Source organism: Gordonia polyisoprenivorans NBRC 16320 = JCM 10675 (assembly GCF_000241325.1).
GTDB lineage: Bacteria > Actinomycetota > Actinomycetes > Mycobacteriales > Mycobacteriaceae > Gordonia > Gordonia polyisoprenivorans.
The window spans coordinates 1-115,343 of sequence record NZ_BAEI01000054.1 but is presented as its reverse complement, the minus strand read 5'-3'; the positions used below and the strand labels follow the sequence as shown (position 1 = coordinate 115,343).

79 protein-coding genes, 1 tRNA gene and 2 pseudogenes (1 of these 82 running past the window's edge) are annotated in these 115,343 nt (G+C 68.5%); 42 read left to right on the top strand and 40 right to left on the bottom strand.

The annotated features are described in order from the left end of the window. Positions 1–436, top strand: the 3' end of a protein-coding gene (locus tag GOPIP_RS13075) for a RecB family exonuclease (protein WP_035727954.1). 479 nt of this gene lie to the left of the window's left edge; the window shows 436 of its 915 coding nt (coding positions 480–915); its start codon lies off the left edge, out of view; its stop codon occupies positions 434–436. A gap of 29 nt (positions 437–465) precedes the next feature. Here the strand turns inward: GOPIP_RS13075 and GOPIP_RS13070 are convergent, their stop codons facing one another. Beyond that, complete coding sequence (locus tag GOPIP_RS13070) at positions 466–2,088, bottom strand: PE-PPE domain-containing protein (protein ID WP_035727970.1); 1,623 nt, start codon at positions 2,086–2,088, stop codon at positions 466–468. Positions 2,089–2,351: 263 nt separating this feature from the next. Here GOPIP_RS13070 and GOPIP_RS13065 point away from each other — a divergent pair, with 263 nt between their 5' ends. Next, complete coding sequence (locus tag GOPIP_RS13065) at positions 2,352–3,185, top strand: thioesterase family protein (protein ID WP_035727951.1); 834 nt, start codon at positions 2,352–2,354, stop codon at positions 3,183–3,185. A 30-nt stretch (positions 3,186–3,215) separates the two neighbouring features. Here the strand turns inward: GOPIP_RS13065 and hisG are convergent, their stop codons facing one another. From hisG to GOPIP_RS29700, 4 genes and pseudogenes are all read right to left on the bottom strand, one after another. Further along, positions 3,216–4,061 (bottom strand): ATP phosphoribosyltransferase, encoded by an 846-nt coding sequence (gene hisG / locus GOPIP_RS13060; protein WP_006370150.1) that lies wholly within the window; start codon positions 4,059–4,061, stop codon positions 3,216–3,218. Positions 4,062–4,130: 69 nt separating this feature from the next. Beyond that, the gene (locus GOPIP_RS13055) at positions 4,131–4,394 is read right to left on the bottom strand and encodes a phosphoribosyl-ATP diphosphatase (RefSeq protein WP_006370149.1); all 264 of its coding nucleotides are present in this window, start codon (positions 4,392–4,394) and stop codon (positions 4,131–4,133) included. A gap of 6 nt (positions 4,395–4,400) precedes the next feature. Then, complete coding sequence (locus GOPIP_RS13050; RefSeq protein ID WP_006370148.1) at positions 4,401–5,084, bottom strand: HAD family hydrolase; 684 nt, start codon at positions 5,082–5,084, stop codon at positions 4,401–4,403. A gap of 51 nt (positions 5,085–5,135) precedes the next feature. Further along, a pseudogene (locus GOPIP_RS29700) lies at positions 5,136–6,673 on the bottom strand (hypothetical protein). Between the two features lie 131 nt (positions 6,674–6,804). Between GOPIP_RS29700 and GOPIP_RS13040 the strand changes: the two are divergent. Further along, the gene (locus GOPIP_RS13040; RefSeq protein ID WP_035727967.1) at positions 6,805–7,728 is read left to right on the top strand and encodes a manganese-dependent inorganic pyrophosphatase; all 924 of its coding nucleotides are present in this window, start codon (positions 6,805–6,807) and stop codon (positions 7,726–7,728) included. A 44-nt stretch (positions 7,729–7,772) separates the two neighbouring features. Here GOPIP_RS13040 and metH read toward each other — a convergent pair whose 3' ends face one another. Beyond that, positions 7,773–11,384, bottom strand: a complete 3,612-nt coding sequence (gene metH, locus GOPIP_RS13035; protein ID WP_006370144.1) for a methionine synthase — start codon at positions 11,382–11,384, stop codon at positions 7,773–7,775. 50 nt (positions 11,385–11,434) lie between these two features. Between metH and GOPIP_RS13030 the strand changes: the two genes are divergently transcribed. After that, positions 11,435–12,316, top strand: a complete 882-nt coding sequence (locus tag GOPIP_RS13030) for a PAC2 family protein (RefSeq protein WP_006370143.1) — start codon at positions 11,435–11,437, stop codon at positions 12,314–12,316. Between the two features lie 3 nt (positions 12,317–12,319). Here GOPIP_RS13030 and GOPIP_RS13025 read toward each other — a convergent pair whose 3' ends face one another. The 6 genes from GOPIP_RS13025 to GOPIP_RS13000 form a co-directional block, all read right to left on the bottom strand. Next, the gene (locus GOPIP_RS13025) at positions 12,320–12,628 is read right to left on the bottom strand and encodes a hypothetical protein (RefSeq protein ID WP_006370142.1); all 309 of its coding nucleotides are present in this window, start codon (positions 12,626–12,628) and stop codon (positions 12,320–12,322) included. Between the two features lie 70 nt (positions 12,629–12,698). Further along, the gene (gene mshC, locus GOPIP_RS13020) at positions 12,699–13,940 is read right to left on the bottom strand and encodes a cysteine--1-D-myo-inosityl 2-amino-2-deoxy-alpha-D-glucopyranoside ligase (protein WP_006370141.1); all 1,242 of its coding nucleotides are present in this window, start codon (positions 13,938–13,940) and stop codon (positions 12,699–12,701) included. A 79-nt stretch (positions 13,941–14,019) separates the two neighbouring features. After that, positions 14,020–14,913, bottom strand: a complete 894-nt coding sequence (locus GOPIP_RS13015) for an SCO1664 family protein (protein WP_006370140.1) — start codon at positions 14,911–14,913, stop codon at positions 14,020–14,022. A gap of 57 nt (positions 14,914–14,970) precedes the next feature. Then, the gene (locus GOPIP_RS13010) at positions 14,971–15,684 is read right to left on the bottom strand and encodes a DUF3090 domain-containing protein (RefSeq protein WP_006370139.1); all 714 of its coding nucleotides are present in this window, start codon (positions 15,682–15,684) and stop codon (positions 14,971–14,973) included. 27 nt (positions 15,685–15,711) lie between these two features. Then, positions 15,712–16,491, bottom strand: coding sequence for an MSMEG_4193 family putative phosphomutase (locus GOPIP_RS13005; protein WP_006370138.1), 780 nt, complete (start codon positions 16,489–16,491; stop codon positions 15,712–15,714). A gap of 117 nt (positions 16,492–16,608) precedes the next feature. Next, positions 16,609–17,451 carry an undecaprenyl-diphosphate phosphatase gene (locus GOPIP_RS13000; RefSeq protein WP_006370137.1) on the bottom strand — a complete coding sequence of 281 codons (843 nt, stop codon included), beginning with the start codon at positions 17,449–17,451 and terminating at the stop codon, positions 16,609–16,611. Between the two features lie 111 nt (positions 17,452–17,562). Here GOPIP_RS13000 and GOPIP_RS12995 point away from each other — a divergent pair, with 111 nt between their 5' ends. Genes GOPIP_RS12995 through GOPIP_RS12985 form a run of 3 tightly spaced genes read left to right on the top strand, consistent with a single transcriptional unit; the run spans position 17,563 to position 20,233 of the window. After that, complete coding sequence (locus GOPIP_RS12995; protein ID WP_210739236.1) at positions 17,563–18,756, top strand: YncE family protein; 1,194 nt, start codon at positions 17,563–17,565, stop codon at positions 18,754–18,756. Further along, entirely contained in the window at positions 18,753–19,136 is a 384-nt protein-coding gene (locus tag GOPIP_RS12990) for a DUF5703 family protein (RefSeq protein ID WP_006370135.1), read from the top strand. Before GOPIP_RS12995 ends, GOPIP_RS12990 begins: the two co-directional genes overlap by 4 nt. After that, complete coding sequence (locus GOPIP_RS12985; RefSeq protein WP_006370134.1) at positions 19,130–20,233, top strand: quinone-dependent dihydroorotate dehydrogenase; 1,104 nt, start codon at positions 19,130–19,132, stop codon at positions 20,231–20,233. The genes GOPIP_RS12990 and GOPIP_RS12985 overlap by 7 nt, the downstream gene beginning before the upstream one ends. Positions 20,234–20,286: 53 nt before the next feature. On the opposite strand, the gene GOPIP_RS12980 is transcribed toward GOPIP_RS12985, so the two are convergent. Beyond that, complete coding sequence (locus GOPIP_RS12980) at positions 20,287–20,832, bottom strand: YbhB/YbcL family Raf kinase inhibitor-like protein (RefSeq protein WP_006370133.1); 546 nt, start codon at positions 20,830–20,832, stop codon at positions 20,287–20,289. A gap of 56 nt (positions 20,833–20,888) precedes the next feature. Further along, entirely contained in the window at positions 20,889–22,235 is a 1,347-nt protein-coding gene (locus tag GOPIP_RS12975; RefSeq protein WP_006370132.1) for a M20/M25/M40 family metallo-hydrolase, read from the bottom strand. Positions 22,236–22,333: 98 nt separating this feature from the next. On the opposite strand from GOPIP_RS12975, the gene GOPIP_RS12970 reads away from it, so the two are divergent. Further along, positions 22,334–22,419: transfer RNA gene (locus GOPIP_RS12970), tRNA-Leu, on the top strand. A 63-nt stretch (positions 22,420–22,482) separates the two neighbouring features. Here GOPIP_RS12970 and GOPIP_RS12965 read toward each other — a convergent pair. Further along, positions 22,483–23,463 carry a mechanosensitive ion channel family protein gene (locus tag GOPIP_RS12965; RefSeq protein WP_006370131.1) on the bottom strand — a complete coding sequence of 327 codons (981 nt, stop codon included), beginning with the start codon at positions 23,461–23,463 and terminating at the stop codon, positions 22,483–22,485. 104 nt (positions 23,464–23,567) lie between these two features. Here GOPIP_RS12965 and GOPIP_RS12960 point away from each other — a divergent pair, with 104 nt between their 5' ends. Together GOPIP_RS12960 and GOPIP_RS12955 are read left to right on the top strand one after the other, a co-directional pair. Continuing rightward, entirely contained in the window at positions 23,568–24,611 is a 1,044-nt protein-coding gene (locus tag GOPIP_RS12960) for a nucleoside hydrolase (RefSeq protein WP_014360008.1), read from the top strand. A 10-nt stretch (positions 24,612–24,621) separates the two neighbouring features. After that, positions 24,622–25,575 carry an LLM class F420-dependent oxidoreductase gene (locus GOPIP_RS12955; protein WP_006370129.1) on the top strand — a complete coding sequence of 318 codons (954 nt, stop codon included), beginning with the start codon at positions 24,622–24,624 and terminating at the stop codon, positions 25,573–25,575. 27 nt (positions 25,576–25,602) lie between these two features. On the opposite strand, the gene GOPIP_RS12950 is transcribed toward GOPIP_RS12955, so the two are convergent. Next, positions 25,603–26,889 carry a lysine N(6)-hydroxylase/L-ornithine N(5)-oxygenase family protein gene (locus tag GOPIP_RS12950; protein WP_006370128.1) on the bottom strand — a complete coding sequence of 429 codons (1,287 nt, stop codon included), beginning with the start codon at positions 26,887–26,889 and terminating at the stop codon, positions 25,603–25,605. 240 nt (positions 26,890–27,129) lie between these two features. On the opposite strand from GOPIP_RS12950, the gene GOPIP_RS12945 reads away from it, so the two are divergent. Further along, the gene (locus tag GOPIP_RS12945; protein ID WP_006370127.1) at positions 27,130–28,347 is read left to right on the top strand and encodes an isochorismate synthase; all 1,218 of its coding nucleotides are present in this window, start codon (positions 27,130–27,132) and stop codon (positions 28,345–28,347) included. Between the two features lie 28 nt (positions 28,348–28,375). Here the strand turns inward: GOPIP_RS12945 and GOPIP_RS12940 are convergent, their stop codons facing one another. Beyond that, on the bottom strand, positions 28,376–29,887 hold the full coding sequence (locus tag GOPIP_RS12940) for a tryptophan 7-halogenase (RefSeq protein WP_006370126.1): 1,512 nt from the start codon (positions 29,885–29,887) through the stop codon (positions 28,376–28,378). Continuing rightward, complete coding sequence (locus GOPIP_RS12935) at positions 29,884–30,135, bottom strand: phosphopantetheine-binding protein (RefSeq protein ID WP_006370125.1); 252 nt, start codon at positions 30,133–30,135, stop codon at positions 29,884–29,886. Before GOPIP_RS12935 ends, GOPIP_RS12940 begins: the two co-directional genes overlap by 4 nt. 175 nt (positions 30,136–30,310) lie before the next feature. On the opposite strand from GOPIP_RS12935, the gene GOPIP_RS12930 reads away from it, so the two are divergent. The 5 genes from GOPIP_RS12930 to GOPIP_RS12910 are packed head-to-tail and all read left to right on the top strand — an operon-like array spanning position 30,311 to position 56,066. Further along, entirely contained in the window at positions 30,311–33,538 is a 3,228-nt protein-coding gene (locus GOPIP_RS12930) for a non-ribosomal peptide synthetase (RefSeq protein ID WP_006370124.1), read from the top strand. Next, on the top strand, positions 33,535–41,295 hold the full coding sequence (locus GOPIP_RS12925; protein ID WP_006370122.1) for a non-ribosomal peptide synthetase: 7,761 nt from the start codon (positions 33,535–33,537) through the stop codon (positions 41,293–41,295). Before GOPIP_RS12930 ends, GOPIP_RS12925 begins: the two co-directional genes overlap by 4 nt. Further along, positions 41,292–42,998, top strand: a complete 1,707-nt coding sequence (locus GOPIP_RS29465) for a condensation domain-containing protein (protein ID WP_006370121.1) — start codon at positions 41,292–41,294, stop codon at positions 42,996–42,998. Before GOPIP_RS12925 ends, GOPIP_RS29465 begins: the two co-directional genes overlap by 4 nt. After that, positions 42,880–54,735, top strand: coding sequence for a non-ribosomal peptide synthetase (locus GOPIP_RS12915; RefSeq protein ID WP_244421147.1), 11,856 nt, complete (start codon positions 42,880–42,882; stop codon positions 54,733–54,735). The genes GOPIP_RS29465 and GOPIP_RS12915 overlap by 119 nt, the downstream gene beginning before the upstream one ends. After that, complete coding sequence (locus GOPIP_RS12910; RefSeq protein WP_006370119.1) at positions 54,735–56,066, top strand: MFS transporter; 1,332 nt, start codon at positions 54,735–54,737, stop codon at positions 56,064–56,066. The genes GOPIP_RS12915 and GOPIP_RS12910 overlap by 1 nt, the downstream gene beginning before the upstream one ends. Positions 56,067–56,075: 9 nt before the next feature. Here GOPIP_RS12910 and GOPIP_RS12905 read toward each other — a convergent pair whose 3' ends face one another. After that, positions 56,076–57,653, bottom strand: a complete 1,578-nt coding sequence (locus tag GOPIP_RS12905; protein WP_006370118.1) for a (2,3-dihydroxybenzoyl)adenylate synthase — start codon at positions 57,651–57,653, stop codon at positions 56,076–56,078. Between the two features lie 22 nt (positions 57,654–57,675). Here GOPIP_RS12905 and GOPIP_RS12900 point away from each other — a divergent pair, with 22 nt between their 5' ends. The 3 genes from GOPIP_RS12900 to GOPIP_RS12890 all read left to right on the top strand — a co-directional run bounded on the left by GOPIP_RS12900 (position 57,676) and on the right by GOPIP_RS12890 (position 60,146). Continuing rightward, positions 57,676–58,362, top strand: coding sequence for an isochorismatase family protein (locus tag GOPIP_RS12900; protein ID WP_006370117.1), 687 nt, complete (start codon positions 57,676–57,678; stop codon positions 58,360–58,362). Beyond that, entirely contained in the window at positions 58,359–59,090 is a 732-nt protein-coding gene (locus GOPIP_RS12895) for a 2,3-dihydro-2,3-dihydroxybenzoate dehydrogenase (protein ID WP_006370116.1), read from the top strand. The genes GOPIP_RS12900 and GOPIP_RS12895 overlap by 4 nt, the downstream gene beginning before the upstream one ends. Before the next feature lie 84 nt (positions 59,091–59,174). Then, positions 59,175–60,146, top strand: coding sequence for an ABC transporter substrate-binding protein (locus GOPIP_RS12890; RefSeq protein WP_006370115.1), 972 nt, complete (start codon positions 59,175–59,177; stop codon positions 60,144–60,146). Between the two features lie 80 nt (positions 60,147–60,226). Here GOPIP_RS12890 and meaB read toward each other — a convergent pair whose 3' ends face one another. Genes meaB through GOPIP_RS12875 form a run of 3 tightly spaced genes read right to left on the bottom strand, consistent with a single transcriptional unit; the run spans position 60,227 to position 65,438 of the window. Then, positions 60,227–61,243 carry a methylmalonyl Co-A mutase-associated GTPase MeaB gene (meaB, locus tag GOPIP_RS12885; RefSeq protein WP_006370114.1) on the bottom strand — a complete coding sequence of 339 codons (1,017 nt, stop codon included), beginning with the start codon at positions 61,241–61,243 and terminating at the stop codon, positions 60,227–60,229. Then, complete coding sequence (scpA, locus tag GOPIP_RS12880; RefSeq protein ID WP_006370113.1) at positions 61,240–63,504, bottom strand: methylmalonyl-CoA mutase; 2,265 nt, start codon at positions 63,502–63,504, stop codon at positions 61,240–61,242. Before scpA ends, meaB begins: the two co-directional genes overlap by 4 nt. Then, entirely contained in the window at positions 63,501–65,438 is a 1,938-nt protein-coding gene (locus GOPIP_RS12875; protein WP_006370112.1) for a methylmalonyl-CoA mutase family protein, read from the bottom strand. Before GOPIP_RS12875 ends, scpA begins: the two co-directional genes overlap by 4 nt. A 278-nt stretch (positions 65,439–65,716) precedes the next feature. On the opposite strand from GOPIP_RS12875, the gene GOPIP_RS12870 reads away from it, so the two are divergent. The 4 genes from GOPIP_RS12870 to GOPIP_RS12855 all read left to right on the top strand — a co-directional run bounded on the left by GOPIP_RS12870 (position 65,717) and on the right by GOPIP_RS12855 (position 69,404). After that, positions 65,717–66,382: a TVP38/TMEM64 family protein gene (locus GOPIP_RS12870; RefSeq protein ID WP_006370111.1), complete on the top strand. Its 666-nt coding sequence runs from the start codon at positions 65,717–65,719 to the stop codon at positions 66,380–66,382. Between the two features lie 134 nt (positions 66,383–66,516). Beyond that, positions 66,517–67,113, top strand: a complete 597-nt coding sequence (locus tag GOPIP_RS12865; protein WP_006370110.1) for a hypothetical protein — start codon at positions 66,517–66,519, stop codon at positions 67,111–67,113. Beyond that, positions 67,110–67,670, top strand: coding sequence for a hypothetical protein (locus GOPIP_RS12860; RefSeq protein ID WP_006370109.1), 561 nt, complete (start codon positions 67,110–67,112; stop codon positions 67,668–67,670). Before GOPIP_RS12865 ends, GOPIP_RS12860 begins: the two co-directional genes overlap by 4 nt. A 123-nt stretch (positions 67,671–67,793) precedes the next feature. Continuing rightward, a complete protein-coding gene (locus GOPIP_RS12855; protein WP_035727944.1) occupies positions 67,794–69,404 on the top strand; it encodes an alpha/beta hydrolase in 1,611 nt (536 codons plus the stop codon). 34 nt (positions 69,405–69,438) lie between these two features. On the opposite strand, the gene GOPIP_RS12850 is transcribed toward GOPIP_RS12855, so the two are convergent. From GOPIP_RS12850 to GOPIP_RS12840, 3 genes are all read right to left on the bottom strand, one after another. Further along, positions 69,439–70,692, bottom strand: coding sequence for an SPFH domain-containing protein (locus tag GOPIP_RS12850; protein ID WP_020171376.1), 1,254 nt, complete (start codon positions 70,690–70,692; stop codon positions 69,439–69,441). After that, positions 70,680–71,108, bottom strand: coding sequence for an NfeD family protein (locus GOPIP_RS12845; protein ID WP_006370106.1), 429 nt, complete (start codon positions 71,106–71,108; stop codon positions 70,680–70,682). The genes GOPIP_RS12850 and GOPIP_RS12845 overlap by 13 nt, the downstream gene beginning before the upstream one ends. 76 nt (positions 71,109–71,184) lie before the next feature. Further along, the gene (locus GOPIP_RS12840) at positions 71,185–72,024 is read right to left on the bottom strand and encodes a DUF3097 family protein (protein ID WP_014359991.1); all 840 of its coding nucleotides are present in this window, start codon (positions 72,022–72,024) and stop codon (positions 71,185–71,187) included. Between the two features lie 79 nt (positions 72,025–72,103). On the opposite strand from GOPIP_RS12840, the gene GOPIP_RS12835 reads away from it, so the two are divergent. Continuing rightward, complete coding sequence (locus tag GOPIP_RS12835; protein ID WP_006370104.1) at positions 72,104–72,895, top strand: Rv1486c family protein; 792 nt, start codon at positions 72,104–72,106, stop codon at positions 72,893–72,895. Between the two features lie 52 nt (positions 72,896–72,947). Here GOPIP_RS12835 and GOPIP_RS12830 read toward each other — a convergent pair whose 3' ends face one another. From GOPIP_RS12830 to GOPIP_RS12795, 8 genes are all read right to left on the bottom strand, one after another. Beyond that, on the bottom strand, positions 72,948–74,090 hold the full coding sequence (locus GOPIP_RS12830; RefSeq protein WP_006370103.1) for a ferrochelatase: 1,143 nt from the start codon (positions 74,088–74,090) through the stop codon (positions 72,948–72,950). Positions 74,091–74,094: 4 nt separating this feature from the next. Beyond that, the gene (inhA, locus tag GOPIP_RS12825; protein WP_006370102.1) at positions 74,095–74,928 is read right to left on the bottom strand and encodes an NADH-dependent enoyl-ACP reductase InhA; all 834 of its coding nucleotides are present in this window, start codon (positions 74,926–74,928) and stop codon (positions 74,095–74,097) included. A 73-nt stretch (positions 74,929–75,001) separates the two neighbouring features. Continuing rightward, positions 75,002–75,745: a 3-oxoacyl-ACP reductase FabG1 gene (gene fabG1 / locus GOPIP_RS12820; protein ID WP_006370101.1), complete on the bottom strand. Its 744-nt coding sequence runs from the start codon at positions 75,743–75,745 to the stop codon at positions 75,002–75,004. A 90-nt stretch (positions 75,746–75,835) separates the two neighbouring features. Next, positions 75,836–76,813 carry a VWA domain-containing protein gene (locus GOPIP_RS12815; protein ID WP_006370100.1) on the bottom strand — a complete coding sequence of 326 codons (978 nt, stop codon included), beginning with the start codon at positions 76,811–76,813 and terminating at the stop codon, positions 75,836–75,838. A gap of 7 nt (positions 76,814–76,820) precedes the next feature. Continuing rightward, a complete protein-coding gene (locus GOPIP_RS12810) occupies positions 76,821–77,759 on the bottom strand; it encodes a DUF58 domain-containing protein (protein ID WP_006370099.1) in 939 nt (312 codons plus the stop codon). After that, positions 77,746–78,984 carry an AAA family ATPase gene (locus tag GOPIP_RS12805; protein WP_006370098.1) on the bottom strand — a complete coding sequence of 413 codons (1,239 nt, stop codon included), beginning with the start codon at positions 78,982–78,984 and terminating at the stop codon, positions 77,746–77,748. The genes GOPIP_RS12810 and GOPIP_RS12805 overlap by 14 nt, the downstream gene beginning before the upstream one ends. 155 nt (positions 78,985–79,139) lie before the next feature. Beyond that, complete coding sequence (locus tag GOPIP_RS12800) at positions 79,140–80,672, bottom strand: NlpC/P60 family protein (RefSeq protein WP_014359984.1); 1,533 nt, start codon at positions 80,670–80,672, stop codon at positions 79,140–79,142. Positions 80,673–81,055: 383 nt separating this feature from the next. Continuing rightward, entirely contained in the window at positions 81,056–81,769 is a 714-nt protein-coding gene (locus GOPIP_RS12795; protein WP_006370096.1) for an Rv1476 family membrane protein, read from the bottom strand. Positions 81,770–82,156: 387 nt separating this feature from the next. Here GOPIP_RS12795 and GOPIP_RS12790 point away from each other — a divergent pair, with 387 nt between their 5' ends. The 7 genes from GOPIP_RS12790 to GOPIP_RS12760 all read left to right on the top strand — a co-directional run bounded on the left by GOPIP_RS12790 (position 82,157) and on the right by GOPIP_RS12760 (position 91,676). Next, on the top strand, positions 82,157–84,967 hold the full coding sequence (locus tag GOPIP_RS12790) for an aconitate hydratase (RefSeq protein ID WP_006370095.1): 2,811 nt from the start codon (positions 82,157–82,159) through the stop codon (positions 84,965–84,967). Positions 84,968–84,998: 31 nt separating this feature from the next. Then, positions 84,999–85,598, top strand: a complete 600-nt coding sequence (locus tag GOPIP_RS12785; protein WP_006370094.1) for a TetR/AcrR family transcriptional regulator — start codon at positions 84,999–85,001, stop codon at positions 85,596–85,598. Between the two features lie 61 nt (positions 85,599–85,659). Next, positions 85,660–87,291 carry a GMC oxidoreductase gene (locus tag GOPIP_RS12780; RefSeq protein WP_170320200.1) on the top strand — a complete coding sequence of 544 codons (1,632 nt, stop codon included), beginning with the start codon at positions 85,660–85,662 and terminating at the stop codon, positions 87,289–87,291. Between the two features lie 5 nt (positions 87,292–87,296). After that, positions 87,297–88,973 carry a thiamine pyrophosphate-binding protein gene (locus tag GOPIP_RS12775; protein WP_006370092.1) on the top strand — a complete coding sequence of 559 codons (1,677 nt, stop codon included), beginning with the start codon at positions 87,297–87,299 and terminating at the stop codon, positions 88,971–88,973. Then, a complete protein-coding gene (locus GOPIP_RS12770) occupies positions 88,970–89,635 on the top strand; it encodes a hypothetical protein (RefSeq protein WP_006370091.1) in 666 nt (221 codons plus the stop codon). Before GOPIP_RS12775 ends, GOPIP_RS12770 begins: the two co-directional genes overlap by 4 nt. Further along, the gene (locus tag GOPIP_RS12765; protein ID WP_006370090.1) at positions 89,632–90,684 is read left to right on the top strand and encodes a 3-oxoacyl-ACP synthase III family protein; all 1,053 of its coding nucleotides are present in this window, start codon (positions 89,632–89,634) and stop codon (positions 90,682–90,684) included. Before GOPIP_RS12770 ends, GOPIP_RS12765 begins: the two co-directional genes overlap by 4 nt. Continuing rightward, positions 90,681–91,676 (top strand): pyridoxal phosphate-dependent aminotransferase, encoded by a 996-nt coding sequence (locus tag GOPIP_RS12760; protein ID WP_006370089.1) that lies wholly within the window; start codon positions 90,681–90,683, stop codon positions 91,674–91,676. Before GOPIP_RS12765 ends, GOPIP_RS12760 begins: the two co-directional genes overlap by 4 nt. A 21-nt stretch (positions 91,677–91,697) precedes the next feature. Here GOPIP_RS12760 and GOPIP_RS12755 read toward each other — a convergent pair whose 3' ends face one another. Together GOPIP_RS12755 and GOPIP_RS12750 are read right to left on the bottom strand one after the other, a co-directional pair. Next, the gene (locus GOPIP_RS12755) at positions 91,698–92,381 is read right to left on the bottom strand and encodes a hypothetical protein (protein ID WP_006370088.1); all 684 of its coding nucleotides are present in this window, start codon (positions 92,379–92,381) and stop codon (positions 91,698–91,700) included. 148 nt (positions 92,382–92,529) lie between these two features. Further along, on the bottom strand, positions 92,530–95,364 hold the full coding sequence (locus GOPIP_RS12750; RefSeq protein ID WP_006370087.1) for an AfsR/SARP family transcriptional regulator: 2,835 nt from the start codon (positions 95,362–95,364) through the stop codon (positions 92,530–92,532). Between the two features lie 105 nt (positions 95,365–95,469). Here GOPIP_RS12750 and GOPIP_RS12745 point away from each other — a divergent pair, with 105 nt between their 5' ends. Next, the gene (locus GOPIP_RS12745) at positions 95,470–97,017 is read left to right on the top strand and encodes an acyl-CoA synthetase (protein ID WP_006370086.1); all 1,548 of its coding nucleotides are present in this window, start codon (positions 95,470–95,472) and stop codon (positions 97,015–97,017) included. A 42-nt stretch (positions 97,018–97,059) separates the two neighbouring features. Here GOPIP_RS12745 and GOPIP_RS12740 read toward each other — a convergent pair whose 3' ends face one another. After that, entirely contained in the window at positions 97,060–98,688 is a 1,629-nt protein-coding gene (locus tag GOPIP_RS12740) for an ABC-F family ATP-binding cassette domain-containing protein (protein ID WP_006370085.1), read from the bottom strand. Between the two features lie 220 nt (positions 98,689–98,908). Between GOPIP_RS12740 and GOPIP_RS12735 the strand changes: the two genes are divergently transcribed. The 4 genes from GOPIP_RS12735 to GOPIP_RS12720 are packed head-to-tail and all read left to right on the top strand — an operon-like array spanning position 98,909 to position 104,338. Then, positions 98,909–100,969, top strand: a complete 2,061-nt coding sequence (locus tag GOPIP_RS12735; RefSeq protein WP_006370084.1) for a glycosyltransferase family 2 protein — start codon at positions 98,909–98,911, stop codon at positions 100,967–100,969. After that, positions 100,966–103,194: a hypothetical protein gene (locus GOPIP_RS12730; protein ID WP_006370083.1), complete on the top strand. Its 2,229-nt coding sequence runs from the start codon at positions 100,966–100,968 to the stop codon at positions 103,192–103,194. Before GOPIP_RS12735 ends, GOPIP_RS12730 begins: the two co-directional genes overlap by 4 nt. Then, positions 103,191–103,388 (top strand): hypothetical protein, encoded by a 198-nt coding sequence (locus GOPIP_RS12725; protein WP_006370082.1) that lies wholly within the window; start codon positions 103,191–103,193, stop codon positions 103,386–103,388. The genes GOPIP_RS12730 and GOPIP_RS12725 overlap by 4 nt, the downstream gene beginning before the upstream one ends. After that, the gene (locus GOPIP_RS12720) at positions 103,385–104,338 is read left to right on the top strand and encodes a glycoside hydrolase family 16 protein (protein ID WP_240523918.1); all 954 of its coding nucleotides are present in this window, start codon (positions 103,385–103,387) and stop codon (positions 104,336–104,338) included. Before GOPIP_RS12725 ends, GOPIP_RS12720 begins: the two co-directional genes overlap by 4 nt. Here the strand turns inward: GOPIP_RS12720 and GOPIP_RS12715 are convergent. Then, complete coding sequence (locus GOPIP_RS12715) at positions 104,320–105,645, bottom strand: lipopolysaccharide biosynthesis protein (RefSeq protein WP_006370080.1); 1,326 nt, start codon at positions 105,643–105,645, stop codon at positions 104,320–104,322. The genes GOPIP_RS12720 and GOPIP_RS12715 overlap by 19 nt on opposite strands. Beyond that, the gene (locus GOPIP_RS12710; RefSeq protein ID WP_035727940.1) at positions 105,642–106,538 is read right to left on the bottom strand and encodes a glycosyltransferase family 2 protein; all 897 of its coding nucleotides are present in this window, start codon (positions 106,536–106,538) and stop codon (positions 105,642–105,644) included. The genes GOPIP_RS12715 and GOPIP_RS12710 overlap by 4 nt, the downstream gene beginning before the upstream one ends. A gap of 182 nt (positions 106,539–106,720) precedes the next feature. On the opposite strand from GOPIP_RS12710, the gene GOPIP_RS12705 reads away from it, so the two are divergent. The 6 genes and pseudogenes from GOPIP_RS12705 (at position 106,721) to GOPIP_RS12685 (ending at position 113,733) form a co-directional block, all read left to right on the top strand. Further along, positions 106,721–107,578: a 2-amino-3,7-dideoxy-D-threo-hept-6-ulosonate synthase gene (locus GOPIP_RS12705; protein ID WP_006370078.1), complete on the top strand. Its 858-nt coding sequence runs from the start codon at positions 106,721–106,723 to the stop codon at positions 107,576–107,578. A gap of 141 nt (positions 107,579–107,719) precedes the next feature. Next, entirely contained in the window at positions 107,720–108,880 is a 1,161-nt protein-coding gene (locus GOPIP_RS12700) for a 3-dehydroquinate synthase II family protein (protein WP_026920144.1), read from the top strand. A 199-nt stretch (positions 108,881–109,079) separates the two neighbouring features. Further along, a pseudogene (locus tag GOPIP_RS29905) lies at positions 109,080–109,880 on the top strand (AMP-binding protein); the annotation flags it as partial. Positions 109,881–109,985: 105 nt separating this feature from the next. Then, the gene (locus GOPIP_RS29900; protein WP_373278841.1) at positions 109,986–111,416 is read left to right on the top strand and encodes a thioesterase domain-containing protein; all 1,431 of its coding nucleotides are present in this window, start codon (positions 109,986–109,988) and stop codon (positions 111,414–111,416) included. Next, complete coding sequence (locus GOPIP_RS12690; RefSeq protein ID WP_006370074.1) at positions 111,413–112,387, top strand: beta-1,6-N-acetylglucosaminyltransferase; 975 nt, start codon at positions 111,413–111,415, stop codon at positions 112,385–112,387. Before GOPIP_RS29900 ends, GOPIP_RS12690 begins: the two co-directional genes overlap by 4 nt. Positions 112,388–112,437: 50 nt before the next feature. Then, entirely contained in the window at positions 112,438–113,733 is a 1,296-nt protein-coding gene (locus GOPIP_RS12685) for a lipopolysaccharide biosynthesis protein (protein WP_210739232.1), read from the top strand. Here GOPIP_RS12685 and GOPIP_RS12680 read toward each other — a convergent pair. Both GOPIP_RS12680 and GOPIP_RS12675 read right to left on the bottom strand, forming a co-directional pair. Further along, on the bottom strand, positions 113,699–114,592 hold the full coding sequence (locus tag GOPIP_RS12680) for a glycosyltransferase family 2 protein (protein WP_006370072.1): 894 nt from the start codon (positions 114,590–114,592) through the stop codon (positions 113,699–113,701). The two genes, GOPIP_RS12685 and GOPIP_RS12680, sit on opposite strands and share 35 nt — an antisense overlap. Further along, positions 114,583–115,343 (bottom strand): glycosyltransferase (locus tag GOPIP_RS12675; RefSeq protein WP_006370071.1); only part of this gene is annotated, 761 nt, incomplete at its 5' end. The genes GOPIP_RS12675 and GOPIP_RS12680, both read right to left, overlap by 10 nt.

The window sequence follows — 115,343 nt, the reverse complement described above, 5'->3', positions numbered from 1 at the left end:
CGAGATCGAGGCCGATGACGTGCTCATGCGCGGTTTCATCGATCGGATCGACATCGCACCCACCGGGGAAATCCGTGTGGTCGATTACAAGACCGGTCGCGCGCCCGGTGAGGCATATGAGGCCAAGGCGCTGTTCCAGATGAAGTTCTACGCGCTGGCGATCCTGCGGATTCGGGGGGTGGTCCCCGCCCGTCTGCAACTGATGTATCTGTCCGACGGGCAGGTGCTCACCTACACCCCCGATCGCGACGAGCTCGAGCGTTTCGGCCGCACGTTGTCGGCGATCTGGCGGGCCATCCGGGCAGCCGTCGCCTCCGGCGACTTCCGGCCGCGTCGATCACGCCTGTGCCGGTACTGCGAACATCACGAACGGTGCCCCGAGTTCGGCGGCGAGATTCCCGAATACCCCGGTCCGCCACCGGGTTTCACGGCCTGAGCCGACGCTCGGCCGGGTGGTGTGTCAGGTCACCCGGCGTTGGTGGCGCCCGAAGCGCCGTCGCCTGAGCCCCCGTCAGTTGCGCCGGCCGTGCCTGTTGTTGCCGTCCCTGTCGTACCCGAGGTCACGGTGTCGGCGTGCCGACCACTGCCCTGCAGGCGGTGCCGTCCCCCGCCCTGTTCGGGCTGATCGGCCGGGGACTGCTCCCCCGTCCCGGCGCTCCCCGTCTGGGTGGTTCCCGTCTGGGTGGTTCCCGTCTGGGTGGTGGACGTCTGGTCGCCGCCGGGCGCCTCGGGCGCTCGATGTCGCCCGGCGGTCGTCGGTGCAGTGAGCGCCGAATCCTGTTGGGGTGCAGTGGTCTCGCTCGGCGCGACGGCCTGACTCAGCGGTGCGGTCTGGCTCGGTGGCGCGGGCTGGCTCGGTGGCGCGGTGTCACCCAGCGGCGCCGCGGTGTCGGGTGCGGATGCGGTCCGGGCTTGTGGCGACGATGCCGTGCGTTGGTCCGGGCTGATCACGACCGGTACGGCCGCGTTGTCGACGGCGGGGCCTTGCAGCGGATAGAAGGCGTTGTTGACCTTGTCCCAGCGCGCGACGTCGGCGGTGTCGTAGCCGATCCCGAGTTCGTCGTTGACCAGCATCGCCAGCATCGTCAACGGATGGTGATCAGGCTGATAGACGAGGTAGGTGGTGTTGCCGTCCTGGCTGTACAGCGTGGTCGGTTCCTGGCTGTAGTCGATCAGGTCCCCGTAGTTGTCGGCGCCCATGCCGGAGTGGATGGTGATGAAGCCTGCCGCGTCGACGAGGAGCGAACTCACCGGCCGATACCAGACCCACTGGAAGTTGGCGACCGGATCACCCACCACGATCACCGAGGTCACCGGCAGTTGGTCACCCGTCGCGCCCGGATCGCGAGCACCGTTGGATTCCGCACCGAACGCCTCGAAAAACGCCCCCACCAGCGGTTGCTCGGCGGCCCAGGCCTTCAACCCCCACGGGGAGCGCGGATCGGAGATGAGAATGATGTGCGAGTTGGCCGTGTCGATCGAGCCCGAGCCGACGGCCTGTTCGGCAGCGTTGCCCAGCGCTTCGGCGCCCTGGGAGTAGCCGGTGTAGACGACGTGGGGCGCGGTGGGCGCAAGCTTCTGAAACTCCTGCATCACCGTCAGATTGTTGTCGACCGCGATATCGCGCGACTGGTCGTAGGTGGGCGCGAAGATCGGGAGCACTGCGCCGGACCGTCCCGAGGTGAGCGGGGCAAGTGATTCGGGATAGTCGATGACGATGGTCTCGCGACCGGCGCGCATGCCCTTGATCCGCGGGTACAGCGTGCCGTCGTCGGTCCCGGGTGTGACGACGATGATCGCGGAGCGGTCGGCATGGGGGTCGCCGACCGACAGCCAATCCGGACACGGATCGGGAATCGGGGTCGTGACCCCGGACTGATCGCCGGACGAGTCGCCTGCGGGAGCGACCGGACAGTCGTCCGGTGTTGCCGCGCGCACGACACCCTGGTCCTCCAGCCACGCGATGGTGCCGTCGACTCCGGCACCGGCTGCGGCAGTGGTCGCCGACAGGGTCATCGGTACGACCGCACCGAGACACAGCGCGCATCCGGCGGCCGTACTCGCGACCGCCTTTCGTACTCCGTACAAGACGTCTTCCCCTCGATCGATCACCGCGTGGACGTCGCGGATCCACCAGGGCTCCCATCAATGAGTCATGTTGCCCGCTGTTCGTGATCAACATGCTCGGATCGACGGTGGTGAACGAAGTTCATCCTGGACGTTTGACCGGTCGAACCCGGTGCAAATCCACGAAGATTCACCCGATCGGACGAACAGTTGCGATCGTTTAACCGACTTCGACTCCCGGCCTGTACCCACCCCGGAGCGGACTATGCCGACTCACATAGGCTGTGGTCGTGGAGACCAGTTACTACGTTCCGGAGGGTTCGGGTTCGGACGGGTTCGAATACTTTCGACCGACGTCGGCGACCATCAGTCCGTGGTCGTCGGACATCCAGCACGGGGGTCCTCCCACCGGACTGTTGATGCGGGCGCTCGAGCACGCGGCGCCGGAGACGTCGATGCACTTCACCCGAGTGACCACCGAGATCCTGGGTGCGGTCGGGCTCGAGATGAATCGGGTTCGGGCGCAGGTGATCCGGCCGGGCCGCCGCATCAGCATGGTCGCCGCCGACCTCGAGGTCGTCCAACCCGACGGCTCGTATCGTCCGGTGGCCCGGGCGGTGGCGTGGCGATTGCGCGCCCACGACACCTCGACGATCGCGGTGCGTCCCCAGTCGCCGCTGCGTCCGACACCCGAGGACATCGATGTGAAGGTCGGCGTCACCGCGGATAGCTCACTCGGGGTCGACTGGGGCACCGAGGGATTCATCGGCTCGACGGAGTCGGCGGTCACGACGGGCAGGCTCGGCGCCACACCGGCGGTCTGGCTACGGCCGGCGGTCGAACTCGTCGCCGGGGAGAAGATCTCCGATCTGCAATCGATCATGACCGTCGTCGACGTCGCCAACGGCCTCGGCACCCGATTGCGTCCGGACGAGTGGACGTGGATGAACACCGACACAACCGTGCACTTCTCAACGGTGCCGTCCGGGCAGTGGCTCGGCATCGACGCCGAGTTGGCCGCGGGTTCCGACGGATTCGGCGCGACCTTCGCCGATCTCTACGACGCGGACGGGTTCATCGGACGGTCCGCGCAGACGGTGCTGCTCGACGGCCGCTGAGTGGCAACCGGCGGCCTACGCCCGTAAGGCTCAGAACCGGCAGGACCGGATGTCGGAGGCCAGGATCGCCCGCACACCGAGTTCGGAGAGTTCGTCCATCAGGTTCTGGTGGCTCTTGCGCGGCACCATCGCGCGCACGGCGACCCAGTCCGGGTCGGCCATCGGTGAGACGGTCGGCGATTCGAGGCCCGGGGTCAGCGCGATGGCCTGATCGAAGATGCCGCGGGGGCAGTCGTAGTCGATCATCACGTACTGCTGACCGAACACCACGCCCTGCACACGTTTGACGAATTGCCGTGCGCGCTTGTCGGTGTCGGTACCGGCACGACTGATCAGCACGCCTTCGGAGTCACACAGCGACTCACCGAACGCGGCCAGTCCGTGCTGACGCAGCGTCCGTCCGGATCCGACGACATCGGCGATCGCGTCGGCCACGCCGAGCTGGATGGAGATCTCGACCGCTCCGTCGAGGCGGATGATCTCGGCCTCCAGTCCGCGCGAGGCCAGGTCGGCGCGGACGAGATTCGGATATGACGTCGCGATCCGTTTGCCTGCGAGGTCGGCGACGGTCCACTCCTGATCGCCCGGTGCCGCATAGCGAAAGGTGGAGCTGCCGAACCCCATGGCGAGCTCCTCGTCGACCTCGGCGCCCGAGTCGCGCGCGAGATCGCGGCCGGTGATGCCCAGGTCGAGGGTCCCGGCGCCGACATAGATGGCGATGTCCTTGGGACGCAGAAAGAAGAACTCGACGTCGTTGGCGATGTCGAGGACGGTCAGGTCCTTGCTGTCGGTCCGCTTGCGGTAGCCGGCCTCGGCCAGGACGGCGGCCGCCGACTCCGACAGCGCGCCTTTGTTGGGTACTGCGACTCGCAGCATGATCACTCCAGGGGTAGCCGGTGAGCTGAGGGGATGACGGGCGATGGGCCGCGCCGGATCGGGCGCGACCTACAGATGGCGGTAGACGTCGGCCGGCGAGAGACCGCGCTTGATCATCATCACCTGCAACCAGTAGATGAGCTGGGAGATCTCCTCACCGAGCGACTCATCGGACTCGTGCTCGGCGGCGAGCCACACCTCGCCGGCCTCCTCGATGATCTTCTTGCCGAGGGTGTGCACGCCCGCGTCGAGAGCGGCGACGGTTCCGCTGCCGGCCGGCCGGGTCTGTGCCTTGTCGGTCAGCTCGGCGAACAGCTCGTCGAAGGTTTTCACGAGTTCCTATCCTCGCACGTGGGCTGTTTCGAGTTCGGCGAGGGTGACCCCGACGAGCGAGGTCCGGAACTCCCGCAGCGGACCCGGCGGAATCGGCGCCGTCGAGGGCACCACGAGCGTCGTGCATCCGGCTGCGGTCGCCGACGAGGTCCCGGTCGGCGAATCCTCGACCGCGCGGCATCGGCGGGCGTCGACCCCGAGGAGCTCCGCCGCCCGCAGATACGGATCCGGTGCCGGCTTGCCTGTGGCGACCTCGTCGCCGCACACCGTGACGGCGAAGAACCGCCGGTCGAGGGTGTCGAGGGCGAGCTCGGTCAGTTCGCGGACGGTGTTGGTGACCAGTGCCATCGGGATACCGGCCGCGGCTACGAGTTCCAGCGTCTCGCGGGCGCCCGGTCGCCACGGCAGGTCGTCGGCGAACAGTTCGGCGACCCGGTCGAGCAGCCAGCGTTCGTCGCGGGCGTGATCACGCTCGGCCGCCGAGAGTCCGGCGGCGTCGTAGACCTTGTCGAGTGCGTCGTCCATGGAGTTGCCCAGCGTCGACTCCCGCAGTCCCGGGGTCATCGGATAGCCGTGTCGCAGCGAGAGTTCGGCGACGGCGATGTCCCACAGGCGTTCCGAGTCGAGCAGGGTGCCGTCCATGTCCCAGAGGACGGCGTCGGGAGTACGACGATCGGCGGTTGTCGGCACGAGAGAATCATCGCCGACGAGCGGTGATCACACCCAATCCGGTGACCCCGGTCACCGGCCGAGGACCGCTCCGCGAGCTCGCCGCAGGGTGTCGGCCACCGCCCAAACAAGCCCGAGCGCGGCCAGCCCCATCATCGACGCGTAGATGCCGAGCGCGGTGTCGCCTCGCCCGGAGGTGTAACCACCGGAGCCACCGTGTCCGCCGGGCGCACCTCCTCCGGTGCCGCCCGGGGCACCACCACCCGGTGCCCCGGCTCCGGGCTGACCACCGGTATCGCCGTGCCATCCGCCGCCCGATCCGCCGCCGAAGCCGTGCTCTCGACCGGGGCCCTGGCCACCGCCGAAGCCCCGACCCCCGCCGAAGCCCTGACCACCCCCGAAACCCTGGCCACCCCCGGAACCCTGACCACCGAAACCGCGGCCGGCACCGAAGCCCTGCCCCTGATCCCCGCTCAGTGAGGAGTGGTACACACCGATCGCCGCGGCCTGGATGAGAATCGGGATGATCACGAAGCGCAGCGGCAGGTAGAACGCCATGATCACGCTGAGCACTTCTGCCAGGTAGAAGTACCGGTCGTGCATCGCCGGCAGCAGGAACGGCACGATCACCGCCGACGCGGTCGCCACCACGAGGATCGACGCGGGCGTCACCGGCGGCTTCTTCCACACCGACCACGCCAGGAACATCACGATGATCGCCGCGGCGAGTCCGATGCCCAGGCGCGCCAGCCAGGTGGCGTCGCCGGAGATCGGGATCAGTTGGTACAGGTTGGCCGCCCCGAGGGTGAGTTGTTTGTAGGAGTCGGTCTGGTGCAGATACACCGACAGCGCATCGGACCACGGGGCGCCGACCGCCACGGCGGGAAGCACCGCGGCGACGAATACCGCGGGAATCGCGGCGAGGGTGTACCACGGCAACCTGCCGCGTAGCAGCATCCACGCCAGGATCGGCAGCACGAAGACCGCCTGCAGCTTGAACGACAACGACAGTCCGAAGAAGGTGCACGCCCACAACGAGTTCAGGACATACGCCCGGTGGGTGATGCCCTCGCGCTGCGCGCGCAGCAAGAAGTAGATGCCACCGACCGCGAATGCCGAATAGATCGCGTCGGCCTGACCCCACCACGCGCTGTTGGCGATCACCGACGGGAGGAACAGGATCACGCCGAAAGCCAAGGCACGCAGGGGTGAAGTCGATCGGTGCGCAGGGCGACGATCCGGTAGGCGAAGAAGCCCAGGACGAGATCGAAGGTCACCGAGAGTGCCTTGATGCCGATCAGCGTCGGAGCGTGGACGACGGTGAGCAACCAGATCAGGTAGAGGTAGGGGTAGTTGTAGTCGGCGAACTGCTCTTTGAACGCCCCGAAGCCCTGTGTGTCGAGGGTCTCGTACCAGCGCGACAGAAACGCCCGGTAATCCATCGTCTCCATCGAGTGGAAGTGCCACCGCACGCCGAGTGCAACGGCCACCAGGGCGCCCAGCACGAGCCATCGTGCCCACGTCGGCGCGGTGCGAGAAGGTCCGATGTCGGTCGTCGGTTCGTCTCCGGCGTCGGACACCTCGGTGTCCGGAAGGGTCGCAGAGGTCATGACACCAAGGGTGGACACCGAAGCTGGGAGGCCGGTGGACGCACGCTGGGAATCGAATGGCCCCGCCCCCGCGCGCGGCGATCCGCGTAGTGTTCGCCTCGCACACCCCCGGCAACCGTGAGGACGGCGGCATGACGGTTCTCGTCTTCGGACATCGCAATCCCGATACCGACGCCATCGCGTCGGCGCTGGCTCTCGCCTGGCTCGAGGTGGCACTCGGAACCGACGCCCACGCGGTCGCGCTCGGCCCGCCGAATCCCGAAACCGCCCATGCGTTGGCCTGTTTCGGCGTCGACGCCCCCCGGGTCATCGAACGCGCTCGGCCGGAGACCGATCAGGTGATGCTCGTCGACCACAACGAACGGCAGCAGAGTGTCGCCGACATCGACGAGGTGACCGTCCTGCGCGTGGTCGATCACCACCGTGTGGCCAACTTCACCTCGGTCCTCCCGCTGTATTTCCGGGTCGAACCCGTCGGATGCACCTGCACGATCCTGGCCCGCATGTACGCGGAGAACGCGGTGCCGATCCCCCGCGCGATCGCCGGGATGATGGTGTCGGCCATCATCTCCGACACCTTGCTGCTGCGCTCGGTGACCACCACCGACGACGACCGCCGGGTCGCGGCCGAGCTCGCCGGCATCGCCGGGATCGACCTCGACACCTACGGCGACGCCCTGCTGCGCGCCGGCGCCGCGCTCGGCGATCTCGGAGCCGCCGAACTCATCGACCGGGACGCGAAGAGCTACACGCTGGGCACCACGCAGGTGCGTCTGTCACAGATCTCGAGCACCGATCCCACCGAGGTCCTCGACCGGCGCGACGAGTTCCTCGCGGCCATGGAGGCCGAGCGCGTCCGGGCGGGTGAGGATCTGTTGCTGCTGTTCGTCACCGACGTGCTCCGCGGGGATTCGGAACTCCTCGTGGTCGGCGAACCCGTCGCCGCAGTCGAGAAATCCTTCTCGGTCACCGTCGTCGACGGCCATGCACACCTGCCTGGGGTGGTCTCCCGCAAGAAGCAGGTGGTGCCGCCGTTGACCGCGGCCCTACGCTGACCTCGCGCCGTGCTCGGGTGCGAAGCACTCAGGTGTTGACGTACTCAGGTGTTGAAGTATTTTGCCTCCGGGTGGTGCAGCACGAAGGCATCGGTCGATTGCTCGGGATGCAGCTGCAGTTCCTCCGACAGGTGCACTCCGATGCGTTCGGGCTCGAGGAGCTCCATCATCTTGACGCGGTCCTCGAGGTCGGGGCATGCCCCGTACCCGAACGAGAAACGCGCACCCCGATATTCGAGGTCGAAGAAGCCCTGCGCGTTGTCGGGATCCTCGGCGTCGACGGCGCGGTCGGCGAACGCCAGTTCACCACGGACCCGCTGATGCCAGTACTCGGCCAGCGCCTCGGTGAGCTGCACGCTGATCCCGTGCACCTCGAGATAGTCGCGATAGGCGTCGCGTGCGAACAACTCGTTGGCGAAGTCGGCGATCGGCTGCCCCATGGTCACCAACTGGAACGGCAGCACATCGACGCGCCCGTCGGCCAGCGCCGCCTCGCGGGAGCGGACGAAGTCGGCGATGCACAGGAACCGTGACCGCTGCTGCCGCGGGAACGTGAACGAGAACCGGGTCGGCGCGTCGGGTGTCGGCTCGGTGAGTATGTGCACCACATCGCCGTCGCTGACCGCCGGGAAGTAGCCGTACACCACAGCTGCGTGCGCGAGGATGCCCTCGGTGGAGAGGCGATCGATCCATTCACGCAGACGGGGTCGGCCCTCGGTCTCGACGAGTTCTTCGTAGGTGGGTCCATTGCCTCCGCGCGCACCGCGTAATCCCCACTGTCCCAAGAACAGTGCGCGTTCATCGAGTAGCTGGAGGTAGTCCGCGACCGGGATTCCCTTGATGATCCGGGTGCCCCAGAACGGCGGGGTCGGGATCTCGTTGTCGGCGATGACATCCGAGCGTGCGGGCACCTCGACAGGCGTCTCGGCGGCCTTGCGTTTGGCGGCGATCCGCTGTGAGCGTTCGTGTCGCGCCTTGCGTTCGGCTGCTTTCTTCGCCGCAGCGAGGGAATCGGCGCTCTCCGGGACCGACCCGCCGCCGCGTTTGAACGCCATGATCTCGTCCATCAACCGCAAGCCCTCGAAGGCATCCCGCGCGTAATGGACCTGGCCCTCGTAGGTGTCGGAAAGGTCGTTCTCGACGTAGGCGCGGGTCAGGGCGGCACCGCCGAGGAGCACCGGGTAGTTGTCGGCGAGCCCCCGGGCGTTGATCTCCTCGAGGTTCTCCTTCATCACCACCGTCGACTTGACCAGCAGGCCCGACATGCCGATCACGTCGGCCCGCTTGTCCTCGGCGACCTCGAGGATCGTCGAGATCGGTTGTTTGATACCGATGTTGACGACCTCGTACCCGTTGTTGGACAAGATGATGTCGACGAGGTTCTTGCCGATGTCGTGCACATCGCCCTTCACGGTGGCCAGCACGATGCGACCCTTGCCGTCCTCGCCGGTGGCCTCCATATGTGGTTCCAGATGTGCCACAGACGTTTTCATCACCTCGGCGGACTGCAACACGAAGGGCAACTGCATCTGACCGGAGCCGAACAACTCACCGACGGTCTTCATCCCGGACAGCAGGGTCTCGTTGATGATCTCCAGTGGCGGTTTCTGGGTCATCGCCTCGTCGAGATCGGCCTCGAGGCCGTTGCGTTCACCGTCGACGATGCGCCGCTCGAGCCGCTCGAACAGCGGCAGGCGTGCGAGCTCCTGCGCGCGCGACTCGCGGGCCGAGGCCGCCGAGACGCCCTCGAACAACTCCATCAGCTTCTGCAGCGGGTCGTAGTCCTCGCGGCCCTCACTGTGTGTGCCCGCCGCCCCGCGACGGTCGTAGACCAGATCGAGTGCGACGTCGCGCTGTTCGTCGGGAATCTTGTTCATCGGCAGGATCTTCGACGCGTGCACGATCGCCGTGTCGAGTCCGGCCTGCACGCATTCGTGTAGGAACACCGAGTTGAGCACCTGCCGCGCCGCCGGGTTCAAGCCGAAGGAGATGTTCGAGATCCCCAGGGTGAAGTGGACGTCGGGATGCGCCTCGTGCAGCCGGCGGATCGCCTCGATGGTCTCGATGCCGTCGCGGCGAACCTCCTCCTGCCCCGTCGAGATCGGGAAGGTGAGGGTGTCGAGGATGATGTCCTCCTCGGCGAGGCCCCAGTTGCCGGTGATGTCGGCGATCAGACGTTCGGCGACGCGGATCTTCCAGTCCGCGGTGCGCGCCTGCCCCTCCTCGTCGATGGTCAGCGCGACCACCGCGGCACCGTGTTCGACGACCAGTGACATGATGCGCGAGAAGCGCGACTCCGGCCCATCGCCGTCCTCGTAGTTCACCGAGTTGACCGCGCATCGGCCACCGAGCGCCTCGAGTCCGGCGCGGATGACCTCCGGTTCGGTCGAATCCAGCATGATGGGCAGCGTCGACGAGGTCGCGAACCGACTCGCCAGGGCGGTCATGTCCGCAGCACCGTCACGGCCCACGTAGTCGACATTGAGGTCGAGCATGTGTGCGCCGTCGCGGGTCTGCTCCTTGGCGATGTCGAGGCAGCGCTGATAGTCCTCGGCGAGCATCGCCTCACGGAATGCCTTGGAGCCGTTGGAGTTCGTGCGTTCGCCGATCACCAGGAAGCTGGCGTCCTGATCGAACGGAACCGCGGAGTAGAGCGAGGACGTCTCCGAGATGTGTGCCGGGGCGCGATCGGCCTTGGTGGTCTCGGCGACCGCGGCGGCCACCTGACGGATGTGTTCGGGGGTGGTGCCGCAGCAGCCGCCGACGAAGGCCAATCCGAACTCACCGACGAAAGTGCTGAGCGCCGAGGCCAATTCGTCGGGCTGCAGCGGATACTCCGCACCGTTGGGCCCCAGTTGCGGCAGCCCCGCGTTGGGCATCACCGACACCGGGATCCGGGCGTGGCGGGACAGGTACCGCAGATGCTCGCTCATCTCCGCGGGCCCGGTCGCGCAGTTGAGTCCGATCATGTCGACACCGAGCGGTTCGATGGCGGCCAGCGCCGCTCCGATCTCGGAGCCGAGCAGCATTGTCCCGGTGGTCTCCACGGTGACGTGGGAGATGATCGGGATCCGTCGGCCGAGCTCGTCCATCGCCGCACGTGCGGCCACCACTGCGGCCTTGACCTGCAGCAGATCCTGCGAGGTCTCGATGAGGACGGCGTCGGCCCCACCGTCGAGCATGCCGGCGACGCACTCGAAGTAGGCGTCGCGGATCACACCGAAGGTGGTGTGCCCGAGACTCGGGAGTTTGGTTCCCGGACCGATGGATCCGAGGACGAACCGGGCGGTACCGTCGGCCGAGGGGCCCATCTCGTCGGCGACGCCCCGCGCGATCGCTGTCCCCTTGTAGGACAGTTCACGGATGCGGTCGGCGATGTCATAGTCGCCGAGATTGGACAGGTTGCAGCCGAAGGTATTGGTTTCCACCGCATCAGCGCCCGCCTCGAAGTAGGCCCGATGGATCTGCTCGAGGACGTCGGGCCGGGTGTCGTTGAGGATCTCGTTACAACCCTCGAGACCTGCGAAATCGTCGAGTGTGAGGTCGGCTGCCTGCAGCATGGTCCCCATCGCGCCGTCGCCGACCAACACGCGGCGCGCCATGGCCGACAGGAAGGTGGTGTCGTGGTTTCCCGGGTTCGGCGTGTGCGACGACATGGTGTTCAGAGTAGTTCGCTCTCTCTTGGGTTCGGTCGTAGGCTGGATCAGTGAACGCCGAGCAGATGTCGAACCTTCCCCGCTTGCGCAAACCCATCCTGCTGGCCGCCTTCGAGGGCTGGAACGATGCCGGCGATGCCGCGAGCAGCGCCGTGGAGCACCTTGCGCTCATGTGGGACGCGCGTCCACTCGCGGAGATCGACTCCGACGACTACTACGACTTCCAGGTGAACCGTCCGACGATCAAACAGATCGACGGGGTGACCCGCCGAATCGACTGGCCGACCACATCCATTTCCTACTGCAGCCCGCAAGGGGCCGACCGGGACATCGTACTCGTGCGCGGTATCGAACCCAACATGCGGTGGCGTGGTTTCTGCGCCGAGATCGTCTCCTACGCCGAAGCCCTCGACGTGGAGACCACCGTGATGCTCGGCGCCCTGCTCGCCGACACCCCGCACACCCGACCGGTGCCGGTCACCGGCAGTGCCTACAGCAGTGAGGCGGCCGCTCGATACAACCTCGCGGAGAGCCGCTACGAGGGACCCACCGGCATCACCGGGGTGCTGCAGGACCTGTTCGTGCAGGCCGGACTGCCCGCGGTGGCGTTCTGGGCCGCGGTCCCCCACTACGTCTCGACCCCGCCGAATCCGAAGGCGACGGTCGCGCTGCTGAACCGCGTCGAGGAGGTGCTCGACATCGAGGTGCCGCTGGGCACGCTGCCCGAGCAGGCCGAGGAGTGGGAGCAGGCGGTCACCGAGATGACCGAGGACGACGAGGAGATCGCCGACTACGTCCGGGGGCTCGAGGAGCGCGGCGACGCCGAGATCGACACCGACGAGGTGATGGCCAAGATCGACGGGGACGCACTGGCCGCGGAGTTCGAGCGCTACCTCAAGAGACGCGGCGGGCCCGGGTCGTTCGGCGGCTGAGGCTCAGCCGATCCGTTCGATCGACACGACCGGCGTGGTGATCCGCCACGTCCGGACGTCGGGGTCGTCGGCGGCACGCACCCAGAACTGTGCGGACTCCCCGACCCGGCAGGACTTCACCCCGAGCAGCGGGATGTCCTCGGAGTCGCGGCGCAGCGTGCTCACCGCCCACTCCTCGCTGTCGGTGCTGCCCACACCGGGTGCGCGCAGCAGCGTCATCTCATCGAAGTCGATGAGGTAGGTCGACGTCCGGGTCTGCACGGTCCACACCCCGGTTGCGGTGTCGGGATTGATCTCCTGCACACGAGCCACGCGCAAACCTTACTCACCCGGCGGCCCCGACAACCACCCGAGGTCGCCTTCGACGGGTCGGGCCGAGCAGTCAGGCCAGGCTCACACCGAGCAGCGCGTCGACCGCGGTGGCGAGCGCCTCCGGCGCCGCGGTGTCCCCACCGATCCCCTGCTCCACGTCACGACACCAACCGTCGACCGCGTCGAGTGCCTTGGGGGTGTCGAGGTCGTCGGCGAGATGCACGCGAATCCGCTCGATCACCGGCGTCGCGTCGGGGCCCTTGCCGCCTGTGACGGCACGTCGCCAGCGCGCGAGCCGCTCGGCGCCGATCGTCAGGACGGCATCGGTCCACATCCGGTCGCCGCGATAATGATCGGCGAGCAGTGCGAGCCGGATCGCGGCCGGGTCGACACCCTGCGCCCGCAACCGTGAGACGAAAACGAGGTTGCCACGGCTCTTGGACATCTTCTCACCGTCGAGTCCGACCATGCCGGTGTGGACGTAATGCCGTGCGAAGCGCCGGGATCCGGTCAATGCCTCGCCGTGCGCGGCAGAGAACTCGTGATGCGGGAAGATCAGGTCGTTGCCGCCGCCCTGGATGTCGAACTCGATGCCGAGCCGGTTCAGTGCGATCGCCGAACACTCGATGTGCCAGCCGGGCCGTCCACGCCCGAACGGCGCATCCCAGGCGGGTTCGCCAGGTCGTTCGGCACGCCACAGCACCGCGTCGAGCCGATCCCGTTTGCCCGCGCGATCCGGGTCCCCCCCGCGTTCGGCGAAGAACCGCAGCATCGTTTCCCGGTCGTATCCCGACTCGTAGCCGAATTGCTCGGTGGCGTCGATGCGGAAGTAGACGTCGGGGAATTCGGGATCGTCGACGACGTAGGCCGCCCCCGAGGCCAGGAGTTTGCCGACCATCTCCACGACCTCGCCGACCGATTCCATCGCGCCGATGTAGTCGCGAGGTGGGAGCACCCGTAGCGCGGTCATGTCGTCGCGGAACAGCTGAATCTGCTCACTGCCGAGGTCGCGCCAGTCCACCCCGTCGCGCTCGGCGCGCTCGAAGAGCGGGTCGTCGACGTCGGTGATGTTCTGCACGTAGTGCACGTCGTGGCCCTGATCGCGCAGCACGCGATTGACCATGTCGAAAGTCAGATACGTTGCGGCGTGCCCCAGATGGGTGGCGTCGTACGGGGTGATCCCGCACACGTACATGGTGGCCGTGGGGCCCGGGGCGACGGGGCGGACCGCGGCGCCCGCGGTGTCGAAGAGTCGGAGCGCGGGTCCGGCGCCGGGGACGGCGGGAACCGCGGGATCGGGCCACGAATGCATGCGTCCACTGTATGGCGGGCTCGCCAGGGATCGCGGACGGGGGCCACGGGTCATCGACGCGGGTGGGCGCGGCGACGATTCAGAACGGGGGCCAGGGAATGGGCCGATGGCCCGGCGGAAGCGGCATGGTCTCGGTCTCGGCGAGTACCAGTGCGCGGATGGTCAACGCGTCGATTTCGTCGACGGTGATGTGCCGGGCCAGGTCGGTGCGCAACGTCGACGACGTGGTTTCCAGTGCCTCGGCGAGGCCGACGACATCGGCGAGCAGGTGCGCCGGAACGGGTTCGCCCGCCCAACCCCACAGCACCGTGCGCAGTTTGTCCTCGCTGTGCAGGCAGATGCCGTGATCGACGCCGTACACCCCGCCGTCGAGCCCTTCGAGCACGTGACCGCCCTTGCGGTCGGCGTTGTTGAGGAGCACGTCGAGCACGGCCATACGCAGCAGACGCGGATCGTCGGCGTGCACCAATTCGACCGGTTCTCCCCGCCCGTCCAGGGCACGCAGGATGGACCGATATCCGTCGGGCACCGCGTCGGGCGGACAAAGATCCACCAGATCGATTCTCGGAGCCGGCAATTCGGGGTCATCGGGATCCGGGGTGTCGATCCACCGTTGCACCATCCCCACCCCGAGCGGTCCATCGCGCAGCACGGTCGTCGGGATCGCGTCCCATCGCAGCGACTGCGAGATCAGATAGGACGCGACTTCTCGTCCGGCCAGGGTGCCGTCGGGGAAGTCCCACAGCGGGATCTCGCCGCGCACCGGCTTGTAGACACATCGCACCGCGCGGTCGCCGACGACGGCGTCGCACACCAGGGTGGCATTGCTGGCCGTCGGGATGCGGCCTATGATCGTGAGTTCGCCAGCGCGCAGCACTGCATCCTCGGCGACATCGGTGTCATCGGCGGCGTCGGCCCCCGACTCCGGGTGCGAATCGGGTTGCGGCACACCGGAAGCGCCCACGGCGCTCATGGCGCGGCCGCGCGCTGGTGCTCGGTCCGGCGCTCGGTCACGACACCGCCACCGCGGTCATCGGGAGCCACCCTCCGGACCTGCGTCGGGATCGTCGCTGCTGTCGCCGCCCGGGTCGTCGGACGGCGGGTTCTCGTCGTCACCGAGCAGCGGCGGACCGTCGGTGAGCCCGTTGAACACCTCGGGATCGATGAAGTCCAGCGACTTGCTCAGTTCGGCATCACGCTTGTAGCCATTGGTCCGTACACAGAGGTGCCCCTGGTCGTCGAGCGGTTCGCCACAGAGCGGGCACGGGGGTCGGCCCGCCGAGATCACCCGGGTGGATCGGGCGGCGAACTCGCGGGCGGCGCGCGTCGTGAGGAACACGCGCACCGCGTCCGGGCCCTCGTCGGTGTCGTCGAGGACCACGCTCTCGTCGAACTCGCCCTCGGTGATGGCGAGCAACTCCACCACGACCGCCTCGGATTCGGCATCCCACCCCAGCCCCATGGTGCCGACCCGGAACTCGGCATCGACGGGCATGACGAGCGGACTGAGGTCGTTGACCTGCTCGGCCTCCGGCGGAATCGGGGTCCCGAAACGCCGATGGATCTCCTCGAGCAGGGCGCCGATCCGTTCGGCGAGAATCTGGACCTGCTGCTTCTCCAGGACGACGCTGATGATGCGCGCCTCGTGCACGGCCTGGAGGTAGAACGTGCGGTCACCGGGCTGCCCGACGGTACCCGCGACGAATCGGTCAGGACTGCGGAACACGTGTATCGCTCGTGACATCACCCACCTCCTTACGCTGTGTGGTCATTATCCGTCCCGGCCGGTCCCCGCGGCCACCGGTGCCTCCGGCTGCGGTTCGATGTCGGCGGGCCCGGCAGATGGTGGTGGGCTCGCGTCGTCGGAACCGGTGTCGCCGCCGATCACCGCATCGTTGGACGCCGGTGGCCGGATTGGCACCGACAAGGTCTTCGTCGAGTTCACCGTGTGCACGTAGGGCCGGGTATCGCCGTAGCGGATGATGCTCACCGAGGCGGGCTCGACGACGATGCGTTGGAACGAATCGAGATGCATCCCCATGGCATCGGCGACGATCGCCTTGATCACATCGCCGTGCGAACAGGCCACCCACACCCCGGCCCCGTCCGATCCGCCGTACTCGCGGTCGAGAGCACGAACCGCCGCGACCGCCCGTGCCTGCACGGTGGCCAGGCCCTCACCGTCGGGAAAGACCGCTGCGGACGGATGCTGCTGCACGGTTCTCCACAGTGGCTCCTTCAGCAACTCGCCGATCGTGCGGTTCGTCCACGCACCGTAGTCGACCTCCGCGAGATCGTCGACGACGATCTCCGGCACATCGTGTCCCGCGTCGGCCAGAGCGGCCAGCAGCGGGCCCATCGTCTCGGCGCACCGCTGCAGTGGTGACCGGGCGACCGCGGTGATCGCGGCCAGACATGGCTGCAGACGGTCGACGAGCTCGGCGGCTTGCCCCCGGCCCTTGTCGTCGAGGGCCACGCCGGGAGTGCGTCCCGCGAGCACCCCGGAGGTGTTGGCCGTGGAACGTCCGTGGCGCACGAGGATCACGGTCATGCCCCAACCTTATGCATCCGCAGGAAACACAGCACATCGGTCCCGGTGGGCGAGCTGACGGCTCCAGGTCATGTGGCGTCGATGACACCGTGTCATGTGGCGTCGATGACACCGGTGTCATGTGGCGTCGATGACACCGCTGGCCAACAGGCCCATCACGACGAGACCCAGGATGACCCGATAGCCGCCGAACCAGTTCATCGAGTGGTGGCTGACGAAGCGCAGCAGCCAGGCGATCGAGACATAGCCGAGCACGAACGCGACGAGGGTGGCCACCACCAACTGAGCTCCGGCGGCCTCCATCCCGCCACCGGTCGGATGGATGGCGTCGGGGATGCTGAACAGTCCCGACGCCAGCACCGCCGGGATGGCGAGCAGGAACGAGAAGCGGAACGCGGCCTCGCGTTCGAGCCCGAGGAACAGGCCTGCGCTGGCCGTCGCCCCCGACCGGGAGACGCCCGGAACCAGCGCCAGACACTGCGCCAGACCCATGACGATCCCGTCACGCAGCGTCAACTGCTCCATCGAGCGGCGTTGGGTCGCGAGACGTTCGGCCAGCCAGAACACCCCCGAGAACAGGATCAGCACCGTCGCGACCAGCCACAGATTGCGGGCCGCCGAACGGATCTCGTCCTTGAGCAGGAAACCGATCAGACCGATCGGGATGGTCGCGAGGATCACGTACCACCCGACGCGGTAATCGAGCCCACGCTCGTCGCGGGCGAGCAACCCGCGAAACCACGCGAGCACGATCCGGGCGATGTCACGGGCGAAGAAGACGAGCACCGCGGCCTCGGTGCCCAGCTGGGTCACCGCGGTGAACGACGCCCCGGCATCCTCCCCGAACATCAATTCCGAGGCGATGCGCAGGTGTCCCGAGGACGAGATCGGCAAGAATTCGGTGAGGCCCTGGATGGCGCCGAGGACGATCGACTGGGCCCACGTCATGGTGTCGGTCACGGCGGTCGATGCTACGCGGGATTTGTCCGATCCCCTCGATACCGAGAACCGTCAGGGCTCCGGCTCCACTGCCGACCCGCGGCGACCGGACCCCACAGGGGTGTGTGCAAGATGGGTGGCATGTCTGCCAGTCGATCCCGCGCCACGGCCCGTACCAGCGCTCGCCGGACCATCGGTCTGCTCGTCCCGCTCGCCGCGGCCGCACTCGTCGTCGCGGCATGCAACTCCTCCAGCGGTTCGCAGACCCCCACAGATGTGGCCACCGTCACCCCGGCATCCGCGAGTCCCGCACCGCCGGGTGTACCACGCACGCCCGCCGGCCTGACCGTCCCCACCCCCGCCGGATCCGCGTCGCCCGCGCTGTCGGACGGGCGCTTGGCGGTGATCGGTCCCGGCGGCACCGCCGTCCTGCGCTTCGACGAGTCGGCCATGACCGCAGCCGCGTCGGCGACTCCCGGGGCACTTCCCACAGCGACATCCGTCGCAACCCCCGCGCTCACCCACCTCGTGGGCACCGGTGACGGCGGCTTCATCGGTGTCGGCCCGGGCCACGTCGTGCGAATCAGCCCCGACGGTCAGGTGCGCAGCGACGTCCTGCGCACCGAGAACCCCAGCGCCCTGGCCCGCACCTCCGACGGTCGCACCCTGGTCGGCACGGAGAACGGCCACGTGCTCGTCCTCGATCGCGATCTGGCCCAACAACGTGACATCGCCGGATTCGTCCGCGTCGACGACATCACCGTCTCGCCACCGGGCGCCGATCTACCCGGCGAGCAGGTCGTGGTACTCGACCGCGCGCAATCCTCGGTGACCCCCGTCGATCTGGGCAACGGTGATCTCGGGCCGGCGCTTCGAGCCGGAAACGGTGCCACCAACTCCGCCGTCGACCACTACGGTCGCGTGCTCGTGGCCAACACCCGGGACGACGAGATCGTCGGATTCTTCGGATCACCGCTGGTGATGCGGTTCCGCTATCCGGTGTCCGATGGCCCCTACGCCGTAGACTACGACGACGCCCGCAATCTCCTGTGGGTCTCGACGACGGGCAACAACGAAGTGGTGGCCTATGACCTCGCCACCGGCGAACCGGCCGAGAAGCATCGATTCGCCGCGGTCGCCCAACCGGATGCGATCGTCGTCGACGACGCGAGCGGGACGGTGTTCGTGCTCTCGGCCCGAGACGGAGGAATCCAGGTGGTCACGACAGCTGCACAGACCGGCGGTGCGCCGGTGCCGGCCACCGCGACCGGTGCCGCGACCACCTCGGCGACCACCGCTCCCGCAACCACCGGAGCCGCCCGATGACGAGGCGGCCGGGGCAGGTGTCCGTCGGATCGGGACGCGCGGGCGTGCGCAACGGGGCACGCTATCCGCGCGGCTGGGAGGTCACCTCCGAGGACTACGAGTGTCTGTTGGTGCGACTACCCCCGGACGTCACCCGCGTCACCGCGTCGATGCGGTTGTCGTTGGAGGCCGAATTCGGCGGGTGGGAACTGTCCCGCGTGCGGCTGTATTCCGACGGCACCCGCAAGGTGCTGCTGAAGCGTCGGCGGGCGCCGCGCGATCACGGCCCCGACATCGGTGCCGGCACCGGCACCGGCACCGAGAACACCCGGAATAGCTTGTCCTCCAATGGTTCTCAGTCAGACCACGCGCACCCCGAGCACGGCGTCCGGGCATGCTGACCCGCCTCAATCGGGCACTGTATCCGGTGCTGCTGCGCCTGATGTTCCTGCTCCCGCCCGAACGCATCCATCGCATCATCTCGGCCACCATCGTCGCCACGATGCGCGTGCCTGCCCTGCGCGCACTGTCGGCGCGTCTGCTCGCACGGCACGACCCGATCCTGCGGCAACGGGTGTTCGGCGTCGACTTCCCCGCCCCGCTGGGACTGGCCGCCGGCTTCGACAAGTCGGCCACGGCCGTGAACGCCTGGGGGCAGCTGGGTTTCGGCTTCGCCGAGATCGGCACCATCACCGGTCGCGCGCAACCGGGCAATCCCGCTCCACGGTTGTTCCGACTGCCACGCGATCGCGCGCTGATCAACCGGATGGGCTTCAACAATCCCGGCGCAGAGGTCGCCGCCGACCACCTACGAGCGGCCCGCCCCGGGCCGGTGCGCGTCCCGATCGGCGCCAACATCGGCAAGACCAAAGTGGTGCCCGTCGACGAGGCCGTCGACGATTATCGGCTGTCCGCACGGCTTCTCGGACCCCACGCCGACTTCGTGGTGGTCAACGTCAGCTCACCGAACACGCCCGGACTCCGTGATCTGCAGGCCGTCGACTCGCTGCGCCCGATCCTTGCAGCGGTACTCCAGGAGGTGACGGTGCCTGTACTGGTGAAGATCGCCCCCGACCTCGCCGACACCGATATCGACGCCGTCGCCGACCTGGCCGTCGAACTCGGGCTCGCCGGGATCGTCGCCACCAACACCACCATCGGGAGGCAGGGCCTGCGCACACCGGCCGCCGAGGTCGAGGCGATGGGCGCGGGCGGACTGTCCGGGGCACCACTGACCGCACAATCCCTCGAGGTGCTCCGCCGGCTGTACGGCCGTGTGGGAGGCCGCATCTCGCTGATCAGCGTCGGCGGCATCGAAACCGTCGACCAGGCGTGGGAACGCATCCTGGCCGGCGCCGACCTCCTGCAGGCCTACACCCCGTTCATCTACGGGGGCCCGGTGTGGGTCGCCGGGATCAACGCCGGGATCGCCGACCGCGTACGGGCGGGCGGATACCCGAACCTCGCCGCGGCGGTCGGGGCCGGCACCCGTCACTGAGCGCCGGCACCGACCGCGAACCCACATGGCCTCTGGGTCACATATCTTCTGTGTCACATATCTTCTGCGGGCTGCTCGTACGTGCCGACGAGAGTGGCCCGCGCGATGGCGTGCGAGAACAGGTTGAACCCCAGGTAGGCGGGTGTGGCGCCGTCGGGCAAACCGAGGGACTCGACGTCGACGGCGTGCACGACCACGAAGTAGCGGTGCGGGCCGTGGCCGGGAGGCGGTGCGGCACCGACGAATCGACGCAACGACGCGTCGTTGGCCAGTGTCACCGCCCCGGCCGGCAGACCGGACCCCTCGTCGTCACCGGCTCCCTCGGGCAGGCTCGTCACCGACACCGGGATGTCGGCGACCGCCCAGTGCCAGAATCCCGACGCGGTCGGCGCGTCGGGGTCGTACACGGTGACCGCGAAACTCTTGGTGTCGCTGGGGAATCCGGACCAGCTCAACTGTGGCGACGAGTCCTGACCGCCGGCTCCCATCAGGCCACTCACCTGCGGATTGGCCAGCGGCGCACCATCGTCGAAGCTGGTGGAGCTCACCTCGAAACCCGGCAGGGCGGGTAACGACTCGTACGGATCGACGTTCGACATCGGATCACCTTTCTCGTGGTCGGCGCGCTATCCGACCCACTGTATGTGCGCGCAGATCAGCTGTGTAGCAAGAAGTGTTCGAGCACCTTGGTGCCGAACACGACCGAATCCACCGGCACCCGCTCGTCGACGCCGTGGAACAGGGCGGCGAAATCCAGTTCGCGGGGCAACTGCAGTGGAGCGAAACCGAAGCACCGGACGCCGAGTTTCGCAAACGCCTTGGCGTCGGTGCCGCCGGACATCATGTAGGGCACGGTCCGTGCGCCCGGATCGTGGGCGAGGATCGCCGCGTTCATCGCGTCGACGAGGTCGCCGTCGAAGGTGGTCTCGTAGGAGTCGAGGTGGGTGATCCACTCCCGGGTGACATTCGGCCCGATGAGCCTATCGATCTCGGCCTCGAACTCCTTCTGCCGTCCGGGCAGGATGCGGCAGTCGACGACGGCCTCGGCCTTCTGCGGGATCACGTTGGCCTTGTATCCGGCCCGCAGCATCGTCGGGTTGGCCGTGTCCCGCAATGTCGCCCCGAGGATCCGGGCCAGGCTGCCCAGTTTGAACAGCGAGGTCTCCAGATCGGGTGCGTCGGGACGAAGGTCCAGACCGGTCTCCTCGGACACCGCGGCCAAGAACTCGGCGACCGATTCACTCATCACGAGCGGAAAGGTGTGCCTGCCGATACGGGCGACCGCCTCGGCCACCTCGGTGACGGCGTTGTCGGCGTGCAAGAAGGACCCGTGTCCGGCGGTGGCGTCGGCGGTCAGCCGCATCCACGCCAGCCCCTTCTCGGCGGTTTCCACCAGGTACAGCCGCCGTTCGGTGCCGTCGGGCCGGTCCACCGTCAGCGAATAGCCCCCGACTTCGCCGACGGCCTCGGTGATGCCCTCGAACAGATCGGGCCGGTGTTCGACGAGCCAGTGCGCTCCCCAGGTCCCGCCTGCCTCCTCGTCGGCGAGGAAGGCGAAGACCAATTCGCGCGGCGGCGTCGTGCCCTCGCGCCGGAACTGCCGTGCGAGTGCGAGCGCCATGCCGACCATGTCCTTCATGTCGACCGCACCGCGGCCCCAGATGTAGCCGTCCTTGACGGTGCCGGCGAAGGGATGCACGCTCCAGTCGGCCGGTTCGGCGGGCACCACATCGAGGTGGCCGTGGATCAGGAGTGCTCCGCGATCGGAGTCCGGGGGTCCGGGCAGGCGGGCGAAGACGTTGCCGCGACCGGGTTGACCCGACTCCACGTACTGGGTGGTGTAGCCCACCTCCTCGAGCATCGACGCCACCCATTTGGCGCATTCCTCCTCGCCTCGGGTGGTTTCCAGCTCTCCGGTGTTGCTGGTGTCGAAACGGATCAAGGTGCTGACGAGGTCGACGACCTCGTCGACGGCGCGCGGGGTGTTCGACTCTTCGGTCACACCCTCACTCCTACGGGATTTGGGATACCGGGGCAACCTCGGTTAGTGTTATCGCCGCCGGTGTGAGAGCTCGCCTCGCACGCCGGGTTGACAATCGAGTCCGAGTGGCGGAATGGCAGACGCGCTAGCTTGAGGTGCTAGTGCCCTATTAACGGGCGTGGGGGTTCAAGTCCCCCCTCGGACACGCACACCAGACGAGGTCCCCGGGAATCCTCCCGGGGACCTCGTCTCGTTCTGTGGCTTCTGCTCAGCCGTCGGCGTCGGCGCCGACGAGCGTCCGGCCCCCGACATAGGGCAGATCGATGTCGTGTTCGTCATAGGCCCGCAGGATCTCCCGGCGCAGTCGGCGCTGCACCGCCCACTGCGCGTTCGGTCGGGTCGTCACGGTCAGACGCAGCACCACGCGATCCGACGCGACCTCCTGCACCCCGAGCATCCGCGGCTCGTCGACCACATCGGCGGCCAGTGTCTCGTCCTCGCCGATGGCCCGCATCGCGGCGTCGAGAGCGACCTTCTGCGCGCGATCGAGGTCGGCGCGCAGTGACACCGGGACCTCCACCCGGGCCACGGCGTACTCCTGGCTCATGTTGCCCACGCGGGCGATCTCACCGTTGCGGACGTACCAGAGGGTGCCGTCCACGTCGCGCACCGTGGTGATGCGCAATCCGACGCTTTCCACCGTTCCGACGGCCTCGCCGAGATCGACGGTGTCGCCGACACCGTATTGGTCCTCGAGGAGCATGAACACGCCGGTCACGAAGTCGCGCACCAGGTTCTGCGCCCCGAACCCGACGGCCAGACCGATCACGCCGGCAGAGGCGATGAACGGCGCGATGTTGACGCCGAGCACCGACAGGATCGCCAGTGCCGCCCAGGTCAGCACGATGATCGACACCGTCGACTTCAGCACCGACCCGATGGTGCGTGCACGTTGATAACGCCGCTGTGCCACAGCTGCTTTCGTCGCAGCCGGGGTCTTCGCCCCGGTTGGCGAACGTTCGCGCAGATGCCGGATCAGGGCCGGTGCCCTGCGGTCGGCGCCGTCGGGGTTCCCACGGGTGGCGCGATCGACGAGGCGATGGGCAACCCACCGCACGATCAGCGCCCCGACGATGTAGCAGACGATGCGAATGGGCCGTTCCACCAGCCACATTCGGTTGGTGTCGGTCCATTCGAAGGCGAGCTGCGTGATGGGGCCATGGGCCGCGCCGAGAGTCGAAAGGTCCATGCCCCGACGGTACGGAAATCCCACGATCCGTCGAACCCGCTGCGCAGCGGTGGTGGATGCACCGGAATGGGCGGGTGAGCACCGGCAGGTGGGAGACTGGTGCGGTGACCCACCGTGTGTTCTTCGACTGCGATACCGGGATCGACGACTCGCTCGCCCTGCTGTATCTGCTCGCCCGCGACGACGTCGATCTCGTCGGGATCGCCAGTACGGCCGGCAATGTGCCGGCCGATGTGGTCGCCACCAACAACCTCGCGTGGCTCGCGCTCTGCGGTCGCGAGGACATCGCAGTCCATCAGGGGGCGCCCGGCCCCCTGGTTGCCGACCTGATGACCACCGAGGACACCCATGGGCCGCTCGGGGTTGGCTATGCCGAGCTGCCGACCCCGACGCAGACCGTCGCAGGACTCGACGCCGCGGACGCGTGGGTACAGGCGGCCGCGGCACATGATGGCGAGCTCGTCGGACTCGTGACGGGGCCGATGACCTCGCTGGCCACCGCGATCCGTCGCGACCCCGACCTGCCGGTGCGGTTGCGACGACTGGTGATCATGGGTGGGGCGTTCCATGTGCACGGCAACACCACGCCGACCTCGGAATGGAATGTGGCCGTCGATCCCGAGGCCGCGGCCGAGGTGTTCGCGGCGTTCGGCACCGACGGAGCGCCGGAACCGATCGTGTGCCCACTCGACCTCACCGAATCCATCGCCCTGACCCCCGATCACACGGTGCGGCTGGCCGCCGCGGCCGGGAGTACCCCGCTGGAGTGCCCGGACCCCACCGACGAACCGGGCACGCGGTCCGTGGCGACCAATGTGATCATCCGGCATGTGATGGACGCGCTGCGTTTCTATCTGGAGTTCCACCATGCTCACGACGAGGGGTACATCGCCCACCTGCACGACCCGTTCGCGGCGATGGTGGCGCTGGATCCGTCATGGGTGCAGACCCGTCCCGCCCGGGTCGCGGTGGAACTGACCGGCACCCTGACACGCGGCACGACGGTCGCCGACGAACGCGGGATGTGGGGTGGCGCACCGAATGTGCGGGTGGCCTCGGCCACCGACGTCGATCGCGTCTTCGACGACCTCATCGAGACGGTCGCGACGCTCGCCCGGCGCGTGGGCAACCCGGCCACGGGAGCGTAGCGTTGGCGCGGTGACCCGCCTCGGATACCAGATCCCGAACTTCACCTATCCCGACACCGCACCCGATCAACTCTTCCCCACGATCACCAAGCAGGCCGTCGAGGCGGAGAACTCCGGCTTCGACACCGTTCTCGTGATGGACCACTTCTATCAACTCGCGATGCTCGGTGAACCCGACGAACCGATGATCGAGTGCTACACACTGCTCGCCGCGCTGGCCCAGCACACCTCCCGGGTACGGCTGTCGGCTCTCGTCACCGGCAACACCTACCGCAATCCCACCCTGCTCGCCAAGATCGTCACCGCCCTCGATCTGGTGTCGGCGGGCCGTGCCCAACTCGGCATCGGCGCGGGTTGGTTCGAGCTCGAACACGACTCCCTCGGTTACGAGTTCGGTACGTTCACCGATCGGTTCGAGAAACTCGAGGAGGCGCTGCAGATCATCCTGCCCATGCTGCGCGGTGAGCGGCCGAGCCTGGCGGGCAAGTGGTATCAGGTCAGCGACGCCGTGAACTCCCCCGCCCCGCTGAATCGGATCCCGGTGATGATCGGTGGCGGTGGTGAGCGCAAGACGCTGCGCATGGTCGCCCAGTATGCCGACGAATCCAACCTCATCTGCGGGGTCGATGAGATCGGTCGCAAACTCGATGCCCTGGCGCAGCACTGCGAGCGCCTCGGCCGCGATCGCTCCGAGATCGTCGTGACCCTGCAGACCTCGGCGTGCGTGGCTCCGACCCACGAGCAGGCGCAGCAGGAGTTCGACGCCTATGTCGCCCGCAACCCGCGTGCCGAGGCACGTCGCGGCGGCGCGATCATCGGCTCGCCGGAGGAGGTCGCGCAACGCTTCTCGGCACTGCTGGACACGGGGATCGACGGGGTCACGGTCAACGCACCCGCCAACGGCCATATCCCCGGCCGGGTCGACCTGCTCGGTCGGACCCTCGCGCCGCTGATCAAACGCTAGGCAGGATCCGCCGATCCGCGCAGCGAACTACAGAACCGCGGCCCGGCGCCCCGTTCCGTTCACCGCATCCACGCGTGCGGACAGCGATTCGACGATCTCCCCGGAGCGGACCGCGACGTTGGACAGCAGGGTCGCGGTCAGCCCGTGGGTGTGCTCGGAGTTGCCCTGCACGTAGATGGCGCCGGTCACCTCGGGATCGGTGCGCAGCCGATAGTGTCGGTCGAGCACCGGTCGCCCATGGACATCGGCATGGCAGAACCGGCCGAGGTCGCCGAGCATGTCACCGATCGGTGTCGGTTCGAAGCCGGTGGCGAATACCACGGCATCACAAAGGATCTCGAGCTCCTCACCGTTCATCCGGTTCACCACCCGCAGACGGGCCGCGTCGTCGGTCTCGACGACGTCGAGTACCTCGGTGCAACCGTGGACGAACAACCGTCGGTGCCCGTCGACCCGTTCGGTGTATTCGCGTCGATACAGCTCGTTGATGAGTTCCGGATCGACGGCCGAGTAGTTGGTGCCGCGGTGGTAGGTCAGGATGCGCTCACGCCAGGCGGGTTGCGCCGCGAAGTAGTCGTCGACGGCACCGGGATCGAAGATCCGATTGGCGTAGGGGCTGTCATCGGCCGGGGTGTAACCGTATTTGGCGAAGACGGCATGCACCTGCGCGTCGGTTTCCTGATGCAGGAACGCGGTCACCTCGGCGGCGCTCTGACCGGCACCGATCACCGCGAACGCTCCGTGAGTGCTCTCGGGTAGCTCGGCGAAGCGATCGAGTACGTCGTGATTGTGGAAGACCCGTCGACCGGCGACCACGCCAGCGGGCAGCTTGGCGCGTATTCCACCGCCGAGCACCAGATGTCGGGCGCGACACGCGGCCGTCGGGGTCCTCACCTCGAAGGCGCCGTCGTGCCAACGCACCGAGGTGACCTCGGACGAAAACTGCACGGGTATCGACACTCGCGCCGCTGCCCACTGCAGATAGTCGTGGAACTCCGAGCGCAGCGGGAAGAAGGTCTGCAGGTTGATGAAGTCGGTCAGCCGGTCCCGCTCGGCAAGATACTTCAAGAACGTGTAGTCGCTGGCCGTATTCCGTTGTGTGGCCAGATCTTTGAGAAACGACACCTGCATGGTGGCGCCCGGCAGCAGCATCCCGGGATGCCATTGGAATCGATCGCGTCGCTCGAAGAACTGCGCGGTGATCGGCGTTGCGGCAGTGCGATTGTGCTCCTCGAGAGCGATGGCCAGCGCCAGATTCGACGGACCGAACCCGATGCCGACGAGGTCCACCGTGGAAAGGTGCTCACTGCACACGCGCTACTCCTCTACTCCCTCGCCGGGGCTGTGGGACTCGGGGCTGTCGGACCCGGGCCCGGGGATATCGGGTCCGGTCAGGCGCGCCGATCGGCGCCATCCGGTGGCACCTTTGCCGACGTTCAGAAGGTAAGTCTAACCTAATCTCCAGGCGCCCGTTAATCGGACGCGTCATGCCCGGTGACCACCCCGATCGCCACAGATCGACCGTTCACCCATCCCGATCGGAGAACACGCGAGATGATCTCATCGCCGACGTCGGCCGACCACACTCCCGACGCCCTCGGCACCGCGACCGCGCTGTCCGGTACCGCCGATGACGCACATTTTCTGTTGTGCCGCAACACCTACCACGTGATCGGCATGGGGAGGAGCACCGTGTACCGCAGCGCGGAGGCGGCCGCCTCCGCGCTGCGCGACGGTGCGGTGACCGCAGTGGTCGGAGCCGTGCCCTTCGATATCCGTGAGCAGGTGTCACTCATCGCGCCCGACCGGATCGAACTGCACCACGGTCGGTGGATTCCGCAGACGGTCGCCCTCGGTGACCACCGCGCCGGGCGACCGGTGGCTCAGTCCCGCATCGTGGCCGCCGTGCCGTCGCCGGCCGACCATCGTCGCCGGATCGCGACGGCGATCGACCGGCTCGCCGACCCCCATGACGCGCTGGCGAAGGTGGTGCTCGCACGCGCCCTGACGGTCCATTCCGCGGTGCCGGTGACCGGGTGGGAAGTGGCCGCGCGACTCCGTACCATCGATCCGCGGGGATCGGTGTTCGTCACCGACCTTCCCGGTCCGACATCGGGTTCGCTCTCCCAACTGGTCGGCGCCAGCCCGGAGGTGTTGATCCGCAAACGCGGCAACATCGTGTCGGCCTATCCGCTCGCAGGTTCGTCGGCACGCCTGACCGATTCCCGGCTCGACGCCGAACAGGGTCGGGCACTGGCGAATTCGACGAAGGATCGCACCGAACACCGATTCGTCGTCGATGCCTTGCGGGCGGCGCTCGCCCCGTTGTGCCGCACGCTCGACGTGCCCGACGAACCCGAGCTCATGACGACGCCGACGATGTGGCATCTGGGCACCCCGATCCGCGGTGAGATCGCCGACCCGTCGACCACGGCCCTCGATCTCGCCATGGCCGTCCATCCGACTCCGGCAATCTGCGGCACTCCCACCGACCTGGCCCGCGATCACATCGTCGCGACCGAAGGCCGGCGGGGCTTCTACGCCGGGGCGATCGGGTGGGCCGGCGCCCCGACACGCGGTCGCGACGGCACCATCGTCGCCGGTGACGGTGAGTGGATGGTCGCGATCCGCTGCGCCGAGATCGCTCCCGGCGGCCGGGAGATCACCACGTGGGCCGGAGGCGGCATCGTCGCCGACTCCGACCCGGACACCGAACTCGCCGAGACCGACGCCAAGTTCGCGACGATCCTCGCCGCCCTCGGTATCCGCTGAGCCGTCGGGACGGCGGGCGAGCGGCCGGTCAGACCGCGATCTGTACCGGTTCGGCCCACGCGAGTCCGTCGGCCGAGGGCACCAGACCGCCCTCGAGCAGCGGCGGTTCGGTCGCGCGGTCGCCGACCGCGCCCCGTGCCTGCAGGGCGTTCATCTCCTCCATTACCTCACGCACCACCGGCGCACCGAACATGTGCCCCATCCGCTGGCCGGAGTCGGTGTCCATACCGCCGGTGGCTCGGGCGGCCTCGGTCAGTGCGTCGGAGGACCGGCGGAATCGCGAGACGATCGACGACGGGTCGGTCAGTGCGTTCTCACCCGAGTAGCCACCGGCAACGAGGGAGACGAAGGCCGTCATGTCGTTGCGGTCGAAGTTGGTGACTTTGCGCGCCTTCCAGAAGTACGAGTCCTCGGACTGCTCCATGTCGTAGAAGGCCGAGAGGAATTCGTAGAACACGGCGTACTCGCGGCGGTAGCGGCCCTCGAACTCGCCGAAGGCACGCTCCTCGGACATCGTGCCGTCGAGCACGCTGTTGATCGAACGTGCCGCCAGCACACCGGAATACGTCGCGAGATGCACCCCGGTTGAGAACACCGGATCGATGAAGCATGCGGCGTCGCCGACGAGCACCATGCCGTTGCCCCAGAAGCGGGTATTGGCATACGAGTAATCCTTGCGGATCCGGATCTCGCCGTAGGTGCCCTCGGTCACCCGCGTGGCATCGGCGAGCATGTCGCGAACGATCTCGCACCGGTCGATGTAGTGCTGCAAGGTCTGTTCCTGCGCGTTGAGCACATGCTGCGCCTTGTCCTTCGCGACGACCACCCCGACGCTGGTGAGCGTGTCCGACAGGGGGATGTACCAGATCCAGCCCTCGTCGAACGCCGCGCAGAGGATGTTGCCCGCATCGGGCGCCGAGAATCGTTTGCCGCCTTCGAAATACCCGAAGACCGCGACGTTCTGGAAGAACTCGGAGTACACGCGTTCGCCGCCCGCGCGCGAGGACAGTCGGGTCGTGTTGCCGGAGGCATCGACGACGAACCGGGCCCGCACGTGGTGTTCGACGCGGTCGGCGTCGAGGTAGCGCACCCCGGTCACCCGACCCGTCTCATCGGTGTCGACGCCGTTCACGCGGCAGTTCTGCCGAACGTCGACGCCGTTCTCGGCCGAGTTCTCCAGCAGGATGTGATCGAATTTCATCCGCTCAACCTGGTAGGCGTAGGAGCCCTCGCCGGCGAATTCCGGGGAGATCGCGAACAGGAAGTTCCATGGCACCGGGTTGGTGCCCCACCGGAAGCTGCCGCCGCGCTTGTGCATGAAGCCGGCGTCGCGGACCTTCTCATAGCAGCCCAGCAGCTTGCACACCCCGTGAATCGTGGAGGGCAACAACGACTCCCCGATCTGATACCGCGGGAAGGTCTCCTTCTCGATCTGGATCACGCGGCGGCCGCTCTTGGCCAGCAACGTGGCGGTGGTCGACCCACCCGGACCGCCACCGACGACGACGACGTCGACGCTCTCGGTCGTGACCTCGCTCATCGGGCCTGCTCCATCGACAGTTCACGTACCCAGGAACCGACCACCGGATCGGCGGCCAAGGACACCAGATCGGCGCGTACCGCACCTGCGGCGCGCCACCGCTCGATCAGCGACATCAATCGCACCGAATCCAGGCCGATGTCGAGAACGTTGGTGTCGTCGGTGATCTCGGTGGCGGGAACATCGAGGATCTCGGCGATGTCGCCGATGATCCGGTCGCGGGTCACAACTGCATCCACAGATGCCATGGGCAGATCCTCACTTCGTACGGCCACCGGATGCGGTGGGATCGTGGGTCGGTACGGTGAGCGAGGCACCGTCCGCGGTCGCCACAGTAGCTTAGCCTGGCCTAATTTACGCCCGCGCTCGGAGTCGGCGTCCCGTGTGATGATCCTTGCCTAAGCAAGGGTAGGCTCTCCTATCATGCTTGAGCTCGATCTCGCCGCCCGCGAGCCTTCATACCCCGCGTCCGCGGCCGCACTGGGGCTGTGGGCCGCGCAGTCGGTGGTCGGGACGTCTGCGGTGTTCACGATCGGTCAGCTCGTCGAATTCCGTTCCGCGCCCGCACTCGACAGGCTGACCGCCGCCGTCGCGGCGGCGGTCACGGAGGCGGATCTGCTCCGTGCCCGATTCGTCGAGACCACCCCCGCCACCGACTCCGAGACGGACTCGGGCCTGCGCTTCGTCCTCGGGGACCCGGTGCCGGTCACCCGCGTCGAGCTCCGACCCGACGCCGACGCCGACGTGCCACTCGAACACGCACGCACCGTCGTCACCGGGTCCATCGATCCGCGGACCGGCCCCTGCGCCCGGGTCGAGATCCTGCGTGCCGGCGACCGGATCGCCCTGCTCATCGTGGCCCACCATCTGGTGCTCGACGCCTACGGACTCGGCCTCCTGACCCGCCGCATCGGCCACCTCTATGACGATCCCGCCGACCCGCGCCGCCTCCGATCGGTCACCGACCTCCCCGATGGACTCGACGCACCAGGATTCGACGCACCAGGATTCGACGCAGCGGGACCCGATGACCGCACGTTCTGGGCCGACCAGTTGACCGGGATCACGGCTCCGCTGACACTGTCGGACCGCCCGCGCGGTCATCGGGTCGCCTCGCGAATCCTCACCCGCCGCACCGTGATTCCCGCGCTCGGAGCACTCACCCGGAATCCGTCGACCCTGACCGCCGTCATCGCCGCCTTCTGCGGGCGGCTCGCGGGCACCGACGACGTCGTGCTCGGCTTCCCGATGATGAACCGGCTCGGCTCCCCCGTGGCCAACTGCGCGTGTTCGGCGGTCAACGTGATTCCGTTGCGCGTCCACACGCCCGCACACCGCTCGATCGCCGAGATCGCTGCCGGGGTCACCGACCGCCTGCGTACTGTCTCCCCCCACGCCCGATACCGTGGCGAGGACATCGTTCGGGACCTGCGGCGACGAGGCGTCGACGGCGCGACCGGTCCCACGCTCAACATCAAGCCGTTCTCGGCGACCGTCACCGTCGGCGGGCATGTCGCCGACGTGCGGTCGCTGGCTCGGGGGCCGCTCGTCGACATGGCGATCACCGCCGCCGACCTCGACGGCGATCTCGAACTGGTCCTCGACGCCGACGCCGACCTGTACCCACCACGGCGCGTCGACGAGATCGCCGGCAGCATAGCCGAATTCGCCGAGGCGGCGGCCCGCACCATCGACTCCGTGCGCCCCGATTCTGGGCCCACCGTGGGCATCGGCGCGGTCTCGCTGGACGGCGCTGCCGACGAGCGCCGCGCGGCCCGAATCCGCGACGAGGACGCCAGGACTCGCACCCCGATCGGCGCGACATCTCTGCTCGATCGGATCGCCGCCCAACCCGCGGACGCGATCGCGCTCATCTGTGGCGCGGCGCGCATCGACCATCATGAACTACGCACCCGTATCGCCTCGGTGTCCGACGAGCTCGGCGCACTCGATGCCGAGGACATCGTCGCCGTCGCGCTGCCCCGCGGGGTGGATCTCGTCCTCGCACTCCTCGCCGTCCATCGCAGCGGCGCGGCATTCCTGCCGCTCGACCCGGGTTTTCCGGCCGAACGGATCTCGGCGACCCTCGCCGATGCCGACCCGGTTGCCGTCGTCGAGGAGGGCCCCACCGGGGTGAGTGTCCGTCGGCTTCGGGAGCACACCGCCTCGTCGACCCGGCGTGCCGGCCGTGCCGGCGGTCGGGACGGCGATCCCGCCTACGTGATCTACACCTCGGGCTCGACCGGCACCCCCAAGGGTGTCGTCGTCGGGCACGGCGCACTGCGCAACTTCACCGACGCGATGATCGACGAGATCGGCTATCGGCCGGGGCGATCGGTGTTGTCGGTCACCACCATCGCCTTCGACATCGCCCTGTTGGAAACCCTTGTCCCCCTTGCCGCGGGCGCGACGGTGGTCCTCGCCGACGCCGACGACGTCCACGATCCCGGGCGGCTCGCGGGGCTGCTGCGCACCCACCGCATCGACCACATGCAGGCCACCCCGTCGTTGTGGTCGGCGCTGTTGGACTCAGACCACGCCGAGGCCCTACGCGGGGTCGACGTGCTCGTCGGCGGGGAGGCACTTCCCACCCGGGTTGCCGCCGGCCTGCTCGATGCGGCGGCATCGGTACGCAACATGTACGGACCGACCGAGACCACCATCTGGTCGACCACCGCACCGGTGGTCGATGAACACGCGATCGTGATCGGCTCGCCCATCGCCAACACCGGGGTCCGCATCCTCGACGCCACCCTGCGCCCGGTCCCCGACGACGCGATCGGCGAGCTGTACCTCAGTGGCGCCGGACTGGCCCGCGGATACCACCGACGAGCCGGGCTCACCGCCACACGTTTCCTCGCCGACCCGTTCGGGGCGCCCGGGACACGCATGTACCGCACCGGCGATCTGGCTCGCCGCAGGACATCGGAACACAGCCGGGCCACGGGGCAGATCGAATGCCTCGGCCGCACCGACCACCAGGTCAAGATCCGCGGTTTCCGCGTCGAGCTCGGTGACATCGAAACCGCCCTGGCAGAACATGACTCGATCGAGCGCGCCGTCGTGGTCGAGCGTGACGGTCGGTTGGTGGCCTACGCGACCCCCGCCGGAGAATCCGGGATCGACGCGTCGGCGCTGCGATCACATCTGGCCCGGCGGCTGCCGGACTACATGATCCCGGCCACCGTGCAGGTGCTCGAGGCGATCCCGCTGACCCCCAACGGCAAGGTCGATCGCACTGCGTTGCCCGCACCGGACTTTCAGGCTCTGGCCGGTCAGGGTCGGGCCCCGGTCACCGACACCGAACGCATCCTCGCCGAGATCGTCGGCGAGGTGCTCGGGGTTGCTGGCGTCGGCGCCGACGACGACTTCTTCGTTCTCGGCGGAGACAGCCTCACCGCCGTTCGCGTCGTCGCCCGCGCAGCCGTCGGAGGTGTGCGTCTCACCCCTCTCGACGTGTTCGACCATCCGACCGTCGCCCGGCTCGCGGCAGTCGCGTCGATCGTCTCCCGATCGGCGGGCACCGATCCGGGCGGCGATCCGGAGCGCGGTACACCACCACACGAGCACCGCCTGCAACCCCGTGCGCACACCACCGCGGGGATCGACGCCGACGAGCTCGACGACCTGATCGGGGAGGACCTGCTGTGAGCGCTCCGAAGGCAACAGATGGCGCCGTCACCGAAAGCGTTGACACGCAGGCAAAGCCGGCGCTCGAGGACGTGTTGCCACTGACCGCGGTGCAGGAGGCGATCGTCTATCACTCCACGCGGTCGCGCGAGCACGACTCCCACGACCCGTACCTGATCATCGCCGATCTCGACCTCGCCGTCGTCGCGTCCGGTGCCGACTCCGGCGATGTCGACGACTCGGCGCTACGGTCGGCGCTGGAGACGGTGATCGCCCGGCACGCCATGCTGCGGACCTCTTACACGCGACGACGTACCGGGGCGCCGGTCGCCCGCGTGCACACCGAGGTCGAGATCCGGATCGACACCGTCGATCCCGCCGAGTCGGGGGGGCCCGACGGCCTCCGCGAATCCCTGCGCCGGCAGGGGATCTCCCTGACCTCCGCACCTCCCCTGCGCGCGGTCGTGGCCCGCGACGCGCGCGCCGGTACCGCACACCTGCTGCTGGTGGTCCACCACGTGGCCCTCGACGGATGGTCCCTGCACCGCGTCGTCGACGAGATCGTGCACGTGCTGCGCGGCGAACCACTCGACCCGGTCGTTCCCATCAGTGACTTCCATCGGTGGCGGACGACGCTGCCGAGCGGACTGGACTCGTGGCGTCACGCGCTGACTGGCCTGCGGGCACCGACCCTCGTACCGGTCGATCCCGATGCCGCACACCGTTCCCGGGTGATCGCACGCTTCCTCGGTGTCGAGGCGTCGCGGCGGCTACGTACCACCGCACGATCCGCGGGCGCCTCGGTCAACACCCTCATCCAGGTCGCGTGGGCGTTGGTGCTCGCCGACCTCGACGACTCCGACGATGTCGTCTTCGGCGCGGTGGTCTCGGGCCGTGATCCCGCACTGCCCGGTGTCGACGAGATGGTCGGCATGCTGATCAACACGATCCCGGTGCGGGTCCGGCTCGACCCCACCGAGACCGTCGTCGAGCTCATCACCCGACTCCAGCGCGAACAACTCGCCCTGCTCCCCCATCACCACACCGCTCTCGGTGACATCGGCGCGGCGACCGGGCTCGGGGAACTGTTCAACACGCTGCTCGTCTTCGAGAGCTTTCCCCGCGGCGCGGTCCGACCCCAGCTCGAGGACGAGAACACCTACGCCGCAACGGTTCTCGTCGAGGATGAACCCGACATCCGAATCCTGCTCGAGCACCGCGGCGCTGACCCGGCGCTGCTCGATCGCCTCCTCGGCATGCTGGAGACGATCGCCGCCGCACCGGACACACCACGCGGCGGACTGCCACGATCGGACCGCGGCGACCCCTCCATCATGTCCGGACCACCCGCCACCGCCGCGGAGCCACCTGCCCGGCGCATCGCACACCTCGCCGCCGGACAGGGTGACGCGGTTGCTCTCCTCGCCGGCGAGGTCAGCGTCTCGCGCCGCGACCTCGACCGCGCCGCGGCATGCGCCGCCGCCGCGCTGCGGGCGCGGGGTATCGGCACCGAGTCGATCGTCGCGATCCAGGCGCACCGCACGCCGGGCATGGTCGCCGTGCTGCTCGCCGTGCTCCGGGTCGGCGCCGCCTACCTACCGATCGATCCCGCCTACCCGAGGGCCCGGGTGGAGTTCATGCTCACCGACGCGCGCCCGGACCTCGTCGTCGACGACGCCCTCGCCGCCGAACTGACCTGCACCGAGTTGACCCACGCCGAGCTGACCCGGCCCGAACTCACCCGCGCTGAGCTCGCCGCCGACACCGCGTCCGACACCGAACCGGTATCGCCACATCCGGATTCGGCCGCCTACCTGGTCTACACCTCCGGGTCCACCGGTACACCGAAGGCAGTCATCGGCACCGCAGGCGCCCTGGCTCGCCGGCTCTCCTGGGCCGCCACCGACTGGGCAGCCCCGGTGATCCTCGCCAAGAGTTCGATCGCCTTCATCGACGGAACCACCGAGCTCCTCGGCGCGTTGTCGGCCGGGGCCACCGTCGTCCTCGCCTCCGACGCCGAACTCCGTGACGCCGGCCGACTCGCCGAACTCGCTGCCGCCCAAGGCGTCCGGCAGATCACCGCCGTGCCGTCACTCGCGCACACCATCGTCGAGGACGGTCGTGCACCGGATCTCGATCGATGGATCGTTTCCGGTGAACCGTTGCCCCCGGCCGTCGCGGCTGCGCTCACCCCACATGCCGGTGAGGTCATCAACTCCTACGGTTCCTCCGAGGTCGCCGGCGATGTCACGACGGGCGCGATCACAGGCGACCACGGTGGCGCGATCCACGTCGGAACACCGGTGCCGGGCACGCGCATCGTCGTACTCGATCACCTGCTGCGTCCGGTACCGGCAGGCACCGTGGGCGAGGTGTATGTGTCCGAAATACGGCCCGGCGCCGGACAACTCGGACGCGGCTATCGCGCGCATCCCGAGTGGACGGCCACCCATTTCGTCGCCGACGTCACCGGTGGTGCACGGATGTATCGGACCGGTGACCGAGGGCTGATCGACACCGCCGGGCGACTGCGGCTACTCGGACGCCGCGACGCACAGGTCAAGATCCGCGGTGTGCGAGTCGAACTCGGCGAGGTCGAAGCCGCTCTGACCGCCGTGCACGGCGTGGCGCAGGCCGCGGTGACCACCACCGGAACTCGCGACGGCCACCACCGAATCCACGCGTTCGTCTCCGGGACCGTGTCACCGCAGTCGGTCACCGCGTCGGTGGGTCAGGCCCTACCCGCGGCGATGGTGCCGTCGACGATCACCGTGCTCGACGAGTTGCCGCTCACCCCCGGCGGCAAGGTGGATCGCCGGGCACTCATCGCCCCCGAGGACCACGCTGCGAGCACCGGCGGACGGGAGCCCCGGACCGACAACGAACGACTTGTGGTCGCCGCGGCCGCGGACGTCCTCGGCATCGATGAACCGGTCGTCGATGCGAACTTCTTCGATCTCGGCGGCCACTCACTGTCGGCGACGAGGATGGTGACCCGGCTGCGCGTCGCCACCGGCCGGGCACTGCAGGTCGCCGACGTCTTCGACAACCCGGTACTCGCCGATCTGGCGGGGTTGCTCCCACTTGCCGACGGCCGCGACGCCACGGATGCAGACGACACCACCGGCGGGTCCGGGCCCCGCGCCGCAGAGCGCCCCGATCCGCTGCCGTTGTCGCCGGCTCAACAACGGCTCTTGTTCCAGGCCGGAGTCGACGATTCCGCCTACACGGTGGCCTTCGCCGTCCGGCTCGACGCCCACGCCGGCACCGCGATCGATGCCGGCGCCCTGCGGGACTCCCTACACGGCATCGTCACCCGCCACGAGGTGTTGCGAACCCGCATCGTCGACGGCCATCCCGTCATCGATGCCCCGGATGCGGTGGCGACGACACTCGACGAGCACCGCCTCGACGAGCACGGCCCGGGGACCACCGAGCACGACACCACCGACCTCGACAGAACCATGGCCGCGCTCATCGCACGACCGTTCGATCTCGCCCGCGACCGGGTCCTGCGCGCCGACCTGATCGCCCTGTCGGCGACATCGTCGGTGTTGCTGATCACGGTGCATCACATCGCCGCGGACGAGTGGTCGGCGGGACGACTGTTCGACGAACTCGCTGCCGGGTATCGCGCCGTCGTCGAGCACCGAGATGATCGGGTTCCCGCCGCTCCGGCGGTCCAATTCGTCGATCACACGATCTGGCAGCTGGCGCGGCTCGGTGACGAGTCCGATCCGCATTCGCTTGCCGCCGAGCAACTCTCGTACTGGCGGGAGACACTCGACGGGATACCCGACGAGATCGCACTACCGGTCGATCGCGCCCGGCCGGTCGAACCGTCCCATCGCGGCGCCGAGGTTCATCGCACGCTCCCGCTCGGTGTCTGCCGTGCCCTCGACCGTCTCGCAGCGGCAACGGGTACGTCGCGCTTCATGGTGGTCCACGCCGCGGTCGCGCTGAGCCTCGCCGCCTCTGGTGCCGGTGACGACATCGTGGTCGGCACCCCGATCGCCGGCCGCGGTGACGCCGCCGCCGAAGACCTGATCGGGATGTTCGTCAACACGCTCGCCCTGCGCACCGACCTGCGCGGGAATCCCACTCTGGCACAGGTACTCACACGTGTCCGCAGCGCCGATCTCGACGCGTACGCGCACGCCGATCTGCCGTTCGAGCAGCTCGTCGCCGCGCTCGCACCGACCCGATCGCTGGCTCGGCACCCGCTGTTCCAGACCATGGTGCAGTACCGCGATCCCATCGTGGCCCCGGAGTTCGGCGGGCTCGTGGCCACGCCGCTGTTCCCGACCACCCGTACGGCGAAATTCGATCTCACCTACGAATTCGTGGGTCTACCCGACACCGGCGACGGCAGTGGACTGCGACTGCGGCTCGAGTACGCGACCGATCTGTTCGACGACGACACCGCACATCGGCTCGCCGATCGCGCCGTCGCCGTGCTCGACGTGCTGGCCACCGACCCCGACCGGCGGCTGGCCGGGCTCGTCATGCCCGATGCGGTCCATGCGCTTGCGTCAGTAGGGGTTCCGGACGAGAATCGAGGCGCCGCCGAGGCCACCCGCGGTCCGTCGACGCTGGTCGAGGTGTTCACCTCGACCGTGGCGACACACCCGGACCGGGTCGCGATCAGCGACGTCACAACCTCTCTGACCTACCGCGAGATCGACTCGCGTAGTGCGCAACTCGCGTCGCAGCTGGTCGCCGACGGCGTCACGGCGGGCGACCTGGTGGCACTGGTGCTGCCCCGCGGTGCCGATCAGGTGATCGCGGTTCTCGCCGTGCTGCGCGCCGGAGCGGCCTACGTCCCCATCGATCACGCCTACCCGGCCGAGCGGATCGAGACGATCCTCGACGACGCCCGACCGGTGCTCACCGTCGACGCCGATTACCTGAGCCGCGCCGGCTCGGACGGCCCGCCGGCCGAGTGGTCCGAGATCACGATCGGCGCCCGGCACACGGCATATGTGATCTTCACCTCCGGATCGACCGGGCGCCCCAAGGGCGTCCAGGTGACCCACGGCAACGTCTGCGCGCTGCTCGCGAATACCCGGGGCCTCTTCGACGTCGACGCCGACGACGTCTGGATGCTGTTCCACTCCTACGCATTCGACTTCTCCGTGTGGGAGATGTGGGGCGCGTTGTCGACCGGCGCCCGGCTGGTGATCGCCGATCGGGACACCACCCGGTCCCCCGCCGATCTCGCCGCACTGATCACCCGCGAGGGCGTCACCGTGCTCAATCAGACGCCGTCGGCGTTCGCCGCTCTCGATGCCACGGTGTCGTCGGCCGAGACCGGTGAATCGTTGTACGACAATACTTCCGGCCCCACCTCGTTGGCGTCGCTACGGTATCTCGTGTTCGGCGGCGAAGCCCTCGACCCCCGACGGCTCACCGGCTTCCTGCGCCGTCACCCGAGGGTCCGCGCGGTGAACATGTACGGCATCACCGAGATCACCGTGCACGCCACCCACCGCGAGATCGACGCCGCCGCAGCCGCTCACGCCACCGGCAGCGACGTCGGTGCGCTGCTCCCCGGATTCACCGGGCGATTACTCGACCGGCACCTGCGACCGGTCCCCGTCGGCGTGGTCGGCGAGTTGTATCTGGCCGGCCCGCAGGTCGCCGCCGGTTACCTGCACCGGCCGGCATTGTGCGCCACCCGATTCGTCGCCGACCCGACGAGCCCGGGCGGGCTCGTCTATCGCACCGGTGACCTGTTCCGCCGCACCGCGACCGGTGAGCTGCACTACGTCGGCCGCAGCGATCTGCAGGTCAAGATCCGCGGCTACCGCATCGAACTCGGCGAGGTGACCGCAGCGATCGGCTCGCTGCGCGGAGTCGCCGATGCGGTCACCATCGCCCGTCCCGGCCCCGGTGGTGATCCCCGGCTGCTCGCCTACGTCGTTCCCGCAGGCCATGATCCGGCCGGTGCCGAGTTGACCGGCGACGCCGTCCGGACCGCACTCGCCCAGCGGTTGCCCGAGCACCTGGTGCCCGCCGCGATCACCCTGCTCGACCGGATCCCGTTGACCACCAACGGTAAGACCGATACGTCGGCACTCCCCGATCCCGAACCCCCGGCCGAGTCGGGTGCGGGCCGTGAGCCCATCACCGACGCCGAACGGATGATCCAGGAGATCTTCGCCGAGACGCTGCGGCTCGACCCCACGTCGATCGGCGTCGACGACGACTTCTTCGCCCTCGGTGGTGACTCCATCCTGTCCACCACGATCGTCAACCGGGCTCGACGCCGAGGCCTGCGGATCACGCCGCGCGAGGTGTTCGCGCACCGAACCGTCGCCGGTCTCGCCGGCGTTGCCGAACCGATCGTCGCGCCCGCTGACAGTGCGCCGAACGACGGTGCGCCGAACGACACGGCTGCCCCGCACTCGGCCCCCACGCCCGTCGCCCTGTTGCCGATCATGCACCGCCTGCGCGAGCTCGGCGGCACCGTGGACCGCGTGAACCAGTCGCTCGTGATCGACACCCCACCGGATGCCGACACCGAATCCCTCACCGCCGCACTCCAAGCGCTTCTCGATCATCACGATGCGTTGCGCATGACCCTGTCTGTGACCGCCGGGGTGTGGGGCCTGACGGTGTCGCCACCCGGATCGGTCCCCGCGGCCGAGATTCTCGTCGAGATGCCGATCGATGCCCACGGAAGTGTCGCCGACACCGTCACCGTCGCCTCCGACGCCGCGGCCGCACGCCTGGCACCGACGCAGGGACGTATGGTCGCCGCCGCCCATCTTCGGCCGGCGACCGACGCGGATGCCGGTCGGCTCGTGCTGGTGATCCATCACCTCGCCGTCGACGGGGTGTCGCGCCGCATCCTCATCGACGACCTCGTGGCCTTCCACACCGACGGCAGACTGCCCGCGGGCTCCGATGCGACCATCGCCGACCACGCCGCGGCGGTGGCGGCTCGCGCGGGCGCACCGGAGCTGCTCGGCGAACTCGACCACTGGGTTCGGGTTCTCGCACCCGGCGGCGACCTGCTGCCCGGTGTACCCGCGGGCGTTGGGGTGGTCGGCGATCAGCGTCGTCATGTGGTCACCCTCGACGTGGCGACCTCGCGGGCGCTGGTGACCGACGCGCCTGCCGCATTCGATGTCGGGGTGACATCGATCTTCCTGGGCGCGTTGCGAATCGCCGCCTCGGCGGTCCTGCGCACCGCCGATCTGATCGTCGACACCGAGCGTCACGGCCGCGATACCGAGGCGGCCGGCCTGGGAGCCATGGATCTCTCACACACCGTCGGGTGGTTCACCACCATGGCACCCGTGCGTCTGTCCGGACCCGCCGACGACGCGGACCCGCTGGACGCGGTCCGTGACGCCGACCGGCAATGGCACGAAACGCCCTGCGCCGGAGCAGGATACGGGATGCTGCGTCACCTCAACCCGCAGACCTCGGCGGCGTTGGCGACGATGCCGAAGGCCTCGGTGTTGCTGAACTATCTGGGCCGATTCACCGTGGGCAGCGGTGGCGCGTGGCAGCCGTCGGCCGAGTCGTCGTCGTTGCGGGCGCTGCCCGACCCCGATCTCGGCTGCGATCATCTGCTCGAGATCGACGTGGTGTGCCGGGACGAGGCGCACGGGCCCGTTCTCTCGGCGACCTTCGGCTACCTGCAGCACTTTCTGAGCGACGACGCGGTGACGCGATTGGGCGTGGCATGGGCGGATGCGTTGTCCACCCTGGCCGCCCTGTCCGCACGTGACGAGTCCGCATTCGACGATTCTGGAGTTCCCACGTGACCTCGACGACCCAACCGTCCGCATCCGCGTCAGCCCCCGGAACCGGTGCGGGCGAACCGGTGGTGCCCGTGCTCGCCGGACAGCGCGACATCTACTTCGGGCTGCAGGTGGCCGCCGACCCCGCGCTCTACAACACCGGGCTCTACATCGAGGCCACGGCGTCGTTGGATCTCGAACGTCTCCGCGCGGCGGTCCTGGCCACCATCGATCGGGCCGAGGCGATGCGCGCGGTGTTCACCGAGCTCGACGGCGAACTCGGTCAGCGCGTCCTGCCGATCGAGGACTTCGATGTGCCCATCGTCGACCTGCGCGGCCGCGACGCCCATCAGTGGATGGCCGCGGACATGGCGCGGCCCATGGACATTCATGCGGGCCCGTTGACCGAGTGCAGTCTGCTCCGGGTGGGCGGGCGCGCTGCCGGCGCGCCGACACCGGTGTACATCTATCTGAAGGTCCATCACCTCGTCTGCGACGGGATGGGTCTGGTCGCCTTCTGCGAGGCCGTGCGCTCGGCGTACGAGGGCGCCACCCCGGCCGCGGGCTGGACATTGCGCGAGGTCATCGAATCCGAGCAGGCCTATCGCACCGGCCCGGAATTCGAGGCGGATCGACGGCATTGGACCACGATGATGGCCGACCGGCCCGATCCGGTTCGGCTGCTCGAGGGTGAGGTGGCGCCGGGCGTCGGACGCGCACACGCACGTTTCGAGATCGATGTCGAACGTCTGTCGGTGCTCCGGGAATCGGCCACGCGCGCCGGGGTCCGGCCGACGATCATGCTGATCGCCGCGGTCGCCGCCTTCGCCCACACCCGCACCGGCAAGGACGACCTCGTGTTCGCACTACCGGTCAGTGGCCGGGTGGACCGCCGGATCCGGACGACCCCGTCGATGGTGACCAGTGTCCTGCCGCTACGGGTGCAGGCATCCGATCGCGATCGTCTCACCGACCTCGCCCGACGCGTCGACCGTGCCCTGTTCTCGCTCCTGCCGCACAGCCGATTCCGCGGTGAGGATCTCGGTCGCGCGCTCGCCGCCGCTGCCGCCACATCGACAAACCCCGCCACATCGACAAACCCCGCCGAATCGACCGGCCCGTATCGCATGTTCGGTCTGGGCGTGAATGTCATGTCGCACACCACCACCCAGACCATGGGCGGTGAACCGATGGTCGTCCACGCCCTGGCGTCGGGACCGGTCTCCGACGTGGAGATCCAGATACAGTTGCGCCGCAGGGGTCTTCCCGCCGAGGTGGTCATCCGCGCGGTCGACGGGGCAGCCGAGGACGCACGCACGCTCGCCGCCGCCTTCGACGAATTCCTCACCCGCCTCGCCGACCGCCCCGGAGACCGGCTCGTCCACCTCGACGGCGCCGACCCCGTCCGCCAGGACGAGGCGATGCCGTCGGCCGCGGTGACGCCCGCCCTGCTGCGGCTCCGGGCAGGTGGTGACGATCCGGAAGAGCTGCCGCCGAGCCGGATTCACGTGTCGGTGGCGCCGCAGACGACCGCCGAGACGATCGAGGGGGATTCTCGGCCGTCTGTCGGCACGTCACGATGCGCTGCGCACCACCCTCTCCCGCCCGGTGCCGATCCTCTGGACACTGAGCACCGCGCCCACCGACACCGCAGCGATCCGGCTCGTCGACATCCCGGGCGCGACCACGACGCAGCAGCCGGAGCCGCCATACGCGATCCTCGGTGAGCACGGCGACACCCTCACGGTGGTCCTCGATTCGGCGGTCGTCGACCCGGCGTCACGGTCGATCCTGCGGGCCGACCTACTCGATGCCCTCGCCGACGTCGCCGCCGGGCGAGAACCCGATGTCGACCCGGTCCCGATGTCCCTCGGTCGGGCCGTCGCCGAACTGACCGCGGCGGCGACCGACACCTCGGCCCTGCCCCGATGGATGGAGATCCTCGCACCGGGAGCGGCTCTCCCCGCTCCTCACGACGGCGCCACGGCGACCGAAGCCGTGATACCCGAACCCGTCTGCCGCCGCACGATTCCGGCTGCCACGGCACCCACCACCCGGCAACTGCTGTCGGCGGTCGCCGAGGCGGTGCGCGCGGTCTACGGCACACGCGTCGGCACTCATCTGCTCGTCGACGTCGTCACCGACCTCCGGCCGGCCGGCGCCGAACGCACCACCGGCCCGTTCCAGGGGCTCACCCCTATGCGCATCGACCTCGCCGACGGCAGCACGACACCCGTGCCCGGTCCGGCGCTCGACCTCCTACGCCACCTGTCTCCGCAGGTCGGCGCCGCGTTCACGGCCGCGGGGGCGACCGGCGAGATCGCCGAACCCACGGTGCTCGTCGGGGATTATGGTCTGCCGACCGATCACCCGGTCCGGGTCAGGGTCGTCGCAGAGGGGGTCGTCGCAGAGGGGGTCGAATCGGAGGGGGTCGAATCGGAGGGGGTGCGGACCCTGATCGTCGAGGTCGATCCGGGACTGGTCGCCGACGCCGAGGCCCTGGCCGACGCCCTCATCGACGCCGTCGCCCGGGCGGCTTCGCCGCATCTCGTGGTCCTCGACCCCGACGAGCTGGCTGCGTTGACCGCCGTGCACGGCGAGATCGCCGACGTGTGGCCGCTGACGCCGCTGCAGGAAGGTCTCTACTACCAGGCGCAGATGGATGCCGACGCCGACATCTACACCGCCCAGTTCTGGCTCGACTTCGGCCATCGCATCGACCCGGTGGCGCTCACCGACGCGACATATGCACTCCTGCATGGAAATCCGGAGTTGCGCGCCGCCTTCGTCGAGCATGACGGGCGGCCCGTACAGATCATCGCCGCCGACGTACGACCCGACGTCGCCGAGATCGATCTGTCCGACGCCACCAACCCCGACCTGAGCGAGCGCGTCGAACGAATCCTCGCCGAGGACCGCGCAACGAGCTTTCGACTCGACCGCGCTCCCCTGTGGCGGATGCGTCTGATCCACCTACCCGGGGGCCGCGATCGGCTGGTGGTGAACCGGCGATTCCTGTTGTGGGACGGCTGGTCCGGTGGACTGTTCGTCTCGCGGTTGCTCGCTCATCTCCATCACACCCCGGTGCCGGCGCGAGAGGCATCACTGCGGGACTATCTGGTGTGGCTGGCGGCCAACGGGTCCGACGATGCGTCGATCACGGCCTGGACCGACCACTTCTCCGGCTATGACGAACCCGCGCTGATCGCGCCCCGCGCGGCCGGCTCCACTCCTCGCGCGCCCCGACGCCTCGACGTCGAGCTCGGCGCCGACCTGTCGGCACGGCTGCGCGACGACGCACGCTCGGCCGGTGTCACCCTGAACACGATCATCACCGCCGCACTCAATCTCACGTTGTCGCGGCAGCTCGGACGCAGCGATGTCGCCTTCGGTTCGACGGTCGCCGGGCGTCCCACCGAGGTCGACGGGATCGACACCGTGATCGGTCTGTTCCTCAACACGGTGCCGGTGCGCACGCTACTGCGGCCCGACGAGACCGTCGGTCAACTGTTGCGGCGGATGCAGGCCGAGCGGGTCGAGATGATGGCGCACGACCACATCGGTCTGGCGCGGCTGCAGCAGGAGACCGGGCACCCGGTGCTCTTCGACGTCCTCTACGTGCTCCAGAACTTCCGTACCGACGACGAGGAACGCGAACAGTCGGCGCTGCACGACGTGATCGGTGAGGGCAGCCTCGATCACACCCACTATCCGGTCGCCGTGGTGGTCACCCCGTCGGCCGACATCCGTTTCCGGCTCGAGTACCGCGACGATCTGGTCTCCGAGCAGACCGCGACGGCGCTGCTGACCCGGTTCCGGCGGGCACTGGCGACCCTTGGCGATCACCTCACCGACCCGGTGGGCTCGGTCGACCTCGACCTCCCCGAAGACGCCGGCCTGGACGGCCCGGCCCACCCACTGCCCGATCTCACGGTCTCCAACCTGCTGGCCGAGCGGGCCGCGTCGATCCCCGACGCCGAAGCCCTCGTCTTCGGCGCGCTCCGGATGACCTACGCCGACCTCGACACCCACATCGATCGGGTGGCCCACGTGTTGTACGACCACGGCATCGGCGCGGAGAGCATTGTCGCGCTTGCGGTTCCGCGCAGTATCGACACGGTGGTGGCGCTCTTCGCGATCCTGCGGGCCGGCGCCGCGTACCTCCCGCTGGAACTCGATCATCCCGATGACCGGCTGCACGGCATCCTCGCCGACGCCGAACCGCGGATCATCCTGTCGCACAGTCGCGTCGTTGCGCGTTTCGCCGGCGTGGCGGTACCGACGCTGGTGATCGATGATCTCCCCGAGACCGCGGGCCCCACCTGGCCGGTCCCGCGGGTCGACCCGGACTGGCCGGCCTACGTGATCTACACATCGGGGTCGACCGGACGCCCCAAGGGTGTGGTGACCCCCTACCGTGGCCTGACCAACATGCAGTTGAACCACCGGGAGAAGGTGTTCGAGCCGGCGATCGCGGTGGCCCGCGCCGCCGGTGTGCAGGGGCGGCTGCGGATAGCGCACACCGTGTCCTTCGCCTTCGACATGTCGTGGGAGGAACTGCTCTGGCTCGTCGAGGGCCACGAGGTGCACGTCTGCGACGAGGATCTGCGTCGCGACTCCGCCGCGCTCGTCGCCTACTGTGCACGGCATCGCATCGACGTCATCAACGTGACCCCCACCTACGCGGCACAGTTGTTCGCCGACGGTCTCCTCGACGAGGACACGCACGTGCCACCGCTGGTGCTGCTCGGTGGCGAAGCCGTCGGCGATCCCGTGTGGACGGCTTTGCGCGAACACCCGAAGACCTTCGGCTACAACCTGTACGGGCCGACCGAGTACACGATCAACACACTCGGCATCGGCACCGACGAGTCCGACACCTCGTCGGTGGGCACGCCGATCTGGAACACCCGTGCGCACCTGCTCGACGGGTGGCTGCGTCCCGTTCCGGCCGGGGTTGCCGGCGAGCTGTACATCAGCGGTGCCGGCCTGGCGCGCGGCTACCTCGGGCGGCCGGATCTGACGGCCGAGCGGTTCGTCGCCGACCCGTTCGGCACCGGCGGGCGCCTGTACCGCACCGGGGATCTGATGCGGATGCGCGCCGACGGCAACCTCGACTTCCTCGGTCGGACCGACGATCAGGTGAAGGTCCGCGGCCACCGCGTGGAGCTGGCCGAGATCGATGCCGCGCTCACCGCACTCGACGACGTCGCCGGATCGGCCGTCGTCGCCGCCGAGGACCCCAGCGCACCGGGCGTCAAACGCCTTGTGGCCTACCTGATTCCGGCGGATCCGGAGCTCGGTGTCGACGTCGCCGATGTGCGCAGGCGCCTCGCCGCGACGTTGCCGGACTACATGGTGCCGACGCTGTTCGCGTCGGTGGCCGGATTCCCGATGACGGTCAACGGCAAACTCGACGTGAAGGCGCTGCCGCAGCCGGCGCCGGCCACCACCCGGCGGGCCCCGCGCACCGACCTCGAGCGTCGGCTGTGTGCGGTGTTCGCCGAGGTCCTCGGGCTTCGCGGCGGAGGCGCCATCGATACCGGCGAAGCCGCCGCCGATACCGCCGATCCGGTGGTGGGTGTGGACGACGATTTCTTCGAACTCGGCGGACATTCGATGGCCGCGATGAAACTGGTGTCGGCGTTGCGTGGCGAGCTCGGCGCCGAGATCACCATCCGCGATCTGTTCGAGGCTCGGACTCCCGCCGAGATCGCCGCCCGGGTGCACTTCACCGGATCGCGTACCGACATCGTCGTCGTGCCCCGCCCGGATCGGATCCCATTGTCCCCGGCGCAGGAACGGCTGTGGGTGCTCTATCGCCTCGATCCCGACGACACCTCCTACCATTACGGTCACGTGATCCGCCTGCACCAGGCGATCGACCCCGACGCCCTGCGGGCCGCGGTGGCCGACCTGCTGATCCGCCACGAGAGCCTGCGTACCGTCATCGTCGACGGAGGCGACGGAACCGACACCACCGGCAGCGCCGCCGATCTCGTCGCGCACCAATCGATCCTGCCGGTCGAGCAGATCTCCGAGATGATCGGCGCACGGACGCTGGTCGAGGTGCACACGCTCGACGACGTCGACGACCCGGAGGCGGTGCTCGGTGAACGGGCCCGCGAGACGCTGACCCGCCCGTTCGACCTGCGTACCGCTCCCCCGATCCGGTTCCGTCTGGATCTGCTGGAGAAACCTTCTGCCACCGGCACTCTCGCCGGTGTGCTCACGATCGCCGCACATCACATCGCGACCGACGAATGGTCGGACCGGCCGATGCTCACCGATCTGACCGCCGCATATCTCGCGCGGGCGGCGGGTACCGCACCCGACTTCGCTCCGCTACCGGTCCAGTACGCCGATTACGCGCTCTGGCAACGGGATCGGCTCATCGAGCGTGGTGATGAGCAACTCGACTTCTGGGCCTCGACGCTCGCCGATCTGCCCGACGAATTGCCACTGCCGCGTGATCACGCGCGGCGACCGGGTGTGGCGGGACCCGCGGCCACCGAGACCGCGATCGTGGACGCGGCGACCCGGGCCCGCCTGGCCGCACTCGCCTCGGCGCGGGGCGCCAGCATGTTCATGGTGGTGCAGGCCGCGGTTGCGGCTCTGTTGCATCGGGTGGGTGCCGGCGACGACATCCCGCTCGGCAGCCCCATTTCCGGACGCAACGACCCGGCACTCGACGATCTCGTCGGGTTCTTCGTCGACACGCAGGTGCTGCGCACCGACGTGAGTGGCCGACCTCGTTTCGGTGAACTCGTCGAGCGGGTGCGCACGGCCGATCTCGCGGCCTTCGACCACCAGGACGTGCCGTTCCAACGCATCGTCGAACGGCTGACACCGCGCCGCGAGTCGGGCCGTAATCCGCTGTTTCAGGTCAGTGTCTCGTATCTGCCGCTCGACGCGGTTCCGCAGAGCTTCCTCGGCGTCAGGGCCACATTCATGCCGTTGGTCGCCGAGTCCGCGAAGTTCGACCTCGGCTTCACCGTCGTCGACCTCACGCACTCCGGTGAGTTGAGCGTCGCGCTCGAGTACGCGACCGCACAGTTCGATCCGTCGACGGCACGTACCCTGCTGCGCGGCCTGATGCGCGTACTCGCCACGGTCGGTGACGATCCCGACGTCCCGGTGAGTGACATCGTCCTGCTCGACGACGCCGAGATCGCGCGTCTACGCACCGAGGAACGGGGTCCGCGCGGCACGGCCGACGATTCCACGACCGTGGTCGATCTGCTCGACGAATACGCCGGGACCCACGGCGATGTCCTCGCCGTCCGTGACGTGAGCGGCATTGCGCTCACCTATGCCGACACCCGCACCACCGCACTGCGGATCGCGGATCGGCTCGATGAACACCTCGCCGGCACCGCCGATCCGGTGGTCGCCGTCCTCATGTCCCGTGGTGCGGCGCAGCTCGTCGCCCTCCAGGGCGTGTTGCGTAGTGGCGCAGCCTATCTGCCGATCGACGCGGACGTTCCCACCGAACGTGTCTCCACCATCCTCGGCGCCGCCCGGCCCGTCGCGGTACTCGCCGACACCGTCACCGCGTCCATCGCCCGGGCGGCGGCGCCCGGGATCCCGACGATCCTCCTCGGGGCCGGCGGATCGCCGATCGACCCGGGCACCCCGGGTGCCGCCGGTGTCCTGCGTCGCACGGCACGACCCGACGATGCGGCCTACGTCATCTACACCTCCGGCTCGACCGGCACACCCAAGGGTGTCGTCGTCAGCCACCGCAACGTGGTCAATGTGTTGCGCTGGCGGCGCGACACCATTCCCGGTGGCCTCGGTGCCGGCGATGTGGTCCTCGCGAAGACACCCGTCGGCTTCGACGGCGCGGTGTGGGAGTTGTTGTTGCCCTTCGTCACCGGTGCCACCGTGGTCGTCGCCGCCGACGGCGACCACCGGGATCCACGACACTTGGCCCGACTCATCGGCGAGTACGCCGTCACCACCACGGTTTTCGTGCCCTCGCTGCTCGAGTTGTTCGTGGACCACCTCGCCGGACTACCGAGCCTGCGCCACATCATTGCCGGCGGTGAGGCCCTGCCGGCCGCGCTGGCCCGACGGGTGGGCGCTGCGGCACCCGGGGTGTCGCTGATCAATGCCTACGGCCCGACCGAGACCACCGTCGTCGTGACCGACCGGCTCGCCGACCCGACCGTCACGGGCCCGACGGTGCCGATCGGCCGGCCCGTTGCCGGCACCGAGTTGCTCGTCCTCGACGGGTCGCTGCGGCGCGTTCCCGACGGCGTGACCGGGGAACTGTATGTCCGCGGGATCCCGGTGACCCGCGGCTATCTCGGCCGGCCCGACCTGACCGCGGCGGCCTACGTCGCCGATCCCACCGGCGACGTGCCCGGTGCCCGGCTTTATCGCACCGGCGACCTCGTCGTCCGCCGCTCCGGCGAACTCGAGTACCTCGGGCGTGCCGACACCCAGGTCAAGGTCCGTGGCAACCGGGTCGAACTCGGCGAGATCGAAGCATGCCTGCGCGCCGTCGACGGGGTGGCCGCCGCGGCCGTTCGCGTCGACGGTGACCGCATCATCGGATGGATCGTGCCCACCGACCCGTCGGTCATCGACACATCCTCCTCCGGATCCCTGGCCGATCACACCGCACTGGTGTCGGCGGTCGAGCGTTCCATGCGGCGACGTCTGCCGTCCTACATGGTCCCGACCCCGATCGTGGTGTGTGAGTCGTTCCCGTACAACCACACCGGCAAACTGGATCGGTCGGCGCTACCCGTGCCGGACACCGCCGACAACAGCGGTGTCGACGAGCACAGCGCCACCGCACCACGTTCGACGATCGAAACCGATCTCACGGAGATCTTCGGTGCTGTGCTCGGTCACCCGGTCGCCGACGTGCATGCGGATTTCTTTGCCCTCGGCGGACATTCACTGCTCGCGATCAGGGCCATCAACCTGATCCGCGACACCCTGGGCCACGATCTCGAGTTGCGGACACTCTTCGATCACCCGACGGTCGCCGGGCTTGCCGCACACCTCCTCGCCCTGCCCGCCGACGCAGACTCCGACACCGCCGCGCGCGCACCGGAACTGCGGCGCCGCGCGGGTGGACGCGCGGTGTTGTCCTACGGGCAGGAGCGGATGCTCACGCTGCACGGCGTCGCCGGACCCACGAGCACCTACAACGTGCCGATGCTGTGGCGGCCCGGCGGACCGACGGGCCCGGCCGAGACCATCGATCCCACGGTGCTGCGCGCGGCGGTCGCCGATGTGGTGGCGCGCCACGAGGTCCTGCGAACCCGCTACCCCGACCAGCGTCCCGAGGTCCTCGACGATCCGGAGATCGTCGTCGAAACGGTGACCGACCCGACCGATCTCGCCCGGGTGGCCGGGCATGCGTTCGACCTGGCGACCGAGATCCCCATTCGGGTGGCGACCACCGATGACGTGGCGCTGGTGACGATCCACCACATCGCGACCGATGAATGGTCGGCTCCGCCGCTGCGCGCAGACCTGACCACGGCCTATCGTGCGCGAGCGGACGGACGCGCACCCCAGTGGCCGCGGCTGCCCCTTCAGTACTCGGATTTCGCTGCGTGGCAACGAGATCTGATCGAGGGTGGGCGTGGCGAGAGACAACTCGCCTTCTGGCGAAAGACGCTGCACGGGCTACCCGACGAGCTCGCGCTGCCCTACGACCACACCCGACCGCCACGCCCGTCCGGACGCGGCGACGGGGTGTTCCTCGCACTACGTGCCGAACTCGTCGGCGACCTGCGCCGCCTCGCTGCGGCCACCGGGACGTCGATGTTCATGCTGATGCGCACGGCGGTCGCGGTGTTGCTGTCGCGGCTCGGCGGCGGAGACGACATCGCACTCGGTACCCCGGTGACGGTGCGGTCGGACACGCGCCTGGAGAGCCTGGTCGGATTCTTCCTCAACACCGTCGTCCTGCGCACCGACCTGTCGGGCGACCCGTCGGCCACCGAACTGCTCGCACGGGTACGCGAGGCCGACCTCGCGGCTCTGGCCAACCGTGACGTCCCGTTCGAACGGGTCGTGGAAGCCGTTGCCCCACAACGGTCGGCGGCGATGAACCCGTTGTTCCAGACGATGGTGGTCTACGTCGACGGCGTGCTGCCCGGCGGTGATCCGGAGCGCAATCCCCCCGCCTCGCTGCCCGCACCGACGACCGCGAAGTTCGATCTGTCGTTCGACTTCACCGAGGACTCGACCTCGGGTGACGCGACCACCGCAGGATCGAGCGGGGCACGTGTGGGCGGGGTCATCGAATACAGCACCGACCTGTTCGACCGGCCGACCGTCGAGGCCATGGCACGGCGGCTCGTGACGATTCTTGAGTTCATGGCGGCGCGGCCCGATACGCCGTTGCGTCAGTTGGACATCCGGACCGCCCGGGAGCGCCGGGAGCTGTACCGGCCCGGCCCCGAACCGACCACGTTCGACGTGCTGCTCGACGCCGCGGTCGAGCGGGACCCGTCGGCGCCGGCGCTGCGCGGGCCGGACGGGCGACGCACCTTCGGCGAGTTGCACGACCGGGTCCGGCTGATCGCCGCCCGATTGATCGGCGCCGGGATCGGCGCCGAGGACGTCGTCGTCGTCCGGCTCCCGCGCGGGATCACCGCGATGGAGACGATCTTCGGTGTCCTCTATGCCGGTGCGGCGTACCTGCCGATCGAGCCCGACACCCCCGCTCACCGGGTGGCGGCGATGATCGAGGCCGCCCGGCCGCAACGCATCATCGACCGCCTCGACGACGATCTCCTCGCACCCCGCGGGGACGAGGCGTCGTGGGGGCCGGAGATACGCAGCACCCCGATCCATCCCGAGCATCCCGCCTATCTCATCTTCACGTCCGGATCGACCGGGACACCCAAGGGCGTGGTGATCACCCACCGGGGGTTGAGCAACCTGTTCGCCAGCCACCGCCGGATGCTGCACCGGCCTGCGGTGGCGCGCACCGGCCGCGAGCGGCTGCGAGTCGGGCATGCGTGGTCGCTGGCCTTCGACGCCTCCTGGCAGCCGCAGTTGTGGTTGCTCGACGGCCACGAGGTGAGCATCGTCGACGACGAGGTCCAGCGCGACGCGCAGGCTCTCGCGGCCACCCTCCTCGAGCAGCGGTGGGACTTCCTCGAACTCACCCCGTCACATCTTCGGCAGCTCGGCGGCGTCGAGAGGTCGATGGCCGCAATCGGTTTCGGTGGTGAAGCGATCTCCGGCGAACAGTGGGAGGCGCTGCGCGCGTTACCGGACTCCGACGCCTACAACCTCTACGGCCCCACCGAGGGCACCGTCGACGCGCTCGTCGCGCGGGTGTCCGACACGCCCCGACCGGTGATCGGCCATCCGGTCGACGGGGTGCGCGCCTACGTCCTCGACGACCATCTGCTGCCGGTCGCCGACGGCGTCGACGGCGAGTTGTACCTCGCCGGTGCCGGTTTGGCCCGCGGCTACCTCGCGCGTGGTGAACTGACCGCCGAGCGGTTCGTCGCCGACCCGATCGCCGGCGACGGCACCCGGATGTATCGCACCGGCGACGTGGTGCGCTGGACGACCGCAGGTGAGAACGGACCGGGCGAGGCGGCGATCGAGTATCGCGGTCGTGGCGACGATCAGGTGAAGATACGCGGGCACCGCGTCGAACTCGGCGACGTCGAGGCGGCGATGCTCGCCGATGCCGACGTCTCGGCCGCGATCGCGGTGGCCCGGGGCGGTCATCTGATCGGGTACGTGGTGCCGGCCCGGGATCGGACACCCGAGGCCTCCCTCATCCGCGCGCGGCTACGGTCCTCACTACCCGACTACATGGTGCCCGCGGTTGTGGTCATCTGCGCGACATTCCCCACCCTGAGCAATGGGAAGATCGACCGTCGATCACTACCGGAGCCGTCGTTCGATCGGGTCATCCGCACGCCGGAAACACCCGAGCAGCAACGCATCTGCGAGGCCTTCGCCGAGGTGCTCGATCTCGCCGCGGACGAGATCGGCATCGACGACGACTTCGCCGAACTCGGCGGTGACAGCATCGTGGCGATGCAGCTCGTCGCGCGATTGCGTGCAGCGAACTTCGTGGTCGGCCCCCGCGATGTGATGACCCATCGCACCCCGGCCGAACTCGCCGCACGCCTGCGCGTCCCCGTGGCGGGGCAGGCCACCGAAGCCGCGGCTCTGCCGCGTCTCGAGTCGGGCCCGGTCCCGGCCTCCCCGATCGTGCGCTGGCTGCAGTCGCTCGCCGGATCCGATGCCCGGCTCGTCACCGGATTCCATCAGTCGGCATTGCTCACCGTGCCCGTCGGACTCGATGTGGAGGCCCTCTCCGGCGCTCTGGCGGCACTCACGACGCGGCACGCGATGCTGCGGGCACGACTCGTCGCCGACGAAAACCCCTGGCGTTTCGACATTCCCGCCGATTCGGCACCCGTTCCGGTGCGCCGGGAGACCGACCGCGATGTCATGGCGGTGGCGCAGCGGGCACGCGAGCACCTCGACCCGGCGGCCGGCGTGATGATGTCGGTGGTGTGGCTGGACTTCGGAGACGAACCCGGACGTCTGCTCCTGCAGATCCACCATCTCGTCGTCGACGGCGTCTCGTGGCGTGTGGTCGTCCCCGAACTGATCGCCGCCTACACCCAGATCGTCGCCGGTCAGCCGGTCTCCCTCGGCCCGGTTCCGGCCGGATTCGCCGGTTGGGCAACCGAATTGGTGGCAGCCGATCGCCGCGGCGAACTCCCCCTGTGGCAGCGGCTCACCGCCTCGGCGACCGCGCCTGTGTTCTCGCGGCCACCGGCCCCGGACATCGATCGCGAGGTCCACGCCCACCGGCATCGGGTCACCGTCGACACGCCGGTCGCGCGAGCCGTCCTGGGTCCGTTGCCGGCACGGCTGCGGGTCGGTATCGACGACGTGTTGCTCGGTGCATTGGGTGCCGCACTACCCGCGCCGACACTCGTCGACCTCGAGGGGCACGGCCGCGAGGAGCAGGCCGTACCCGGTGCCGACCTCACCGGCAGCGTCGGATGGTTCACCGCCGTGCATCCGGTTGTCGTCGGCGGCGGATCCGATGCCGCCCAACAGGCGCGCGCGCTGGCCGCCACCCGTGCCGAGATCCCCGACGGCGGACTCGGCTACGGCCTCCTGCGCCATGTGGCCGGGATCGATCTGCCCTCGGCCGCCATCGAATTCAACTATCTGGGCCGATACCGGTCCTTCGAGTTCGACGGATGGGCCATGGCCCCGGAATCGGCGGAGATCGGCCCCGGCGAGCTCATGCCCGCCGGCTACGGCCTGATCATCAACGTGGTCACCCTCGACGGGCCCGACGGTCCGCAACTGAGTGCCACATGGGTGTCGCAGCCCGGCGTGGTCGACGACGATACGGTGGCCGCACTGGCCGATCGATGGGTCGCCGCGCTCACGACACTCACCGAGAACGACACGACCCCGACACCTGGAGAGAACTGATGGCCGCAGCCGTCCGAGCAGTGCTCATCGACATCACCCCGCTACGGGTGAGCGTGCCCTTCCGACGGATCTTCGTGGCCCGGTTGATCTCCCTCGTGGGGATCGGCATGCTGCTGGTGTCGGTGCCGGTGCAGGTGTACAACCTGACCGGATCGTCGATGCAGGTCGGCACCGCCACCGCGGTCACCGGCCTCGCGACGTTCCTCGGCATGCCCCTCGGCGGTGTCCTCGCCGACCGGTTCGATCGCCGGTCACTGATCCTCGTCGGGCGCAGCGCGGCCGCGCTCGCCTTCATGGGGTTGGCCGCCAATGCCTTCGGCGTGTTCGGTCAGGCTGCGGCGCTACCGGTGCTCTATGTGTTGGCCGTGACCGACGGGCTCATCGGGGCACTGTCCATTGCCGCGCTGATGGCGGCCATACCGACGCTGATCGACAGGAGACACCTCCCCTCGGTCGGTGCGCTCGGGGCGTTCAGTGTTCGTCTGGGCTCGGCGGTCTCCCCCGGGATCGCCGGATTCATCATCGGCGCGGCCGGCGTGCAGTGGGCCTACGTCACCGCCGCGGTGGTTGCCACGGTGGCGGTGCTCATCCTTCTCGGATTGCCGAGTCTCCCACCGGATGCGGCGATTCTCGGCGACCGATCGGAGCGCGCCGACGAGGAGCCCCGCGACCGCACCCCGGACGACACGACGACCGTCGAAACCACCGCCGCCACGACACCGTCCCTGTGGCGGTTCCTGCGCACCCGGCGGGTGATCACCGCGGTGATGGCGGTGGGCACGCTGGCGATGTTCGCGCCGGGCATCGTCGCCCTGTTGCCGGCGCTCGTGGCGCAGCGATTCGACGGAAACGCCTCGATCACCGGCCTGCTGTTCGCCGCGGTGGCTACCGGCGCGATGCTGGGCGCGATCACCAGCGGTTGGCTCGGCGGACTCCGACGGCCGGGCGTGGTGTTGCTGGCCGCGCTCACGCTGACCTTCGTCATCATGATCGCTTTCGGACTCGCGCCCTACGCGTGGCTGATGCTCGGCCTGCTCGTCGTCGTCGGGTACTTCGAATCCGTCCAGGAGGTGCTGCGCTACACCTTGATCCAGCAACACACCCCAGGTCCACTGCTCGGTCGCGTGAACGGGATCTGGATGGCGCAGGAGGTGGGCGGGGTGACGGTCGGCTCGCTGGTCGCCGGAGCGTACGGAGCCATCTGGGTGGCCTCCGACGCGGTGATCTACTTCGGGCTGACGCTGCTGGTCCTGTCGCTGATCTGCGCGGTGGTCCTGCGCTCGCTGGTGCGCGTGCGCGGCGAACGCCCGACCGCGATCCCCGTGTCCTGACCCGCACGGTCAGCGGGTGAGCAACTCCCGCAACTTCTTTCGGCTGACCTTACCCACCCCGGTCTCGGGGAACGCCTCGATCACCTCGATGGCGTCGGGGAGCTTCCATTCGGCGAGGCCGGAGTTGCGGACGAAGGCGCGCAGGCCCGCCAGGGTGGGTGGGTCGTCGGTGTCGACGGGCACCACATAGGCACAGGTGCGCTCGCCCAGGTACGTGTCGGACGCGGCGACGACGATGGCGTCGCGGACAGCCGGGTGGGCCAGCAGATGCTCCTCGACCTGTTCGGCCGAGACCTTCTCACCGCCGCGATTGATGCGGTCGGCGGCCCGCCCCCGCACCACGAGGTTGCCCTGCGCGGTCAGTTCGACGACGTCACCGGTGCGATACCACCCGTCGGCGGCAAACGACTCCGGGCTCGCGTCGCGCCAGTAGGAGCGAATCGTGTAGGGGCCCTGGGTTTCCAGGAAACCCGGACCGTCGGTGACCGGCGCCCCGTGCTCGTCGACCAGCCGCAGCTCGTCCAGCGACGACATCGGTCTGCCCTGCGTGGAGGTGATCTGGTCGTCGGGATCGTCGAGCCGCGTGTAGCAGACCAGACCCTCGGCCATCCCGAACACCTGCTGCAGCCGCACCCCCAGAGCGGGGCCGATCCGCCGCGCCAACTCGTCGGGACACCGCGCGCCGCCGACCTGCACGGTCTGCAGACTCGACAGGTCCAGCGAGGTACCGGCCTCGGCAGTCTCGGTCCACAGCCGGGCCAGCGGTGGCACCAGGCCCACCATGGTGACCCGTTCGCGCGCAACGAGTTCCCAGGCGACCGACGGCGTCGGGCTCGGCGAGAGCACCACCGTCGCGCCGGCATACAGCGCACCGAGGATGCCCGGCGAACTCATCGGGAAATTGTGCGCGGCGGGCAACACGACGAGATAGACCGTGTTCTCGTCGACACCGCAGACCTCATTGCTGCGCCGCACGCTGTACAGGTAATCGGCAGCCGTGCGCGGGATCAGCTTCGGCACTCCGGTACTGCCGCCGGAGAGCTGCAGGAAGCCGAGCTGCTCGGGATCGGCGCGAGGATGCTCGAGCGGTTGCGCCCAGAGCTCCTCGAAAGTGTCCGAGTCGATGAGCAGCCGCACCGAGTCGACCGCGTCGGCCACGCGTTGTGCCAGAGCCCGGTAGTCGACGCCGCGACCGCTCGCCGGAGAGATGATCGCCACCGCTGCGGCCGAGCGGGCGATGCCGACCAGTTCGGTCTCGCGGTGGGCGGGCAATCCGAAGACGGGCAGGGCGCGTACGCGGAACAACGCGAACACCGCCTCGACGTAGGCCACCGAGTTCGGGATCTGCACGATCACCCGGTCGTCGACTGCGATACCCAGGCCGACCAGCCCGGCCGCCAGCCGCTCGACGCGTTCGTCCAACTCGGCGTAGGTCAGCGAGCGCTCGTCGTCGACGACGGCGATCTTGTCGGCGAAACGCCGGTCGCGGGCTCGCGTGGTGAGGATGTCGTCGAAGTTCTCGCCCGTCCAGGCACCTGTCGTGCGGTACTTCTCGGCGAGTTCGGGGGGCCAGGGCGTCGCGTGCACAAGGTGAGGCTACCCTAATGCTGTGTCCATTCCCCCGATCGCTCCGTACCAGATACCCGTGGGCCCCTTCCCCGCCCGCGTGGAATGGACGTTGCAGCCAGAACGCGCCGCGCTGCTGATCCACGACATGCAGCGCTACTTCATCGACGCCTACCGGCTCGACCACGAACCGATGGCCACGGCACTACCCAATATGATCGCGATCCGCGAAGCATGTTCGGCGGCAGGCGTTCCGGTGGTCTACACCGCCCAACCCGGCGATCAACATCCCTCGCGACGCGGCATCCTCTCCGACTTCTGGGGCAAGGGACTCTCCTCCGGACGCGACGAGGAGATCATCGAGCAACTCACGCCACGTGACGGTGACATCTGCGTCACCAAGTGGCGATACTCGGGTTTCCAGCGCACCGACCTACGCCAACTGCTCGCCCACCACGGCCGCGACCAGTTGATCATCGTGGGGGTCTACGCCCACATGGGCTGCATGATCAGCGCCACCGACGCGTTCATGAGCGACGTCGCCCCCTTCTTCGTCGTCGACGCGATGGGTGACTTCTCCCGCGACGAGCACCGGATGGCCGCCGAGTACATCGGCAAACGCGCCGGACGGGTCGTCCGCGCCGCACAGGTGTTGCGCGCTGTGCAGGTAGCGGCCACAGAACACGCCTCCGACGGTGTCGGCACGGATCGGTCCGGAGTCACGGCGTGACCGGAGGATCCACCGCCGGGCCGGCCGGGCCGGCCGGTGAGGTCGCCCTGGTGACCGGCGCCGCGGGCGGCATCGGGTCTGCCGTCGTCGACGCCCTGAGGGCCGCCGGTGCCACCGTCATCGGATGGGACCGTCAGCCCGACACCGATATTCGTGCCGTCGACGTGACCGATCGCGACGCCGTGCGCGCCGCCTGGGACGAGCTCGACACCGAACACGGTCCGATCGGTGTGGTGGTCGCCGCCGCCGGCGTGATGAGCGACGACTGGGACACCTGCATGGCCGTCAACGCCGGTGGCGTCCGCAACCTCCTCGACGTGGCCCTGCCCTCGATGACCGCCCGTCGACGAGGCTCGGCGGTGGTCGTCTCCAGCAACGCCGCCACCGTGCCGCGCACCGCGTTACCGGCGTACGCGGCATCCAAGGCTGCCGCGACCTCCTACGCACGGTCACTCGGGCTGGCCGCGGCCCCCTCCGGCGTACGCGTCAACATCGTCTCCCCCGGGTCCACCGACACCCCCATGCTCCGGGGTATGTGGGCCTCCGATGCCGATCGCGACACGGTGCTCGTCGGCGACGCCGCCCGCTTCCGGTTGGGCATACCGCTCGGCCGGATCGCCGACCCGGCCGACATCGCCGAGACCGTCGTCTTCCTCGCCTCGGATGCGGCGCGCCACGTCACGCTGCACGACCTGCGGGTCGACGGAGGTGCGACGTTGGACATGTGACCCCGTCGCCACGGGCAACGCCGCACCGGACGACACCTCGCCCGCCGAAATCCCCACTCCTCCCACACAACTGATTGGATTCTCGTGAAGAACACACGACCGATGCTGCGCGGCCTGGTGGTGGCCGTCGCGGTGGGCCTGATCGCCTTCCTCGGCGCCTGCTCCTCCCCCGACGACAACTCGGCACAGAGCAGTTCGTCGTTCACCCCGGTGACCATCGATCACGAATACGGCTCGACGGAGATCACCGCCAAGCCCACCCGCGTGGTGACACTGCTCAGTGACTGGACCGATACCCTTGCAGCACTGAATATCCCGATCACCGCGGCGTTCGTCCCGAAGGGCACGCCGACGTTCTCGTGGACCCCCGCCAACAACGCACAGATCGTCGAGGTCGCCGACCCGACCCAGGTGACCGTCGCCGAACTGGCCAAGTTCAACCCCGACCTCATCCTGGCCGGCTACCTCGGCAGCGAGGACCAGTACAACAAGCTCAAGGAGATCGCCCCGACGATCCCGGTACTGACCAAAGGCGCCACCGCCGACACCTGGGAGCAACTGACCACGACGGCCGGTAAGATGTTCGGCGTCGGCGATCAGGCACAGAAACTGATCGATGCCACCAATGGTGAGATCTCGACGTTCAAGTCGAACAACGCCAAGGCGCAGGGCAAGACCTTCACCTTCGCGCAGGTGGGCCCGACCGGTCAGGTCGGGGCGATCAACTCCACCAAGGATGCCGCTGCGGGCCTGATCGCCCAACTGGGCTTCACCCTGAACCCGCAGGTGGCCGCACTGCACAACGGTCAGTCCACCCGTGCGCTGATCTCGCCGGAGCGGATCGACCTGCTGAACTCGGATCTGCTGGTCGTCTATGTTCCCGGCGGCAACAACGCCGTGGTGAACCAGGTACCCGGCTGGAGCAACCTCACTGCCGTCAAGAACGGTACGGTCGTCTACCTCGACGACAAGACCCAACCCGCGTTCAGCGTGCCCAGTGCGCCGTCGGTCGGGTTCGTCATCGACACCCTGAATCCGGTGGCCGCCAAGCTCTGACCCGCGTGCGACCGACCCGCTGAAGAACACCGGCGCCGCACCTCGAAGGTGCGGCGCCGGTGTGCGTTCGGGTTGTCGGGTCAGCGGTTGTCGAAGGTCTCGATGATGCGCTGCGCGCCGAGCGCCGGGGTCAGCGTGGCCTCGCGTACCTGCTGCTCGACCTCGGCGCGCACCGACTTGACCTCCGGGGAATCGGCGAGGCGTGCCAGCACGGTCTCGCGCGCCATCTCCCACATCCACTCGATCTGCTGACGATTGCGTCGGGCCTCGAATTCACCTGCGGCGAGCAGTGTCTCGCGATGACGTTCCACCGCCGCCCAGTACTCGTCGACGCCGGTGTTCTCCAGCGCGCTCATCGTCTGCACGGGTGGAAACCACAGTGCGTCGTGCGGATAGATCAGCCGCAGCGCGTTCTTCAGCTCGCGGGCGGCCGCGTTCGCCTCGGTGAGATGTTTGCCGTCGGCCTTGTTGACGATGATCACGTCGGCGAGCTCGAGGACACCTTTCTTGATGCCCTGCAACGAATCCCCGGTGCGGGCCAGGGTCAGGAACGAGAACGTGTCGACCATGTTGGCCACCGCGACCTCCGACTGGCCGACGCCGACGGTCTCCACCAGCACCACGTCGAAACCTGCGGCCTCGACGAGGACGATCGACTCGCGGGTGGCCTTGGCGACCCCGCCGAGCGTGCCGGACGTCGGTGACGGCCGGATGTAGGCACGCTTGTCCATCGACAACCGGCCCATCCGGGTCTTGTCCCCGAGGATCGACCCGCCGGTACGCGTCGAGGACGGGTCGACGGCGAGTACCGCGACCTTGTGCCCCTGCTCGATGAGATGCAGTCCGAGTGCTTCGATCGTGGTGGACTTACCGACCCCCGGGACGCCGGTGATGCCGACCCGAAACGACTTGCCCGAGTGCGGAGTCAGACGCAGGAGCAACTCCTGCGCCGCGGCGCGGTGATCGGGCCGACGCGATTCGACGAGGGTGATCGCGCGGGCGAGGTCCGCGCGACGGTCCTCGAGGATGGCCTCGGCGAGCGCATCGACGTCTACCCGTCGGCGTACCGCTGCCCGTGTGCCGCTCTGGTCGGTCACTCGGAAGCGACTCCGGCGAGTTCGAGCCCGAGATTGTCGGCGAGCTTGCCGACGAGTTCGACCGCCGAGTCGGCGATGACGGTACCGGGCGGGAAGATCGCCGCGGCGCCTGCCTCGTAGAGCTCCTCGAAATCACCGGGCGGGATCACCCCACCGACGACGATCATGATGTCGGGGCGGCCGACCTCCTCGAGCGCCTTGCGCAGCGCGGGCACCAGTGTCAGATGCCCGGCGGCCAGCGAGGACACACCGACGACGTGGACGTCGTTGTCGGCGGCTTGCGTGGCGACCTCCTCGGGGGTGGCGAACAGCGGGCCCACGTCGACGTCGAAGCCGAGGTCGGCGAATGCCGTCGCGATCACCTTCTGCCCGCGGTCGTGTCCGTCCTGGCCCATCTTGGCGACCAGCACGCGCGGGCGCCGACCCTCCGCCTCGGCGAACTGCTCGACGATCTCCGTGGCCGCCTCGACGCCGGTCACCGCACCCACCTCATGTCGATACACCCCGCTGATGGTCTTGATCTCTGCCTGATGGCGACCATAGACCTTTTCCAGCGCCGCGGAGATCTCGCCGACGGTCGCCTGCTGCCGGGCGGCCTCGATGGCCAGGGCCATCAGGTTGTTCTCCATGCCGCCGTCGTCGCTGGCCGCGGCGCGCGTCAGATCGGCCAGGGCCGCCTCCACCGCCGCCGAATCCCGGCCTGCGCGAAGCCGATCGAGCTTCTCGAGTTGTTCGGTGCGCACCTTGGAGTTCTCGACCTTGAGGACCTCGATCTCCTCGTCGTCCTCGACGCGGTACTTGTTGACCCCGATGAGCGGCTGCTGACCGGAGTCGATGCGCGCCTGCGTGCGGGCGGCGGCCTCCTCGATCCGCAACTTCGGCAGACCCTCGTTGATCGCCTGCGTCATACCGCCGGTCGCCTCGACCTCGGCGATGTGCTCGCGGGCCTTCTGGGCGAGCTGATGGGTCAGCCACTCGACGTAGTTGCTGCCCGCCCACGGATCGATCGGGCGTGTGGTACCCGATTCCTGCTGCAACAGCAGCTGGGTGTTGCGGGCGATGCGGGCGGAGAAGTCCGTCGGCAGGGCGATCGCCTCGTCGAGGGCGTTGGTGTGCAACGACTGGGTGTGACCCTGGGTGGCCGCCATCGCCTCGACGCAGGTACGGGCGACGTTGTTGAACACGTCCTGGGCGGTCAACGACCACCCCGAGGTCTGCGAATGTGTGCGCAGCGACAACGATTTCGGGTTCTTCGGATCGAACTGGGCGACGAGTTCGCTCCACAGCAGACGCGCGGCACGCAGCTTGGCGACCTCCATGAAGAAGTTCATCCCGATGCCCCAGAAGAACGACAGTCGCGGGGCGAACTTGTCGATGTCGAGCCCGGCGTCGAGGCCGGCGCGGATGTACTCCACACCGTCGGCGAGGGTGTAGGCGAGCTCGAGATCGGCGGTGGCCCCGGCCTCCTGGATGTGATAGCCGGAGATGGAGATCGAGTTGAACCGCGGCATCTTCTGGCTGGTGTACTCGAAGATGTTGGAGATGATCCGCATCGACGGCTTGGGCGGATAGATGTAGGTGTTGCGGACCATGAACTCCTTGAGGATGTCGTTCTGGATGGTCCCCGCCAGCTTCTCCGGCGGCACGCCCTGTTCCTCTGCGGCAACGACATACAGCGCCAGGATGGGCAGCACCGCACCGTTCATCGTCATCGACACCGACACGCTGCCGAGGTCGATGCCGTCGAAGAGCTGGCGCATGTCGAGGATGGAGTCGATCGCCACACCCGCCATGCCGACGTCACCGGCGACGCGTGGATGGTCGGAATCGTAGCCGCGGTGGGTGGCCAGGTCGAAGGCCACCGACAGGCCCTTCTGCCCGGCCGCCAGGTTGCGGCGGTAGAAGGCGTTGGATTCCGCCGCGGTGGAGAAGCCCGCGTACTGGCGGATGGTCCACGGCTGGTTGACGTACATCGTCGGATACGGGCCGCGGATGAACGGCGCCGCCCCGGGTACCGAATCCAACGGATACGGGTGGGCGCCGTCGGTGGTCACCGCATCCCGGTCGGCGCGGGTGTACACCGGCGTGACGTCGATCTGCTCGGGGGTGCTCCAGGTGACCTGCTCGGTGCTGTAACCGTGGGCGGCCGAGAGGTCCCCGATCACCTCCGCAGCCGCGTCGGCCGGTACCGCCGGCACCTCGACGGCGAGGTCGACGTCGGCGAAACTCGGTATCGCGGTTGTCTGTTCGGTGTTGGTCATGCGCTGGCTCCCGAGGTGGCGGGGACGGAGGGGACGAGCCGGTCGAAGAGGTCGGTGAGGGTGGCCACCGCGTCGATGCCCACACGCAGCGAGCCATCGGGGCGGTCGTCACCGGCGGGCCATTCCTTGTCCGGTCCGGCGAGCAGCACGTGCGCCAGACCCGCTGCCCGCGCCGCGGCCAGCGCCGCCGGACCGTCCTCGGCGTAGCGCGCCTTGGCGCCGCACAGGACGGCGATCGGCGTGCCGGTGTCGGCGATCGCGGTGGGGATGGTCGACGCGTCGAGCGGCCCGGGGTTCACCGCCTCGATCCCGCCCGCCGCGAGCAGATTCGCGACGAACGTGGTGCGGCCGTTGTGCTCGGCCACACTTCCCAACGGCAGCAACAGGATTCGCGGACGGGTGCCGGTGTCGGCGAACTGGGCGTCGGAGCGATCCCGCAACTGCTCGAAGGCGCGTCCGACGCGGGCCAGTCGCGGGGTCGCGCCGACGAGGTCGGTCGTCGTGGCCGGGGCGCCGGTGATCGGCTTCTCGGCGAGATTCGGGAACTCGTTGACCCCGGTCACCGATTCGCGACGATGGGCGACCGCCACGTCCCGGGTCTGCAACGACTCGGCGACACGCTCGGCGATCCACCCCGAGTCGAGGGCGGCGCGATATCCGCCCTGCTTCTCGATGTCACCGAAGACCGCCCACGCGTTCGCGGCGAGGTCGTCGGTGAGCGATTCGACGAACCACGATCCGCCTGCCGGATCGAGCACGCGTCCGATGTTGGACTCCTCGAGGAGCAACAGCTGGGTGTTGCGGGCGATCCGCCGGGAGAACGCGGCTCCGGAGGTGCGCGCATCGGCGGGCAACGCGGCGTCGTACCGCAGGACGGTGACCTGGTCGGCACCGCCGACGCCGGCACCGAAGGCGGCGATGGTGCTGCGCAGCATGTTGACCCACGGATCACGCTGGCTGTACATCGACAGGTCGGTGACCGCATGGGTCAGCGCGCCACCGGAGTTCGGTGCGCCGATCACCTCGGCCACCCGAGCCCAGATACGCCGCAGCGCACGCAGTTTCGCGATTCCGGCGAACTGATCGTCGGCGACCGAGACGGCGAAGGTGAGCTGTTCCAGCGCGGCCGCGGGGTCGAGTCCGGCGGCGGTGAGATCACGCAGATGCGCCACCGCGGCAGCCACCGACAGGGCCAGTTCGAGTCCGTTGTCGGCACCGGCGGTGGCGAAGTCGGTGCCGTCGACCCGGAGGGTGCGAACCGCGGCGCCGTGCGCCCCCGCGACCTCGACCGCCAGTTCCGTGGCCGCCTCGGGTGCCACCGTGGGCCGTCCCGAGTATGCGGCGGTCAGCGGTGAGAGCCCGAGGGACAGCGTCGTCGCCGCGGTCGGCGCGGCGGTGTTCGCGCCCGCGGGCGCACCGTCGAGGACGGCGAGCAGGGCGCGTGCGGCCTCGATACCCGAGGCGCCGCCGTCGAGGGTGATCGGCACGAGGTCCAGGTAGACACCGGACAGCACGGTGGCGAGGTCGTCGGCGGTCAGTGCACCTCCGACGGCCAGCCACAGGCCGCTGGTCCCGTTGTTCATCGCCTCGAGGATCTCGGTGTTGACCTGTTGGGCCGATGCCGGATCGTCGCCGAATCGTTCGGTCACCCGCCAGCCGGTGAGGACGTCGCGGTGCGGGTCGGCCCCACGGACGTAGGGGAAGCCACCGGGGACACCGGGTTCTGCGGTCTCGTCTCGGCGCGTGTAGAGCGGGCGGACGGTCAGCCCGTCCCGGGTCTGCGTGGACAGCAGTGCCTCGGGGGTGTCGGGGAGATCATCGACCTCGACGCGCCGCGACTTGGCGAGCACCCCGGCCGCGGCCCGCGACCATGTCTTGTATGCCTCGTCGAGCGCCTGTCGGGACTGCTCGGGCTGTTCGCTGTGCTCGGGCATCGTGCTGCACACACCTCCATCATGCGCTCGGTCGAGAGCGTAGTTGACCTTAGCCGATCGCTCGCTCGGTACCGCACAGTAGGCCCGTGTCGTGACGTATGCCACGTCCGACACGCCTGGCCCGGCGGACTCGGCCGCGATCACGCGGGAGCCGGTCGAGCGGACCGCCCTAGAGTGGAGCGGTGCGTAACGATCGCAGTGGTTCCGGCGAGTCCGTGGCACCCGCCTCGCCCGAGCCGCCGATCCCGTCGGGGTCGCCGGGCAGGTCCAGAGATGCGATGACCACCCAATCGCGCCGCAGTATCCGCAACGCGGTCCTCGGACTCGTCGCGGTGTGCGCGGTGCTGGCCATCTCCTATCTCGTTCCCCTTCCCTCGGTCGGCAGTGTGCGCGCCTGGGGCGAGAATCTCGGGCCCGCCTTCGTCTGGGTGTTCTTCGGCGCCTACGTGGTATGCACGGCACTGCCGATCCCCCGCACCATCTTCACCGTCATGTCGGGGATTTTCTTCGGTCCCGTCGTCGGCGTGATCGGCGCGATGATCTCGGCAACCCTGGCGGCGTACCTGGCGTTCCGGGTGGCCCGTGGTGTCGGGCGGTCCCGCATTCAGCCATTCCTGCAGCGGCCGGTGATGCGAGCGGTCGAGTACCGGCTGGCCGCGCGCGGCTGGCTGGCCGTCGGGTCGCTGCGGCTGATCCCGGTCTGTCCGTTCTGGCTGCTGAACTACTGCGCGGGACTCTCCTCGGTGCGCACCGGCCCCTACCTGCTGGCGAGTGTGACGTGCATGGCCCCGGGAACCGTGGCGGTCGTGCTTCTCGGCGACGCGCTGACCGGTCGACAGAACCCGTGGTTGCTGGCTCTGAGCGCCACGTTCTTCGCGATCGGGGTCATCGGGCTCGTCGTCGACGTGCGGACACCCCTTCGGCCATCAACTTCTCAAACTTGATTTATTCATATCAAGTCATTTTGCTTGATATACCGATGACAAGTCCTCATACTTGTGGCATGAGGCACCACGGGCCGCGGGGTCCCCGCAACCGCAGTCGCCGCAACCGCCCTGTCGGTGGCGGGTGATCTGCTGTGTTCGTGATGACGATCGACCAGCGCCGGAGCCGGACGGACCGCGACCGCGTTCCCGACCTGCTCACCGCCGTTGCCGACACCCCGGTCCTCCGACCCTTCGACCGCACCGCAGGCGACGAGGTCCAGGCCGTACTCACCGACCCGGACGCCGTCGTCGCCGTCACCCTGCTGCTGGCCGACGAGGGACATTGGAGCATCGGCATCGGCATCGGCGACGTCGAGACACCGCTCCCTGCGCAGACCCGGGCGGGCCGCGGTGAGGCGTTCGAGCATGCGCGGGCCGCGGTGGAAGCGGCCAAGGCCGCGCGGCCACCGCTGGCGGTGCGCGGAGCGTCCCGGTGGGCCGAACACGCCGACACCGCTCTGCGTCTGCTCACCGAGATCGTGATCACCCGCTCGGCCGCGGGCCGGGAGGCCGTGTCGCTGGTCCGTGGCGGCCTGCGACAGACCGCGGCGGCCGAAGAGCTCGGCATCACCCCGCAGGCCATGTCGCAGCGATTGCGGGCGGCGCGCTGGGAACTGGAGTCGCCCACGCGAGATCTCGTCGCCGATCTCCTCGCCCGCGCCGACCGACCCGCCGAGGACCCCCGATGACCGCCACCGCCATCACGGTGCTCATCGTGATCGCCGCGCTCCCCGGGGCGGCGATGGCGCTGCACCGTCGGCTCGGCAACCGCGAGTGGATCGATCCGGCGTCGAGCGTCGTCTCGTTGCTGCTCGCAGCGGTGGCCGCACTGTGCGCGTGGTCCGGTACCGCACCGACCACCCACGCCGTGTCCGTCATCGGATCCCTCGCGGCCACCACGGCCGCGGTCACCGCCGGCGGCGCCATCGTCCGATCGGTACTCATCGCCGGAGGCGTCACCAGGGCCCCGGCCCCCAGCGCACCGCCCGCGGGCCGGCCGGACGAACCCGAGTCCGGTCCGCTGCGTGGTGGCCGGGTGATCGGATACCTCGAACGGCTCGCCGTCGTCGGGACCCTGCTGCTCGGTTGGCCGGAGGGGCTGGCGATCATCCTCGCGGTCAAGAGCCTGGCCCGGTTTCCGGAACTACGCGCGCCGCATGCCAGCGAGCAGTTCATCATGGGCACCTTCGCCTCGGTGCTGTGGGCGTGCGGGATGGCCGGGGTGGGGCACCTCCTGGCCGTGTGACCGCGGCCGGCACGGTCCGATAAGTCGGGCTGGTCGGTTTCTCGAGCCCGAAATATCAAGCGTTGAGCGGACTCTCAGCTGATTGACGGCGAGGTGCCAGTTCCGGGACGCACACTGGCGCGAGTGGGTTCGCACACGTACGGACACGGCGTTTCGTTGCTCGACGGCTGGCTGCCGCTGACCATCGAGATCGTCGCCATCGTCCTCTTGGTCCTGGTCATCGCACGCCGGTCGCGACGATGGTGGCTGCTCTGGATTCCGGTGAGCGTCGGAGTCGGCGCACTGACGGTGTGGGCCGCATACGAATACTGGTCCTCAGAGGGTATGTCCTCCGACCCCGCGCCGCAGCTCTTGTGGTGGTGGATCGGCGCGCTGGGCGCCGCGGTGGCGCTGGTCGTCGTCGGTGCACGTCGCACCCAGTGGTGGCGCCGGGTGGCATCGGTGTTGTCGGTGATCGCCGTGCTCGCGGCGGCGGCGCTCAGTGTGAACCAGTGGGTCGGCTACTTCCCGACCGTTCAGGAGGCGTGGGCGCAACTGACTGCCGGACCGCTGCCCGACCAGATCGACAACTCGACGCTGGCCGCCGATCGCAACACCGTGCAGACCACCGGCAAGGTGGTCTCCATCGACACCGGTTCGGCGCACAGCGATTTCGCCCATCGCACCGAATACGTCTATCTGCCACCCGCGTGGTTCGCCGGCCCCACCCCGCCGACCCTTCCGGTCGTGATGATGATCAGCGGCGAATTCAACACCCCCGCCGACTGGATGCGCACCGGACATGCCGTCCAGATCATCGACGCCTACGCGCGGACACATCACGGACAGGCTCCGATCCTGGTGTTCCCGGATGTGGGCGGAAGCTTCAACAACGACACCGAATGCGTCAACGGGCCCCGCGGCAACGTCGCCACACATCTGACCGACGAGGTCCGTCCGGCGGTGATCTCGCAGTTCCACGCATCGCCTGCCGCCGCCAACTGGGGCGTGGTCGGCTGGTCGATGGGCGGCACCTGCGCGGTGGACCTGGTGACCATGCACCCCGATGAATTCACCTCGTTCGAGGACATCGCCGGCGACGCCGCCCCCAACTCCGGCACCACGAGCCAGACGGTCAGCCGGCTCTTCGGGGGCAGCACCACGGCCTACGCCGACTTCGACCCGGCGACGGTCATGGCGCGGCACGGTCGCTACACCGGGGTCTCGGGGTGGTTCGACGAATCCTCCGGCGGCGGCTGGGGTCCCGGCGGTCCGGGACAGCACGGCGGACACCACCCGGGACAGGGCGGCCGGGGCCAGGGGCAGTGGGGTCAAGGACAAGGGGGCCAGGGACAAGGGGGCCAGGGACAAGGGGGCCAGGGACAAGGGGGCCAGGGACACGGGAATCAGGGCAAGTGGGGTGGCCCGGGCCAGGGTGGCACCGGACTCGGTGGCCGCGACGGCGGTGGGCACATCACCCCGGGGTCTGAGCTGACCGCGGCACGAACGCTGTGCGCCGACGGTGAAAAAGTGGGCATCACCTGTTCGATCCATCTGCAATCGGGCGGGCACACATGGCAATTCGCCGAGCAGGCCTTCACCGACGCGCTGCCCACCATGGCCGCCGAGATCGGGGTACCCGACGCCGGTCCGGTGCCGGCGACCACGACACACACGCCCTCGGGCACCGCACCGAGTGCCCCGTCGGCGTCGGTGAACGCGATGTCCGCACCCTCGTCCTCGCCACCGGCGTGAGACCCCGCCAGGCGTGGAGCCGGACGACGCGGGCCTACGAGCTCGGCTCGGCGGTGTCGGTCGGGGCGGCCGATTCGACCGCGGGTGCCGCCGCGAATCCCGGTGCCGCGTCGAGCGCTCCCGACGAGGTGGTGTCGGCGGGGATGGAGCGACGAGTGGCCGCACGCAGCGGAGCATCGGGTTCGACGGGCTGACGGGCAACCGCCTCGGCCTCGGCAACCGCACGCGCCACCCGCGGGTCGGTGGTCATGTCGAACCAGCCCTCGGTGTCGGATTCGTCGACGTCGGCCGGGATGTCGTCGGCGGGCTCGTAGCGGAACACCCCGTCGTCGCCCTTGACGCCGAACGACTTCGCGAATCCCTGGAGGGCCGAACCGAAGTCGGTCGGCAACACCCACACCTTGCTGGCTTCGCCCTTGGCCATCTCGGGGATCTGTTGCAGGTACTGATAGGCGAGGATCTCCGGTGTCGGCTTGCTCGCCTTGACCGCGGCGAAGGTCTTCTGGATCGCCTTGGCCTCACCCTGCGCCTTGAGGTAGGTCGCCGCGCGATCGCCCTGGGCACGCAGGATGCGGGACTGCCGCTCGGCCTCGGCGGAGAGGATCGCGGCCTGCTTGGCACCCTCGGCGGACAGGATCTGGCTCTGCTTGGCACCCTCGGCGGTCTTGATCGCCGACTCGCGCTGTCCCTCCGCGGCCAGGATGGTCGCGCGCTTCTCACGGTCGGCCTTCATCTGCTTTTCCATCGATTCCTGGATCGACGGCGGCGGCATGATCGACTTGAGCTCGACGCGCGCCACGCGCAGTCCCCATCGCCCGGTCGCCTCGTCGAGTACGCCGCGCAACTGGCCGTTGATCGAGTCCCTCGACGTCAGCGTCTCCTCGAGGGTCATGCCACCGACCACGTTGCGCAGTGTGGTGATGGTCAGCTGCTCGACGCCGGCGATGTAGTCGTCGATCTCGTAGACCGCCGACCGCGGATTGGTGACCTGGAAGTAGACGACGGTGTCGATCGACAGGGTGAGGTTGTCCTCGGTGATGACCGGCTGCGGGGGGAAGGACACCACGCGTTCGCGGATGTCGACGCGCGCCCGGATCCGGTCGATGAACGGCACCAGCAGGGTCAACTGCCCCGACACGGTACGGGTGTAGCGCCCCAGGCGTTCGATCACCGCCGCCTCCGCCTGCGGGATGAGGGCCACCGATTTCGCGAGGGTGACCACCACCAACACGATCACCAGGACGGCCACCACCAAGCCGATGTACTCCACGACCCTCACCCCTTCCATACGACGGCGGTCGCGCCGTCGATCTGCATCACGGTCACCTGTTCGCCCGGTTCGAAATGATCGCCGGGGGTCATCGCGCGGGCGGACCACTCCTCGCCGTCGATCTTCACCCGGCCGCGGTGTTCGTCGACGGACGCGAGGACCGTGGCGTGCTTGCCCTCGAGCGCCTCGACGTTGGTCAGCAATGCCGGTCGGGACATCAGATGCCGTTTGGCCACCGGCCGCACGAATGCCAGCAACGCGACCGCAACCACCGCGAACACCACCACGTCCACCCAGATGGGTGGTGAGACAAAGAAATCCACACCCGTGGCGGCGAGCGCGCCACCACCGAGCATGAGCAGCACCAGATCTCCGCTGACCATCTCGCCGATCAGCAGCACGATCACGGCCACCAGCCAGATCAGGGTGCTCATGGGTCCAGTCTGCCAGAATCGCCACCGGGGCAGCGGCGATCCGGACCGCGCCCGAGTCCCCGGAGCGATCGCCGACTCAGCCGTCGCCGTCCGCGGCGGTCACGAAATCGATGAGTTCCTCGACCGAGCGCAACAGATCCACCTCGAGGTCACGGAAGTCGGTGACCTTCGACAGCACCCGACGCCAGCCGTCTTGTGGTGTGCCCCAGCCCAATCGGGTACACACCCCGGCCTTCCACTCCTCCCCGCGCGGCACCGTCGGCCAGGCCCGGATGCCGACGGAGGCCGGTTTGACCGCTTCCCAGACATCGATGAACCGATGCCCACGAACGAGGACGTGCTCCCCCACATCCGCGGTCAGGCGCTCCTCCTTGGAACCGGCAACGAGGTGGTCGACCAACACACCCGCTCGGCGATGGGCGGCAGGCCCGAAATCGGCGAGTACGGCGTCGAGGTTGTCGAGGCCGTCGAGCCCCACGACCACCACCCCCTCGGCGCGCAGATCCGATCCCCAGACGCGTTCGAGAAGAGTGGCGTCGTGCACGCCCTCGACGAAGATCCGGCTCGCACGGGCCGTGCGGGCGCGCGCCGCGGGCGCCACCCGTGATCCCGACGCGGTGCGCTGTGCCGCGACCGGACCCCGGGTGCGCGGTCGGACCAGGGTCACCGGCGAACCGTCGATGAGGAACGCCGCGGGATGCATGACGAAGACCCGCGTACGCCCGTGGCGGTCCTCGAGCCGTACCAGGTCGCCGGCATAGCTCTTCTCGAGTCCGACGACGGCGCCGCAGAATCCGCTGGCCGCGTCCTCGACGACCAGGTCTCGCTCTGCCGCCACCTCTGGGGTGCGGGGCGCGGCGCGGCGCGGCGCCGCCAGTACATCTCGTCCGTAACGATCGTCGGTCACACCCGTCACGCTAACCAACTCCCGCCCCAGACCGGCGAAAGCCACGCCGGGCGCCGATGTGCGAACCGGAAGGTATCGTGGACGACCTATGACCAGTATCGACCATGTCCTGCAACACGCCTGGCCGGCCAGCGCCCTGGGCGCGTGGTCTGCGGCGTGGATCGCCGGACGCTGCTCCCCCGACGACGTCGTCGACACCCTCGCCGGAACCGCCGATCTGCACGTCCTCGACGACCGGACGGGCACGCCCGACCCGACCCCGGCCGGTGTTCTGGGAATGCTCACCCTGCTCCGCGACGCCGGACGCCTCTCGGTCCGGCTCCCCAGCGCCGGTGACCCGCAGGGCCTCCCGCCCGACGAGGCCACCACCGCCGCCTTCGCCGCCGGCGAGGTCCTGTTGATCGACGACGGCGCCGCGACGCCGCTGGCACTGATCCCGACCGAACACGACGGCTCCTGCCGCTGGCGGGCGATGCGCTACCGATCGGAGGTGCCAAGCGGGGCAACCGGGCTCGCCGGCGACATCGAATACGAACTGCGACAGGCAATCTCGACGACAGCCGAGCTGATCACGAAGATCGGTGGCCGGACGGCGACGATGCCCGTCGATCTGCGCGGAACGCTGCGCGCACAGACCCACCGCCACCTCGTCGAGGTGCCACCACACGACGACATGCGTGCGACACGCATGATCGAGACCGCGGCACAGGTCGAGTCGATCGCGATCCTCGCCGGCGAGGCCGGAGCCGGATTCGGGGCAACCGCCGCACAGTGGTCATCCGGCGATGGGGAGCTGCGGCGGCTGGTCGGTCTCGCCCATGCCGCGCGCGCCGCCGCGGTGAACCGGATCATCGCCGAATTCCTCGGCACCACGTGGTGATCGGCGGTCGCCGACGATCCACATCCCCGGTGAGGGTGATCGCCCCCCGCCGTCAGCGGCGGGTCGGGCGGGCCACCGGGACACAGCAGCGGTCCCGGCAGATCGCCCCGTTGTCCCCGCACCCCATCGGCGGCTCGCCCGCCGGAGTGGTTGCAGCACCGGCATAGCGGTCATCGGCAAGGTGGTCGTCGACGAGATCGGCGATCAGGGACACGAAACGCGCGTCGGTACCCACGGTGTCGGCGCGGACGTAATCCATTCCCAGACGCCGCGCGGTATCGGCCGCCTCGTTGTCGAGATCCCAGATCACCTCGAGATGATCGGAGATGAAACCCACCGGGTAGACGATGACCTGCGTGGTGCCCTGCTCGGCCAGTGTTTCGAGATGATCGCAAATGTCCGGGCTCAACCAGGGCACCTGCGGCGGTCCCGACCGCGACTGCCACACCTGGTCGTGGACGTCGAAACCGGCTGCCCGCGCAACCATCTCGGCCGCACGAGCCACCTGATGCGAATACAGGTGGCCGCCGTCGGCGGCGGGCCCGGAGTTCGCGTCGGCGGCGCTCGGCACCGAATGCGCCGTGCACACCAGACGCGGCGGGCGTGACGCGGGCGGAAGGAGGGCCGCCGCACGCGTGATCGCGTCACGGCCGGCCGCCACCATCGCCGGACGATCCCAATACTGTGGGAGTTTGCGCAGCAGAACGGGATCCGACGATGCGGCCGCGGGTCGGCGGCGCGACAGCTCGGTCACCGCGTGCTCGATGTCCTCGTGGTACTGCCGACAACCGGAATAGCCACCCCAGGCCGACGTCGGGAACACCAGAATCCGCCGATGACCCGCGTCGTACATCTCGGTGACGGTGTCGGCGATCATCGGATGCCAGTTGCGGTTACCGAAGAAGACCGGCAGCCCCTCGTGCCCGCGACGGTCCAACTCGGCACGCAGGGCCGCGATCAGGTCGAGATTGAGCCGGTTGATCGGTGACACACCACCGAAGTGCAGGTAGTGCTGCGCCACCGCCTCGAGGCGCTCCCGGGGCACACCACGCCCTCGGGTGACGTTCTCCAGGAAGGGGATCACGTCGTCGGGCCCGTCGGGCCCCCCGAAGGACAGGAACAGCACGGAGTCGAACGGCCGGCGCTCGCCGGTGCGATCGACGTCCCCGCGTTCGGGCGCGACGGTCACCGACACACGCTCACTTGATGAAGTCCTCAGGGAACCAGGTGTTGTGGCTCGCCCCGCCGTCGACGTAGACGATCGACCCGGTGGTGCCCGGCAGATAGTCGGAGAGCAGTGTGCACACACTGGTGCCCACCACGCCCGGATCGTTGACGTCCCAGCCGATCGGCGACGCACCGTTCCAGTACTCGTTGAGCATGTTCAGCTTCTTCGCGTCATCCGTCGCGGTGCCCGAAATCGCCTTGGCAGCAAGCGTTTTAATGGGACCGGCCGCGACCAGATTGGACCGGATCCGCTTGGCGTAGCCAACCTCACGCGCCACATAACGGTTCACCGACTCCAGGGCGGCCTTGGCCACCCCCATCCAGTTGTAGTCGGGCATCGCGGTCCGCGGATCGAAGTCCATGCCGACGATCGAGCCGCGTTCGTTCATCACCGGCAGCACCGCGCGCGCGAGCGACGCGTAGCTCCACGCCGAGATCTCGAAGGCCTTGGACACGTCGGGGCCCGGGCCGTCGAGGAACGGCACGGCGTCGGGGCCCATCAGGGTTTTGGGCGCGAACGCGATCGAGTGCACCACTCCGTCGACGCCCTCGGGCGCGAGTTCACCGACCTTGTCGGCGAGTGCGGCGAGCGACTCCTCGTCGGTGACGTCGAGCGGGATCGCCGGCGGGACCTCCTGCGGTAGCCGCTTGGCGATGCGGTCGATCAGCCGCAATCGCTCCGGGATCCCGGTGATGATGACCTTCGCGCCCTGCTCCTGGGCGACCTTGGCGGTGTGGAAGGCGATGGAGGCATCGGTGATGATGCCGGTGACGAGGACGGTCTTGCCGTCCAGGATTCCGCTCACGGCGAGAACTCCTCTGCTGTGCGGGGTCGGGGGGATAGAGAAAATCGATGGTGGGAGAACGGATCCGGAGAGTCTAGTGGCCCATACCGAGACCGCCGTCGACGTTGATCACATTGCCGGTGACATAGGACGAGTCGTCGGAGGCCAGGAACGACACCACCGCGGCGACCTCCTCGGGCTGTCCCATCCGTTTGGCCGGGATCGCCTGGTCCACCGCGGTCTTGGTGTACTCCTCGGGCAGCGCTCGGGTCATGTCGGTGTCGATGAGCCCGGGTGCGACGACGTTGGCGGTGATGTTGCGGCCGCCGAGTTCGCGGGTCACCGACCGGGCGAGCCCGATCACACCGGCCTTCGACGAGGCGTAATTGGCCTGGCCGGGGGTACCCATCAGACCGACGACAGAGCCGAGGTAGATGAATCGTCCCCACCGCTTGCGCAGCATGTCCCGGGTGGCCGCCTTGGTCACCCGGAAGGCCCCGGTCAGGTTGGCGTTGATGACCTTCTCGAAGCTCTCCACGCTCATCCGCATGAGAAGCGTGTCCTCGTTGATGCCGGCGTTGGACACAACCACCTCGACGGGCCCCTGATGCTCGGCGATCTCGGTGAACGCCCGGTCCACCGACTCGGTGTCGGTGACATCGCACACGACCCCGAACAACCCGTCGGGCACCCCGGAACCGCGATGGGTCACCGCGACCTTGTGCCCGTCGGCGAGCAGCCGCCGGGCCACGGCCAGACCGATTCCACGGTTGCCGCCGGTGACCAGTACCGATCGTGAGACCCGACCGGTGTCGGTCGATTCGTTGCTATCAGCCATGCGCCAAACCTATCGGTTGGATCGGTGTCACTTGCTGCCAGGTCGGCCCTGGGCGCGCACCCGCACACACCGACGCCTCCGGTGCACCGACTACGGCAGGCGCTGGTTGATGACCAGCGAGCCGATGACCGCGGCGATCGCGAGGATCGTGCCGGAGATGATCCAGGGTCGCGAGTTGTCGCCCTTGCGGATCTCGTAGCCGATGTCCTGCTGCAGCGATTCGTAGACCTTGTTGAGCTCGTCGAGACTCGACGCGGTGAAGAACCGGCCGCCGGAGAGGTTGGCGATCTGACGCAGGGTGTCGTCGTCGACGGGCACCGGTACCTGATCGCCGTCGAGATCCACGGTGCCGGTCGCGGTACCGAAGGAGATCGTGGACACCGGGATGTTCTCCTCCTTGGCCTTACGGGCCGCGGTGAAGGCGCCGCGCGGGTCGTCGGGGTCGTCGGGCACCGTCTCCTTGCCGTCGGAGAGCAACACGATGCGTGCCGGTGGCGCGCCGGAGTCACCGCCGAGGACGGCGTTGAGCGTCTGGATCTGCTGGATGGCCGCGAAGATGCCCTCACCGGTGGCCGTCTTGTCGGCCAGTTGCAGTTTGTCGACGGCGGACTTGGTCGCACCGTGATCCGGTGTGGGCGTGACGAGATTCGACGCCGTCCCGGCGAACGAGATCAGGCCCAGGTTGATGCCGTCGGTGAGGTCGTCGGCGAATTTCTTCGCCGCGGCCTGCGCCGCCTTGAGCCGCGTCGGCGCGACGTCGGTCGACTCCATGGATCGCGAGACGTCCATGACCAGGATGACGGTGGCCTTGTTGCGCGGCACCTTGCGATCGGCCTGCGGTCCGGCCGCGGCGACGACGAGCAGGAGCAACGCGACGATCAGCAGGGCGATCGGGGCGTGGCGGGCCCATCGTGTCCAGCGACCATCGGGCGTGGTGACCCGGTCGAGGACCTCGGTGTTGGCGAACTGCAGGGTTCGCCTGCGACGAGCCCGGAGGATGTAGACATAGCAGGCGACGACGCCGGCCACGAGCAGGGCGAGCAACAGCCACCAGGGGTTGGAGAACACTCCGTGATCACCCGACCCCGGCCGCGAGGCCGCGGCGGCGCCGGCCGACGAACTTGACGACGTCGGTGAGCCAGTCCCGGTCGGTGCGCAGCGACAACACCGGACCGCCGCAACTGCGGATGGTGCGCCGCACCTTGTCCTGGTGGGCCTGGGCCGCCACCGAGAAATCATGGCGGAGGCGGTCGGTGATGGTCACCTCACGCACCTCGCCGGACTCGGCGTCGGCCAGGCGGACCTCACCGATCGGCGGCAGTTCCACATCACGCGGATCGAGCACCTCCACGGCGAGGAGTTCGTGGTGGGCGGCAATCGCCCGCAGCGACCGCTCCCAGGTGATCGGTCCGAGGAAATCACTGATCACCACGGCCAGACCGCGGCGTCGTTGCGGACGACGGAGCGCCTCGATACCGGCGTCGAGGTCGCCACGGACACCGGGAGCGCCGCGCGTGGTGGTGGCGATCGTCTTCAGCACATGTTGGGCGTGCACTCGTCCGGCCCGCGCCGGGACGCGGACGACCTGGTCACCGGTCACCACGATCGCCCCGTGCCGATTGCCGCCACCGGAGGTCAGGTGAACGATCGCGGCTGCCGCCGCGACCGCCAGATCCCTTTTGGTGCAGTTGACGGTGCCGAAATCGAGGCTCGCCGACGCGTCGACCACGAGCCACGTCTCGAGCTCGCGGTCGGCGATCATCTGACGAACATGCGGCTGCGTGGTGCGTGCGGTCACCGACCATTCCATGCGGCGGATGTCGTCGCCGGGCTGGTAGGGGCGCGCCTCCCCCGGCTCGGAACCGGGCCCCGGGATGAGGCCGAGGTGCTCGCCCTGCAGCACTCCGTCGAGTTTGCGCCGCACGGTGAGCTCGAGCATCTTCAGCGCCGCGGTGAGCTGCGGCTCCTCGAGCAGTCCCGCCCCGAGCGACGGCAGATCGCTATTGGCCGCCATAGTGCGCGGTCGCCTGGTTGGGTGCGTGCTGACCCGGCTGGGCGGTGATCTGCTGACCGACGCTCGGCGGCGCACCGACCGGCGATGCCGGCGGGGTGGGGTGATCCAGACCCGGCTGCTGGGGTCCTGTCTGCTGGAGTCCCGGCTGCTGGTTCGACGGGTGCTGCTGGTTCGACGGGTACGGGGCGGCCATCGGTTGTGCGCCGACCTGCGGCAGACCGACGGTCTGCAGAATGCGGGTGATCACCGTGTCCGCGGTGATCTCGTCGGCCATCGCGTCGTAACTGAGGACCAGACGGTGCCGTAGCACGTCCGGGATGATCTCGACGATGTCCTGTGGGATGACGTAGTCGCGCCCGCGCACGAGCGCCAGTGCCCGGGCCGCCGCGACGATACCGAGGGTCGCGCGCGGCGAGGCGCCGTAGGACAGCCAGCTCGCGGCATCGGTCAGTCCGAGTTCAGCCGGGCGGCGGGTGGCGTTGATGACGCGCACGACGTAGTCGACCAGGGCGTGGTGCACGAAGACGTTGGCGGCGGTCCGCTGCAGGCGGATGGTGGCCGCGGGATCGAGGATCTGCGATGCCTCGGGGGCGACATTGCCCATCCGATAGACGATCTCGCGTTCTTCCTCCACCGACGGGTAGTCGACGAGCACCTTGAACAGGAACCGGTCGCGCTGCGCCTCGGGCAGGGGGTAGACGCCCTCGTTCTCGATCGGGTTCTGGGTGGCCATCACCAGGAACGGATCGGGCATCGGATAGGTCGTTCCGCCAATCGAGACATGACGCTCGGCCATCACCTCGAGCAGCGCCGACTGGACCTTTGCGGGCGCGCGGTTGATCTCGTCGGCGAGCAGGAAGTTCGCGACCACGGGGCCGAGTTCGGTGTCGAACTCCTCGCGTCCCTGACGATAGATCCGTGTGCCGATGAGGTCGGTCGGGACGAGGTCGGGGGTGAACTGGACGCGGGAGAAACTGCCGCCGATCACCTTGGCGAAGGTCTCGACCGCGAGGGTCTTGGCCACCCCGGGAACACCCTCGAGCAGGATGTGGCCGCGGGCGAGCAGGCCCACGAGAATGCGTTCGACGAGCTGGTCCTGGCCGACGATGACCCGCTTGACCTCGTAGATCGCCCGTTCCACGAGCTTGACGTCGGCGTCGCTCAATTCGAAGCCCGCCGCGCCGGCCCCCTGCGCCGTCGACTCGACTGTGGGATGTGAGGTCAACCCTTGCTCCTGTCGTTGCTGATCCGGCGACGGACGTACCCCCGCTCTCGTCGTTGCCAGCCTAGCGGCGCCGACTGAGAACATGCCACGAAGGGCGCGGGCGTCGCCGACGCCGGTAGGTCGGATGAACGAGCGTGAGCCCGCCGACCCACCGGTCAGAGGAGACGGACGACGTTGGGCATCGCGCCGTCGGTGCGCACCGGCGACACCTTCACCACGTCGCCCGACTGAGGCGCCTCGACCATCTTTCCGTCGCCGAGATAAAGGGCGACGTGCTCACTGGCGTTGGGGCCGTAGAAGATCATGTCGCCGCGCTGCATCTGCGCCAGCGGGAACTGCGGCCCCGAGGTGTACTGATAGCCGGTGTAGTGCGGCAGCTCGATTCCGACGCCGGCAAAGGCATAGACCATCAGACCCGAGCAGTCGAACCCGATCTTGTTGTAGTCGCCGTAGCTGTCGGCGACGCCGCCGTCGCGGATGCCCTGGGTCGGCCCGTTGGCATCACCACCGCCCCACGCATAGGGCACGTTCAGCTGCGACAACGCACGGTTCACGACGATCTCGACGGCCTGCGGGCCTCGCAGTCCCGGGCGGACGACTCCGCCTCCACCTCCGCCGGAGCTGCCGAAGAGCTGCCCGAGGCTGCCCGAACCCAGGCGCGAGCTCAGGGTGTCACCGCCGTCGCTGCCCAGCCCCGCTCCGCCGAGTCCGAGTTCGTCGAGCAGTTCCGAATGCGGCACCTGCTGCTGGCCGACGAGCCCGGAGAGGACCTTCTGGGTCACGTCGAGGGCCAGTCGCGCAGCGGCCTCGGCGGCAACCTGCATGGCGTCGTTGTCCCCGGCCGCCTGGGTGGGGCTGACGGTCACCGGGCCGGGTTGCGCCTGTCCCGGCAGATTGCGGAACAGCCCGGTCAACAGATCCGCGGGCGCCGGGGCGTCGACCTGCGTCGGGCGCGCCGTCCCGCGCAGTTTGTCGAGTTGGGTCTGGACCGCGTTGCGTTGTTGGACCAGGGTGGCTCGTTTGCGCTGTTGGTCGGCGATCGCGCCGCGGGCCGCCGACACCGCGGCGACGGCATCGTCGCGGCGGGTCTGGGCGCTTTGCGCCGCGTAGGCGGTCTGGCGCTTCGTCGCCTGCAGCGCCGCCACCTGGTTGGCCTGCTGATTCCGCGCCACCTGCAAGCGCCGGATGGTCTGCTGTTGGTCGCGGCCGAGCTGATTGATGACGGTGACGCGGTCGAGCACCTTCTGCGGGTCCGACGACGAGAGGTACTCGGTCAGCGTGCCCTCGTTCCCGCCGGTCCGATAGACCGAGCGGACGAACTGGTCGAACTCACGTTGGGCGGCCTCGGTGGCCCGGGTTGCACGACCCAGTGATTGTTGGGCGTCGTCGGCGGCCACGGCGGCGAGACGCTGCGCGGCGACGGCGTTCTGGTAGTCGACGACGGCGTGGTTGGCCGCCTCCTGCCGGGCGGCGACCGCGCTGTCGAGGTCGCTGAGATTCTGGTTGACCTGGGCGATCTGATTGATCAGCGCCGATACCGGCGAGCTCGGGGCGCGCGAGGTGGTCGGTGCGGCCGCCGCCGGACCCATCACGGCAACCAGCCCGACGGTGGCCGCGACGAGCGACGTCGCCAACGACGCCCATCGGCGCGCCGCCCTGCGGCCCACTCCTGTGGTCCCTCGCCTCACTGGCACTCCCTCGCCGTCTGTCAGCGGATGTGGTCATCCGTGGCACGAACAGCGTCTGCAACCCCGCGCGGCGCACGACGCCGACGATGCAACACGCATCACATATGGCGCATTGATGGACATCTACACCACACGTGACATTGGAACCGTACGTCACATTTGCCACAGGAGAAAACGGGTGCAACGAATTACAAAGACGTGATTACCTGCACCGATGCTGTGAACTGCTCAAAGTCCGAAAGGTTGGGTTGGTATCGAATTGGCAACGGACCGCCGCTGTCACGGCGTCAGCCCATCGGGTGACACCGAGACCATCGCCGAGGACGGCGTCGAAGACGCGCCGGAGGCACCTCGACGACGGTGGACAGGACCGGGAGGCCGCCCTAGGAGTCGTTCCTCGAGCCGGGCGCGACAGCTCCGGTGGGGGCTTTCCCGTCCGTCTCGGACTCCTCGCCCCCGGCACCATGAATGAGCTCTGCTGCGGATGTCTGCGCGCCGCGGTCCCGGCGCCGCAGACTCCGGATGCGGCCGACGATCGCTCCGATGACGACGACGGCGATCAGCACGATCGTGACCAGCGTCCAGTCGACCCCGGGTTTGGTGATCGCGTCCACCATTTGCTGTGCGGCCTGCGGAGGATTCGACAGCGTCAGATTGTCGGTGGCGTCCTCGAGGTTGACCCGGCTGAACTCCGGCGACGCACTGCCCACCGAATTGGGACCGAAGACCAGCACCGTCCCGCCGACGTGTTGTTGCAGTTCGGTGGCGATGTCGCGATACATCGTGAACGTGGGCATCTGCTGCTTGAGCACCACCAGATTGATGTCGTGCCCGTCGGCCTGAGCATGCGCCACGACCTGTTTGAGGGCGCCGATCTGCGCGGGGTCCTCGCTGTAGACGTGATCATCACGGAGGTCGGCGGCGATCGCGGTCAGGTCGACGCCACCGGGGGCGGTGGTGGCGGTGACACCTTGGGTGTCGTAGGAGGAGGCGGGCGCCGCGAGAACGGTCGTGCCGGGTGCGGCGAGTATCTGGGCGCCGTCGGTGGCCGGACCAGGATTCATCGTCTCCGCTTCCTCGAGCAGGATGGTGCGCACCGGTCTCGGTGGCCACCACGTTTCGCGATCATTAAATGTGCGGTCGTCGGTGGATGCTCACCGAACCCCGATCAGAACGGTACGACAGAATGAGGAAGTCGTGAGCATCTGGGGGTCCGCGTCGCACGCGCCGGTGGACGGTCCTTGTTAGCAGTACGCCCGTACTGTTAGACTGGATTACGTCACCGCGGAAACCCCGCGGTCGCTGGATGAAACGTCGCTGGATGAAGCATCGAGCACGACCCCGACGCAGCCCGTCGGGTGGATGGTCAGAGTCGACGAGCCGGTCAGTTCGCCGATGAAGTACGCAGCCGTCCCGGAGACCGTCGCCCGGGACGTCACGCACACGCCGGCGCAGCCCGCCGGCCAGAGGAGAGTGGATTACACGTGAGTATCAATTCGTTCGGCGCGCGCGGCACCCTCGAGGTGGGCGACAACTCCTACGAGATCTACCGGCTCAGCGCGGTCGAGGGCACCGACAAGCTTCCCTACGCTCTCAAGGTCCTCGCCGAGAACCTGCTGCGCACCGAGGACGGCGCGAACATCACCACCGAGCACATCAACGCGATCGCGAACTGGGATCCCTCGGCCGAGCCGAGCATCGAGATCCAGTTCACCCCGGCCCGTGTGATCATGCAGGACTTCACCGGCGTGCCGTGCGTGGTCGACCTGGCCACCATGCGTGACGCCGTCAAGGAACTCGGCGGCGACCCGGACAAGGTCAACCCGCTCGCACCCGCCGAGATGGTCATCGACCACTCGGTCATCATCGAGGCGTTCGGCAACGCCCAGGCCTTCGAGCGCAACGTCGAGATCGAATACCAGCGCAACGAGGAGCGTTACAAGTTCCTCCGCTGGGGTCAGGGCGCATTCGACGACTTCCGCGTCGTGCCGCCGGGCACCGGCATCGTGCACCAGGTCAACATCGAGCACCTCGCCCGGTCGGTCATGGTGCGCGACGGGGTCGCCTACCCCGACACCTGCATCGGCACCGACTCGCACACCACCATGGAGAACGGCCTCGGCGTCCTCGGTTGGGGCGTCGGCGGTATCGAGGCCGAGGCCGCGATGCTCGGCCAGCCGGTCTCGATGCTCATCCCCCGGGTCGTCGGATTCAAACTCACCGGTGCTGCCAAGCCCGGGGTGACCGCGACCGACGTGGTGCTGACCATCACCGACATGCTGCGCAAGCACGGCGTGGTCGGCAAGTTCGTGGAGTTCTACGGCAACGGCGTCGCCGAGGTGCCGCTGGCCAACCGCGCCACCATCGGCAACATGAGCCCGGAATTCGGTTCGACCTGCGCGATCTTCCCCATCGACGGTGAGACCATCAACTACCTCAAGCTCACCGGCCGGTCCGCCGAGACACTCGCCCTCGTCGAGGCGTACGCCAAGGAACAGGGCATGTGGCTGGAGAAGGACGCGCCGGAGGCCCAGTACTCGGAGTACATGGAGCTCGACCTGTCGACCGTCGTCCCGTCGATCGCGGGACCCAAGCGCCCGCAGGACCGTATCGAGCTGTGGGACGCCAAGAACGCCTTCCGCAAGGACATCCACAACTACGTCGAAGAGGGCAACACCCCACAGCTCAACGGTGTCGACGAGGCCAACGAGGAGAGCTTCCCCGCCTCGGATTCGCCGTCGACCTCCCCGGACGCGGCCAAGCTGTCGTTCTCCGACGAGCCCGCCCACAACGCCTCCAAGGGCGCCGAGGGACGTCCGTCGAAGCCGGTGACGGTGGAGTCGGCCGAGCGCGGAACCATGATCCTCGACCACGGCATCGTCACGATCGCCTCGATCACCAGTTGCACCAACACCTCCAACCCGTCGGTGATGCTCGGCGCGGGCCTGCTCGCGAAGAAGGCCGTGGACAAGGGACTGACCTCCAAGCCGTGGGTCAAGACCTCGATGGCCCCCGGCTCGCAGGTCGTGACCGGGTACTACGACAAGGCCGGCCTGTGGCCCTATCTGGAGAAGCTCGGCTTCTTCCTCGTCGGCTACGGCTGCACCACCTGCATCGGCAACTCGGGCCCTCTGCCCGAGGAGATCTCCAAGGCGATCAACGACCACGACCTCACGGCGACCGCGGTGCTCTCGGGCAACCGCAACTTCGAGGGCCGCATCAACCCCGACGTCAAGATGAACTACCTGGCGTCGCCGCCGCTGGTCATCGCCTATGCGCTGGCCGGGACGATGGACTTCGATTTCGAGTCCGATCCGCTGGGCCAGGACCAGGACGGAAACGACGTCTTCCTCGCCGACATCTGGCCGACCAACGAGGAGATCGCCGAGACCATCGCGAGCTCCATCTCGGCCGAGCAGTACGCCGAGGACTACGCCGACGTGTTCAAGGGTGACGAGCGCTGGCAGAACCTGCCGACCCCGGACGGCAAGACCTTCGAATGGGACGACGAGTCGACCTATGTGCGCAAGCCCCCCTACTTCGAGGGCATGACCCCCGAGCCGGAGCCCGTCGCCGACATCAAGGGCGCTCGTGTGCTGGCCAAGCTGGGTGATTCGGTCACCACCGACCACATCTCCCCCGCCTCGACCATCAAGCCGGGCACGCCGGCCGCGCAGTACCTCGACGAGCACGGGGTCGCACGCAAGGACTACAACTCGCTGGGCGCCCGTCGTGGCAACCACGAGGTCATGATCCGCTCGACCTTCGGCAACATCCGCCTGGCCAACCAGCTCGTGGACGTCACCGGCGGCTACACCCGCGACTTCACACAGGAGGGCGGACCGCAGTCGTTCATCTACGACGCCGCACAGAATTACGCGGCGCAGGGCACCCCGCTGGTGGTCCTCGGTGGCAAGGAGTACGGCACCGGCAGCTCGCGTGACTGGGCCGCGAAGGGCACCCGCCTGTTGGGCGTCAAGGCCGTCATCACCGAGAGCTTCGAGCGCATCCACCGCTCGAATCTGATCGGCATGGGTGTCATCCCGCTGCAGTTCCCCGAGGGCGAGTCGCACAAGTCACTCGGGCTCGACGGCACCGAGACGTTCGACATCACCGGCATCGAGGCACTGAACTCCGGTGACACCCCGGAGACCGTGCACGTCACGGCCACCAAGGAGGACGGCTCGGCGATCGAGTTCGACGCCAAGGTGCGCATCGATACCCCCGGTGAGGCCGACTATTACCGCAACGGAGGCATCCTGCAGTACGTGCTGCGGAACATGATCAAGGGCTGAGGCACCCGCTCGAGAACGAGGAGCAACTCAAGTGCCCAAGGTCAGCGATGACCGACTTGCCGCGCGTCGTCGGGAGATTCTCGACGGCGCGCGGCATTGTTTCGCCGAGTACGGATACGACGGTGCCACCGTCAAACGCATCGAGGAATCGACGGGGCTGTCCCGCGGCGCGATCTTCCATCATTTCCGTGACAAGGAAGCCCTGTTCCTGGCACTGGCGTCCGAGGACGCCGAGCGCATGGCCGACGTGGCAGCCGAACAGGGCCTCGTGCAGGTGATGCGCGATGTGCTGGCCCGTCCCCAGGATTTCAACTGGCTCGGCACGCGTCTGGAGATCGCACGAAAGTTGCGGACGGACAAGAGCTTTCGTGATGCCTGGATGTCGCATTCGGCGGATGTGGAGAAGGCCACGCTCGCCCGACTCGAACGCGGGCGCGCCTCCGGCCGCCTTCGTGACGATGTGCCCGCGGAGGTCTTGGTGAAGTATCTCGACCTCGTGCTGGACGGGCTCATCACCCGGCTGGCGACCGGTCAGCCCACCGATGATCTCCACGATGTACTCGACCTCGTCGAGGAGTCGGTCCGCGTGTCGCGGGGCGCCCCCGCGGGCCCAGTGAGCGAATCGCTGTGAAGTAGATCACCCTCGGTCAGCAAAGGTTTGCCTGGCCTAATTTTCTGGCTATCTTCACAGGATGCGTTCAGATTCTTCTTCGGTTGCGATCAGCCGACGTTCCGTGCTGCGCGGTGCCGGGGCCGGCGCGCTCGGTGCCGCCGTACTCGGTTCCCCGTCGGGGACACCGGCATCGGCCGCGCCGGGAGCACCGGCTCCCGGCGCCACCGCGATCGTCATCGGAAGCGGCTTCGGCGGTGCGGTGGCCGCACTTCGCCTGGGCGAGGCCGGGATCACGACCACGGTGTTCGAGCGGGGGCGGCGCTGGCCGATCCGCCCCGACGGCAACACCTTCGCGACCTTCGACCGACCCGACCGCCGTGCCGCGTGGTTCGACGACACCGCCGGGATCTCGAGCGTCGGTCGGGTACCCACCCAGCGTTATCCCGGCGTTCTCGACACCATCCGCGGCAACGGCATCGAGTCGGTGCACGGCGCGGGCGTCGGCGGCGGTTCCCTGGTGTTCGGCGCGTTCACCCTCCAGCCCGACAAGGCAGATTTCGAGACCGTGTTCCCCGGTGGCACGGGCTACGACGAGCTCGCCGCCGAGTACTACCCGCGGGCCCGGAAGATGCTGAACACCTCGGGCCTGCCCGACGACATCCTCGCCCACCCCAACTACGTGGGCGCGCGTTCCTGGTTGACAATCCTCGAACGCTACGGAATCGCACCGCAATTCGTGGAGTACGCCATCGACTGGGATCGGGTGCGTGCCGAACTCGCCGGACGCGCCAAGCCCGGCGTCTCGATCGGTGACCTGTCCTACGGCGTCAACAGCGGCGCCAAGAACTCCGTCGATCACAACTACCTACCCGCCGCCGAGCGGACCGGATTCGTGACGATCAAACCCATGCACGAGGTCTTCGAGATCCGGGAACGCTCACGGCGGCCCGGCTATATCGTGCGGGCCCGGCTGATCGACGACGCGCGGCGTACGGTCCGCCTCGTCACCGCCGAAGCCGACCATCTCTTCATGGCCGCGGGCTCCTACCACACCACGTCATTGTTGGTCCGGGCCCGCGCACAGGGCACGCTCCCCCGGCTGTCGCCGAAGATCGGCAACGGCTTCGGCGGCAACGGCGACTTCCTCATCGTGCGCACCGCGCTCCGTGACCAGCACGGGCCGATCCAGGGCGGTCCGGGCTATGCCCGCATCCGTGAGGACCGGCTGCCCGGTGGACCGGCCACGATGATCTATCAGGCCAGCCCCTTCCCCGCACCCGCGGGCTCGTTGGCGACCACACACCTGATCCAGGTGCACACCGACGAGCGCGGCACCATCGACTACGACCACGCCACCGGCGCGACGCAGCTGAACTACCCGTACCCCGAAGGTTCCAGCGTCCTGGACCGCCGCGCGATCGCCTTCGCCCAGCACTTCCATCAGCGGACCGAGACGCGATTCGGCCACCCGGCCAACGGCATCCCGATCTACGACCGGCTCTCCGGATTCGGTTCCGGCGCAACGTTCCACGGGCTCGGCGGAGTCGTCGTCGGGCAGGCTGCCGACGCCGAGGGCCGAGTCCGCGGGTATGACAACCTCTACGTCGTCGACGGCTCGTTCGCCCCGGGCGCGGTGGGATTGGTCAACCCGTCATTGACCATCACCGCACTCGCCGAGCGCACCATGGACCGTTTCCTGAGCACCCGCTGACACCTATGACCAGTCGATGTCGGGACCGCAGGGTCGCCGACCACATCGTCGAGCGCCTGCACGCCGAAGGGATCACCTCGATCTTCGGCGTGCACGGAGCGAACATCGAGGAGCTCTTCGACGCGGCCGTCCACGCCGGCCGGACCCGGCCGGTGATCGCCAAACACGAGTTCGCCGCGGCGGCCATGGCCGATGGCGTCGCCCGGATCTTCGCGCGTCCCGCCGCAGTGTTCACCACCTCCGGTGGCGGCGCACTCAATGTGGTTGCGGCGCTGGCCGAGTCGTACGACAGCCGGGTGCCCGTCCTCACCGTGATCGGTGCGCCGGCCACCGCAACCGTCGGATGCGGCGCTTTCCAGGACATGCTCGATCCCCCGGACACCATCGATCTGCGTGCCACGTTGTCCGGGGTCGCCGGAAGTGTCGGCGTCGTACGGTCGGCCACCGAGATCGACACGGTCCTCGACGAGGCCATGCAGACGCTGCAGCGATCGTCGCCCGCGGTGATCGTGATTCCGAAAGACATTGCCGCCGAGCACCACTCCGACCATGACCCACCATCGCGTCGACCGGTGGAGCCGCCGGCCGTTCCCGACCTCACCGCGACGATCGATCGCCTGGTGGCCGATCGCGGTCGGGTCTGCATCTGGGTCGGTGACGAGGCCTCGCGTGCCGGGCTGTCGGCTCCGGTCCACGCGCTCGCCGACATGCTGGGCGCCTCGGTGGTCGTCGCCCCGGACGGGCGCGACGTCGCGGGACCCGGATGCGCCGGCGTGACCGGGGTGATGGGTCATCGGTCCGCGTCGCGTGCGATCGCCGACGCGCGCACCTGCCTGGTGCTCGGTTGCCGGATGACCCTGACCGACCGTGCCGGCCTCGACGAGTTCCTCGCCGCCCGCACGGTTATCCACCTCGGCGCCCACGCCCCGAGACTTCCCGGCACCGAGCACATTCCGTGCGGGCACCTCGCCGACGCCGTGTCCGACCTCGTCGAGCAGCTACGCCGTCGAATCGGTACCCGGCGCGGTCCGGACGACACTCGATTCGATCGGCGGGCCGTGGAGCTCCTCCCCGACCTCGACCCCGGCTCTGCGTTGCCGCGGATGAGCGCGGTCATCGACGCCGTCGGTAGGCAGCTGCCCGATGACGCAGTCGTCTTCGCCGATGCCGGAAACATCGGAGCGGCTGCGGTGCACCATCTTCCGTTCGGGCGTGGGCGATTCGCGATCGCCCTCGGTATGGGCGGCATGGGTCATGCGATCGCAGCGGGCGTCGGGGTGGCGATCGCCGGCGCCGACGATGTCCGGAGCGCTACACGCACAGTCGTCATCGCCGGCGACGGATCGTTCCTGATGCACGGTATGGAGATCCACACCGCGATCGAACACCGGGCACCGATGACCTTGATCGTCGCGAACAACAATGCGCATGGCATGTGCGTCACCCGGGAACGGATCTTCTTCCCGGATACGCCGGGGCTCAACACCTTCGGTCCCACCGATATCGCGGCCGGGCTCGCGGCGATGTTTCCCGACCTGCCGGTCCGGCGGGTCACCGATCCTCGCGACCTCGACGCGGTCACCCGTGACGTGCTCACGCGGCCCGGCCCAGCCTGCCTCGTCGTCGACACCGATCCCGACGAGATCCCGCCGTTTCACCCCCTACGCAGAGGAGTTCGATGACCACCGATACCACGGGCGCTCTCTCCGATCTCGATCCCGCCGAACCGCTGCCCGGCGTCATCCGGGTCGAGACGCATTCGCGTGCGCAGAGCACCCCGATGCTCGTCGACCGGGTGCGGTCGGTGTATCCGCACGATCAGATCTACGGCGAGTTCTGCACCGTGCACGGATACGTCGACGCACCGCCGCGAGAACTGTTCGATTGGCTTTCCGACACCCGATCTCTGGAGGAATGGACCTACAGCACAAGGGATCTGCGCCGGACCGAGACCGCCGGGCTGTGGGTGGGTACCGACCGGCTCAATACCGACACCGCCATCTATGTCCGCACCGTCGCCGACCCGGGAGCGATGACCGTCGACTACCACTGTGCCTGGGACCAACCCGATCACCTCTGGATGATCTATCTGATGCGGGTCGTCGACGCCCACCTCGTGCTGAACCGGCCGGGATCAGTCGTGCTGTGGACCAATTGCCGCCATCCGTTCTACGACCGCAATCCCTTCCCCGACACCGTCCCGCCCGGTCGTGAGGAGTGGGTCGGCGATCTGTGGGACATGTTCGCCGCGGGCCATCAGGTCGAACTCGACAATCTCACCGCCATCGCCGAACGCCGCCATCGCACCGGCCTGCCGCTGACCCCCGAATGGATGAGAAGATGACCGCACGTGCCCAGACGACCGCACATGCCGAGCCGACCGACCTGTACCTGGGCGATATCGCGACGTACCGCCCCGAGAACCGGGTTCCGGCAGCATATTTCGCGCAGTTCGCGCTGGACGACGACCTCGCCGACAACGTCATGTTCCGGGCACCCGCCCACCGCCACCATGCCGGCGCCGACGAGTCCAACGCCGACATGATGGTGGCCGCGGCGCAACGACTCATCGCCCGTCACGGCGCCGGTCACCTCGACGACGTCGACATCGTGGTGACCCACAGCCAGTTGCCGGAGGTCCCGGTGCGCGGGTGCGCGGGCGAATTGGCCCACCGTCTGGGCCTGCGCCCCACCACGGTCCTCGATGTGCACAACGGTGGCTGCGCCGCCTTCCTGCACATGATCGAGGTCGGCGGAGCGCTGCTGCGTGCCCGCGGCGGCGGCACGGCGCTCCTCGCGCTGGCCCAGAACAGTGCCGGACAGATCTTCACCCAGGAGCAGGTACGCGGCAAGGCGCAGGCCGCCATCCCCGGCGACGGCGCGGCGGTCGCGACCCTGATGCTCGGCGACGGCCCCAATCCGGTGCTGACCACCGTATGCCGCTCGCACGGTGAGTATTCGGCGGACATGACCGCGGTGTCCGAGCCGGCCCGCAAGTACTGGGAATCGGGCCCCGGACAGATCCACGTCGGCTTCACCGAGTCCAAGATCGCCAAGGTGCTGACCCGCGGCAATCGGCTCGTCCCCGAGGTCGCAATCGAGGCCGCCACGGCCATCGACATCCGACCCCGCGATCTCGACTGGTTGATCACCAACCAACCCAACCGCATCTTCTTACGCAATTGGCGTGAGGCACTGGAACTTCCGGCCGAGCGGCATCCCGACACCTTCGAGGAGTGCGGCAACCTGTTCGCCGTGGGCATCCCGATGACACTCGACGCACTGATCGACAGCGGCCGCCTGCGCGACCCGGATGTGATCATGATGGCGGCCTTCGCTCACGCCGGCGATTTCGCCGCGGCAGCCGCCGTGCGGTGGTCGGGCCGCTCGTGATCCGCTGCGATCTCAACGAGTCACACCTGCCGCCACCGCCCTCGGTGGCGGCGGCGATCGCCGCGGCGTCCGACACCGTCCATCGCTATCCCGAATTCGGAGCCGACACCACACGCCGCGCGATCGCCGCACACATCGGACTCGACCCCGCCCAGGTGAGCGTCGGGCCGGGCGCGACCGCCCTGGCCCACGCCATCCTCGCCGATGCGGTGCAGCGCGCCCACATCCGCGGGATCTCGTCGCCGGTGATCCTCACGCCTGCACCGACCTTCGACGGATTCGCACTCCTGGCCGGCATGATCGGCGGCCACCTGCGCACCACGCCGCTCGACGCCGGCGGTCGCCCGGACCTGGAGGCGCTCACCGCCGCGATCGGACCCGACACCGCAGCGGTCATCGTGTGCTCACCGCACAATCCGACCGGACTCACCGTCGACGCGGACGCATTGTCCGACCTGCTCGCCCGGATTCCGGTGTCGACCCGAGTGGTGCTCGATCAGGCATATGTGGAGTACTGCTCGTCGCCACCCGACGTGCTCGACCTGATCTCGCGATGTGCGCACCTCGTGGTGCTGCGCACGTTCTCGAAGGCCTACGGTCTGGCCGGACTGCGCGCGGGTTACGCATTCGGCGGTCACGAGGCGATGGCGGGGATCCTCAGACGCGAGTTGCCGTTCGCGGTGAGCACCACCGCCGCCGCCGCGGTGACGGCGGTGCTCGGCGCCGACGGTGAGATCCGAGATCGGGTCGGAGCCGTCCGCGCCGAGCGCACTCGGCTGGCAGCGCAACTCGAGCAACTGGGCTACCCCACGCTGGCCGGTGAGGCCAACTTCGTCTATGTCCCCGGCCCCGACGGACTCACCCTCGACCACCTGCTGACCCGATCGGGAATTCAGGGCAAGGTCTGTGGCACACATGGTTTCCGGCTCACGGTGGGCGACCCCATGGTCGGCGACGCCATCGAGGCAGCACTGCGCCGCAGCGTCGCCTGATCCCCGCCGCCCGTGCGGGAGTCACCTGTCGTGTGACCACGCGGTCGACGCCGTTCGTCCCCGGGCGGGCCACGCGACGAGCAGCCCGCCGAGGACCCCATACCCGAGGACGATCTGCGCACCACCGAGTACTGAACCGACGAACCCCAACGCCGACAACGGGATTCCCCACACCAGCCAGCTCTGCGCGAACAGCGTCTGCCACCGCAGAGCGCCATGCCAACGACCGGCGATCGCGACGCGAATGCCGATGATCAGCATGCCGAGCATCGACAACGGCCAGCACGAGTCGAACACCGTCCACACGAGCGAGCCCTGGATGAGCCAGAACGCGTCGAGCGTGGTCGAGACCATCGCGCCGGCGAGCACCACGGCCTGCGCCGTGTATCCGATACGCGCCACCCGCGCGGCGCCACCCTTACCGGTCATGGCCCGATCGCGGTACTGCAGGTGCAGCAACCCCAGTAGCGCCGCCTGGAACATCAGCGCAGCGATCCCGGTGAGGAGTGAGGCGGCACCGAACCCGTCCACACCGTCGAGACACGTGAGTGCGACTCCCCAGCTCATCGCGCCGACCACGAGGGCCGACCCGATCATCTGTACCCGGTTGGTCGGCAACGTGGGGTCGGGGGAGAGATCGTCGGTTCTCCGACGGCCGGGATCGGTACCCGTCGACTCCGCGGATGGGGAGTTCTCGATGATCATGGGACATGTCCTCGGTGAATCGGGGCTCTCCGATGACGGAGAACTCGGTGCCGACAGCATGATCGGTGGCACTGGTAAATCACTTGGAGAGCGACCCGGCCACGGCGAACCCGGCCGGCGAGAACTGATCTCCGCCCATACCCGCGATCTACCCGATCGCGGGATTCCGGCCCGCCGCGGCGACGCGTTCGCGGATCAGCTCGGCGACCGCGGCGCGCTCGAGCGCACGACCCGTCGCCATCCCCTCCCCCAGCACCTGCGCGTCGATCCCCTCGGTCATCTCGTGTCCGTACGAGGCGAGATCGATGATGTCCATCCGCTCCGGCCGATATCCGGTCACTGCACCGTGGTGGTCGGCCACCCCGAGCAGACAGGCGGCGGCCTCGTGTTCGCCCCGGACGAACTCGACGTAGGCGAGCGTGTAGACGGCCACCATCCAGGACGTCAGATCGTCGATCCGTTCGCAGGCCGCGATCATCTCGGTCAGCTTCTCCTGTGCCGGGCCGTGCACCCGGCCGCGCGCGATGTCGTTCTTGGCATGGATCCACAACGCCGAGGCGACCAACCAGTCGTATCCGCACTCGCGCCCGAGCTCGACCGCCAGGGCGAGTTCGTCATCGGCCGCATCGTGGTCACCGGCGCGAAAACACGCGGCGCCGAGCGCCATCCGGGCCTCCGCCGCGACCTGCGGCAGCCCGTCGGACGTCGCCACCGACAAGGCGCCGCGAGCCAGGGCGATGCCGGACTCGACCGCACCGGCACCACCCTGGAAGAATCCCAGGGTCACCGCGGCATCGGCGTGGGCAAGACGGTCGTCACGACTGGTCATGTCCAGTGGCGCGCTGGACAGAGTCGCGTCAAGACGCCCCATCGAGTCGCGCAGCACATCCAGATCACCTGCGAGATAGGCGATCACGAGCGCGCCGCACAGCGCACGCAGCCTGTCGGCAACGGGAATGCCGGGGTCGTCGGCCACCGTCAGGGCCGGTCGCAGCATTCGCAGCCCCTCGTCGACGTGGCCGCGACGGTACCAGTACCAGAAGATGCCACCGACGATCTGCGTGTACGCCGCCGGGTCGGCGTGGCGGCACCGCGCCAGCGCCGCATGAATGTTGGGCATCTCGGCGTCGAGACGACGCGTCCAGGCAAGGGTGTCGGGACCGCGCAGTCCCGCATCGACCTCGGCGCTCATCGCGCGCACCCACCGCAGGTGCGCTGCTTGCAAGGCGGCGGCGCGGGATTCATCAAGATGGTCGACGGCGAACTCGCGCAGCGTATCCAGGATGCGGTAGCGCCGCGGGTCGCCACCGAGGACGGTCACCATCGAGGAGTCGATGAGCGCCTCGAGGTCACCGAGCAGACGCGACCCGTGTCCGGTCACCGCTTCGGCTGCGCCGTGATCGAATCCGCCTGCGAACACCGTCAGCGCCTCGAACAACCGCCGTTGCGATTCGTCGAGGGCACGGTAGGACCCCTCGATGGCCGCGTACATGCTCGAGTGACGCTCACCCGCCGTACCCGGTAACGCGGCTCGCGCGGTGCGCAGCAGTGCGAACCGATCGATCAACAGGTGGTGCAGTTGCCGCACCGACAACATCGAGGTCCGCGCGGCCGCGAGTTCGATTGCCAGGGGCAGATTGTCGAGGGCCCGGCACAGGGTGACGATGTCGGCCGGGTCCTCGCTGCGCGCGGCGCGAGGCGCGCGTTCGGTGAACAGTGTTGCGGCCTCGCGCAGCGGTCCGACAACGTGGACATGCTCACCGGGAACACCGAGCCGCACCCGGCTGGTGGCGAGCACCCGCACGCCGGGGCATCCGGTCAGCAGCGCCAGGACGAGCTTCGCGACCTCGCCTGCCACGTGCTCACAGTTGTCGAGGACGAGTAGCGTTCGGCGCGAGCTCAGCAGTGCGGTGAGCACGTCGACTCCACCGCTCGCGGTGACGCCGAGCACGCGCGTCGTGGCCTCGACGAGGGAGTCGTGATCCCGGGTGCCCGAGGCATCGACGAACCACGGACCGTCGTGGTCGGAGCGCGCCGCGGCAACCGCCATCGCCAGACGTGTTTTGCCGATGCCGCCCGGTCCCGTGAGCGTCACCAGTCGATCGGTTCCGAGTGCGCGCTCGATGTCGGCGAGGTCGTCGCGCCGCCCGACGAAGGAAGTGAGCGCGACCGGGATGTGACGTCCCAGACGAGCGCGGGCGTGGTGCTCCACGTCGACGATCAAACCGGGATCGTGTCGCAGGATGGCTTCCTGCAGGGCCACCAGCGACGGTCCGGGATCGGCGCCGATCTCGTCGGCGAGCACGCCGCGCGCAGTCCGCAGGCTCTCCAATGCCTGCGCCTGCCGACCCGCACGGTACTGCGTCAGAGCGAGCAGTTCCCAGCGCTTCTCCCGCAGCGGATCGGCACGCAGGAGGGCGGACAACTCGACGATGACCGACTCGTGGTCGCCACATGCACTCGTCGCGGCGAGGTGGTCGTCGACGGCGTCGGCTCGCACCGCGGCGAGGCGCGTGGCTTCGATCTCGGCGAACTCCCAACCCTCGATGTCGCTGTACGCCGGTCCGCGCCACCGGGCCAGCGCCTGCGCGAGGATGTCACGCGCCGCCGCGGCGTTGCCGGACTCGAGTAGGGCGCGCCCTCGCTGCGCTTGTGCGACAAAGGCATTCGCATCCACTGCGTCGTGAGGGATGAGCAATCGGTAGCCGCTTCCGGTGCGGACGAGCACCTCCGGCGACTTCTGTGCGTGCGCCGGCTCGAGAACGCGTCGCAGCGTCGAGACATAAGCCTGCAGAGTTCCGGTGGCCGTCCGTGGCGGGCTCTGATGCCACAGATCGTCGATGATCGTCGACGCCGACACCACCTCGCCACCCGCGATCAACAGACGCGACAGCAGGGCTCGTGGCAGCGGGCCCCCCAACGGCACCTCGACCCCGTCGACATGCACCGCCAGCGCGCCCAGAACGCGGACCTCGAATGGCATGTGACGACGATAAACGGATTCGGGCGATTCGGACAGATTCTCACCTACCGAGTGAGCGCTCGCTATAACCTTGCTTACAGTTGTCATCGCCGATGAGGAGAGATCGTGTTCCCTGGAGTCTTCGCCGCCCGTACCCCCGACAAGCCCGCCGTCATCCGCGCCTCGACCGGCGAGCAGTTGACCTACCGAGAACTCGACGAGAACTCCACACGCCTGGCCAATCATCTCCACTCCCTCGGCCTGAAGTCCGGGGATGCGATCGCCGTGGTCTCCGAGAACGACCTGCACAGCTTCGAGGTCTACTGGGCGGCGCTGCGCAGCGGCATGTACGTCACCGCGATCAACCATCACCTGACGGCCGAGGAGACCAATTACATCCTCTCCGACTCCAACGCGCAGGTTGTCTTCGCGGGGGCGTCGGTGGCGCACGCCGTAGAGCGTGCGGGTGAACTCCCCGCCCTCGCCGCACCCGGACACCGCCTCGTCTGGGGCGGCGAACTGCCCGGCTTCGACTCGTACGAGAAGGTCCTCGCGAGCGCGTCGTCGCAGCCGCGAACCGATCAGCCCCGCGGCACCGACATGCTCTACTCGTCGGGAACCACCGGACGGCCCAAGGGAATCCAGACCCCACTGCCGCAAGGCCAGGTCGACGAGATCCCCGACGCCTACACCGCCGTGTTCGCCCCGATGTACGGATTCGACGAGAATTCCGTCTACCTCTCCCCCGCGCCGCTGTATCACGCTGCGCCACTGCGGTATTGCGGCACCACCAATTCGGTGGGCGGCACCGTGGTGTTCATGGACCGCTTCGAACCCGAGGAAGCCCTGCGACTCATCGAGACCTATCACGTCACCCACAGCCAGTGGGTGCCCACCATGTTCATCCGCATGCTGAAACTGCCCGAGGAGGTCCGCTCCCGGTACGACGTCTCGAGCATGAAGGTCGCCATTCACGCCGCCGCGCCCTGCCCGGCCGAGGTCAAGCGCGCCATGATCGAGTGGTGGGGCCCGGTGATCCACGAGTACTACGCCTCCACCGAGGCCGCCGGAGCCACGTTCATCGGACCCCAGGAGGCACTGGATCATCCTGGTTCGGTGGGCAAGCCGCTACTCGGCGTGGTGCACATCTGCGACGAGGACGGCAACGATCTGCCCACCGGCGAGGTCGGACTGGTCTACTTCGAGCGCGAGGAGGCCGTCTTCGAATACCACAACGACCCGGAGAAGACCGCCCAGGCGCGGCACCCCGCGCACGACAACTGGTCGACCACCGGCGACGTCGGCTACGTCGACGAGGACGGCTACCTCTACCTCACCGACCGCAAGGCCTTCATGATCATTTCCGGCGGGGTCAACATCTACCCGCAGGAGGCCGAGAACGTCCTCGTCACCCATCCGGCCGTGTTCGATGTCGGTGTGATCGGCGTCCCCGATCCCGATCTCGGCGAGGTCGCCAAGGCGTGTGTCCAACTCGCGCCCGGGTTCTCACCCTCCGATGAGCTCGCCGCCGAGTTGCTCGACTTCACGCGCGAGAAGATCGCGGGCTACAAGGTGCCCCGTTCGGTCGACTTCGTCGACGACCTACCCCGGACCCCCACCGGCAAGCTCGTGAAAGGCATTCTCCGCAAGGCGTATTGGCCCTCGAACGTCTGACGATCGTTCGTCTGGGATCGGTCGGGGTGACCCCGGCCGGTCTCAGGCGAGTTCGATGAGTTCCTGATATTCCTCGGACCAGTGGTCCTCGGTGCCGTCGGGCAGCAGGATCACGCGCTGCGGATCGAGCGCGGCGGCGGCACCGGGGTCGTGGGTCACCAGGACCACGGCCCCGGTATAGCTGCGCAAGGCGTCGAGGACCTGTTCCCGCGAGATCGGGTCGAGGTTGTTGGTGGGCTCGTCGAGGAGCAACACGTTGGCCGCCGAGGACACCAATCCGGCCAGTGTCAGGCGCGTCTTCTCACCACCGGACAGGGTGCCCGCGGGCTGGTCGAGCTGCGCACCGGAGAACATGAACGCACCGAGCAGGCCGCGCAGGTCCTGTTCACCGGCATCGGGGGCGGCGTGCCGGATGTTCTCCCACACCGACGCCCCGTCGTCGAGGGTGTCGTGTTCCTGCGCGAAATAACCGATCTTGAGCCCGTATCCGGGTTCCAGGGAACCTCGATCGGGTGTCTCGACCCCGGCGAGCAGTTTGAGCAAGGTGGTCTTACCGGCACCGTTGAGACCGAGAATGACCACGCGGCTGCCCTTGTCGATCGCGAGATCCACCCCGGTGAAGATCTCCAGGGAGCCGTAGTTCTTGGTCAACCCCGACGCCATCAACGGCGTCTTGCCACAGGTGGCGGGATCCGGGAAGCGGATCTTCGCGGTCCGGTCGGCCACCCGCTCCTCCTCGAGGGAGTCGAGCATGCGGTCTGCGCGTTTGAGCATGTTCTGCGCCGCGGTGGCCTTGGTCGCCTTCGCGCCGAGTTTGGCGGCCTGTGTGCGCAGCGCCGACGCCTTCTTCTCGGCGTTCGCGCGTTCGCGTTTGCGCCGCTGCTCGTCGGTGGCGCGCGCGTCGAGGTAGCGCTTCCACCCCATGTTGTAGACGTCGGCCTCACCACGCACCGCGTCGAGGAACCACACCCGGTTCACCACATCGGCGAGCAACTCGACGTCGTGGCTGATGACGACGAGTCCACCCTCGTGGTTCTGCAGGAATCCCCGCAACCAGGTGATCGAGTCGGCGTCGAGGTGGTTGGTCGGCTCGTCGAGCAGCAGCGTCGTGTCCGACTTCCCGGCACCGTCGGAAGCGGCAAACAGGATGCGCGCCAGCTCGATTCGTCGTCGCTGGCCACCGGACAGAGTGCGCAACGGCTGACCGAGCACACGGTCGGGCAGGCCGAGTGAATGGCAGATCCGCGCCGCCTCGGACTCGGCGACGTAGCCGCCGAGTGCGGAGAATCGCTCCTCGAGCTGCCCGTACTTCGCGACCGCCTTGTCGCGCACCTTGTCGTCTGCCGCCTCGGCCATCAGCGCCTGCTGCTTTTCCATCTGGCGCATGATCGAGTCGAGCCCGCGCGCCGAGAGCACCCGATCGCGGGCGAGCACCTCGAGGTCGCCCTCCTTGGGGTCCTGTGGCAGGTACCCGATCTCGCCGCTGCGCACGACGGTTCCGGCATAGGGCTCGGTCTCCCCGGCCAGGATGCGCAGAGTCGTCGTCTTGCCTGCGCCGTTGCGTCCGACCAGCCCGATGCGGTCGCCGGGTTGGATGCGCAGCGCCGAGCCGGGCGCCGACAGCAGGGTCCGGGCGCCCGCTCGGACTTCGAGGTCGGTCGCGGTGATCACGACGGTCCAGTCTAATCGCCGAGCGACATCAAGACCGCATCGCGCGCATCCGCCCACGTCAGCGACACGATGCGGGCACGCGGTGCCAACATCGGACGGCCGATTGGGACGCCGGGTTAGGGTCTACTACACTAGCTTAGGCTCACCTTAGCGGCACCGAATCCCTCTGCGGCACGGAATCCGCGAGCCCGACCCGACCGGATTCGAGGGAGTACACCCGGTGACCTCACCCCATCCGCATGATCCCCATCCGCACGACGACGGCATCTGCGTCGTCATCTGCTGCTACACCGACGACCGCATGACGCTTCTGACACGCGCGATCGATGCGGTCACCGCACAACTGCATCCCGCCGATCGTCTCGTGGTGGTCACCGACCACAACGACGCGCTCGGGGACCGGGTGAAAACCCTGGTCCACGACCGCCCGGCACGCATCGATGTCGTGCCCAACGGACAGACCCGTGGGTTGTCCGGTGCCCGCAACACCGGCCTGCGGTGCGCGACAGAAGATCTCGTGGTTTTCCTCGACGACGACGCGGTGCTGCGGCCGGGCGGGCTCGCCGATGTGCGTCGAGCCTTCCGCGACCCGTCGCTCCTCGCCATCGGCGGGCGCGTCGAGGCCGCCTGGTCGGGCATCGGCGCTCCCGGCTGGTTTCCCGACGAGTTCGGCTGGGTGGTCGGCTGCGACTATCGGGGTATCGCCCCCGACGGTGCCGACATCCGCAATCCGATCGGCGCCGCGATGGCCGTCCGGCGTACCGCACTGGTCGAGATCGGCGGCTTCGCCGGCGAACTCGGGCGCGTCGGAGATCTGCCGGTCGGTTGCGAGGAGACGCTGATGGGCATCGAGTTGCACCGCCGGTTCACCGACGGTCGGATCGTGCGGAGGGCCGGATTCGCGGTCGACCACTCGGTCACCGAGTCCCGCGCGACACTGCGGTATTTCTTCCGACGCTGCCTGCACGAGGGCCGGTCGAAGGCCGTGCTGCGCCGGATGGCCGGCACGAACGATGCGTTCTCCGCGGAGACCTCCTACGTCCTGCGGACCATTCCCACCGGGATCCTGCGGTATCTCGGCCAGCTGCTGCGCGGAGACCTCGGGGCGCTCGCCCGGTTGCTCGTCATGGTGCTCGGCGTGGCGGTGACCGCCGCCGGTACGGTGTCAGCCCGGCGTGGCGGTGGCCCGGTCACGGCCCGGCGTGGCGGTGGCCCGGTCACGGCCGCGCGGGCTCCGTACACCGGCACCGACACGGTGTCGGTGGTCATCCCGACGATCGGTCGCGACCTCCTCACCGACACGGTGAGAGCCGTTCTTGCCCAAAATCATTCACCAATCGAGGTCATCGTCGTGGACAACCGTCCGGCGTCCGGGCGGACCCGGCAGATCCTCGACGACTTCGACGATCCGCGGCTGCGGGTGGTCGACGAACCGTTTCCGGGCATCTCCGCGGCCCGCAACGCCGGTATCGCCGCGGCGACGGGACGAATCATCGCGTTCACCGACGACGACGCCCAACCACGTCCGGACTGGGTCTCGACGATCGTGGAGACCTTCGTGCGCGATTCCACCGGCACCATCGGCGCCGTGACCGGCCGCGTTGTGGGCGTGGAGTCCCTCACCGAGCTGCAGCAGATGTTCGAGGACGCCCGGGTCTTCGACAAAGGCGAGGACCTCACGGTGTGGGCGCTGCGCCCGCATCCGACACACGTCGCGGCGGGCGTTGCCGGCGAGCACAACTTCTTCTTTCCCTACACCGCGGGCCAGCTGGGCAGCGGGAACAATCTGGCGCTCGCAGCCGAGATCCTGCCGCACACCGGGGTGTTCGACGAACGCCTCGGAACGGGAACCCCGTCGCGCGGCGGTGAGGACCTCGACCTGATGCGTTCGGTCATCCTTTCCGGATGGGCGATCGCGTACCGCCCGGACGCCGTGGTGACGCACTACCACCGCGACAACATGGCCGAGTTGCGCACGCAGAGTTTCGGATACGGCACCGGGATGTCGGCGTCGCTGACCAAGCTGGCGTTGTCCCGGCACGGTCTGGCCCTGGCCTGGCGTATTCCCGCGGGTCTGCGCGCGCTGTTGGTGCCCGGGTCGGAGAATGTCTCGGCGTTCGCCCGGGAACAATGGCCCGACGAACTGCGCACACTCGAACGGCGCGGCTATTTCGCCGGACCTGCACTGTTCTTGCGCGGCCATCGCCGTTGCCGCGGCCGGGCGATGCCCGGCACCGGTACCGGCCACGCCGGTGAACATCCGACGGGATCGACCGCATGACGCTGACCACAGACCGATCCGAGGCCGGGACCGGAACCGATCGCCACTCGGTCGGGTACGGCTTCCCACCGCGGGCAGCGCTGTCGGTGGCTGCGGTCCTCGCGGTGGTGCTGCTCCTCCTCGACATCGCCGCCGCGGTCGACCTCGACGTCGCCGGCGCCGGGGTGCGCGCGGTACTCGTCTTCGCCGGCGTCCTCACCCTGCCCGGCCTGCCACTGGTCATCGCACTGCGCATCCCCGGCCGCGCGTTGTCGGCGATTCTCGCCGCGGCGATCTCCTTGTCGGTCACCGTGCTGGCGGCGCAGACCACGATGATCGCGGAATGGTGGAGTCCGCTACGCACGCAAGCGATTCTGATGGTTGCCACACTCGCGGTGTGTCTCTGGACCTGGCGCACCCTGCCCGCGGCGACCCGGTCGGGAACCTGGCGGCTCGGTCGTCGAACGTGGACCCGCAGCCGGGCGCGGAGCCTCGTGGCACTGGCGGTGGCACTGGCGCTGTTCGTCGTGTCTGCCGAGTCACTGGATGTGCTGCGGGTCGGTCGATTCGGCGTCATCGCAGGTGTGGACGCCTACTTCTTCGTCGGGCTCGCGCTGCTCGCGGTGGTGATCGTCGCCGCGTTGGGCGCCCGACGCCTCGACCCGCTGGTGCTGTCGGTCTCGACGGTGCTCGCCGTCGTCTACAACGGAATGCTCGTCGGTGCTGCCACCGGCGAGACATCGATCCCGACGTCCTTCGTCCACCGCGGTTTCATCAGCATCCTCGCCCAGGGTCACGCGCTCCCCGATCAGATCGACGCCCGATTCAGCTGGGCCGGATTCTTCAGCATGGCCGCCCACGTCCAGACCGCGGCCGGATTACCGGACGTCACCGGCGTTCTGGTGTGGGCACCACTGGTGTCGGGTGTGGTGATGTCCTTCGGCGTCTACGCCATCGCGATCGCGGTGACCGGCCGCGCCCGCCTGGCGTGGATGTCGGTGCTGCTCTACCACGGTTTCAACTGGTATCAGCAGGACTACTTCGCACCGCAGGCCATGGCCCTGATCGGTTACACCGCCATCCTCGCGACCCTGCTGTGGCAGTTGCGTCGGGCACCGCTCCCCGACTTGGGACAGGGGCGAATTCAGCGTGTGCTCACCGCGTTTCGACGCACCCCGGGTCGCGTACCCGGCATCGGCGCGGGACGCACCCTGGCTCTCGAGGCGATCCTCGTCGTCATCGTGGCAGCGGGCACCGTCTCCCATCAGATGACCCCGATCCTCACGATCGTGGCGTTGGCGGCGTTCGCGGCGACCGGAACCACCCGCTACCGCACGCTATGGCTGGCGGCCGGCCTGATCTTCGCCGCGTGGTTCTCTTACGGCGCCACCGACTTCTGGCTTGGTCACCTGCAGTCCCTCGTCGAGGAGGTCGGCAAGGTCGGCCAGTCGGTGGAGGCCGGCGTCGGTGATCGACTCAGCGGCGATCCCACCTACACCCGAATGCAGTATCTGCGCATGATGGCCTCCGGTGGATTCGCCCTCGTCGGCCTCATCGGCTGGTTCGTCTGGCGGACCAAGCGAACGCGGCTGATCGCCGGACTCCTCTGTGCCGCACCGTTTCTGCTGGTGGCACTGCAGAGTTACGGCGGTGAGATGATCATCCGCTGCTTCCTGCTCGCCTCACCCGTGCTCGCGCCGTTCGTCGCCCTGACCCTGGCCTGGGTCGGCCACCGGATCGACATGGCCCGTCGCCGACGACCGGGATCGTCACGTCTGACCGCGCTGACGTCGATGGTGTTGTGCGTCGCGGTGTTTGCCGTTGGTGTCCTCGAAACCACCAACCGCGGATTGAACACCGCATTCGAGGCGTCCACCCGCGATGAGGTGGTGCTCACCGACGAGTTCATGGCGACGATTCCCCCGGATTCGCTGGTCATGAGTTTCAGCCACGCCCCACACTCGGTCGGCATTCGTCGCACTCTGGACCCACACGGCCCGAAGTTCGCGTTCATCGACTCCTATCCCTGTTTGAACAACATCGCATTGTGCACCGAGCAGCGCGATCCCGACTTCGTCTACATCACCAACCAGGGGATCCAGATGCTCGTGCTCCAGTACGGCCAGGACCCGTCGTGGTTACGTCAACAGATCGACGAGGTCGTCGATACCGGACGCTTCCGGGTCACGGTCAACACCCCGAGCGTGCAGATCCTCCGCAACGTGAAGAACGGACCGACATCATGAATCTCACCATCGCCGCGTTCGTCGCCGGCGCCGTGCTGCTCGTGGTGGGCGCGGCACTTCGCGAATTCCAGGTCCCCACATCGGGTACGACGGGCCGTGGTCGCCTGGCACATCGGGTGACCATCCTGGTGGCCGCGTGCACCGTGGTCGCCGCCTGCTTGACCGTGCAGCGCCTCGCGGTGATGGCGCTGTGAGACGGCCCCGGCGGAAACGACCAGGATCACAACGCCCGCGGCTGCTGCCGATTGCGTTGGGCGCCACGCTGATCGCCGGCGTCGCCGCATGCGCACCGGCGTCGGGCGACCCGATGCACAACGCCGCGCAGACGACCAACTGCGTCGGCTCAGGGGTCGACGGCGCGGGCACCACGCCCACCGCCCAAGACCGACGATTGTGGAAGCGCGAGTTCGTCGACACCTTCGATCGATGTGACCTCGGCGATCGCTGGAGTACCTATTCCGGGTCGCCGGGCGGCAATCCCGTCGGCCGGTGGGATGCGTCGATGGTGCGCGTGCACGACGGAGTGCTGCGACTCCTGGGCGAGAAGACCACGTCGGGTTGGGTGACCGGTGGCGTCTCCAACTATCCGGTCACCCAGACCTACGGGCGGTGGGAGGTGCGGATGCGGGCCACCGACAGCGCCGATCTCTCCTATCACATGCTGTTGTGGCCCAAGGACGAACAATGGCCGCCCGAGATCGACTTCGCCGAATCCATCGCCTCCCGGCGCGATCAGATGTCGGCGTTCGTGCACTGGGTCGACGCCCGAAACCGGGACGGGGACAACAAGAAAGCCCACGCCGAGGTGAGCGGCGACTTCGGCGACTGGCACACCGTCGGCGTCGAGTGGCTGCCCGGGCTGATCCGGTACCTGCTCGACGGCCGGGTGTGGGCGGAGGTCCGTGATCCGGTGATGGTGCCGTCGGTGCCGATGTGGCTCGGCATGCAGGTCGAGGCCGGAGCGTGTGAACGTCGAGCCGACTGGGGTACGGCGACATGCTCACCCGACGAACCACGTCCGACGCGTGGTCAGGTCGAGATCGACTGGGTGGCAGTGTATTCGCCCATCGATGATGTCGCGGCGTTCACCCGTGCCGGATATCTCACGCCGACACCTGGCGCCGCTCAGCTCGGACCGAGCTGAGCGCGCCCGCCCAGAGCACGGGCCAGTGGGACCGCCACCAGTGTGGCCGCCGTACCCTCGGCGATGACCATCGCCCACCCGGCGGCGATCAGCCCGTGATCGCCGATCCACGCGGCGGTCAACGACAGCATCGTCACGGCACTGATCACCTGAACCGCCAACGCCGGACCGAGCCGGCACCGCACCCGGCAGATCCCGACGAACGCCAGGCCCACCGCCGCGAGCGGCAGTGCGGTGGCACCGAGCCGGAGCAGGACGGTCCCGTGTGCGGCGTAGTCCGCTCCGGCCAGCCGCAGGAACACCGGGCCGATCACGATCAGGACCAGCGCCGCCACCATCGCCCCGCCGACGAGAATGGCCACGAACTGCCGCGTACGACGCAGGGCCACTTGGACATTCGGCGACACCGGGGAATTCGCGGGCCGTGCGGCATCGTCGGCACTCATCGCCGCCACATACGGGCCCAGCAGCATGGTCAACAGCACCAGCACCGCGCTCACCAGAGACCAGACGATCGAGAAGTACGCATTCTGATCGGCCCCGACCCGCGCGATCACCACCGGCGGCAGGATCAGCGGCGTGATCGCGCCGGCCACATAGACGCCGTAATTGCCTGCGAGAAAACGGCGTTGGGTCCGCCACGCGGGCAGCGCCATCGATGTCGACACGAGATCGGCGGCACGCAGCCGGAGTTCACGGCGAGCGACCCACCACAGCAGAGCGGCCGCGATCGCCGCCGTCACCACCCAGCTGCCGATGAGACCGAGCCGGTCGGCCGACAGTGCGAGCGCGGCCGCAGCGGCGAGTTTGGCGACCGCGTGCACGATGTTCTTCTGGGCCGACCAGTCGGCGCGTCCCATCGCGATGCTCACGTGGTCGAGCATCGCGAACGACGACAGGACCACCACCACGATCGGGAACATCCACATCTGCACGGCGCCGTCGAACATCTCCGACGTCGGGCCGACGATCAGGAACCCGCAGCCGAGCAGCGCGCCGCAGCTCGCTCCGATCAGCAGTCCTCGGCTCGGAAGTGTCAGGCTGCGTTCCCCGGCAATCGGGAGAAACCGTTCGAGATAAGCGCCGATTCCCAGGTTGCCGAACGCCGAGAGCATGGTGGCGGTGGTGATCACCGCGGCAGCGGCTCCGACCTCCGACGCCGGGTACATGCGCCCGGCCAGGACCCAGTAGACCAACCCGAGAACCGCGGTTCCCAGACCCGAGACCACCAGTGCCGCAGAGCTTCTCGCGATCGTCTGACCGGTCGGTGCAGGCCCGTCGGACAGATCGGCGCGAGCGGCGATCACCCCGCGAGTTCGTCGGATGCGAGTTCGATCGCGGCACCCGCGCGCACTCCGTGACGCGTCGCCGACCGGTGCGAACGCCAGTGCTTGAACTCCTGGTTGATGGTGCGCAACACGCGCATGCCATCGCTGTAGGCATTGAGGTTGCTGCGCCCGTGCAGTCGTGGCCCCTCGAAGCTGCCGACCTCGGTGATCCGCAGACCGGCGGTGGCCAACCGAACGTTGATGACGGTCTCGATCTCGAACCCGTCCCCCCATTGCGCCCGTCGATATCCGGTGGGCGGCAACTCGATCTGCTCGGCGTGACGCGCCCAGAAGGCGTTGTAGCCGTAGCAGAGATCGGTGAACTTCGTGCGGAAGTAGACGTTGACGATGGTGTTGAGGGCTTTGTTGCCGATCCGTCGCAATGCGGTGATGTCGGTGCTGCCGCCGGCGCCGACGAACCGACTGCCCTTGGCCAGGTCGGCGCCCTCGACCAGCGCCTGCACGAACAGCGGGATCTCCGCCGGATCGGTGGAGCCGTCGGCATCGATCGTCACGATGATGTCGCCTGTGCAGGCCTCGATCCCGCACGCGAGTGCATTGCCCTTGCCCGAGCGGGTCTGGGTCACGAAAGTGGCCTCGGGCCACAGCTTTCGGGCCACCGCGACGGTGTCGTCGGCCGAGTTGCCGTCGACGAAGACGATCTGATCGATGCCCTCGGGCATCCGGAAGGCCACATAGGGCAAATTCTTGGCCTCGTTCATCGCCGGGATGATCACCGAGACGCTCGGACGAGAGCCCGCCGCGTCGGAGATGGGCGAAACGTCACCATGCCCGATGGGCGAAACGTCACCGTGCCCGATGGGCGAAATGTCACCGTGCCCAATGATTTCCGGTCGTGCGCTGTCCTGCATGGGTCCCCACTCGTTGCGGTTCGAACTACCTGAAGTTAGGCTTAGCGTAGACTAAAGGTTAGCCTAACCAAAGCCCGGTTCGCCGGAGTGCCGCACTTCACACCTTCTGCGGCGAATTGCGATCACCGCACAGGCTAGCCTAGCCTAAGTAGTTGTTCCACCCAGGCCTGCCAGGAGACCCGATGAACACCTTTCCGGATGGATATCGCCGTCCACATCCCACGGGCGGCAAGGCTATTCGGCTCTCCCGCATCGCGGATCCGGTGACCATGCGAGCCCAGATCGTGCCGATGGACCATTCGGTCACCGTCGGTCCGCTGGGCCCCACGCACCACACCGAACGCATGGTCCGGTTGCTGGCCGATTCCGGCTGTGACGCCGTGGTGCTCCACCGTGGTCGCGCACAGCAGGTCTCCTCGACGGCATTCGCCACCATGGGGTTGATAGTGCACCTGTCGGCGAGTACTTCCCTCGGTCCCGACCAGGACGCGAAGGTACTCGTCGGGGGTGTCGACGCCGCCCTGCGGATCGGCGCGGATGCGGTGAGTGTGCACGTCAACGTCGGCTCCGCGACCGAGACACGACAACTGCAGGACTTCGCCGCCGTCTCCCGGGAATGCGACGCGCTCGGGGTCCCACTGCTGGCCATGATGTACGCGCGCGGTCCGGCCCTCCCCGCCAAGCCGGCGGGAACGACGCTGGCCCATCTCGCGGCCATCGCCACCGATCTCGGTGCCGACATGGTCAAACTCGACTACGCCGGCTCCGCAGAGGTCATGCGGGCCGTCGTCGACTCCACCCCCGCACCGATCTACGTCGCCGGCGGCCCGGGTCGCACCGACGACGAGGCCATCGAATTCGGCGCCGAGGTGCTCACCAGCGGAGTCGCCGGGTTGAGCTTCGGCCGCAACATCTTCGACGCCGCCGACCCGTTCCGGGTGGCCAGCAGCCTGGCCGATCTGGTGCACCGGCGCGCGGGCACCACCGCGATGGCCCGCGCCGGAGCGCCCGCCGACGTCGCCGCGCTCGAATCGGCCTGAGCCGAATCGCTCGGGTTCGAGTCCGGCCTGGTTCGGGTCAGGCCCGGTCCGACACTTCCACCCACTTCACCGCGCCGACGCCCTCCGGTCGCGCGTCACCACCGTCAGCAGAACAGGAATCCATCCGTGTCCACCACCGACATGTCCACCGCCACCGGCGAGCTCATCGTCACCGACCAGATCGTGCCCGCCGCCGCCACCGGAGCTGCGCGTGCCACCACGCATTTCGGGTGGATCGACGTGCGGGGCCTGAACTCACCGGTGCGCGACGCGGTCATCGCCGCCGCGCTCAACCAGGGTCTGGACGGAATCGTCGCCGACGACCCGCAGGTGCTGAGCGATCTGCCACCGACCGTGCGTCGAATCCTGTTCGCCGCCAATGGCGTATCCGCCTCGGAGGCCGACCTCGTCCTCATCGACGCCGACGCGGTCGATCCCACCACCGCCACCGACGCCCTGACCGGCCTGCACATCACCGTCTCCGATGCGCCCACCCTGGCACAGGCGTGTGACGCGGTGCGCGTCACCCCGTGGACCGTTCTGACCTTCACCGATCCCACCAAGATCCCACTCGAGATCGTGATCGCCGCCGCCGAGAACTCCGGCGGCAAGACGGTGACCGTGGTCAATGACATCACCGACGCCGAGATCGTGAAACTCGTTCTCGAACACGGCTCCGACGGGCTGCTCCTCGCACCCCGGCACGCCGACGACGTCCTCGCGCTCGCGACGATCCTGTCCCCGACCGCCGACCGGGTCGAGCTGTCCCACCTGACGATCACCGGCGTCGAGCACATCGGTATGGGCGAACGGGCCTGCATCGACACGTGCTCCCTGCTCGAGTTGGACGAGGGTTGCCTCATCGGTTCGTTCGCGAGCGGAATGTTCCTGTCCTGCAGCGAGACCCATCCACTCCCCTACATGCCGACGCGTCCGTTCCGATGGAATGCCGGTGCCGTGCACTCCTATGTCCTCACCCCCGACAACCGGACCCGCTACGTCAGCGAACTGCGCGCAGGTCAGCCGATCCTCGCGGTCCGTTCGGACGGTTCGGCCCGCGAGGTACGGATCGGACGGGTGAAGATCGAACGCCGCCCACTGATCTCGATCACTGCGACGAGTCCGGACGGCAAGACGATCAATGTCATCGCGCAGGACGATTGGCATGTTCGCCTGCTCGGCCCCGGCGGCAGCGTCAACAACGTCACCGAACTCACCCCCGGAGACGTGCTGCTGGGTTACGTCCCAACCGAAGCGCGCCACGTCGGGCTGCCCATCACCGAGTTCTGTGAAGAACGCTGAGCGCCTTGCCGATCGGTTCGCCGCGGCCGTCGCCGTCCACGCCGACCGATCCGCGCTGCGCATCGGCGACCGGTGCTGGGATTATCGCGAGCTCGACGACGAGCTGAGCCGCCTCCGGGCAACTCTCGCCGAGGTCTGTACCGATCCCGACCGGCCGGTCGCGGTCGTCGTCGACGGTACGGCGGCGACCTTCCTGCCGATGCTCGCCGTGCTCTTCTCCCCGCATCCGTTGATCCCCCTCGATGCAGCCTCGCCGCAGTCGCGGGTGTCGACCATCCTCACCGACACCGGAGCACTGCTCTGGCGCACCGCCCCCGGGACCGGCGCAGACACCGCGCCCGGAGCCGAATCCGCGCCGGGTTACCCCCGGGTGGACTGCGCGGTGCTCGCCTACACCTCTGGTTCCACCGGCACCCCCAAGGCCGTCCGGCAGGGCGACGAGCTGTGGCTGCATCAGGCGACCGAACTCGCCCACGAACTGGGCATCGTTCCGGGATCGGTAGTCGCACAAGCACTTCCAGCCACCTTCGGTGGTGGGCTCGACGTCACCGTCACCTCGCTGCTCGCCGGGGCGTTGCTGTGGACACTCGATCCGCGAATCGACGGCGTGGGGGATCTGGTCGCCGAACTTCGAGGTCGCCGCCCACAGTCGCTACACCTGTCGCCCGCGTTGCTGCGGGCGGTCCTCGACACCGCCGGCGCCGGCGAGGCATTGAGCGGCATCGACCTGGTGGCCACCTGTGGTGAAGCGCTCGATGCGGTCGAGGTCGACCGACTGCGCGCACTGACGCCCGAGGTCACCTTCGTGAACCGGTCCGGCTCGTCGGAGACCGGAAACCTCGCCTTCAACTCGTTCACACCCGACCGGGAGCTGCCGACCGGCACGCTGCCCGCCGGACGCATCGCGGCGGGCAAACACATACGCGTGCTCGACGAGCACGGCACACCACTCCCGGACGGCGCGGTCGGCGCGATCGAGGTGCGCTCGCCCCATCTCGCACGCGGATATCTCTGCGACGGTGAGCTCGTCGACTTCGCGACGCACGGCACCGGTGACCAAGGGGTGCCCACCGCATTGCCGGTACGCAGTCACCGCACCGGCGACATGGGGCGGGTCGTCGGTGACCGGCTCACACTGCTCGGTCGCAGCGACGACACGGTGAAGATCCGCGGCTACCGCGTCGACATCGGCGAGGTGACCGCCGCGGCCCGCGCCGCCGACGGCGTGGGCGACGCCGTGGTCATCGCCCGAGAGTCCGCGGGCCGCACCGAACTCGTCGCATACGTCGCACCGCCACGGACCGCCCGCGCCCCGGCGATCGCGACGGTGCGCACCGCCATCGGCCGGGCTGTGCCGTCCTGGATGGTCCCCACCCACATCGTCCTTCTGCCCGAACTCCCCCGCACCGAGCGCGGCAAGGTCGATCGCAGCGCACTGCCCGCACCCCGACGGCGCCCCGCGTACATGCCACCGGCCACCGGTACCGAAAAGCTGCTGGCACCGATCTATGCCGACCTCCTCGGGATCGGGACAGACGGGATCGGGGCGGACGACGACTTCGTCGCGCTCGGTGGCGATTCACTCACCGCGGTGACCCTCCTGCGACGCGTCGAGGAAACCTTCGGGGTGAGCCTGCCCCCGTCCGCACCGATCACCGACCCGACCGTGCGAGACCTCGCCGCGCGCATCGACGCAGGCGCACCCATGAGCGCCGACGGCGTCGTGGTCCATCTGCGTGGAACAGACGATGTCGCCGCAAGCAACGATCCCGGCGGCTCCCCCGCTCACACCCCGATCGTGTTCGCCTTCGCCGGCGCCGGCGAGTCGGCACTGGCCTTCGCTCCCCTGGCGCGGCGCCTATCCGGGTATCGCGTCATCGGCCTCCACGCCCATGGTCTGGAGAACCTTGGCATCCCCGATCCGACGATCCGGCGGGCCGCCCGACGTTTCGCCGGTCACGTGCGCCGGTTCTGCCCCCACGGCCCCTATCGATTCGTCGGCCACTCACTCGGTGGCGTGATCGCCATGGAGGTCGCGCGCATCCTCATCGACGACGGCGAGGTGATCGAGCACATCGTGTGTCTCGACACCGTACTCACCGGGCCGCTGCAGCGTCGTCTGCCGGTCCACCTGCCCGCATCCACCGACGACACCGCCGACACCGCAACCGGATCCGATGTCGTCGATCCCGAACAGGCTGCTGCAGAACACTGTTCGACGTGGGAGCTGTGGCGTACCCGGGTGGCATTGCTCACCGCCGGATGGTGGCCGCGGCCGGCCGATGCCCAGTGGTCGCTCTTCCACGAACTCGGGCGACGCTCGGCGTTACTGCATCGATTGCACCCCTGGCCGGGCCCGGTCACCGTCGTTCTCGCCGAGGACAACCCCGATCCCGGCGAATGGTGGGATGTGATCGCGCCCGATCACCAAGGCGTGCACCGCATCAGCGGCGACCACAACGGGATCCTGCGCGCACCGCACGTCGATGCGACGGCGGAGATCGTCACCGACGCCCTTACCGGGGCGAACGTATGACACCCCGGTTCGCGGTGTACATCGCCGCGCACGACAAGCCCGCATTGTTCGCCGATCTGGTTGCCTCGCTACATCATCCGCAGATCGATGTCTATGCCCACGTCGATCGCGCCGTCGACAGTCGTCCGTTTCACGAGGCGGTACGTGCCGTACTGCCCGAGGCGGTGCATCCGGTGCGGTTCGTCGCCGAGCGTGACCGCATTCGGGTGAACTGGGGTGGCATCAGCCTGGTGTCGGCCAGCCTGCGGCTACTTGCCCTCTCCACGGGCTCCGGCCGTGTCTACCATCGTCATTCGTTGTTGTCGGGGACCGATCTGCTGCTTCGGCCGCTGCCCCAGCTGATCGACGCGTGGTCGGGCGACGTCGAGTTCCTGCGCGTCGATTGCGCACTGGATTCCGGGCCGCACCGCGCGACCGTCGACCGGTATCACTTTCCCGACCATCCGAGCCTGCGCCGATTGTCCGGTCGCATTCCGCGCCCGCCGATCGAACGGCGCCTCTACCGCGGGTCCAACTGGTGGTCGCTCACCGACGCGGCGATCGGGATCATCGCCCGCACCCTTGCCGACGACCCGGGGTGGTTGCGGGATCTGCGGTTCGCCTCGTGCCCCGACGAGATCGTGTTCCACTCGATCCTCATGGGATCGGCTCGGGCGCCGGCCATCGGGCAGAACTACGCCGAGTGTGTCCACGACAACTATCGGCATCCCGAGTCCGACTGCGTACACAGCGACGTGACGATCCACGGGCAGCACTACATCGACTGGACCGACCCCGACGGCGTCTCACCACCGGATCTCGATGTCGAGGCACTGCGACGCGCACTCGACGGCCCGGCCCTGTTCGCCCGCAAGGTGCCCTCGGGCTGGACGTGGCGCACCGGGCCCCTGCCCGACGGTGACACGAGAGACGGGGACACGACAGGCAGGGACACAACAGGCAGCGACCGGCCCACTCGGGTGCGCGCGTGATCGGCCGGCTCGCCACCCGGGATCGGTTGACGGTCAACGCTTCTGCCCTCATGGCCAGCTCAGTGGGCACCGGGCTGCTGGGACTGGTGTACTGGATCGTCGCCGAGCACCACTTCCCCACCGCCGAGGTCGGCCGGGCCTCGGCGGTGATCAGCTCGGCGACCGTGCTGTCCTCTCTGGCCTGCCTGTCCCTCGGCGGTGCGTTCCAGCGGTTCCTGCCGGTGGCGGGCGGCGCCGCCCTGCGCTACATCGTCGGCGGGTATCTCCTGACCGCGGCCACCGGCGTCGTCCTCGCCACCGGATTCGTCGTCGTCGGACTCGGAGACCGAATCCTGCACAGCACCGGTGAACGAATCGCCTTCGTCGCCATGGTCGTCGTGTTCGCGCTCTACGCGCTCACCGACCCCATCCTCACCGGCCTGCGGCGCGCTCCGGCCGTCGCGGTCAAGAACATCACGCTCTCGGCGATCAAGATCGTCCCCATCGTCTTCCTGGCCGGTGTGCCCTCGGCACTGGCCATCTCCGGTTCCTGGGCGTTGCTGGCGGCCGTGGTCACCGCCGTCTTCGTGTTCGGTGTCTGCCGCACCGCGATCGCTCGTCGCGGCCAACGTCGCGACCTACCGGCAGGACGCGAACTGTTGTCGTTCCAGGGAGCCTTCTTCTTCCTGATGCTGGTGTCGTCGGTGACCCCGCTGGCGTTGCCGCTGGTCGTCGTCGCCAAGACCGACACCACCCAGAACGCCTACTTCAATCTGGCGTGGACGATGTGTTCGGCGGCCGGGATGCTGCGCGCGTCGATCGGTTCGGCGTTCATCGTCGAGGCCTCCGCGCCCGACGCCGACCGCCCGGCACTATTACGACGTCTGGGCACCATGCTCGGACTGGTCACCGGGGTCGTGGCGGCCGGATTGGCGATCGGCGGCCCGGTCGTGCTGCTGCTCGCCGGCCGCGACTACTTCCACGCGGCGGGTCCGCTGATGGTCGTCATGGCCGTCGAATCGATCGTGGAAACCGTTGTGGTGACCTACTTCTTGATCGCCCAGCTCCAACGACGGATGCGGTTGATGGTCGCCGCCCAGGTGATCATGGTGATCACCACCGTCGGTGGTGCGTGGGTGCTGCTCGATCCGCTCGGGCTGCTCGGCGTCGCGGTCGCCTCACTGCTCGCGGTGGTGATCACCCTCGCGGTGGTCGCCAGACCGCTGATCCTCGGGGTGCGCGCGATGCTGCACGACACGCCGGCGAACACGCCTCATACCGAATGCACCGACGACCCGCCGGTCGCGGGACCCGGCGGGTCGGGCGCCGGTGTCACCGACGTCGGGCAGCCAACGTCGCCTCGATGACGCGACGCGAACAGAACCGGGCGGTCTGGACGCCCGGCTTCCGCCGGAATGCCCGCGCTGCGGCCGCCGAGCTGATCACCGCGGTACGCACCACCCCCGCCTCCTCGGGCCACAGCAGGTCGCGGACGACGTGATCCGGCAGGGCTCGCACACCGGTGCGGTTCGCATGCGCGGCCGCAATCGCCAGATGCGCCTCCCGTTGCTCGGCACTGTGCCGGTTGCTCACCTGCGACGGATGAATCCGGTACCGATAACCCACCGACGCGACGTTGCCGATCCGTCCGAACGCCGAGAGTCGCGCGTAGAACTCGTAATCCTCGGCGTGGGCGAACTGCGGATCGAATCGCAGCGCGGCCTCCGTCACGACGTCGCGGCGCATCATCACCGAAGCGCCACACAGACTTCCGGCCAGCAGCAGCCGCTGACGGCACGCCCTGTCCGAACGCGGCATCCGCACGCGCCCGGTCATCGATCCGAACAATTCATAGTCGGTGCCGCAGGCGATCCCGTCGGGATGCCGGTGAAACCACCGTAGTTGCGACTGCAACCGGCCGGGGGTCGAGATGTCGTCGGCGTCCATGCGCGCCAGATACCTCCCGCGGGCCTCGTCGAGGCCACGGTTCAAGGCGGCCACGAGTCCCGAATTCGGTTGTCTCACCACACGTATGCGCGGTTCGTCGAGAGTGTGCAGCACCTCGGCACCGCCGTCGGTGGAGCCGTCGTCGATCACCAGGAGCTCCAGATCGTCGACGCCCTGCTCGAGAATCGACCGCGCGGCCGCCTCGATGTGGTCGGCGGCGTTGTACGCCGGCATCAGGACCGTCACCAGCGGTGGGTCCGACCGCCCGGTCAGCGCCATCGCAACACCGCCGAGTAGAGGCCCGGTGCGAACTTCATCAGCACCGCGAATCTCGCCTCCCGCAGATGGCGTCCGGCCCACAGGGTCGGCAGATCGCGCATGGTGATCTCGGCGCGCACCCGGCGGATCGCGGTGCGATACAGCGGCGGTTCGGCCCGGCCGTGATGCGCCGACCGCATCGCGACGTGGGCCACCGACGTCAGCACCTCGCGGTAACGGAAGCCCACGAAGTCGCGGGACCAGTCCACCCCGCGGTCGGCGCCGCGGATCAGTTCTCGCACATCGGCTTCGACGCGGAAGAGGTCGAGCGTCGAGGGACTCAGGGCCGTCGACAACGAGCCGTCCCGATATAGATAGCGATACAGCGGCTCGGCCACGGTGGCCACCCGGTCCACCGACAATGCCAGCCGCACGCTGGTCGCAACATCTTCGTAGGCCTGATCCTGTGCCCACGGGTGGGTTCCGAGGATCTCGCGGCGAAAGATCTTGGTACAGGCGTAGGCCTTCGCGCGGCCGCAGAGGATTTCGCGGGCATAGCGCTCTCCGGTGAGCACCTCGGCCGATGGTGGCGCCTCGTCGATCTGCAGGACGTTGCCGTCGACGTCGACGCGCCGCGTACGGGTGACGGCGAATGCCGCGTCGTGGCGCTCGATCGCGTCGACGAGGCGTTCCACGAAGTCGGGGTCGGCCTGATCGTCGCTGTCGAGGAACCAGACCAGATCGGTCGCCAGTTGCGCCAGCCCGGTGTTGC

Bases quoted from the DNA above. Each gene is read 5' to 3' on its own strand.
- GOPIP_RS12940 (WP_006370126.1), bottom strand. From the start codon at position 29,887: ATGAGCGAGGTCACGACCGAGAGCGTCGACGTCGTCGTCGTCGGTGGC.
- fabG1 (WP_006370101.1), bottom strand. From the start codon at position 75,745: ATGGCTGATAGCAACGAATCGACCGACACCGGTCGGGTCTCACGATCG.
- GOPIP_RS12870 (WP_006370111.1), top strand. From the start codon at position 65,717: ATGACCACCCAATCGCGCCGCAGTATCCGCAACGCGGTCCTCGGACTC.
- GOPIP_RS12765 (WP_006370090.1), top strand. From the start codon at position 89,632: ATGACCGCACGTGCCCAGACGACCGCACATGCCGAGCCGACCGACCTG.
- GOPIP_RS12945 (WP_006370127.1), top strand. From the start codon at position 27,130: ATGATCTCATCGCCGACGTCGGCCGACCACACTCCCGACGCCCTCGGC.
- GOPIP_RS29900 (WP_373278841.1), top strand. From the start codon at position 109,986: ATGGGGCGGGTCGTCGGTGACCGGCTCACACTGCTCGGTCGCAGCGAC.
- GOPIP_RS12930 (WP_006370124.1), top strand. From the start codon at position 30,311: ATGCTTGAGCTCGATCTCGCCGCCCGCGAGCCTTCATACCCCGCGTCC.
- GOPIP_RS13015 (WP_006370140.1), bottom strand. From the start codon at position 14,913: ATGAGCGCCGTGGGCGCTTCCGGTGTGCCGCAACCCGATTCGCACCCG.
- GOPIP_RS12755 (WP_006370088.1), bottom strand. From the start codon at position 92,381: ATGATCATCGAGAACTCCCCATCCGCGGAGTCGACGGGTACCGATCCC.
- GOPIP_RS12750 (WP_006370087.1), bottom strand. From the start codon at position 95,364: ATGCCATTCGAGGTCCGCGTTCTGGGCGCGCTGGCGGTGCATGTCGAC.
- GOPIP_RS12810 (WP_006370099.1), bottom strand. From the start codon at position 77,759: ATGGCGGCCAATAGCGATCTGCCGTCGCTCGGGGCGGGACTGCTCGAG.
- GOPIP_RS12845 (WP_006370106.1), bottom strand. From the start codon at position 71,108: ATGAGCACCCTGATCTGGCTGGTGGCCGTGATCGTGCTGCTGATCGGC.
- GOPIP_RS12700 (WP_026920144.1), top strand. From the start codon at position 107,720: ATGTCCACCGCCACCGGCGAGCTCATCGTCACCGACCAGATCGTGCCC.
- metH (WP_006370144.1), bottom strand. From the start codon at position 11,384: ATGTCGTCGCACACGCCGAACCCGGGAAACCACGACACCACCTTCCTG.
- GOPIP_RS13010 (WP_006370139.1), bottom strand. From the start codon at position 15,684: ATGTCACGAGCGATACACGTGTTCCGCAGTCCTGACCGATTCGTCGCG.
- GOPIP_RS12835 (WP_006370104.1), top strand. From the start codon at position 72,104: ATGACCAGTATCGACCATGTCCTGCAACACGCCTGGCCGGCCAGCGCC.
- GOPIP_RS12875 (WP_006370112.1), bottom strand. From the start codon at position 65,438: ATGCCCGAGCACAGCGAACAGCCCGAGCAGTCCCGACAGGCGCTCGAC.
- GOPIP_RS12965 (WP_006370131.1), bottom strand. From the start codon at position 23,463: ATGGACCTTTCGACTCTCGGCGCGGCCCATGGCCCCATCACGCAGCTC.
- GOPIP_RS12680 (WP_006370072.1), bottom strand. From the start codon at position 114,592: ATGGCGCTGACCGGGCGGTCGGACCCACCGCTGGTGACGGTCCTGATG.
- GOPIP_RS12990 (WP_006370135.1), top strand. From the start codon at position 18,753: ATGACGAGGCGGCCGGGGCAGGTGTCCGTCGGATCGGGACGCGCGGGC.
- GOPIP_RS12910 (WP_006370119.1), top strand. From the start codon at position 54,735: ATGGCCGCAGCCGTCCGAGCAGTGCTCATCGACATCACCCCGCTACGG.
- GOPIP_RS12985 (WP_006370134.1), top strand. From the start codon at position 19,130: ATGCTGACCCGCCTCAATCGGGCACTGTATCCGGTGCTGCTGCGCCTG.
- GOPIP_RS12690 (WP_006370074.1), top strand. From the start codon at position 111,413: ATGACACCCCGGTTCGCGGTGTACATCGCCGCGCACGACAAGCCCGCA.
- GOPIP_RS13040 (WP_035727967.1), top strand. From the start codon at position 6,805: ATGACGGTTCTCGTCTTCGGACATCGCAATCCCGATACCGACGCCATC.
- scpA (WP_006370113.1), bottom strand. From the start codon at position 63,504: ATGACCAACACCGAACAGACAACCGCGATACCGAGTTTCGCCGACGTC.
- GOPIP_RS12775 (WP_006370092.1), top strand. From the start codon at position 87,297: ATGACCAGTCGATGTCGGGACCGCAGGGTCGCCGACCACATCGTCGAG.
- GOPIP_RS13005 (WP_006370138.1), bottom strand. From the start codon at position 16,491: ATGACCGTGATCCTCGTGCGCCACGGACGTTCCACGGCCAACACCTCC.
- GOPIP_RS12685 (WP_210739232.1), top strand. From the start codon at position 112,438: ATGGCCAGCTCAGTGGGCACCGGGCTGCTGGGACTGGTGTACTGGATC.
- GOPIP_RS12850 (WP_020171376.1), bottom strand. From the start codon at position 70,692: ATGGAAGGGGTGAGGGTCGTGGAGTACATCGGCTTGGTGGTGGCCGTC.
- GOPIP_RS12770 (WP_006370091.1), top strand. From the start codon at position 88,970: ATGACCACCGATACCACGGGCGCTCTCTCCGATCTCGATCCCGCCGAA.
- GOPIP_RS12705 (WP_006370078.1), top strand. From the start codon at position 106,721: ATGAACACCTTTCCGGATGGATATCGCCGTCCACATCCCACGGGCGGC.
- GOPIP_RS12710 (WP_035727940.1), bottom strand. From the start codon at position 106,538: ATGCAGGACAGCGCACGACCGGAAATCATTGGGCACGGTGACATTTCG.
- GOPIP_RS12860 (WP_006370109.1), top strand. From the start codon at position 67,110: ATGACCGCCACCGCCATCACGGTGCTCATCGTGATCGCCGCGCTCCCC.
- GOPIP_RS12780 (WP_170320200.1), top strand. From the start codon at position 85,660: ATGCGTTCAGATTCTTCTTCGGTTGCGATCAGCCGACGTTCCGTGCTG.
- GOPIP_RS12730 (WP_006370083.1), top strand. From the start codon at position 100,966: ATGACGCTGACCACAGACCGATCCGAGGCCGGGACCGGAACCGATCGC.
- mshC (WP_006370141.1), bottom strand. From the start codon at position 13,940: ATGCATTCGTGGCCCGATCCCGCGGTTCCCGCCGTCCCCGGCGCCGGA.
- hisG (WP_006370150.1), bottom strand. From the start codon at position 4,061: ATGCTGCGAGTCGCAGTACCCAACAAAGGCGCGCTGTCGGAGTCGGCG.
- GOPIP_RS12980 (WP_006370133.1), bottom strand. From the start codon at position 20,832: ATGTCGAACGTCGATCCGTACGAGTCGTTACCCGCCCTGCCGGGTTTC.
- GOPIP_RS12725 (WP_006370082.1), top strand. From the start codon at position 103,191: ATGAATCTCACCATCGCCGCGTTCGTCGCCGGCGCCGTGCTGCTCGTG.
- GOPIP_RS12935 (WP_006370125.1), bottom strand. From the start codon at position 30,135: ATGGCATCTGTGGATGCAGTTGTGACCCGCGACCGGATCATCGGCGAC.
- GOPIP_RS12995 (WP_210739236.1), top strand. From the start codon at position 17,563: ATGGGTGGCATGTCTGCCAGTCGATCCCGCGCCACGGCCCGTACCAGC.